This is a genomic window from Dinoroseobacter sp. S124A (assembly GCF_049801015.1).
Classification (GTDB): domain Bacteria; phylum Pseudomonadota; class Alphaproteobacteria; order Rhodobacterales; family Rhodobacteraceae; genus Dinoroseobacter.
In genome coordinates this window covers 495809-595935 of sequence record NZ_JBNAGD010000002.1, presented here as the reverse complement: position 1 = coordinate 595935, position 100127 = coordinate 495809, and the positions used below count along the sequence as shown (strand labels likewise).

Genomic DNA, 100127 nt, shown 5'->3' with positions numbered 1-100127 from the left:
TCTCCGGCCTTTGTGTTTGGTTTGGGCCCGGGTTGGGTCTGGCTGTGTCCGGGTCTTGTCCCGGGGCGGGGTTTGGGCCGCTGTTCCGGGTCGTCGTAGTCCTCAGCCGAGTTTTTCGGTGAGTTCGGGGACGGCGGCGAAGAGGTCGGCGACCAGGCCGTAATCGGCGACCTGGAAGATCGGGGCTTCCTCGTCCTTGTTGATCGCCACGATCACCTTGCTATCCTTCATCCCGGCCAGGTGCTGGATCGCGCCGGAGATGCCCACGGCCACGTAGAGATCCGGTGCCACCACCTTGCCGGTCTGCCCGACCTGCCAGTCATTCGGCGCGTAGCCGCTATCGACCGCGGCGCGCGAGGCGCCCACGGCCGCGCCCAGGGTATCGGCGAGCTTCTCGATCATGGCGAAGTCCTCTTCGGAGCCCACGCCGCGCCCGCCGGAGACCACCACGCCCGCGGAGGTCAGCTCGGGCCGGTCGCTCTCAGCGACTTTGTCCTCGACCCAGGCGCTCAGGCCCGGATTGTCGCCCGCGGCGATCTCTTCGATCGGCGCGCTGCCGCCGGTCTCGGCCGCATCGAAGGTCGAGGTCCGGAAGGTGATCACCTTGGTCGCATCCGCCGATCTCACGGTCTGGATCGCGTTGCCCGCATAGATCGGCCGGTCGAACGTGTCCGCATCCACCACGGCCACCACATCCGACAGCACCATCACATCCAGAAGGGCCGCCACCCGGGGCATGATGTTCTTGGCATCGGTCGTCGCCGGCGCCACCACATGGGAATAGCCTTCGGCCAGGGACGCGATCAGCGCCGCCACCGGCTCGGCCAGGCGATGGCCGTAAAGCGCATCCTCGGCCACCAGCACCTTGGCCACGCCCGAGATCGTCGCCGCCTCGGCCGCCGCCGCCTTGGCCGACGCGCCCACGCAGAGCAGCGTCACCTCACCCAGGGCCGCGCTCGCGCTGACGGCCTTGGCGGTGGCATCCATCGCCAGCGCCCCATCGGTTACTTCTGCCAGACACAAAACAGCCATCAGACAGCTCCTGCTTCCTTGAGTTTCGACACCAGCTCATCCACCGAGCCGACCTTGATCCCGGCGGCGCGCTCGGCCGGCTCGGAGGTCTTGACCACGCTCAGGCGCGGGGTCACATCGACGCCGTAATCGGCCGGCGTCTTCTCATCCAGAGGCTTCTTCTTGGCCTTCATGATATTGGGCAGCGAGGCATAGCGCGGCTCGTTGAGGCGCAGATCCACGCTGACAATCGCCGGCAGCGAGACCTTGATCGTCTGCAGACCGCCATCGACCTCGCGGGTCACGCTGGCGCTGTCGCCCTCGACGGCCAGCTCGGAGGCAAAGGTCGCCTGGGACCAGCCCAGAAGCGCGCTGAGCATCTGGCCCGTGGCGTTCATGTCATTGTCGATCGCCTGCTTGCCACAGAGTACAAGCCCCGGCTCTTCCTCCTTGACCACCGCCGCGAGCAGCTTGGCCACCGCCAGAGGCTCGATATCGGTGTGCACATCCTCGGCCGCATTGATCAGGATCGCCCGATCCGCACCCATGGCCAGCGCCGTGCGCAGGGTCTCCTGGGATTGCTTGACGCCGATCGACACCGCCACAACTTCCGTGGCCGTCCCCGCCTCCTTCAGACGGATCGCCTCTTCCACGGCAATCTCGTCAAACGGGTTCATCGACATCTTCACATTCGCAAGATCAACACCGCTCCCATCCGCCTTAACACGGACCTTCACGTTATAATCAATAACGCGCTTCACAGGCACCAATACCTTCATAAGACCATGTCTCCTTCATGCAGTTCGCGTTTGGTGATGTCAGGGTGTCGGCCCGCGCGCACCGCGTCGGTGCTGGGCAGCGCCACATGGGGCGGCCCGGCCGTTTGCGCAGGCCAGAGCGAAGACGGTGCAGGAGACGCCGCTGTGCGCAACGCGTGTGTCATCGTCTCAGCTCCTTTCCTCTTCCGGGACCCGCGCGGTCATGTGAATGCCTTATGCGCGGATCTGGCATATCCTGGAATGAAATTACAGACCAAAATTTCATGCCGGTCGCCTGTTCGCGACGGTTTTTCATGATTTGAGATGAGGAAACCGACGCGTGTTCGGGCATGTGCTCAGATCCGCGCCGCTCTCGGAACCATGCGCGGCTAAAAAAGACTCACCGGCCTGCACCGTCAGGATCAGCGACCCGGGCGCTTGCGCCACCGGAAAGGATCAGGCGACGGCCTTCGGGCCCCGCCAGAGGCGAGAGGCCAGACAGGTCGCAATCTGCCTGAGGCTGTGCGCGCTGCTGCTATGGGTATGACGCCCGAGAGGGGGCTTAGGGCGATCCGTCCTGTCGGCACAAGACCTGCAGCATCGCGGCGCACTCTTCTGCGATCTCTCGCTGACTGGCACGTTCGGAGATCAGGACAGACACGGTGCGCCGCGCCGGGAGATCCCGCAGTGGACGGAAGCTCAGACGCCCCGGCAGGTTCGCGACCACCGCGCGCGGCAGGATCGTGAACCGCGCCCCTTGTTGCAGGATCCCGATCAGGGACAGCGTGTTATGGGCATGAAGGGCCGTGGCCGCGATGGCCGCCTGCAGCCCGTCATGGTCCAACGCGCGGCACAGGGTGTTGCCCACGATGTCGAAGCCAGCCGTATCGGCAAAGCACAGATCCCCAACCCAGTCCGCCAGCGGGTGATCCCGCGCGCAGGTGAGCCCGAACGCATCCTCGAACAGCGGCGCAGAGACCACACCGCGCAAGGCATGCTCTCCGGAAACGATGCCCAGATCCGCCTCCCCGCGCCCGAGCGCATTCAGGACCGCCTCGGTTTCGCCATCGCGGATATCGATCTGCAAGCCGGGGTAGCGCGCAAGCAGATCCTCTGCCACGCGGGGCACAAGGCTGCCCGCCGCCGACGGCACAGAGATGATCCGCAACAGCCCCCGGGGCGCGCGGGCCGTGGCCTCGATATCGCGGATGGCGGTGTCAAAACTCTCGACCTGTTGCTGGGCCAGGGCGAGGATTTGCACGCCGACCGGGGTCAGATGGCTCTTGCGTTCGCCTTGAAAGAGCTTCTGTCCCAGCGCGTCTTCCAGCTGCTTGAGGGTCATGGAGATCGCCGACTGGGTGCGTCCGAGCCGCGTCGCGGCATCCGCCAGATTGCCGGACCGCGCCACGACGCTGAAACAACGAAGCATCTCGATCTTGATCATGACTTCAGAAATCCTGAAACTTGCTTCATTTGTTCGAGTTTGACTGATCCCTCCCCGCCCGTCCACAGTTGCGCCATTCCAGAACAGGACATCGCCCGTGACCGAGACAAAACTGAACTACATCGCAGGTCACTGGGTGGCGGGTGACACCGACATCGAGAACCGGAACCCGTCGGATCTGAGCGATCTGATCGGTCATTTTGCGCAGGCCAGTGCGGCACAGCTCGACGAGGCCATCGCCCGGGCGCAGGAGGCGCAGCGGATCTGGGCGGGTTACGGGTTGGAGCGGCGGCAATCGGTGCTGCAGGCCATCGGGACCGAGCTCATGGCCCGGGCCGAGGAGCTGGGCAGACTGCTCAGCCGCGAAGAGGGCAAGCCCCTCGCCGAGGGCAAGGGCGAGGTGTTCCGCGCCGGTCAGTTCTTCACCTATTACGCTGCCGAGTGCCTGCGTCAGTTGGGGGAGACGGCGGATTCCGTCCGCGACGGGATCGAGATCGATGTGCGCCGCGAGCCGGTGGGGGTTGTGGGCATCATCTCGCCATGGAACTTTCCCACCGCGACCGCCGCGTGGAAGATCGCGCCCGCGCTCTGCTATGGCAATGCGGTGCTGTGGAAACCGGCCAACCTGACCCCGGCCTCGGCGGTGGCCCTCACCGAGATCATCGCGCGGCAGGACATCCCCGAGGGGCTCTTTTCGCTGGTGATGGGCTCGGGGCGCACCATTGGGCAGCGTCTGGTGGAAAGCCCCGGGATCAACGCGGTGTCCTTCACCGGCTCGGTCCCCGTGGGACGCGGAATCGCCGCGGCGGCGGTGCAGAACTTCACCAAGATCCAGCTGGAGATGGGGTCGAAAAACGCGCTCGCGGTGATGGAGGATGCGGATCTCGACCTCGCCGTCACGGTGGCTCTGGGGGGTGCGTTTGGCGGGACGGGGCAGAAATGCACCGCCTCCTCCCGGCTGATCGTGCATCACGCGATCCATGACGCCTTTGTCGAGCGGCTGGTCGCCGGAGCGCAGGCCTTGCAAGTCGGGCATGCCCTCGACCCGGCCACGCAGATCGGGCCGGTCGTCAGCCAAACGCAACTGGACGAAAACCTCGACTATGTGGCCCTTGGCCGCTCCGAAGGGGCCGAGCTTGCCTGTGGCGGGACCCGGCTTGATCGCCCGACCGAGGGCTATTTCATGGCACCGGGCGTGTTCCTGAACACCACCAACGCCATGCGCATCAACCGCGAAGAGATGTTCGCCCCGCTCACCGCGATCCTCAAGGTGGGCAGCTATGACGAAGCGCTCGCCACCGTCAACGACACGGTCTTTGGGCTGACCTCGGGCATCGTCACCCGTGATCTTGCCCGAGCCACCCATTTCCGCCGCAATGCCCGCACCGGGGTCGTGACGGTCAACCTGCCCACGGCCGGAACCGACTATCACGTGCCCTTTGGCGGCCGGGGTCAAAGCTCTTACGGCCCGCGGGAGCAGGGCAAGGCCGCTGACGAGTTCTATACCACCGTGAAAACCGCCTATATCGCCGCCGGGGTCCCGGCCTGATGCGGATCGACGCCCTGCAATATGCGCGTTGGTCCGAGACGATCTTTCGCCAGATGCGCGCCGGACAGGTAGATGCGGTGCATGTCACCATCGCCTATCACGAAAGCTTTCGCGAGACGGTTCTGAACTTTGAGCAGTGGAACCACTGGTTCGAGCAGTTCCCGGATCTGATCCTCAAGGGCGAGACTGCCGCCGACATCGACCGCGCCCGGGCCAGCGACCGGACCGCCATCTTCTTCGGGTTTCAGAACCCCAGCCCCATGGAGGATGACATCGGCCTTGTCGAGATCCTGCATACGCTGGGTGCGCGGTTCATGCAGCTCACCTATAACAACCAGTCCCTGCTCGCGACCGGCTGCTACGAGGCCGAGGACCCCGGCCTCACCCGCATGGGCAAGCAGGTCATCCGCGAGATGAACCGGGTCGGGCTCGTGGTCGATATGAGCCATTCGGCGGACCGCTCCACCATCGAGGCGGCCGAGTTGTCCGACCGCCCCATCGCGATCACCCATGCCAACCCGTTCGACTGGGCCCCGGCCCGACGCAACAAACGCCCCGAGGTGATCCGCGCCGTGGTCGAAAACGGCGGGATGATGGGCTTTTCGCTTTATCCGCACCACCTGAGGGGAAAATCTGACTGCAAATTGCAGGATTTCTGTGAGATGGTCGCCCGTATGGCAGAGCAATTCGGCATCGCACATTTCGGGATCGGCTCGGACCTGTGTCAGGACCAGCCCGACAGCGTGGTCGAATGGATGCGCACCGGTCGCTGGACCAAGGAGATCGACTATGGCGAAGGATCCGCGGCCGCGCCCGGCTTTCCGGACATGCCCGGCTGGTTTCAGGACAATCGCGATTTCGGCCGGATCGAGACCGGCTTGCGGGATGTGGGCATGACCCCTGACGAGGTAGCCGCGATCATGGGCGGCAACTGGTACCGGTTCTTTGCCGAGAATTTCGGGCCCCAGCCATGAGCGCCCCGCGGGATATCGCGCGTCGGTCGCCAGAGACGGTCATGCGGCTGAAACGCCTCGGCGCATTCCACCAGAGCCGTCTGAGCTTCATGCGGGTGCTGACCCGGCGGATGGCAAGCGAGGGCTGGCGTTTCTCGCGCCCGGTTTTCGATATCGACACGTCCGGGGTCGGTCATGCCGTCTATACGGCCACCGGGCCGGAGCGCGCCTATTCTCTGATCGCCTTCGCCCATGACCTGCCCGCCGAGAAACGCTCGGACCGGGTGATCGCCGAGGCCTGGGACGCGACCTTCACCCTGTTCGACGGTGTCCCGGAGCCGGAGAATATCTCCCGGCTCGCAAAACAGGTTCCCCTGCAGGAAGCGGGCCGGATCGGCGAGACCGAGCTGTCGCTGTCGCGGGCGAACCGTTCCGTCCGGCTCTGGACCCATGTGGTCGACGCCCTCGCCGCCGGGCGGCAGCCCGATCCGGCCCAGATCGACGCGGTGGGCTATCTGATGCGCACCACGGCGGTGTACGGTTCGGGCAAGTTCGGCGCCGCAGATCGCGAAACCGTGGCGGATCGGCCCGAGCTGGAACTGCCCTTTCAGGCCGAGATGCTCTCGGTCTACCTGATCCGAACCTTCGTGCGCGATCTGGTGGAGCATATGGCGCAGGCCACCGGGGGCGACAGAGCCGTCCGGCTCGACCCGGCGATCGCGCGGCAGCTGGGCATCGGCAACTCCACCGGCCTCGGCATGGCGCCCTTCCTCGTCAACCACCCGATCCTGTTCAACAACTGGGTCATGGCCCGGGAAGAGGCGATTGCCCGGGTCCGCGCCGTGCCGCGCGCAAGTGCTGCCGAGATCGCACTCTTTCGCGACCTGCTGGCGCGCAGCGCGCATTCGGTGACCCTGTGGAAGACCGCGCACCCGCTTCAGGCGCGCAAGCTGGAGACCCTCCGCGCGGATCTGGCGGCTCTCTGCGCGCTCGCGGCCACGGATGTTCTGGAGGCCGGTCACCCCTGGGACTGGCTCTGCACATGGTCGGAAACCGGGCTCAGCGAAGAGGGTCAGGAACTGCTCGCCTCGCTCATCCTCGAACCCTATCCCGATCTCGTGGACGGGCTGGCCCATTGCATGTCCGACAGCAACACGGATGCGTTCCGGATCGATGGCGCCATGCCGGTCTCGGATGTCCGGCGCCTGTTGCAGCGGGCCTTTGGCTGGGCCTCAGGTCTCGACTGGGACAAGCCCGAGACCTGCGCCCGGGCCTGGTATGTCTCCGAGGAGAAACTCGAACCCCGCATGGGCGAACGGTTCGACGAGCCCATCGCGGCCTATGAACAGCCCCTCGCCCCGGCCCGCGACGCCACAGCTGCCGCGCGGGACCTCGAGACATGGGCAGCCGACAGCCCCATCGCCGCCTTCCTGCTGCAGCATCCCGAACATCGCCACACCATCCGCCGGGCCCAGATGAGCCGCTTTGCCCCCTATGGCGAGATCCGCGACAACACGATCAGCGATCAGGTCCTGCCGATCGACATGCTGCGCGCCAAACTCTCGTTCTTCGGGGCCACCCGCTTCGATCCGCGCTCGGATCGCTGGGTGCGGATCTGCATGTATGCGGGCGCGCCCTACCCCGAAGAGCTTGGCCCAGACACCGCGGACCACTGGGTCTATCCGCAGGTCCCGGAGTGAGCTTTTCCCTGAACGAGGTGGAGGCGACCGCGAAGAAGGCAACGCGGGGCGCGGGCTACCCCTGGGGGATCGCCGAGGATGCAGGCAAGGCCACGCGCTGGCTTTGCGCCCGGGGGCAGGATGGCTGTGCCCTGCTGGCCGAGGTTCTGCACAGGTTCGACGGCGCGCCGCTGGCGGCGATTACGCCGGATCTGCGCAGCGGCGCATGGGCCGCGCCGGGCGGGACGCTGTGCCCCCTTATGACCGGTACGGCGCTCGCCGATCATGCGTTGGTCGCGCGGCCTGCGGACCTTCGCATGGGGCCCGTGGCCGTGCCCCGGATGCTTTTGCCTTTCGCTGCCCTGGTCGCCACACAATATGACGCGCCCGTCACGCTGATATGGCCCGGCGGCGCTGCGGTCGCCGAAGGATCCTCTCTCGACCTGACGGAAGAGGGGCAAACCGCGACCGCCCCTTGGCTCCGGCTGGCGCGTGGCGGCGTGGCGGCGACGCCGCGCCGGGTGGCACTGAGCCGTGCCACACCGGATCCCGCCGCCTGGGACAGCCTCAACGCTTTTGCGCATCGCACCTACGCCCCCGCCACCGAAGAAAGCCGCCGCAAGGGCGCGGGCGCCGGAACACCAGACAGGGACTGACAGATGACCACCGAAACACTGACACTGGCGCAGATCGAGGCGCTCGCCTTCGACGCCCTTGTGGCTGCGGGCACTTCCGAGACCAATGCACGTCCGCTGGCCATCGCGACCGCGGCGACCGAAGCCGATGGGGTGGCGAGCCACGGGCTGGCCTATATCCCGATCTATTGCGAGCATGTGCTCTGCGGCAAGGTCGATGGACAGGCCACACCGCAACTCTCTACACCCAGGCCCAGCGTGGTGCGGGTCGATGCGGCCACCGGCTTTGCCCATGGGGCGATCGATATCGGGTTCGAGACGCTTATCCCGCTGGCCCGCGCCCAAGGGGTGGCGGTGCTGACCCTCCATAACAGCTATAATTGCGGGGTCCTTGGCTATCACACCGGGCGTCTGGCGCAGGCCGGTCTGCTCGGCCTTGGCTTCACCAATGCACCCGCATCGATTGCCCCCTCGGGCGGGGCGACACCCGTGGTCGGCACCAACCCGTTTTCCATCGCCGTACCCGGGGACGCGGGCGGCCCGGTCCTGCTGATCGACCAAAGCGCCAGCACCATCGCCAAGAGCGAGGTGATGAAGCACGCCCGCGAGGAGCGGCCGATCCCGCTCGGCTGGGCGCTCGACCCCGAGGGCAATCCCACCACGGACCCCGCGATTGGCCTCAAGGGCTCCATGGCGCCATCGGGCGGCTACAAGGGCGTGGGCGTCGCCATGCTGGTGGAGATCCTCGCCGCCGCGCTCTCTGGCGGGCAGCTGGGGATCGATGCCGCGCCCTTTTCCGGCCCGGTGGGAGGGCCGCCGCGCACGGGCCAGTGCTTCATCGCGATTGACCCCGAGGGACCGTCCGGCGGGCTCTTTGACTGGCGGATGGCGGATCTGATTGCGGCGGTCGCCGCTCAGGAGGGCGCACATCTGCCCGGTGACGGTCGCCGCGCAGCGCGCGCCCGCGCCGCCACGGAGGGGGTCGCCGTCAGTGCCGCGACGCTCAGCAGGATCCGCGAGATCACGGCGCGCGCAAGCTGAGCCGCGCCGCTCACGTCACCGGGTGGACCGAGGCGGCAAAGCAGCCGGGCTTGGCATAGTGCAGATGCCCATAGGCGATGTCGGGCGTGGCGAATGCGGCGGCAGTCGCGTCGGCCACGCATTCCCCCGCGACCACATCCGCATGGATCATCATGTCCGCGCGGTCAAAGAACCGCAGCGAGATCAACCGGCTGCGGATCACGTCCGGCACCTCGCCCACAGCAAGCTTTGCCGTGCGCGCGCCCTGCCGGACAAAGATCGCGTGACTGGCGCGGAACGGCGTGGTTCCGGGCAGATGCATGTGATTGAGCAGGATCACCGTCTCGCCGATCCGGGCATCCTCAAGACTGACCCGACAGGGCGTGCCCGGCCTCTCGGTGACCTGTTGGCGGCAGGCATTGCGGGCCGCCAGCTCCGCATCCGTGAGGGTAAAGAGCGGTTCGAAGGCTTCGGCCTGCAGGGGGGTGATCTGAAAATGCATGGGGTGCGCTCCGGTTGTCTGATCGCGGACACTCTAGGCGCGCCGCCCTGCGCCCCACGACCCGGATCCTGCGCTTTCCGCCCTGCTCCGGCATGGCCCTTTGGCGCGGTGTGGAACCGAAGCGGCCCAGGGCATGGACCAATGGGGTCGCCCGCGTCCGAAGCGCGTCACGGCTCCCGCAGGCGTGGTCGCCTGGCGCTCTTCTGCGAGGGGCGGCGCTACACCCCGTCCGGCAGTGGCACAAGCGCCCCACGATGGCGCACCACATGGGCCGCAAAGCGACAGCCGAGGGCGATGCCCGCCTCCAGACTGCCACCGGTGGCCAGGCTCGCGAGCACGCCCGCGTTCAGGCTGTCCCCGGCGGCGGTCGTATCCACCGGCTCGGCTATGGCCGCGACCGCAGTCTCACCGAGGGCTGCCCCGTCCTGCCAGAGGATCGGATCGGCCCCGTTCTTGACCACGACCTGACAGGGCCCGGCGGTGAGATAGCGCGCCCGCGTGGCCGCAGGGGAGGCATCGCCAAACCAGCGTGCCTCATCCTCAAAGGACGGGAGCGCCAGATCCACAAGGCCCGCCGCCTGCATCACGGTCTCGGTCATCTCCTCCGGGCTGTGCCAGAGCGCCGGGCGCAGGTTCGGATCGAAGGCCACACGCGCGCCCGCCCGACCTGCGACCGCCACCGCGTCGAGCAGGATCGCACGATCCTGAGGTGACAGAATGGCGAGGGTGATCCCGCTGAAATAGATCAGGTCGGCCCCGGCCAGCCCGGCGCGCAGGGCGTCGGCATCCTCGGCCAGCCGCCGGGCGGCGGATTGCCCGCGCCAATAGGTGAAGCTGCGCTCCCCCTGATCAAGCGACACGAGATAAAGGCCCAGTGTCCCACCCGGGATGGTCCGCAGCAGCCGGTCATCGACCCCGCTCTCGCGGATGAAGCGGCGCAGCTCCTGCGACAGCCGATCCTCGCCAATGGCGCTGGCATAGGCCACGTCGAGCGCCGCGCCACAGCACGCCAGATACCACGCCGTGTTGAAGCTGTCCCCGGCAAAGCCCTGCCGGTAGGTGGCGGGCGGGCCCGCGGGGGAAAGCTCGGCCATACACTCTCCGATGGCCACGATCCGCGGGCGCCTAGAGGAAGTCATCGCGGCGCGGCGTGAAACCGTCGATCAGGGTGCCCGGCACGAGGCAGACACAGCCATGGGTCTGCCCCGAGGGGACGACGAAACTGTCCCCCGGCCCGACCTCGCGCTCCTCGGTGCCCAGGGTGAAGCGAAAGCGCCCGCTTTCCACATAGGTGGATTGGACATGGACATGATCATGCAGCGGACCGATGGCCCCGGACCGCGCAAACCGAAAGGCCACGACCATCAGGTCGGGATGATCCGACAGGACCTGCCGCGTCACATCCCTGCCCGTCTCGACAATTGGGTAGTCTGCCATGGTCCGGACACTCAGGAGAACAGCATGCCGCCATTGATGTCGATATTCGTGCCGGTCAGAAAGGCGCTGTCCTCGCAGGCGAGAAACAGGACGAGATTGGCCGCGTCATCCACATGGCCCTGCCGCTTGAGCGGGGCATTGGCCTCGAACCCGCGCCGCCCGGCATCGGGGGTGTGGATATTGTGGAAATCCGTGTCGATCATGCCGGGGCACAGCGCGTTGACGCGGATCTCCGGGCCCAGCTCCTTGGCGAGGCCCCGGGTCATGGTCATCACCGCCCCCTTGGAGGTGGCATAGGCCACCGCCCCCGGGCCACCCCCGTCGCGCCCGGCCTGCGAAGCCAGATTGACGATGGCGCCGGTCTTCATATGCGACAGGCAGGCCTTGGTCATCATGAAGGTGCTGGTCAGGTTCAGGGTCATGACGGCGTTCCAGTGGTCCAGCGGCATCTCGGCGATGGTCTTGCGCGCGATCAGCCCACCGGCATTGTTCACCAGGATATCCACCCCGGCAAAGGCATCGACCGTGGCCGCGACCAGCCCGTCCACACCGGCCTGTGTGTTCAGATCGGCCTGCACGGCGATCGCCTGCCCGCCTGCGGCTTCGATCGCGGCAACCACGCTGTCCGCGCCCTTGGAGCTTTCGAAATAGCTGATCGCGACCCGCGCGCCTTCGGCGGCCAGCTTCCGGGCCACGGCCGCCCCGATATCACGCCCACCTCCGGTCACGATCGCGGTTTTTCCTTGCAGTTTCATGGGGTCTCTCCTCTCGAGGACGGGCCGGACGGCCGGTATTGACTTAGGGGGATGGGAAGGCGCCGGGCATCACGAGCCGGGGCAGCCACAGGATCAGGTCAGGCACAGCCGCCAGCAGGATGAGGATGCAGAGCATGGGCGCGAGAATGATCGCGACCTCGCGCAGGACCTGCACCACGTTGAGCCCGCCGATGGCTGATGAAATCAGCAGGCAGAGCCCGTAGGGCGGCGTCACCAGCCCGAAGGCAAGCGACACGATCCCGATGATCGCAAAAGCGATCGGATCCACCCCGCCCGCCTGCGCCACGGGCATCAGGACGGTGCCGAGGATGATGATCGTCGGAATGGCGTCGATGAAAAGCCCGAAGATCAGGAACAAGGCCGCGATCACGAGGGCCGTGCCGAAGGGCCCGAACTCCCATGCCGTGAGGATGCTCACGATCAGGCGCGGCGCATTGTAGAAGGACAGCAGCCAGCCAAAGGCCGTGGCCGTGCCGATGGCAAAGAGCGAGATCGCGGCGAAACGCGCCGTGTCATAGAGGATCTGGCCCAGATCGCGCGGCTTGACGGTGCGATAGACGAACATCCCGAGGATCAGGGCATAGCCCGCCGCGATGATCGCGCTCTCGGTTGGGGTGACGATCCCGCCGACAATGCCACCGATCACGAAGACCGGGGTGAGCAGTGCAAGCGCCGCGCCCTTCCAGGCGGCCATGAACTCGGCCCAGTTCGGCGTCGCCGTCACCGGGTAGTTTCGTGCCTTGGCAAAGCCATAGACCGTGGCCATCAGAGCCAGTCCGATCATCAGCCCCGGGATTGCGCCGCCGAGAAACAGCGCACCGACCGAGACCTGCATCACCCCGCCCCAGACGATCATCAGGATCGAGGGCGGAATGATCACGCCCATCACCGAGGAACAGGCGGTGATCGCCACGGCAAAGCGCGTGTCATAGCCCTCGCGCTGCATGGCCGGGATCAGGATCTTGCCGATCCCCGCCGCATCCGCCGTTGATGAGCCCGAAATGCCGGCAAAGAGCATCGAGACCGCCACATTCACATGGCCCAGCCCTCCGGGCATCCAGCCGGTCAGCACCCGCGCAAGCTCGATCAGGCGGTCCGTGACCTTGCCGGAATTCATCAGGTTCGCCGCCAGCAGGAAGAAGGGCACCGCCAGCAGGATGAAGGAGTTATAGGACTGGAACATCCGATCCAGCACGATGAAAGGGGTCAGCCGCAGCTCCAGCAGGACCACCGGCACACAAGCCAGCCCCAGCGAAAAGGCCACGGGGATCCGGATCAGGATGAGAAAGGCAAAGCTGCCAACCAGCATCAGCCCCGCGGTGGCGGTGTCGAGGATCATCGGGCTTGCTCCGCCTTGGCGCGGCGATAGGCAGAGACCTCTTCGATCAGTCGCCAGCCGGCAAAGATCGTCCAGATGGTCCCGGCAATCGTCAGAGAGATATGGGTGATCACGAGATTGGCGCGCATCATGACCGAGCGCTGGTTGCTGCCGAACTCGGCGTATTCCACGCCGTAGATCGCAAAGAGCAGACCGAAGAACAGGATGGCCACATGCACGACGCCGTTCTGGATCAGCCGCAAGAGCGGGCTCTGGGCGTCGGGGACCACGCGGACGTCAAAATGGGTGCCGTCCCAGACCGCCACCATGGATCCGATCATCACGATCCAGATGAAGATGAAGGTCGCCAGCTCCTCGGTCCACAGAAAGGTCGGGATCAATCCGGTGTAGCGCGAGATCACCTGCATCGCGACCGGGATCGCCAGGAGCGCCATGAGCACGCCGAGCAGGATGCGCAGACCGGTGCAGAACCGGTCCAGAAAACGTCCAATCATGATCTGTCCTAACGCCTGGGCCGCGGGGGCCGATCCACGAAAGCCAGGGACGGCACCCCCGAGGGGGCACCGTCCACCGGTCGGGGGGAGTTACATCCCGCGGATGCGCTCGAGCAGTTCGGTCGCTCCGAGCTCGGCGGCATAGGCGTCCTGCACCGGCTGCACCAGTTCGAGCATCTTCTCGCGCCCGAGGAAGTCATGGACTTCGATCTGGCCCGCATCGGCCATGGCCTGCAGCTTCTGGCCGTCCTGCCCGCTTTCCAGCGCGCGACCAAAGGCACCCGCCTCGGCCCCGGCCGCCATGATCGCCGCCTGCAGATCCGCCGGCAGCGCGTCAAAGGTCTTGGCCGACATCACGATGGGCCGCACGGTGATGGTGTGCTGGGTCAGCGAGATATGCGGGGCCACCTCGTAGAACTTGAGGTTCTGGATCGACGCGGCCTCGTTCTCGAACCCGGCGATCACACCGGTCTGGATCGCGTTATAGACCTCGTTATAGGCAATCGCCGAAGGTGCCGCGCCCACAGCCGAGAAGGTCTGCGCCTGGATCGGCGCGCCCATCACCCGCATCCGGTGACCGGCGAGCTCTTCCATATTGGTGATCGGCTCGGACGAGGCGAGGTTGCGCACGCCGCCACCGTGATATCCAACGATGACAATGCCCGCCGCTTCGCGCAGATCCGCCTCAAGCGGGGCCAGCGCATCCGAGGACAGGACCGCGTTCCAATGCTCCAGATCGCGGAACAGGAAAGGCATGTCCATCAGCGGGATCGAATCCGAGAAGACGGCCATGTTGGACGGCGCGAGGATCGTGTAATCCACCGCCACGCCCTGGTTGAGATAGGTGACATAGTCCTTCTCGACCCCAAGCTCGCCATTCAGGCGCAGGTCGAAGGTCACGTCACCCTCGTAGTTTTCCGCCACGAGCCGTTCGAACTCGCGCAGGGTCTGGGTGAAGGCATGTTCCTCGTCGAACATGCTGGCGCCACGCAGGGTGGTATCGGCCTGCGCCGTTGTGATGCCGCCCACGAGGACAGCCGTGGCCGCGAGGGCCGAGAGTGTACGATTGAACATGTGTTCCTCCCAAAGATGTCAGTTGATCCGACAGGTCACAGCCCTCCTCGGCCGCGCGAACTCCTGCCTGATACGCACCTGGAGCCGTTGAGCCCGACAGTACTGGTCCCTAAACAGCACATAAACTGGGATACTAGTCAACATACTATTTTCAGAGACCCCCGAGGATGCGCGCGTTTTTCATGAGCAAAATGAGTTTTTCTTGCAGAACTAGTATGCAAGGCTATATGTAAACCAAGAGAAATTCCCCGCGCGGCCCGATCCGAGCCCTTCCCATCGCGGCCCTTGAAAGACGACGAAATGGCACTCACAGACACGGCGGAACGCGCAACCAGCACCGATCAGATCTTCGATGCGCTCTATGATCGGATCGTCAGCCTCGATCTGCTGCCCGGTACGAAACTCTCCGAAAGCGAGGTCGCGAAATCCTTTGGATTCTCGCGCCAGCCCGTCCGCGAAGCCTTCACCCGGCTGGCCAATCTGAACCTGCTGCTGATCCGCCCACAGCGGGCGACAATCGTGCGCCCCTTCTCGCGCGACCTGATCGCAAATGCCCGGTTCATACGCGGCGCGATCGAGATCGAGATCATCCGACAGGTCGCCGCCGAGCGGGACAAATCGGTGGATGCCCGGCTCAAGCAGAGCCTCAAGGCGCAGCGCGACGCGGTCGCCGCAGGCGATACCGCCGCTTTTCACAGTCTCGACTACGAGTTCCACCGTCTGCTGTGTCTTGCCGCCAAGCGCCCCTCGGCCTTCGAGCTGATCGCCGCGAACAAGGCGCAGGTGGACCGGCTGTGCATGCTGTCCCTGACCAGCACCGAGGCCATGGAAGACCTGATCGCCGATCACATCGAACTGGTGGAGGCCCTGATGGCCGGAGACGCCGACACCGCAGAAACCGTTCTGCGCCGCCATCTCAGCCGGCTCGACCCCATCATCGACGCGATCTACACGACCCATAGCGGCTATTTCGAGGAATAGACCGCGATCTAAGCGGCGCCTACGGCAAAGCGCAGTCGATCACCACATTCAAAAATACTTCGATAAGGGGAGTGGCGCACCTGAGAGGATTCGAACCTCTGGCCTCTGCCTTCGGAGGGCAGCGCTCTATCCAGCTGAGCTACAGGTGCCTTGCAAGACGTCTATAGTTAAACCCCTTGCCTGCCGCAATGGCAATTCGGCGGCAATTCGGGCCTCAGATGCGGGTTCTGCGCAGCCCCCCGCACCCCAGGACGCGACTAGCCAAAAAGCTCATGGCAGAGCTCCAGCGCGTCGACCAGAACATCCACCTCGGCCTCGGTATTATAGAGCCCGAAGGACGCGCGGCAGGTCGCCGGAACACCCATGTGATCCATCAGCGGCTGGGCGCAATGGTGGCCCGCGCGCACTGCGACGCCCTTCTTGTCGAGCACGGTCGAGATGTCATGGGCATGGGCGGCCCCGTCCAGCGTGAAGGAGAAAATCGCCGCCTTATCTGCGGTCTGACCCTGTACGTTGAGCCAGTTGAGCCCATCGAGACGGGCGCGCGCATAGTCGCGCAGACGGTCCTCATGGGCGGCGATATTGCTCATGCCCAGATCCATCATGTAGTCGAGTGCGACGCCCAGACCGATGGTCTGCACGATGCCCGGTGTGCCGGCCTCGAACTTCATCGGCGGATCGTTATAGGTCACCACATCACGCGAGACTTCGCGGATCATGTCGCCGCCCCCGATGAAGGGTTGCATCTCGGCCATGCGGTCGGACTTGATGAAGATCGCCCCGGAACCCGACGGCCCGTAAAGCTTGTGTCCGGTGATCGCGTAGAAATCACAGCCGATATCGTCCACATCCACGGGCATGTGCACCGCGGCCTGACTGCCATCGACCAGCACGGCGACGCCCTTGGCATGGGCGGCCTCGGTGATGGCCTTGACGTCGACCTTGCAGCCCAGCACGTTCGACAGCTGGCTGATCGCGACGAGCTTGGTGCGTGGGCCGATTGCGTCGATCACCTTCTGGGTGTCCAGAGCGCCGGTGCTGTCCACATCGACCCATTTCAGAACCGCCCCCTGCCGCTCGCGCAGAAAGTGCCAGGGCACGATATTGGCGTGATGCTCCATGATCGACAGGACGACCTCATCGCCCGGCTCGAACCGGGGCGTGGCCCAGCCATAGGCCACGAGGTTAATCCCCTCGGTGGTGCCGGAGTTCAGCACGATCTGGGTTTCATCGGCGACATTCAGGAACCGCGCGACCGTGCCGCGCACGCTCTCGTATTTCTCGGTGGCGAGGTTGCTCAGGTAATGCAGGCCCCGATGCACATTCGCGTATTCCTCGGCATAGCCCCGGGTGACCGCATCGATCACCACCTGGGGTTTCTGGGCCGAGGCGCCGTTGTCGAGATAGACCAGCGGCTTGCCGTTCACCTCACGCGACAGGATGGGAAACTGCGCGCGGATTGCATCGACGTCGTACATTCAAAGGCTCCCGGGGAAGGACAGGCCGAGCATGGCCAGGATGAGGCTCATGGCGAAAAGGATGCCGAAGGCGGAGATGATCACGCCGACCAGCACCAGCCCGAGCGAGGTGAACCCGTGGATCACGGCGATGAAATTGACCAGCAGCCAGAAGAACAGAACGATGCTGACAAGACCGATCAGCGCTCCGAGCACCGGGAAAAGGATCAATGCGAGGATCTGCACCACCTGCAGGCACAGCAGGATGAATTGCAGCCAGATCACCAGCGACAAGGTCTCCTCGAAGGAGCCCCGCCCGCCAAGCGCCCGACCGATCACATGCACCGAGGTGATGAGCACAATGAGCAGCGCGAACTGCACGAAGGTCGCGATCATCGGGCTCATCAGGAACGGACCGGTCATCGCCCCGTCCTGCAGGCCACCGCCCATGGCGAAAACGCCGAGTTGACCCGTGATCACGGACGCCACCACCACAAGGCCCAGCAGCTGCATCAGCACATTGCGTGCCAGCCCCATGGACAGGATCGTGGAGGCCCCTTCCTGCGGGGATTTGATCGTCTGGACCACGAGGTTCAGGACCGTGTTCGGAGTGAAAGTCATTCTGTGCCTCTGGTGCGCGCCGGACGTCCTTCAGGCGGGCTGATCGGGGTGGCGCTCGGCCTCCCAGATCCCGCTCATCCAGATGTAGAGGAATGCCAGCAGAAGCAACAGACCCGTGACGTTTTGTGCGGGCCCCTGCCCGATGAACCCGGAGACCAGCCCGAGAAGCAGCGCAATGGGCGCAATCGCAAGCAGGCTCCAGAAGAGTGCCAGCCGCGCGCCATAGAAACTGCCCTTGCCGCCCAGAAGGCGCGCCACGATATGCGACAGCGCGCCAATAGCGTAAAAGGCCAGCGGTGCGATGAACATCCAGCCCATCAGCGCGCCACCGAGACGCGCGTCGAGCGGAATGGACGGGTCGAGAAAGGCCTCGCGCGACAGGCGCGGCCATTGCGCCACGAAAAACAACAGGCACGCCACCGTCAGGTAGATCAGCGCGCGCCCCTCGCTTTCGGGACTATCCAGTTGGCGCCGCAGAACCTCCCGCGGCGCCCTGTAGGATCGTAGGATCTCTGTCGAGATGGCCATCAGCGACGACGGGCCAGCCAGTTTTCCAGACGCTCAATGATCGCCCCGGCGAGGGCCTGGTCCTCGATCTCTTCGATGGCCTCTGCCAGGAAGGCGAGCGTCATCAGATCGGTGGCCGGTCCTTCGGGGATCCCGCGCGAGCGCAGGTAAAACAGCCCCTCTTCGTCGATCGCCCCGGAGGTCGAGCCATGGGAACACGCCACGTCATCGGCGTAGATCTCAAGCTCGGGCTTGGCGAGGAACTGGCTGTCCTCATCCAGCAGCAGCGACTGGCTGATCTGATAGCCGTCGGTCTTCTGCGCGCCCTCCTTGACGAGGATCTTGCCCTGGAACACGCCCGTGGCCCCGTTGCGCAGAACCTTCTTGAAGACCTGGCGGCTTTCGCAGTTCAGCGCGTCATGGGTGACAAACACGGTGTCGTCATGGTGGAAATCGCCATCCCCGACACAGCAGCCCGCCACATGGGCGACGCCGTCATCGCCGGTGAGCTCGATCACCACCTCGTTGCGGGTCAGAACCCCGTTCGCGGTCATGGTGAAGGATTTGAACACCGATTCCGTACCCAGACGGGTGAAGATGTGGGTCGCGGCCTGACGCTCGTGATCCCGGCCCTGGGTCCGCACATGGTGGAACACGCCGCCATCAGCGATCTCGACCTCCATGCATTTGTTGAATCGGGCCGCCGCCGGGCCGTTTTCCAGCACGGTGACCGACGCGCCGCTCTCGACCTTGACCACATGGTGCAGGATCGCGTCCGAGGTCTCGTCGCGGTGCAGATAGATCAGCGAAATCGGCTTGGCGACCACGCCCGTGGCACGGATCAGGATGCCATCGCTGGCAAAGGCCGTGTTCAGAGCCGCGAGCGGGCGTTCGACCGGATCCTGGCCCCGGGTCTCGAGCACGCCATAGACGTCCTTGGCCCAGTGGATATCCGCGGACTGGGCTTCGGCCAGACGCTCGATCTCGACATGCTCGCCGGACAGGTCGTCCGAGGCCGCCGCATCAAAGACGCCATCCACGAAGACCAGCTTGATGCGGTCCATTTCGTCGAAGATCGGTGTCTCGCCGGGTTCGAACAGGGCCGCGTGAGGGGCCTCTGCCGCGGTCAGACCGGTGGGATTGGTGTATTTCCAGTACTCATCACGACGACCGGGCAGACCCATCGCCTCGACCCGCGCCAGGGCGGATTTGCGCGCCTCGCTGGCCCAAGCCCCGCCTTCGGGCAGCGTGAGGCCCGCCAGACGGGCCTCCGTCGCGGTTTGCTTTGCTTGCGGCAGTGCCATTACGCCACCTCAGCCAGCAGGTCGGCATAGCCATTGTTTTCCACCTCGAGCGCGAGCTCGGGCCCGCCGCTCTTGATGATCTTGCCATCGGCCATGATGTGCACGACGTCCGGTTTGATATGGTCGAGCAGGCGCTGGTAGTGCGTGATCACGAGGAAGGAGCGCCCCTCGGAGCGCAGGGCGTTGACACCCTCGGCCACCAGCTTCATCGCGTCGACGTCGAGACCGGAATCCGTCTCGTCGAGGATGCACATCTTGGGCTCGAGCATGGCCATCTGCAGGATCTCGTTGCGCTTCTTCTCACCACCGGAGAAGCCGACATTCACCGGGCGCTTGAGCATGTCCGCGTCGATCTTGAGGCTCTTGGCCTTGGCGCGCACTTCCTTGAGGAAATCCGCCGCCGACAGCTCGTCTTCGCCGCGCGCCTTGCGCTGTGCGTTCACGGCCGTGCGCAGGAAGGTCATGTTGCCGACGCCCGGGATCTCGACCGGGTACTGGAACGCGAGGAAAAGGCCCGCCGCGGCACGCTCTTCAGGCTCCATGTCGAGCACATCCTCACCGGCGAGCGACGCTTCGCCCTCGGTCACCTCATAGCCGTCACGGCCCGACAGGACATAGGACAGCGTGGATTTGCCCGACCCGTTCGGCCCCATGATCGCGTGGACCTTTCCCGGCTCTACCGTCAGGTCGACGCCCTTGAGGATCTGCTTGTCTTCTTCTTCAAGTTTCACGTGCAGGTTTTTGATTTCCAGCATTTTTCTCTATCCCACCTTATCCCAGTGTCACAGCGGTGCCCGATGCTGAGACCATCAGCATGCTGTCACCGACAACTTCGTAATCCAGATCGACACCGACGACGGCATTGCCGCCTGCACGGCGCGCGCGCTCTTCCAGCTCGCGCATCGCCACGTCACGGGCGTCCTGCAATTTGGCCTCATAGGCCCCAGAACGCCCGCCGACGATATCGGTGATGCCGGCAAAGAAATCCCGCACCACATTTGCACCCATGATTGCTTCGCCCACCACGACCCCGTGATACGCCGTTATCCGATGTCCTTCGACCGAGTTCGTGGTGGTCACAATCATGCGGTGCTGTCTTTCCTGTTCGCGTAATGCATCTCATGGCCGAACCAGACGATGCCGATCAGGCCGCCAGACCAGATGAACTTCTTCAGCGGTCCGAAGTTCTCGGCGGACATGCCGAAGACCTGTGGTGCGAAAAAGCACAAAATGAAAAGCAGGACCAAACCTGCGATATAACCACCCCGATAAAGCCAGCTCATGGGGATACTCCCTCTCGTGTTGATCGGCGCCGTCCCTGATCGCCGGATGTTGTGGTGCCGAGGCACCTGTGAACGGCTTCGGTCCGGGGCAGGTCCGAAAGCCAAGTCTTGCGCGCGAGCCCGCGCGCTTATTTCCGCATCTCAAGCACCAGCTTCGACAGCACCGATGACAGGGCAACGGCAAAGGCCGCCGCCACCGCGGCCACGAGGGGGCCGCCCGCTTGCCAGAAGGGGGCGGTCACAACCATCAGGCCAAAGGTCATCAACGCCGTCATGATCGCCCAGGGCCCGCGCGGGTGCCCGGCGCTCAGAAGCCATTTCCAGTTCATTTCTCATTCCTCCGGCAGACATACTGCCCGACCAGACTGCCCAGAAACCCCGACAGTCCCGCCAAGGCTAGCGCCTCCGCCATGCTCAGCGCATCCGTCACAGCATCCACGGTCAGCGCAAAGAGCGCGCAAAACACCCCCGCCACGGAGGCCGTCAGCAGCATCGGCTTCATAGGTCCGGATCCTCGGATTTTGGCGCCACGGGAAAGACGTATTTCCCCGCCGCCCAACCGATCCCGAGCCCCGCAGCCAGTCCCAGAACCGCGCCCAGAGGCCCGTAGCCCTCGGAGCCCAGATAGGACAGGATGAACGCCACCGCGAAGACACCCGGCGCGAACCATTTGGGGCGGGACGACCCGGAACCGGGTCGCTTGTCAGGATGCTCTGTCATCGGATCTGTCCGGTCGTGCGGCAGGGCTTAGCCCACCGACCCTTCGAGCGAGATCGCCACCAGCTGCTGGGCTTCCATGGCGAACTCCATGGGCAGCGCCTGCAGCACGTCCTTGCAGAACCCGTTGACCACGAGGGCGACGGCCTCTTCCTCGTCCATGCCGCGCTGGCGGCAGTAGAAGAGCTGATCGTCATCCACTTTCGACGTGGTGGCCTCATGCTCCACCCGGCTCGAATTGTTCTTCACCTCGATATAGGGGACCGTGTGGGCCCCGCATTTATCGCCGATCAGAAGGCTGTCGCATTGGGTGTAGTTCCGGCCATTCTTGGCCTTCGGGTGCATGGACACCAGCCCGCGATAGGTGTTCTGGGCCTTGCCCGCGCTGATCCCCTTGGAGACGATGCGCGACTTGGTGTTCTTTCCCAGATGGACCATCTTGGTGCCGGTATCGGCCTGCTGCATGTTGTTGGCGATGGCGATCGAATAGAACTCGCCTTGCGTGTCATCGCCGCGCAGGATGCAGGACGGGTATTTCCAGGTCACGGCAGAGCCGGTCTCGACCTGGGTCCACATCACCTTGGAGCGGTCACCCCGGCAATCGGCGCGCTTGGTCACGAAGTTATAGATGCCGCCCTTGCCGTCTTCGTCGCCCGGATACCAGTTCTGGACCGTCGAATACTTCACCTCGGCATCATCGAGCAGGACGATCTCGACCACAGCCGCGTGCAGCTGGGCGATGTCGCGCTGGGGCGCGGTGCAACCCTCGAGATAAGACACATACGAGCCCTTGTCCGCGATGATCAGCGTGCGCTCGAACTGGCCGGTGTTTTCCGCGTTGATGCGGAAATAGGTGCTCAGCTCCATCGGGCATTTCACGCCCGGCGGCACGTAGACAAAGGAGCCATCCGAAAAGACGGCGGAGTTCAGCGTCGCATAATAGTTGTCCGAGACCGGTACGACCGAGCCCAGATACTTCTTCACCAGCTCCGGATGCTCTTTGATCGCTTCCGAGATCGAGCAGAAAATCACGCCTGCCTTCTTCAGCTCTTCCTGAAAGGTCGTGCCCACGGACACGCTGTCAAAGACCGCATCCACGGCGACCTTGCGGTCCTCTTCGGGGGCTTCGACGCCAGCCAGCAGCGCCTGCTCCTTGAGCGGGATGCCGAGCTTGTTATAGGTCTCCAGCAGCTTGGGATCGACCTCGTCCAGGGATTTGGGCTTTTCGACCATACTCTTGGGACGGGCATAGTAATACTGGTCCTGGAAGTCGATTTCCGGATAGTCGACCATCGCCCATTTCGGCTCGCTGAGCTCTTTCCAGCGCGCATAGGCGGCCAGACGCCACTCGGTCATCCATTCCGGCTCTTCGTTCTTTTCCGAGATGAGACGCACGATGTCCTCGCTGAGGCCCTTCGGCGCGTACTCCATCTCGATCTCGGTTTCCCAGCCGTATTTGTAGCGTTCGCCGACCGACTGCACTGCCTCGACCGTTTCCCGGTCTACGCCTTCACGGACTTCTACTTCTGTCAGTGCGTTCATCTGGTCATCCTCTTCGGCCCCGTGGGGCGGTTTTCTGTCGAACCGGTCATGCCGCGCGGGCCATATGCCGGTTTCTTGCTTTCAGCCACGCCTCGGAAAAGCGCAGCACATCCTCTTCTGTCGTCTCGAGCCCGATGGACACGCGCAAAGCGCAGGCCGCATCGTTCTCGTCGAACCCCATGGCGCGCAAAACCCGGCTGGGCTTCACCTTGCCGCTGGAGCAGGCCGATCCCGCGCTTACCGCGTAGCCGGCCAAATCCATCTGCATCACCTGGGTTTCGCCTTTCCACCCGGGCGAGACGGCGCAGACGGTGTTGGCGAGTCGCGCAGTCCCTTTCCCGACAAAAATAGTCTCCGATGCGCCAGAGTGAAGACTTGTTTCTAGAATATTTCTAATTTCTGCAACCCGCTCCCAGCGCCCGGCCTCCAGATCCCGTTGCGCGGCGGTGGCGGCGGCGGCAAACCCAGAGATCCCCACGAGATTTTCCGTCCCGGACCGCCAGCCCATCTCCTGGCCTCCGCCCTTGATCTGCGCGGCCAGATCCGTGCCGCGGCGCATCACGATTGCGCCGATGCCCTTGGGACCGCCGATCTTGTGGCCCGAGACGAGCCCGACCCGGGCACCCGTCCAGGAAAATGCGACGGGCATTTTGCCGAAGCTCTGGGTCAGATCGACCAGCGCTAGCCCCTCGGGCAGATCCTGCAGGACCCCGGTTTCAGAGTTGGCCGATTGCAGCGCCGTATGCCCGGGATCCGCCACATGAACCGCGCCGCGCGTGTCCACCGGCAAATCGCTCTGGCACCAGGCGGTGATCGCGTCATGCTCCACCGGGGCGCAATGCAGGCCCTGACGGGCGCAGGCCAGTGCGGCGCCCTCGGTCGCGCCCGACACAAAGACCAGATCGCAATCCTCAGCGCCAAGCGCCGTCAGGATCTCAGCCCGGGCGCGCTCCATCATCCCCTTGGCGGCCCGCCCCTCCGCATGGACCGAAGACGGGTTCCCCACAAGATCCATGGCCGCGCCCATCGCCGCCCGCGCCTCGGGACGCAGGGGGGCGGTCGCGTTGTGATCAAGATATACCCGGTCAGCCACGCTGCAGATCCTTCACGATACGGTCTCGCCGTCATCCACCACGGTGAAGAGCGTCGGCACCGCCGGGCACGGGGTCAGCTGGTTTCCAACCACATCCGACAGCCGCGTCTGATGCAGAAAGACATAGACATGGGCACTCAGCCCTTCCCAGAGCCGGTTGGTCATGGATTGCGCGCGCGAGCCCGATTTCGCGCCCGAGGCCCCGGCCCCAGTGTGCATCGCGCTCACGGTCTCATCGACTGCCTGCAGCACATCCGCCACCCGGATCGAGTCCGGCGAACGCGCCAGCCGGTAACCACCGCCCGGCCCGCGCACCGAGGTCACAAGCTCGGCCCGGCGCAGCTTGACAAAAAGCTGCTCGAGATAGGTCAGCGAGATGTTCTGCCGCTCCGAGATTTCGGACAGCGTCACCAGCTTGTTGTCCGGCGCTTCGGCCAGATCGGCCATGGCGACCATGGCATAACGGCCCTTGGTGCTCAGTTTCACGGATCTCGCGCCCCCTGATGGCACCGGGCACATTGACCTGCGCGCCGGCTTTCCTTAATTGCACAGAACCAGTGTGCACACATTTGGTTTAGAATGGTTCTAGAATGCCCGAGCGAAGTCGTCAAGTTCATGACGACCTGCCCCGGGCTCTGAGGCGGCGAGAGGACAGGCACGAATGCCCGAAGTGATTTTTCCGGGACCCGAAGGGCGACTGGAAGGCCGATATCATCCGCAAAAAGAAAAAGACGCTCCGATCGCCATCGTGCTTCATCCGCACCCGCAATTTGGCGGGACGATGAATAATCGCGTGGTCTACAACCTGCATTACGCGTTCTACAACATGGGCTTCACCGTGCTGCGGTTCAATTTCCGCGGCGTCGGGCGCAGCCAAGGCGAGTATGATCAGGGGGTGGGCGAGCTGTCCGATGCCGCCAGCGCTCTCGATTACCTGCAATCGATGAACCCCAATTCCAAGCATTGCTGGGTGGCGGGCTTCTCCTTTGGCGCGTGGATCGGGATGCAGCTTCTGATGCGGCGGCCCGAGATCACCGGCTTTATCTCGGTGGCCCCGCCGGCCAATACCTATGATTTCAGCTTCCTCGCGCCCTGCCCCTCTTCTGGGCTGATCATCAACGGCTCGGCCGACCGCGTGGCCGCGCCCGCGGATACGGTCTCGCTGGTGAACAAGCTGCACGAGCAGAAGGGCATCACCATCACTCATGAGGAAGTCCCGGAGGCGGGCCACTTCTTTGAGGATCCGCATATGGAAACCATGATCGACTCGGTCGATGGCTATGTGCGGCGGCGTTTGACCGAAACCACCCGCTAAGCTGGCCAGCGACCGCCGCCTGGCCGGTGGTCGCGCGCCAAACACGCGGGTGTCGCAAACATCCTACATCAACGACTGATGATCTTCGCGCCGTTTGTCGCGGCCACCGTGGCCCTGTCGCGCGTGGGTTCCAGCGTCTTGCGCAACAGACGGACAATCTCGCGCGCGGGAAAGGTTCTGCAAACCCTTCGGCGCTAGTCTGGGGCGATCTTGACCCGGCAGGACCTGCGCCCATGAGCCAAATCATCGAAACCCTCGCGGATGCCCTCGCGCGCGACGCGCTGGAGGCGGCGGCGCGGCTCGACAATGACCAGCTGATCACCGAGGTCGGCAAGCAGCTGGGCGCCAGCTCTTCGACCATGGAAGAGGCCTATCAAACCTATATCCGGGTCCGGCAGGCGGAAGCCCGGGCGCGCCGGTTCCTCGAGTCCCAGCTGCCGGGCGACTAACCCCGTCCCCTTCTTCGACTGCTCAGGGAATGGCCCATGCGCCGCATAGGTCGGCAACCTGTGCAGCGACCTGTTGCAGGGTGTCGCACTGGGCGGATCCGGAATTGTATACTTTCGCATACAATGCCATGAGTTGCGCAACGCCAACGCCCCTTTCCATCATGCGAGGCCCCCATGAGCAAAATCAAAGTCGAGAACCCGATCGTCGAAATGGACGGAGACGAGATGACCCGGATCATCTGGGATTTCATCAAGACCAAGCTGATCCTGCCCTATCTGGATATCGATCTGCTCTATTACGATCTCGGCATCGAAGAGCGGGACCGCACCGAGGATCAGATCACCATCGACGCCGCCGAAAAGACCAAGGAGGTCGGCGTCGCGGTCAAATGCGCCACGATCACGCCCGACGAGGCCCGGGTGGAGGAGTTCGGCCTCAAGAAGATGAGGCGCAGCCCCAACGGGACGATCCGCAATATCCTCGGCGGGGTGGTCTTTCGCCAGCCGATCATCTGCCGGAACGTGCCGCGGCTCGTGCCCGGCTGGACCCAGCCCATCGTGATCGGCCGCCACGCCTTTGGCGACCAGTACAAGGCGACGGATATGAAATTCCCCGGACCGGGGAAGCTGACCATGAAATTCGTCGGAGAGGACGGCACGGTGGACGAGCGCGAGGTGTTCGACGCTCCCTCCGCCGGCGTGTTCATGGGAATGTACAACCTCGATGCGTCGATCATCGATTTTGCCCGCGCCTCGCTGAATTACGGGCTCAAACTCGGCTGGCCGGTTTACCTTTCCACCAAGAATACCATTCTGAAACAGTATGATGGCCGCTTTCTCGAGCTCTTTCAGAAGGTTTATGAGGACGAGTTCGCCGAGGCATTCAAAGAGGCGGGCATCTGGTACGAGCACCGGCTCATCGACGACATGGTGGCCTGCGCGATGAAGTGGAATGGCGGCTTCGTCTGGGCCTGCAAGAACTATGATGGCGATGTGCAATCCGACACCGTGGCCCAGGGGTTCGGCTCGCTCGGCCTGATGACCTCGCAGCTGATGACGCCCGATGGCAAGATCGTGGAGGCCGAGGCCGCCCATGGCACCGTGACCCGCCATTACCGCCAGCATCAGGAGGGCAAGGAGACCTCGACCAACTCCATCGCCTCGATCTATGCCTGGACCGGGGGGCTCAAGCACCGCGCCAAGCTCGACGACAACACCGCTCTCGCCAATTTCGCCGAAACGCTGGAGCGGGTGATCGTCGAAACCGTCGAGGCGGGGCACATGACCAAGGACCTCGCCCTGCTGGTGGGACCGGACCAGAAATGGCTGACCACCATGGGCTTTCTCAACACGCTTGATGAACGTTTGAACGCGGCGCTTGCCGGTTAGGCACCCGGCGCTGCCACGCGGAAAAACTCGGACCGGGGCGGCGTTTTAGACTGGCCCGGCCCCCGGCCCGCGCGGTAGCAAGACCCATGCCCGCACCGCTGCCCATTCCCCGTCCCGAAGACCTCAAACACACAGCGCTGGATGACGCCCAGGGGCTCTCGCTCGGCGTGCTGCTCTGCGCGGTGGGGCTGACCTTTCTCAGCCATCTCGGTTTGGTGACGGGCCAGACCGCCGGGCTCGCGCTGATCCTGTCCTATGTCACCGGCCTGTCCTTCGGGGCGGTGTTCTTTGTCGTCAACCTGCCGTTCTACTGGGTCGCCTATCGCAAGCTCGGGCTGGAATTCACCCTCAAGTCCATCGGTTGTGTCACGGCGCTGTCGCTTTCGACCGAGTTCATGCCCATGGGGTTCCGGATCGAGACCCTCAACCCCGCCCTCGGCGTGGTGATCTTCGGCGCCGCCACCGGGCTTGGCCTGCTGGCCGTGTTCCGCCATGGCGGCAGCCTCGGCGGGCTCGGGGTGATCGCGCTGATCGTGCAGGACAAGACCGGGTTCAAGGCGGGCTATGTGCAGATCCTCTTCGATCTGGTGCTCTTTGCGGTGGCCGCCCTGCTCTTTCCCCTGTCCATCGTGGCCTATTCCCTGCTCGGCGCGCTGGTGCTCAACGGTGTGATCGCGTTCAATCACAACAAGCGACGCTACATCGCCACCTGATCCACGCGCCACAGGAGCCGTCATGCATTACATCCCCCTCATCGGAGCCATCTTTGCCGAGGTGGTCGCAACCTCCGCCCTGCAGGCCAGCCAGCAATTCACCCGGATCGGCCCGTCGATCACGGTGGTGATCGGCTACGGGATCAGCTTCTACCTGCTATCGCTGACCCTCAAGGTGATGCCGCTGGGCATCGTCTATGCGCTCTGGTCGGGCATGGGCCTGATGATGATGGCTGGGATCGGCTGGCTCATCTTCGGACAAAGGCTGGACCTTCCAGCGGTCCTCGGGCTGGTCCTGATCCTGGCCGGGATCCTGATCATCAACCTGTTCTCCGAAACGGCAACGCATTGATCGCAAACCCTTGACGGCGGCGCTTCGGCGCTTGACCTGCCGGGCCCTTTGCCCAGACACTCGGGTCATGATGAAACACGCCCTGCTTTGCGCCGCCCTCGCCCTGGCCTCACCGGCCAGCGCGGATCTCCGGATCAGCTATGCTGATGGAGACCGCCCCCTGTTTTCCGTGGCCGTTCCGGACTTCTGGTCGATCCAGACCGGCGGCGCGCGCGAGATCTCTCCCCCCGATGAGGCAGCCGCCGTGCCGGTCCCACAGATCGTGACCCTGCGCCCGACGGTTGAGCCGGATGTGTGGATGGGATTCTTCTCGCCACCAGGGATCAGCACGCTCGAAGGCGGGCTGGATTATCTGGACGAGATCGAGAAGTTCATGTCGTCGGATCCCGAGATCATTTCGATCTCGAAAGAGCGCGTGGCCGGCCTGCCGGCGCGGGTCATCAAGGGGACCGGACGGCGCGATGGCGCTGACATCGTCTTCACCATCGCCGTTCTCGACCTACCCGGTGCGCGGGTGGCCATTGCGGCCGCCGTCGCCGAGAGCACCGCCGCGCCTGCGTTGATCGACGAAATTAACCGCGTGTTCGCCAGCGTGAGGGCCGGATCATGACGCCTCGTTTTATTGTGCGCACCGCACTTTGCCTCGGACTGATCGGGGGCCTCGCCGGGTGTCAGACCGCCGTCGGCGTCAGCTACGGGTATGGCTACTCGGATCCGTTCTACTGGAACCACTATTACCATGACCGCGATGTGGATGTGGATGTCGACATCAACCGCCCGGACCGGCCCAACCGTCCGCCCGTGGCCAAGCCGCCGCAAGTACGGCCGCCGATCCACAAGCCCAAGCCCCTGCCCGCGCGCCCGTCGCGGCCGCGCGCACGCTAGCCCGGCTCAGACGTCGTCCAGCGCGTCGACGACCACAAGTTCCCGTTGGGAGGCGCCCCGCGCATAGCTGAGCGCCTCTTGATAGGCGGGCGAGTTGTAGCATTCGACCGCGCGCGCGCGGCTTTCGAACCGCACGACCACGTTGCGGGCCCGCTCGGGCCCCTCCAGCTGGGTGCAGCCCCCGCCGCGGGCGAGGAACACGCCGCCATGATCGGCAATCGCCACCGTTGCGCGCTTGGCATATTCGCCATAACGGTCAGGATCGGTCACATGCACATGGGCAATCCAGAATGCGGCCATCTTACTCTCCTCCAATCAGGGCTTCGACCGCCGCGATGGCGGCATCGGCTTGGCTCGGGTCCTTGCCGCCACCCTGCGCCATGTCCGGACGGCCACCACCGCCCTTGCCGCCCAGGGCCGCCACAGCCGCCTTGACCAGGTCCACGGCCGAGACCGTGTCGGTCATATCGGGCGTGACACCTGCCGCGACGGCCGCCTTGCCATCCGCATCCGCGATCAGAAGGATCGCGCCAGAGCCAATCCGCGCCTTGTGTTCATCGATCAACGGCGGCAGATCCCGGCCCGACACCCCCTGCAGCACCTGCGCAAGGAAAGGCACGCCGGCAATCTCCTTGGGCTTGGCCGGCGCATCCGCCTGCGCGCCCCCGGCCATAGCGAGATCGCGGCGCAGTTGCGCCACCTCGTTCTGCAGAGCCTTGCGTTCATCCAGCAAGGCGCGCACACGGTCCGGCACCTCCGCCGCCTGCGCCTTGAGCGCCAGCGCGGTCTCGGCCACCCGGCGATCCTGAGCGCTGAGATAGGCGAAGGCCTCTTCCCCGGTCAGTGCCTCGATCCGGCGCACCCCGGACGAGGACGCCGTATCGCCAAGCGCCACGAAGACACCGATATCGCCGGTCTGGCGCACATGGGTGCCGCCACAAAGCTCCAGCGAATAGGTCTCGCCGGTCACGCCCTTGCCGGAGCCTGCCTGCCGTCCCATGGACACCACGCGCACCTCGTCACCGTATTTCTCGCCAAACAGCGCCTGCGCCCCGAGGCCGCGCGCATCATCCGGCGTCATGATCCGGGTCTCGACCGGCGCGTTCTGGCGGATATAGGCGTTCACATCCATTTCGACCTTGGCCAGCTCTTCGGTGCTGAGCGCCTTGGAATGGCTGAAATCGAACCGCAGCCGGTCGGCCGCGTTCAGCGATCCACGCTGGGCCACGTGATCGCCCAGCGTCTGGCGGAGCGCCTCATGGAGCAAGTGCGTCGCCGAGTGGTTCGCGCGGATCGAGCTCCGCCGCGCGGGATCTACCCGCATCTCCAGCACGTCGCCCACGGACAGGGCAACCTTCTCGGGCGTGACCTTATGGACGAAGAGACCGTTCTTTTTCTGCGTGTCCGTGATCGCGCCCGCGCCGTCGGTCTTCAGGTAACTGCCGCTATCGCCGACCTGCCCCCCGGATTCCGCGTAGAACGGGGTCTGGTTCAGGATGGCCCAGCCCGTGCTGCCCGCCGCGATCGTCTCGACCGGCACGCCCTCCTGCACGAGGGCAAGGACCTGCCCCTCGGCGATCTCGGTGTCATAGCCCAAGAACTCGGTGCTGCCATGGGTCTCGGCCAGATCGAACCAAACGCTCTCATCGGCGGTTTCGCCCGAGCCGGACCATGCCGCGCGGGCCTTCGCCTTCTGCTCGGCCATGGCGGCATCGAAGCCGTCAGTCTCTACCTCGCGGCCCTTCTCGCGCAGCGCATCCTGCGTCAGGTCCAGCGGGAAGCCATAGGTGTCATAGAGCTTGAACGCCGTCTCGCCCGGCAGGGCCGCGCCATCGTCCAGCCCCTCGACCGCATCATCCAGCAGGCGGAGGCCACGATCCAGGGTCTGACGGAAACGGGTTTCCTCGAGGTTCAGCGTCTCTTCGATCAGGGCCTGCGCCCGGCCCAGTTCGGGGAAGGCCTGCCCCATCTGGGCCACAAGCGCGGGCACCAGCCGGTGCATCACCGGATCCTGTGCGCCGAGCAAATGCGCATGACGCATGGCCCGCCGCATGATCCGGCGCAGGACGTAACCGCGCCCTTCATTGGACGGCATCACCCCATCCGCGATCAGAAACGAAGTCGAGCGCAGGTGATCCGCGATGACCCGGTGATGCACATTGCGATCGCCATAGGGATCCACGCCCGTGGCATGGGCCGACGCCTCGATCAGCGCCTTGAAGAGATCCGTGTCGTAATTGTCGTGACTGCCCTGCAAGAGCGCGGCGATCCGTTCCAGTCCCATGCCCGTATCGATGGAGGGCGACGGCAGGTCCTGCCGAGAGCCATCCTCGAACTGTTCGAACTGCATGAAGACGAGGTTCCAGATCTCGATGAAACGGTCGCCGTCTTCCTCGGGGCTGCCCGGAGGCCCGCCCCAGATGTGATCGCCATGGTCGTAGAAGATCTCGGTGCAGGGTCCGCACGGCCCCGTCGGCCCCATCATCCAGAAATTGTCATTGGTCGGAATGCGGATGATACGGTCATCGCTCAGACCCGCATGTTTTTTCCAGATCTCGGCAGCCTCGTCATCGGTATGGTAGACCGTGACCAGCAGCCGGGACTTGTCGATCCCGAATTCCTTGGTGATCAGGTCCCAGGCAAAGGGGATGGCATCCGATTTGAAGTAGTCCCCGAAGCTGAAATTTCCCAGCATTTCAAAGAAGGTATGGTGGCGCGCCGTGTAGCCCACATTGTCCAGATCATTGTGCTTGCCCCCGGCGCGCACACATTTCTGGCTCGTGGTGGCGCGGGAGTAATCCCGCTGCTCGAGCCCGGTGAACACATTCTTGAACTGAACCATCCCCGCATTGGTGAACATCAGGGTCGGATCATTGCGCGGCACCAGAGGTGAGCTGTCGATGATCGCGTGATCCTGCGCGCCGAAATAGTTGAGAAAGGTACTGCGAATGTCGTTCAGGCTAGGCATCTGGGCGTCCCGGATTGGAATGGTCCCGCAGGTGTAGCGCTGCGACCCAAGCCTGTCCACCATCAGAAAAAAGCCAGATCGCCCAAGAAAAAAGGCGGCCGTTGCGGGCCGCCCTCGTTTCGCGCGATGTGGACGAGATCACTCGTCCAGAACGGCGGTCTCTTCCGCGGGCATTTCGAAATCCAGCCCGTGGGCTGCGCGGATCTTGTCCTCGATCGACAGCGCCATGGAGCGGTTGTCGCGCAGGAACTGCTTGGCGTTTTCCCGTCCCTGACCGATGCGCTCATCGCCATAGGAGAACCAGGACCCGGATTTCTGCACCACGCCGGCCTTCACGCCGAGATCGATCAGCTCACCCATCTTGGAGATGCCTTCGCCATACATGATGTCGAATTCCACCTGCTTGAAGGGCGGCGCGACCTTGTTCTTGACCACCTTGACCTTTGTAGTGTTGCCCACAACCTCATCGCGGTCCTTGATCGACCCGATGCGGCGAATATCGAGCCGTACGGAGGAATAGAACTTGAGCGCATTGCCCCCCGTCGTGGTCTCCGGCGAGCCGAACATCACACCGATCTTCATCCGGATCTGGTTGATGAAGATCACGGTGCAATTGGAGCGCGAGATGGCGCCGGTCAATTTGCGCATGGCCTGGCTCATGAGGCGCGCCTGGGCACCGACCTGGGCGTCGCCCATATCGCCTTCGAGCTCGGATTTCGGGGTCAGCGCGGCAACGGAATCCACAACCACCATGCTGACAGCCCCGGAGCGCACAAGGGTTTCGGTGATTTCAAGCGCTTGCTCGCCCGTATCCGGTTGCGAAATCAGCAGTTCATCAAGGTCAACGCCAAGCCGACGCGCGTATTGCGGGTCCAGCGCATGCTCCGCATCGACGAAGGCACAAACACCGCCCTTTTTCTGCTCCTCGGCGATGCAATGCAGGGTCAGGGTTGTCTTGCCCGAGCTCTCGGGCCCATAGATTTCGATGATCCGCCCCTTGGGGATGCCGCCGATCCCAAGCGCGATGTCGAGACCGATGGAGCCGGTCGACGTCGCCTCGATCTCGGCAACTGGGCTGTCGGCGCCCAGTTTCATGATAGAGCCCTTGCCGAACTGTCGTTCGATCTGGGCCAGAGCGCTATCCAGCGCTTTTTTCTTTTCGGATTCTCGTTTGTCGGTCACGTCCAGAAGACTCGCGGTGGCCATGGTGTCGCCCCTTATCACATACCGCCAGCAGGGCGGCAATCGCTGCTTTGTTCTTGCCTTGTTCTCGCAATATGAGACCGAAGTAGGAACATTTCAAGGCAAATCTTAACCATCCAAGAATTTCGGAATTTGGTTAAGAAAGGGTTTCCCGATCGGGTGACGGGAGGTCACAGCCCCCCCTTAAACGGCATCCTTCAGTGGAGCTGAGATCGACGGCGCATCAAACTGGGCTTGCACCGTGGCAATCAGCTGTTTGAGAGAGAACGGCTTGGGCAGGAACACCGAATTCGGGATCCGCTCTTCATCGTCAGACAACAGGTCTTCGGCATAGCCGGACACGAAGACAACGGGAATGCCCGGGCGGTCGATCAGGGCGCGCCGCACCCAACTTGGGCCATCCAGCCCCGGCATGATCACATCCGTCACGAAGAGGTCCACTTCGAGCGCCGGGTTCTCAAGCAGCTCCAATGCTGTTTCCGCGCATTCCGCTTCGAGTACGGTGAACCCGTTGAGACGCAGCGCTCTGGCCGCGAAGGCGCGCACCGGTGCCTCATCCTCCACGAGAAGCACGATGCCGTCCCCCGTCGCAGAGGGTCGATCGGGCGCCACGGTCGCAGTCTCTGCAACCGGGAGGCTCTGGCCGTGATAGGCCGGAAAGTAGATCTCGAACGCCGTGCCTTTGCCCACCACGCTTTCGGCGAAGATGAAGCCGCCGGACTGCTTGACGATCCCGTAGGCCGTCGAGAGACCGAGCCCCGTGCCCTCCCCGGTACGCTTGGTGGTGTAGAAAGGCTCGAAAATCTTGCTGAGCTTGTCTTGCGGGATGCCGATGCCCTGATCCGTCACGGTTACACAGGCGTAGTCCCCGGCGGGCAAGGTCACCCGACCGCGCATCATGGGCGCATCCAACTCGACCGCGCGGGCCTCGATGGTAATCTCACCCCCATCCGGCATCGCATCCCGCGCATTGACCACAAGGTTCATCAAAACCTGCTCAAGCTGCCGTTTATCGGCCCGCATCGGGCTGAGATCCGGCTCGTTCATCAAGGTCAGGGTCACTTTCTCGCCCACAAGCCGGTTGAGCAGATGTGTGAGATCCGAGAGCGTATCGCGCAGATCGATCAGTTCCGGTTGCAATGTCTGCTTGCGGGAAAAGGCCAGCAACTGCCCGACAAGGCTCGCAGCGCGGTTCGCATTCTGGTTGATCTGCACGAGATCGCCATACTCCGGATCCCCCTGATCATGGCGCAGCAACAGCAGGTCGCAATGCCCCGAAATCGCCGTGAGAAGGTTGTTGAAGTCATGGGCCACACCGCCCGCGAGCTGGCCAATGGCCTGCATCTTCTGGCTTTGCACGAATTGCGCCTCGAGCGTCTTGAGCTCGGTTGCGTCATGCAGAACCGCCGTCAGGATGGGCCCTTCGGCACTTTGCGACCGCATCAAGGTCACCTGCAAAAAGCTCTCCTCGGTGCCTTCCTTCACGCGCAGGACTTCGGGCTGCAGCGACAGGGGCGCATGCAGCGCCTCCTCGATCCAGCTGCGGACGGAACGCCCGAGCCCGGTGACCAGATCGACGAAATTGATATCGTCCACCTGTCCTTCGATGTTGAGCAAGGCCCGCGCATGGGCATTGGCCTGCAGAACCTCCCCTTGGGGGCCGAGCTTCATCACCGCCACGGGCAGTTCCTCAAGCCCCATATTCATGTCATGGGTGCTGGTCAGACGTTGCATCGGCAGAAGCGCTATCTCACGCCGCCCGGCCGTCAGCTCCGTCTGGTGCAGATAGACCGGGACATTACCATCGGGTGTAATCACCTCGGCCGTGCTTACCTCGGCGGCGGGCGGCACAACGAAGACCGCATTCAGATCGCGGGCCCGCCCGCCGATCATCCGTCGTAGCGCCTCGTTCATCGACAGAACCGTGCCTGATTTTGAGACCGACAAAACCGGGATCGATACGGAACCAGAGCTCGCGCCATCGCGGGAGGCCAGCGCTTCCACCCGGAAGAGCATCTGGCCATAGGCATATTTCCGTAGAACGAACCGCGCATGACCACGCCGGGTGACCGCGTCCTCGACACTCATGGCGGCCTGATCGAGCCCCCGCCGCAACCGACGCAGCAAGGCCGCGCTTTCGGGGACCGTGGCCTGAAGGGCTGAAACCAGTCCAAGCTCCTGCGCGTTCGGAAAATACGCCTTGGCCGCAGCGTTCATCCACAGCACCTGCTGATGCGCGTCGAGCACGACCGACGGGCTTGAATCCCCTTCCAGAAAGGTGAACAGCCCCACAAGCTTCGGATCGAGGCGCGCCCGGTTCATCCGTCGCCGGATCTGCAGCAGGATCAGCAGCGCCACGAGCGTGACCGCCGAGACCGCAAGGGACAGCTTGACCGTCGGATCCTGCAGGATGACCGCGAGACCGGAGGTCACGACCGCCGCCCCGAGAAGTACAGCAGCCTCGCGGATCGCCGACGACGTCTCGCCCGCAAATCTCTGACTTTCCAGCGTCTGATCGCTCACCCTGTCCTCCGGATCACCTGTACGCGCAGTCTTGATCGCTTGGACTTAAGCTTGGCTTAACACCGTAACAGTTTCAACCTTTGGTTGTTTCAACCATGACTCAAACATCGAATATGGCGTAGAAAAACCCGTCTCCCGGGGCGTTGGGCAACAGTTGCGCCTGCCTGCGCAGCCGCGCCGCTGGACAGGTTTCGGCCATCCAGCCCACTTGATCGGCATTTTCGACGGGCAAAATCGAGCAGGTCGCATATACCAGCACGCCGCCGGGACGCAGCAGGGGAAGCGCGGTGCGCAGCACATCCTGCTGGGCCGCGACATAGCCCGCGAGCCGTTCCGGCGTCAGCCCCCATTTGGCCTCGGGCGCGCGACGCCAAGTGCCGCTGCCACTGCAAGGCGCATCGCAAAAGACAAGGTCGAACCCGCCCTGCCCCGCTTGCCAGACTGGCAGGTCGACCCCCGCCCGCGCAGCCCGCGCGGGTATGTCCTTCATCCGCGCGGGGGCAATGTCATGGACTTGGACCTCGGCGTCGCTGCATGCGGCAAGGGCCAGGGCCTTGCCACCGCCGCCAGCGCAATAATCCAGAATGCGGCCCGCATCGGGCACCGGTGTCTCCAACACGGCCGCTTGGGACGCGGCATCCTGGATCTCCACCAGACCGTCCCGATACGCAGCACTCTGGGCGACACGGCGCGCGCCGTCGCCAACCCGCAGTGCGCCGGGAACGCCGCCGACCGGCTCGGCGGTGATGCCCTCTGCGGCGAGCTGCTCCTGCGCATCCGCCATATCCCCCTTGCGCCCGTTGACCCGCAGGTCGAGCGGTGCGCGATCCCGCAGCGCAAGACAGATCTGGTCCGCCTCGGCCCCATAAGCCGCATCGAGCTGCGACAGGATCCAATCGGGCATATCGCACAGATCGCTCCGGGACAGGTCCGGCTCAGCGCGCACCCTGCCCCGCTCCAGCTCGGAGAGCGGCGCGGGCGCATACCCCTCGCCACTGAAGACTGCGTCAAGTGAGGCGTGTCCCGCCACGCAATGCCCGATCATCAGGCCGCGTCCGGTCAGCGCCCCGCCACGCGCCCCGTAGCTCGCCCGCCGCCGGAGAGCGGCGAAGACCAGATCGCGGAGCGCGGCCCGATCCTTGGACCCGGCGAAGCGGTGCGCGCGGCCCCATTGGCTGAGCGCCTGCTCGGCGGGCTGACCTTCCAGCACCGCGTCGAGCACCTCGATCGCAGCCGCGACGCGCGCAGCGGGTGTCATGGGTCAACCCATCCGGTAATTCGGGCTCTCGCGGGTGATCTGCACATCATGGACATGGCTCTCCTTGAGGCCCGAACCGGTGATCCGTACGAATTGCGCTTGCGTGCGCATCTCGGCCACGGTCGCCGCCCCGGTATAGCCCATCGCGGCCCGCAGACCGCCCACGAGTTGGTGAACCACCGCGCCCGCGGAGCCCTTATAGGGCACCTGTCCCTCGATCCCTTCGGGCACAAGCTTGTCGGAGGCCGCGTCCTTCTGGAAGTACCGATCCGCCGAGCCGCGCGCCATGGCCCCGAGGGAGCCCATGCCGCGATAGGATTTGAAGGAACGTCCCTGATAGAGGATCACTTCGCCCGGGCTTTCATCGGTGCCCGCGATCATGCTGCCGACCATGGCGCAATGGGCGCCTGCGGCGATGGCCTTGGCGAAGTCGCCCGAAAATTTGATACCGCCATCGGCGATGACCGGCGTGCCCGTGGCCTCGGCGGCCTTGGCGCAATCCATGATCGCGGTGAGCTGGGGCACACCAACACCGGCGACGATCCGCGTGGTGCAGATTGAGCCCGGGCCGATCCCGACCTTGACCGCGTCAGCACCCGCATCGATCAGAGCCCGGGTCGCTTCGCCCGTGGCCACGTTGCCTGCCACGACCTGCACGGAGTTCGACAGGGTCTTGGCCCGCTCTACCGCCTTGGCCACGCCCGCGGAATGACCATGGGCCGTGTCGATAATGATCAGATCCACGCCCGCCTCGACCAGCGCCTGTGAGCGCTCGAACCCGGCATCGCCCACGGTCGTGGCAGCCGCCACGCGCAAACGGCCCAGCTCATCCTTGCAGGCATTGGGGTTCAGCACGGCCTGCTCGATATCCTTGATCGTCAGCAGCCCGGTCAGCGTCCCATCGCCGTCCAGCACCAGAAGCTTCTCGATCCGCCGCGCATGCATTAGCGATTTGGCCTCGGCCAGATCCGCAGGCTCGCGCAGAATGGCAAGATTGTCCGACGTCATCATCACAGAGACAGGCGTGTTGTCATCGCTGGCAAACCGCATGTCGCGATTGGTCACGATCCCCAGCACGCGGCGACGCTCATCCACAACCGGGAAACCGGTGATCTTGTAGCGATCCATCAGCGCCTTGGCATCAGCCAGCGTCTGATCCGGGCGCAGGGTCACCGGGTTATAGACCACCCCGGATTCAAAGCGTTTGACCTGCCGAACCTGATTTTGCTGCTCATCCACGCTGAGATTGCGGTGCAGCACTCCCATGCCACCGACCTGCGCCATGGCGATCGCCATCCGCGCCTCGGTCACCGTATCCATGGCCGAGCTCAGCAGGGGAATGTTCAGGGCAATCGACTTGGTCACCATGGTGCGGGTGTCCGCCTCGGAGGGCAGCACGGAGCTGGCGCCGGGTACCAGCAGCACATCGTCGAAAGTGAGGGCCTCGCGAATCTCCATCACGCACTCCTGTCGGGGTCTTCGTTAGGCACGTCCCCCTCGCATGGATCGGCCCGAGGGACAAGGGGCGCGCCCTGTCGCAGGGGGCACGCCGCCCCGAAGATGCCGCAACGACTAGGCTTTGGGCAAAAGCGCGCGCGTGTCGGCCGACAGGCTGCGCAGCGCGCCAGCCAGCGCGGTCACATCCGCCCCCACCCCGATAAAACGCGCCCCCAGGGCGGCATAGCGCGCAACCCTTTCGGCGGAGAAGGACAGGATGCCCGGCACCTTGCCCGCCGCATCGATGGCGGCCAGCGCCTCGGCCATGACCGCCTCGACCTCCGGCACACCGGACTGACCGGTATACCCCATATCCGCCGCAAGATCGGCGGGGCCGATGAACAGCACGTCGATCCCGTCCACGGCGGCAATCTCCGGGATCGCCGCCACCGCGTCGCGGCTCTCGATCTGGGCGATTGTGCAAATCTGGGCGTTCGCGGTCTCCACGTAATCCTGGTTCAGGGAATAGCCCGAGGCGCGCGCCAGCGCAGCGCCATTGCCCCGCACGCCCTCGGGCGGATAGCGCATGGCCTCAGCCACCTGCCGGGCTTGGGCCGCGCTTTCGACCATGGGCACCATGACCGTCTGCACCCCGAGATCGAGCACGCGCTTGAGCACCCATGTCTCGCCCACGGGCACCCGGGCGATGGCATGGCTGTCGCCGCCACTGGCCAAGGCGCGGAACTGGGCGATCATGTCCCCGGGGTCATTTGGCGAATGCTCTCCATCCACCAGGCACCAGTCGAATCCGCAGCCCGCCGCGAGTTCCGCCACGGTCGGCGAGCCAAAGCCGAGCCAGAGCCCGATTTGCGTCTCGCCCCGCAACAATGCGCTCTTCAATCTGTTCTCTGGCGCTGCCATGGGACCTCCCTGTTTTTTGTGTTGGACCTCGCCGCGTGGACAGCTACGGTCTGTGCCAGCAAACCTTAGATTTGCACCCAGGGAGAGAAAACATGAAAACGCTTTTGAAGAGCACCGTGATCGCGGGGCTGTCTCTGACCTTTGTGGGCGAGGCGCTGGCCACCGAGTGGAACGTATCCGTCTGGGGCACCCGCCGTGCCTTTACCGAGCATATCCACAAGCTTGCCGAGCTGGTCGAAGAGAAGTCCGGCGGCGAGTTCACAATGAATATCAGCTATGGCGGTCTGTCCAAGAACCGCGAGAACCTCGACGGGATCTCGATCGGCGCCTTCGAGATGGCCCAGTTCTGCGCGGGCTATCACCGGGACAAGAACCCGACCATCACGGTGCTGGAGCTGCCCTTCCTCGGGGTGGCCAACCTCGAAGAGGAGGTGGCAGTCAGCCACGCGGTCTATGACCATCCGGCGGTGCAGGCCGATCTCGGGCGCTGGAATGCCAAGCTGCTGATGACCTCACCCATGCCGCAATACAACATTGCCGGCACCGGCAATGCGCGCGACAAGCTCGCCGATTTCGACGGTATGCGGGTCCGCGCCACGGGTGGCCTTGGTCAGGCCTTCGAAAAGGTGGGCGCGGTGCCGACCTCGGTGACCTCGTCGGAAGCCTATAATGCGATGGAATCCGGCGTGGTGGACACGGTGGCCTTTGCGCAGCACGCGCATCTGTCCTTCCGCACCATCGACATTGCCGATTGGTGGACCGAAAACCTGAACCCCGGCACGGTCAACTGCCCGGTTGTGGTGAACACCGACGCCTATGACGACCTGAGTGATGAGCACCGCGCGATCCTCGACGAGTCCGTCGCGGGCGCCATCGACCACTATCTGGCGAATTACGGCGAGCTTCTGAACAAGTGGGAAGAGGTTCTGGCCGAGAAAGAGGTCCAGAAGATCACCGTGGATGAGGCCGAGATCGCCAAGTTCCGCGAAGTGGCGCTGCCGCTCCATCAGGAGTGGATCCAGACCATGACCGATCAGGGCATTCCGGGACAGGAGCTCTATGATCTGGTGCTGAGCACACTCGAGAAGAAGCGGATGTCCAACTGACCTCCATCTGACCTGAAAGGCTCCGGGATTTCCGGAGCCTTTTTCGAAAGTTGCCCCCATGTCTTCAAGTTCCGTCTTAACCGACGAAACCGGCCTGTCCCGTGCGGATCGTGCGCTCTTGCGGCTGGAATCCGTGATGAACCTGCTCGGCGGTGTCGTCATCTTCGCCCTCGTGGTGCTCGCCGTCTATAACGTGCTGGGCCGCAAGTTCTTCAGCGCGCCCGTGCCCGGCTATGTGGACTGGACCGAACAGTTCATGGCCACCTTCGCCTTTCTCGGTCTGGCCTTCTGCCAACGGGAGGGCGGCCATATCCGCATGGATATCGTCGTGGGTCAACTGCGCGGGCGAACCCTTTGGTTTGCCGAATGTTTGTCCTGCATCTTCATGCTGCTGCTCACCACGGCGCTGATCTATGGCACCTGGTTTCACTTTGAGCGCAGCTTCGATTTTGCCGCGCCGCTCTGGAGCCGGGACAGCTCGATCGATATCGCCCTGCCACTCTGGCCCGCCAAGTTGATCGTGCCGATCTCGCTGGCGTTGCTTTGGTGTCGTCTGGTGCTGCAGATCTGGGGCTTCGCCCGGGCCTTCCGCCGGAATGAGCGGTACCCCGTCGCCGTGCCTCTGATCGAGGACGCCTTCACTCAGGCCAACAAGGAAGCGAAGACCGTCGATGGATGATCTCATTGACATGAAAGCCCTGCTGGATGGCATTGATATTTTTAATGTCTCTCTGTGGCTGAGCGGGCTTCTGGTTTTACTGGTGCTGATCGGCGTGCGCGTCGCGTTTGCCACCGCGTTTATCGGGTTCGTTGGCCTGTGCATCTTCTTCATGGAGAAACAGGGCTTCGACCGGGGCCTCGTGACGGCGATGAAACTTGCCGGGCAGGTTCCTCATTCGAAATCAACAACCTACAGCCTGTCGCTCATCCCGACATTCATCCTGATCGGGTATCTGGCGTATTATGCGGGACTGACCCGCTTCCTGTTCGAGGCGGCCAAGCGCTGGGTCGGCTGGTTGCCCGGCGGGCTGGGCGTCGCGACGGTCTTTGCGACTGCGGGGTTCGCAGCAGTGTCCGGCGCCTCCGTCGCCACCTCGGCAGTGTTTGCCCGCATCGCCATCCCGGAGATGCTCAAGCTCGGCTATGACAAGCGCTTTGCCGCGGGCGTGGTGGCCGCAGGCGGCACCCTCGCCTCGCTGATCCCACCCTCGGCCATCCTCGTCATCTACGCGATCATCGTCGAGCAATCCGTGGGCAAGCTGCTGCTGGCGGGCTTTTTGCCCGGTGCGGTTTCGGCAATCATTTATGCCGGGCTGGTGATTGGCCTCGCGCGTTACCGCAAGGATCTGGGCCCGCCGGTCGGCGGCTTCACCTGGGGCGAGCGCTTCTCGGCCTTGCCCGGCGCGCTGCCCATCCTGTTTGTCGTCTTCATCATCGTTTATTCGATCTATTTCGGATGGGCGACACCCACCGAGGCAGGCGCCCTCGGGGCCTTTGTCGTCCTGCTCATGGCGCTCTGGCAGGGCCTGCGCTGGGGGCAGCTCAAGGGCGCGCTGATGGAGGCCGCCAAGCTGACGGTGATGATCTTCACCATGATCTGGGGCGTGCTGATCTATGTCCGCTTCCTCGGCTTTGCCAAACTGCCCGAGACCTTTGCCGATTGGATCGGGTCGCTCGATCAATCGCCCTACCTGATCCTGCTGATGATCCTCGGCGCCTATGTGATCCTCGGGATGTTCATGGATGCCATTGGGATGCTGATCCTGACCCTGCCCGTGACCTTCCCGGCGGTGATCGCCCTGAACGGCGGCCCGGATGTCACCCGAGAGGCCGCGGCCCTTGGCATGACCGCCGAGGAGTGCGCGATCTGGTTCGGGATCATCGTGGTGAAAATGGCGGAGCTCTGTTTGATCACACCGCCCATTGGCCTCAACTGCTTCGTGGTGGCTGGTGTTGCCCAAGACAACAAGCTGCCGATCTCGGTCCAAGATGTGTTCCGCGGCGCCTCCCCCTTCTTCGTGGCGGACGTGATCACCGTGGCCGTGCTGATCGCCTTCCCGGGCATCGTGCTCTGGTTGCCCAGCCTGCTCTGACCGCGCCGCTGGGTCGGGGGGCCGCGCCCCAAGGGCGCGGTGGGGGCATCGCCCCCTGAACAAAGACAATAAAGCCCCGCGCGAGCGGGGCTTTTCCTTTGGATCACCGTCCCGATGGGCTCAGAGCGGCGGGAAGCCCCCGGCGCGTTCCGGCAAGCGCTGCATCAGCGTGGGCGGCATCTCGGACTGCGTGCCGTAGCCGGTGAAACACCCAAGGCTCTGCCCCGCCTTCAGCACCGCATCTTGCTTGCCCTTGGCTATGGACAGGTCGGCTTCGTAATCTTTCCCCGCAGAAAGCGCGAAAAGCGCGGGCCAGAAGAGCACGAGCCCCACGGTCATCACCGCCGTGTCCGTATTCGCCTTGCTCCGCTGATGGGCCGTAAGCTCTTGCACATGGCCCTCGATCGCTGCGCGCTCGGCGGTCAGCGCGTGGCAGCTATACCCGGCATAGACGCTGGGCGAGATGAAGCTCCGCTGCACCTTCTCGGGCGGCGTCGCGCAGCCGCTGACGACAAGCGCCGCGCAAGCCAGTGCCATAATTCCCTGTTTCATGCCCGACCCCTCGCGTCAAAACTGCACCGGGTCAGGCTGTAGGGGGGCTGTGGCAGGAATGGGGCAGCAACCGCGCCCTCAGGCGACGAACTCTGTCAAATCGAACGGCCCCGCCAACGCGGGACCGGCCGGCTCAGTGCGGCGCGAAGGTAACGTGATGCCCGTCGGGATAGAGCAGCGAGACGCCATCCTTGAACACATGGACCTTGGCGGGATCCGCCGTCATCCGCGTCACCTGCCCCTTGAGGTCCTTATGGATCCCCTGGAGCTTGGCGATGCTCGCCTCCTGCCCGGCGGGCGCTTCGAAATAGAGCAGCGTCACCTCGCCGAGCGCTTCGGTGATCGCCACCTTGCCCTCGAAGAGATACGTATCCGTCGCCTCCACCATGTCCTCGGGGCGCACGCCGACATTCACGCTGGCGCCCATCAGGCTCGCATCGGACGGATAGTTGGACACGGCCACACCGCCCCCGGTCATCTCGATGGTGGTCTGCGCACCCGTTCCGGTGATCGTGCCCGGCAGCAGATTCATCTTGGGGCTGCCAATGAACTGCGCCACGAACTCGTTCTCGGGCTTCTCATAGAGCTCCAGCGGTGAGCCCACCTGCGCGATCCCACCCCCGGCGAGCACCACGATCCGGGTGGCGAGCGTCATGGCCTCCACCTGGTCATGGGTCACATAGATCATCGTGCTCTCGGGCATCGCCTCCTTGAGTTGCGCGATCTCGAGCCGTGTCGCCACCCGCAGGGCCGCGTCAAGGTTCGAGAGCGGCTCGTCAAAAAGATAGACCTTGGGATCCCGGACAATCGAGCGGCCAATGGCGACCCGCTGTCGCTGACCACCGGACAGGGCCTTGGGCAATCGGTCGAGATACTGGCCCAGTTGCAGCTTCTCGGCGGCGGCCTCCACGGCGCTGTCGATCTCTTCCTGAGATTTCTTCGCGATCTTGAGGGCGAAGGACATGTTCTCGCGCACGGTCATATGGGGATAGAGCGCATAGGACTGGAACACCATGGCGATGCCCCGCTGGGCGGGCGGCACATCGTTGACAACGGTGTTGTCGATCTCCAGCGTGCCGCCCGAGATCTTCTCCAGCCCCGCAATCATCCGCAGCAGTGTCGACTTTCCGCAGCCCGAGGGCCCGACAAAGACGATCAGCTCGCCCTGCTGCACGTCCAGATTGATGTTGCTCAGAACCTTGACGTCGCCGTAAGCCTTGGCCACGTCCGTCAGCTTCAAATCTGCCATTCTCCCCTCCCTCTCAAATTCCAGCCGCGCTGGTTTATGCTGTTTTCAGCGCGATGCAGGGCTGCCACGGCCCCAGATGCACACGGCCATCCGGGCTGGTGCCCGCCGAATTCAGTTCCGCCCCGATCTGGGTCCAGTTGCCCGCAGGCAGATCGACCACACCGGGTGTGTCGCTCATGTTGAGCGCATAGAAAATCGTCTCCTCGGCGCTTTCGCGCAGGAAGCTCAGGACATCGCCCTCGGCGTTCAGACCCGAAAGTGCGCCCTTGGCCAGCACCTTGTGGCTCCGCCGGAAGGCCAGCGCCTTGCGGTAGTGGTGCAGCACCGCGTCGGGGGCGTGTTCCTGCGCCGAGACGGCCATGTTCAGGTGCTCGGACGAGACCGGCAGCCAGGGCCGCGTGGCGGAAAAGCCGCCCGTCTGATTGTCAGACTGCCAGACCATCGGCGTCCGGCAGCCGTCACGGCCCTTGAATTCGGGCCAGAACTCGATCCCGTACGGGTCCTGCAGATCGTCGAAGGCCACGTCCGCCTCGGGCAGGCCGAGCTCTTCGCCCTGGTACAGGCAGACCGAGCCGCGCAGACACATGAGCAGTGTCAGGATCCCCCGTTGCGCGCCCGGGGTCAGGTCCCAGCGGGTCACATGGCGCATCACGTCATGGTTGGAAAACGCCCAGCAGGCCCAGCCCTCGGCCGCCACATCCGCGACCTTGCTGAGCACTTCCTCAACGCGGGGCGCGGTCAGGGCCTCCTTGGAGAGGAATTCAAAGGCGTAGCACATATGCACGCCCTCGGTGCCCGCGGTGTACTGACCGAGGATCTCCAGCCCGTATTGCGCATCGCCCACCTCGCCCACGGCGGCAATGGCCGGGTATTCCTCCATCATGCCGCGGAAGCGCGCGAGGAAATCGAGGTTCTCAGGCTGGTTCTTGGAATAGAGGTGGCGCTGATGGTTATAGGGGTTCACCGCCGGCGCGATCGTATCATTGCGATCTTCGGGCGGCAGGGCCGGATTGTCCCGCAGCTCTGCATCATGGGTGTAGAAATTGATCGTGTCGAGGCGGAAGCCATCCACCCCGCGATCCAGCCAGAACCGCCCCACATCCAGAAGCGCGTCCTGCACAGCCCGGCAGTGGAAGTTCAGGTCCGGCTGCGAGGTCAGGAAGTTGTGCAGGTAATACTGGCAGCGCCGCGCATCCCATTGCCAGCCCGACCCGCCAAAGATCGACAGCCAGTTATTGGGCGGCGTGCCATCGGGCTTGGGGTCGGCCCAGACATACCAGTCGGCCTTGTCGTTGTCGCGGCTCGTGCGGCTTTCGGCGAACCATGGATGCTGGTCGCTGGTATGGCTCAACACCAGGTCGATCATCACACGCAGCCCATAGATATGGGCCGTCTCGATCACCGCGTCGAAATCCGCGAGCGTGCCGAACATCGGATCCACGTCGCAGTAATCGCTCACATCATAGCCGAAATCCTTCATCGGCGAGGTGAAGAACGGGCTGATCCAGATCGCGTCCACCCCGAGCGAGGCGATATAAGGCATCCGCTCGACGATCCCCAGAAGATCGCCGATCCCGTCGCCATTGCTGTCCTGAAAACTGCGGGGATAGATCTGATAGATGACAGCCCCGCGCCACCAGTCGGCGTCGGCGGCAAGGCCCTTGGCCGCGCGCATTTGTGCCACTGCATTCATCGAAAGGGGTTCCTTACTTGACCGAGCCGGCCAAGAGGCCGCGCACGAGGAAACGTTGCATGGAGAAGAAGACCAGAAGCGGCACCGCGATCGACACGAAGGCCGCCGTCGCGAGGATTTCCCAATTGCCGCCTCTTGTGCCCAGAAGCTCGACGATCTGGTTGGTCATGACCGTGGTCTGGCCCGTGGCGTCGATCAGGAACACCTTGGCGACCAGGAGGTCATTCCAGGTCCAGAGGAACTGGAAGATCGCGAAAGAGGCCAACGCCGGGAAGCTGAGCGGCAGGACGATCTTGGTGAAGATCTGGAAATCCGTCGCCCCGTCCACCTTGGCGTTCTCGATGATGTCCCGTGGCAGGCCCACCATGTAATTGCGCAAGAGATAGATCGCGAGCGGCATGCCAAAGCCCGTATGGGCGAGCCATGTGCCCAAATACCCTTTGCCGATCCCGATATTGTTGTGCAGCGTCAGCAGTGGAATGAGCGCCAGTTGCAGCGGCACCACCAGCAATCCGACGATGACCGCGATCAAGAGCGCGCGCCCCGGAAATTCCATCCAGGCCAGCGCATAGGCAGCGAAGGCCGCCACGAGGATCGGGATGATCGTCGCCGGAATGGTCACGGTCAGCGTGTTGAAGAAGGCCCGCGCCATGCCCTCGGAATTGCTCGGGTCCAGCAGCATGTTGTGATAATTGTCGAGCGTGAACTCGGGCGGGGTCGTGGCGGTCACGAAGACCCGCTGCCCGCGCCCGCCCATCTGGTCATCATTGCCCGACCAGAGATAGGCGCCATCCGACTGCACGGTGATGGTCTCGCCATCGCCCAGATCCGCCGTCTCGCCCGCAGTATAGGCGGCGATGTTACGGCTCGACGTGCCCCAGACGCTGATCACGGCATCGGTGATGCCCTCATCGGCAAAGAGATTGCCCTCGACCACGTAGAGATCCCCCTGCTGGACCCGGAAGTCATCCGGATCCGCCGCGCGCAGGGTGATGTTCTGCTCGGACGGGAACATGGATTTCCACCAGCCGCTCGAAGAGATCTGTTCCACCGTCCGGAAGGACGACACGAACAGCCCGAAGGTCGGCAGCAGCCACAGGACCACCAGGGCCACGACCGATAAATGCACGGCCCAGGTGAGCGAAGATTTGGTTCCAGCGATATTGTCCATGATCTCCCCCCGCGCCTCAGCGCATTTCCTTGCGCGCGCTGTGGATGTTCCAGACCAGGATCGGTGTCACCAGAAGCATGATCACCATCGCACTGGCCGAGCCGACGCCCCAGTCATTGGCGCGGAACAGCTTGTCGAACATGTAATTGGCCAGAACCTGCGTCTCCCATTGTCCGTTGGTCATGGCAAAGACGATGTCGAAGACCTTGAGCACCACGAGCGTGATCGTCGTCCAGACCACCACCACCGTGGGCATGATCTGTGGCACCTTGATCTTGAAAAAGATCTGCCAGGGTGAGGCGCCGTCGATGATGGCCGCCTCGATGGTCTCTTCGGGAATGCCGCGCAAGGCCGCCGAGAGGATCACCATGGCAAACCCTGTCTGCACCCAGACCAGCACGATCATCAGGAAGAAATTGTTCCAGAACGGGATCGTCAGGAAGGTCACCGGATCGCCGCCGAGCCAGACGATGAAGGCGTTCAGGATGCCGATCTGCTCCTGCTCGATCGGGCGGCCATCATAGACCAGTTTCCAGATCACCGAGGCGCCGACAAAGCTGATCGCCATGGGCATGAAGATGATCGACTTGGCGATATTGCCCCATTTGATCCGGTCGGTCAGCTGGGCCGCGATGAGGCCAAAGGCCGTGGACAGCGCTGGCACCACGATCAGCCAGAACATGTTGTTGCGCATGGCTTCCCAGAATTTTGGCTCCGAGGCCATTTGCGCGTAATTGTCGAGCCCGACCCACTGGTAGCCGCCGCCCGGGACCCGTTCCAGCAGCGAGAGCCGCAGGGTCTCAATCACCGGATAGCCGAGATAGAGCGCCAGCACGAAGAGCGCCGGGAACAGGAAGATCCAGGGCCGGATCTGGTTGGCGCGGTTGATGTTGCGCCCCGCATTCGGCCCCTTGGCCGGGTAGAGCACTCTGTCGAGGAACTGATTGGCAAAGTAGAAATAGCCGACACAGCCGCCAACGCCGATGATGATCGTGAAAATTCCTTGAATGGCCGGATGCATGGCCGCTCCCCCTGTTCCTGAATGCCGTGGGGTTGCAGGCCGCCCCGTGGGACGGCCCGCCTGTCTTGCCTGCGCTTACTTGAGCGCGTCCCAGGAGGACTGGATCTCGGAGGCCACTTCAGCCGCCGTTTTCGCACCGGAGGAGTAATCCACCATGCCGGTCCAGAAGGTGCCTGCCCCCACGCCGCCCGGCATCAGGTCAGAGCCGTCAAAGCGGAAAGTCGTGGCGTTGGTCAGGATCTCGCCCTGCCCGCGCAGGGTGTCGCTGGCATAGGCCGCGGGATTGGCCGCCTTGAACGGAGTCAGGAAGCCGTCCTGCGCCATCATCACCTCATGGGCGAAGGGCGTTTTCAGGAATTCGATGAACGCGCCCGCGGCCGGGTTCTCGTTGGTGATCGCAAAGAGCGTCCCTGCCCCCAGAACCGGGCGGCCGAGGTCTTTTTCCTCAAATGCCGGGAAGTAGAAGAAATCCGCATCCTCACCCAGCTCGGTACCTTCGGGGAAATAGGCGGGAATGAAGCTCGCCTGGCGGTGCATCATGCAGGAGGGCGGCGAGGCAAAAAGGCCCAGCGGGCTCTCGCGGAAATCGACCGAGGCAGTGTCATTCGCATTGCCGACCACGTAGTCGTCATTGCGGGTGAAACTCCCATATTCCTCGATCGCCGCGACCACCTTCGGATCGTCGAAGGGCATCTCGTTGGAGACCCAGGCGTCATAGGTCTCGGGCGTCTGGGTGCGCAGCATCAGATCCTCGACCCAGTCGGTCGCAGGCCAGCCCGTGGCCCCGCCCGACCCCAGCCCGACGCAGAGCGGCGTCTGGCCGTCGGACACCATCTGGTCCATCAGCGCCTTGAACTCTTCCATGGTCTCGGGGACATCATACTCGAAATCCTCGAAGTTCTCGGGGATGTACCAGACCAGCGACTTCACGTTCACATTGAAGAAGAAGCCATAGAGCTGATCGGCACCCGAGCCGTCCGCATAGGTCCCCAGATCGATCCAGGACTGCCCGGCAGCGTAGTTGTCGCGGATCCACTCGTCAGAGCCCGCAGGCAGCGGTGTCAGGAACCCGCGCTCGGCCATGGTGGTGGCCAGACCCGGCTGCGGGAAGACCGTCAGATCGGGGGCGGAGCCCGCCTCGGCGTCGATCATGATCTGCTGCTCAAGGCTGTCGGAGCCCACATAGGTCGCGTTGGCCCCGGTGGCCTCGTTGAAAAACGCCACGAGGTTCGAAAACGCATCCGCTTCGCCCGCAAGCCACGGCCCGAAGATCGACAGGTCCTGCCCGGCGAGATCCGTGCCCGCCGCGAACGCCTCGTAGCTTTCCCAGTTGAACTCGCCCTCACCCGGCGTGAAGGCCAGATGCCCGCCGGCTCCGGCGATACCCGTCGACAGAGCAAGCGCCGCAGCACTCGCGTACAAGGTGAATTTCATGTCAGTCCTCCCAGACCAGCGTGCCAGCGTCACGCCCCATGCTTATTTTAGCGCTAGAATCGCACCCAAAGCGCTTTGAATGCGCCAGACATCTCGCGTTGTTCCAATTCTGTCAATCTTTGAAAACCTGAACACGCGAATAATTTCATCCTGAGCGCAGCGGGTTTTGAAAAGCAAGATTGAAATTTAAGCTTTTGACGAATGTCCGTTTACACGCTTACGGTGCAGGAACCGGCTATGTGAGACGACATTCAGACCATGAATCTAAAACAGCTTTCCGAAAAACTGGGCCTCTCACCGACCACGGTCAGCCGGGCGTTGAACGGCTATCCCGAGGTCTCTGAGACCACGCGTCAACGGATCCAAGCCGCGGCCAAGCAGTATAATTACTACCCCAGTACCCGGGCCAAATCGCTTGCGACCGGGCGGTCCATGGCCATCGGTCACGTGATCCCAACCGATGCAAATTCCGAGATGGTGAACCCGATCTTCGGGGATTTCCTGGCCGGCGCGGGCGAGACCTACAGCGCGTCGGGCTATGACATCATGCTCTCGGCGGTTCAGGCCGAGAACGAGCTGCAATGCTACCGCGATTTTGCCGCCAAGCGCAGTGTGGACGGGGTGATCGTCCATGGACCGCGCACGGACGATCCGCGCATCGCCCTGCTCAAGGAGCTGAACCTGCCCTTTGTCGTCCATGGCCGGGCGCCGGTTTCCGATGACAGCTACTCCTGGCTCGACATCAACAATCGCCGCGCCTTTCAACGGGCGGCCCAGCTTCTGATCGATCTCGGCCATAGCCGGATCGCCCTGATCAACGGCCAGGAATCCATGGATTTCGCACAGCGCCGCCGCACGGGCTATTCAGCGGCGATGGAAGCGGCGGGCCTGCCCCTGCGACCGGATCACATGGTGGCCGATGACATGACTGAAGGCGTCGGGTTCCAGGCGGCGACGCGGATGCTCGACGGGCCGAACCCGCCCACGGCCTTTCTTGTGTCATCGATCATCACCGCCATCGGGGTCCGTCGGGCCATCGGCACACGGGGGCTGGTGCTGGGCCGCGATGTCTCGGTCGTGATCCATGATGACGAGATCAGCTATCTGCGCAACGGCGACCGCGAGCCCCTGTTCACCGCCACCCGATCCTCGGTGCGGGCCGCCGGGCGGCGGGCGGCGGAAATCCTGCTGCAACGGATTGCGCAACCGACAACCCCTCCGATACAGGAGCTCTGGGATGTGGAGCTGACCCTGGGCCAGTCCACAGGCCCTGCCCCCACCTGATCCGCGAAAGAGCTGCGCCATGTCCCTCATCCGTTCCGACTACCCCGAGGATTTCCTGTTTGGGGTGGCCACCTCCGCCTATCAGATCGAGGGCCATGCCAAGGGCGGCGCGGGGCGCACCCATTGGGATGATTTCGCCGCCGGTCCCGGCAATGTGGTGCGGGCTGAGCATGGCGCGCTGGCCTGCGATCACTATGACCGGATGGACGAGGATCTCGACCTGATCCGCGATCTGGGTGTGGATAGTTACCGGTTTTCAACCAGCTGGGCGCGGGTCCTCCCCGAGGGGCGCGGTACGCCGAATGCTGAAGGGCTCGATTTCTACGACCGTCTGGTGGACGGCCTGCTGGAGCGCGGAATCAAGCCCGCCGCCACCCTCTATCATTGGGAACTGCCCTCACCCCTCGCCGATATGGGCGGCTGGCGGAACCGCGATATCGCCGCCTGGTTCGGGGAGTTCACCGAGACCATCATGGGCCGGATCGGCGACCGCGTCTGGTCGACCGCGCCGATCAACGAGCCGTGGTGCGTCGGCTGGCTGAGCCACTTTCAGGGTCATCACGCCCCGGGTCTGCGCGACATTCGCGCGGCCGCCCGGGCGATGCACCATATCCTGCTGGCCCATGGCACCGCGATCTCGGTGATGCGCGGTCTGGGCATGTCGAACCTCGGGGCGGTGTGCAACATGGAATATGCCGAGCCCGCGCCGGGCACGGATGGCAGCGACGCCGATCTCTATGACGCGATCTACAACCAGTTCTTCCTGTCCGGCATGTTCCACAAACGCTACCCGGACGTGGTTCTGGCGGGGATCGAACCCCACCTGCCCGATGGCTGGCAGGACGATTTCGACGTGATCAGCACGCCGCTCGATTGGGTCGGGCTGAACTACTACACCCGCAAGATCCTTGCCCCCGATGACGGTCCCTGGCCCCATCACCAAGAGATCGACGGCCCCCTGCCCAAGACCCAGATGGGCTGGGAGATCTATCCCGAGGGCCTCTACCAGCTTCTGACCATGATGAAAGAGCGCTATACCGGCGACCTGCCGCTCTATGTCACCGAGAACGGAATGGCCTCGGAGATCCCGTTTCGGGATGCGGATCGCGTCGCCTATCTCGAGACGCATCTGGCACAGGCCCGCCGCGCGATTGCCGAGGGCGTGCCGCTGAAGGGCTACTTCATCTGGTCCCTGATGGACAATTACGAGTGGGCTTTGGGCTATGAAAAGCGCTTTGGATTGGTCCATGTGGACTTCGAAACCCTCACCCGCACCCCGAAAGACTCTTACCGCGCGCTGGCATCTGGGTTAAGGCGTTAGCGCTACCATTCCGTTTCACCGAATCTGTGGAGCTTGAAATCCATGTCCACGACCGCCCCTGGTCCCGCCCTCGTCGCCGATATCGGAGGCACCAATACGCGCGTTGCCCTTGCGGATGGCGCGATCCTGCGCGCTGACACGGTGAAGAAGTTTCGCAACGCGGACCATGGCTCGCTGGACGAGGTGCTGCGGCTCTATCTCGCCGAACAGGGCCAGCCGGAATGCAGCGGTGCCTGCGTCGCGCTGGCGGGTCCGGTGCGCAACGGGGTCGGCGGGCTGACCAATCTCGACTGGCGGATGGACGAGGCCTTGTTGACCGCGGCGACCGGCGCGCCGCGCGTGGCGCTGCTGAATGATCTGGTGGCGCAAGGCTATGCCCTGCCCCATATGGATCCGAACCTGATCCGTCCCATCGTCACACGGCCTGCGGTGGCTGACACCGAGACCTGCCTGATGATCGGGCTGGGCACCGGGTTCAACGCGGCCAGCGTGCTTCATGCGCCGGGCGGACGGCTGGTCACCCCGTCCGAGGCGGGCCATTCCAACCTGCCTGTGCGCACGGATCAGGAGCTGCGCCTGTGCCGCTTCGTCGAGACCGCCCATGGTTTCCCAGCGGTGGAGGATGTGCTCTCGGGCCGCGGGCTCGAGCGGGTCTATACCTTCCTTGGCCCCACACCGGACCAGACCCCGCGTCTCTCGGCGGCCGAGGTGATGGCCGCGGCCGAGGCTGGCGAGCGTCAGGCGCTCGACGCGCTGGAGCTTTTTGTCGGAATGCTGGGCACGGTGGCGGGCAACCTCAGCCTGATCCATCTGCCCTTTGGCGGGGTCTATCTGGTGGGCGGCGTCGCGCGCCATATCGCGCCCTATCTCGGACCCATGGGCTTCGCCGAAGCCTTTGCGAACAAAGGGCGATTTGCGGACTTCATGCGCGATTTTCCGATCTGGCTGGTGGAGGATGACTTCGCCGCGCTGATCGGCTGCGCGAGCTACCTGCAGGAACGCGGCGCGGCCTAGCCCGTCGCCGTCTCGCCCATACGGCGGGCGGTCCGCGCGTTACGCCAGAGCCGGACGCAAAAGGCCACGAGGAACACGCCCGTCAGGATCAGGATGATCGTCGGCGCGGGCGCGCTGTCGAGCCAGAAGCTCGCATAGACCCCGGCCACCGAGGCCAGCACTGTCACCGTCACCGCGATCCAGAGCATCCGGTCAAACCGGTTGGTGACCAGAAACGCGATCGCTCCGGGCGCGATCAGAAGGCCGATGGCGAGGATGATCCCCACCGCCTTGAGCACCGCCACGATGGTCAGCGAGATCAGCGCCAGCATCCCGTAATGGAGCCACAATACCGGCAGGCCAACCGCCCGCGCCTGCGCCGGATCGAACGCATGGAGCAGGAAGTCCCGCCACTTGACCAGAAGCACCCCGGCCACCAGCGCCGAGATCAGCCCCGCCGTCCAGAGATCCGCCGCCCCGATCCCCAGCATGTTGCCAAACAGGATATGGTCGAGATGCATCTCCGTCTCGATCTTGGTGTAGATCACCAGCCCGATCCCGAACATGCCCGAGAAGACGACGCCCATCACCGTGTCCTGCTTGATCCGGCTGTTGGCCTGCAGGTAGCCCGTGGCAAGGGCGCAGACCATGCCTGCCCCGAAGGCGCCGACGATCAGCGGGATGCCCGCCACATAGGCCAGCACGATGCCCGGCAGCACCGCATGGCTGATCGCATCACCCATCAGGCTCCAGCCCTTGAGGACCACGAAACAAGACAGGATCGCCGTCGGCACCGCGATGATCGCCGCGATCAGGAAGGCGCTCTGCATGAACGGAAAGAGGAAGGGCGCGAGGATGGTCTCGATCATTCCGCCGCCTCCAGCGGGTTTACGGGGGGTGCGGCCCGGCTCTCGCTCGCCCGCAAAGCCGCCGCTGCCCGGCGCCGCGCCGCGCGGTAGCCATGTTTCGGTGCAAGGAAAAATGCCAGCAGGAACAACAAGGTTTGCAGCGTGATGATGATCCCGCCCGTGGCACCATCGAGGAAATAGCTCGCATAGGCGCCGACCGCCGCGGTCCCCGCGCCGATCCCCACCGAGATCATCAGCAGCCTCTGGAACCGGTCCGTCAAAAGATAAGCCGTCGCCCCCGGGGTCACCACCATGGCAATGACGAGAAAAGCGCCCACGGTCTGCAGGGCCGCGACGGTACAGGCCGAGAGCAGCACGAAGAACATGAATTTGAGCCGCACCGGATGCAGCCCGATGGACCGAGCATGGCTCTCGTCAAAGAAGGTGACCATCAGGTCCTTCCATTTGAGCAGCAGCAGCGTCAGGGACACTCCCCCGATCAGGACAAGTTGCAACGTGTCCGTGGGCGTGATCGCGAGGATATTGCCCAGCATGATGGTCTGGATGTCCACCGAGGTCGGCGAGATCGAGATCATGAAGAGCCCCAGCCCGAAGAAGGAGGTGAAGATCAGACCGATGATCGCATCCTCTTTCAGGCCGGACCGCTGGTTCAGGAACAACATCGCCCCCGCCGCCAACCCGCCCGACAGAAACGCACCGAGCGCGAAGGGCAGCCCAAGCATATAGGCCCCGGCGACCCCCGGCACGATGGCATGGCTCAGGGCGTCCCCGATCAGCGACCAGCCCTTGAGCATCAGATAGGCCGACAGAAACGCGCAGACCGCCCCGACCAGCGCGCTCACCCAGATCGCATTGGTCATGTAGCCATAGGCAAAGGGCGACAGGAGCGTTTCGATCACCTTGCCTTCTCCTCTTCGGGCTCGGCCTCGGGCGTTCCCAGCGTGCGGGTCTTCTCGTCATAGGTGACGAGCGGGCGCTCATCATCGGTAAAGATCATGACCTTGCGAGCGTCATCATCGTCATGCAGATCTTCGCCCTCAAGCACGAAATGGCGCAGCACGCCGCCAAAGGCGCGTTCCAGATTGGCCTGGGTAAAGGTCGTCTCGGTCGGGCCAAAGCCCAGCACCGTGCCCTTCACGAGAATGGTCCGGTCGCAGAATTCCGGTACCGATCCGAGGTTGTGGGTCGAAACCAGCATCACCCTTCCCTCGTCGCGAAGGTCGCGCAGGAGCGCGATGATCGCGTCCTCGGTCTGCACATCGACCCCGGTGAAGGGCTCATCGAGCAGGATCACCTGCCCGTTCTGCGCCAGCGCCCGGGCCAGGAAGACCCGCTTGCGCTGCCCGCCGGAGAGCTCGCCAATCTGCCGGTGACGGAATTCGGCCATGCCGACCCGCTCGAGCGCCTCGGTGACCGCCTGCCGGTCCTTGGCACCGGGCATCCGCAAAAACCCCATATGGCCGTAACGGCCCATCATCACCACATCCTCGACCAGCACCGGGAAGGACCAGTCGACCTCCTCGTTCTGGGGGACATAGGCGATCTTGTTGGCCTTGAGCGCCTCGGCGACCGTGCCGCCCAGCACTTCGATCTCGCCCCGCGCCGTGGGCACGAAGCCCATGATCGCCTTGAACAGCGTGGATTTTCCCGCCCCGTTCACGCCGACCAGCGCGGTGATCGTACCGCGCGGGATGTCGAAGCTCGCATCGTTGAGCGCCGTCATCCCATTGCGATAGGTCACCGTCACGTTCCGGGCACAGAGGCCGGGGGTGTTCGTTTGTCCATCCGGGGCCGATGGGCGCATGGTCGTATCCTTCGGGGCGGTGCCTCAGTTCAGAGGCGTGGTCAGGCCCTCGGCCAGAGTTTCGGAGGTGACCCTTAGCAGGTCGAGATAGGTGGGCACCGGGCCATCCGCCTCGGTCAGGCTGTCTACATAGAGCACACCGCCAAAAGTCGCGCCGGTTTCGCGCGCCACCTGCTCGGCCGGATCGTTGTTCACCGTGCTTTCGCAGAAGACCGCGGGAATGTTGTTCTCGCGCACGCCGTCGATGACCTTGCGCACCTGCTGCGGCGTGCCGGTCTGGTCGGCGTTCATGGGCCAGAGATACAGCTCCTTCATCCCGAAATCCCGGGCGAGATAGCTGAACGCGCCTTCGCAGGAGACGAGCCAGCGCTGGGCGGCGGGGACCTCTTGCACGCGGGCGCGCAGGGGCGCGATGGTCGCGCTGATCTCTGCCTTGTAGCGCTCGGCATTGGCGGCGTAGATCTCGGCATTCTCGGGATCCTGCGCGGCAAAGGCGTCTCGGATATTGTCAACGTAGATCAGCGCGTTATCGAGCGACATCCAGGCATGCGGGTTCGGCTTGCCCTCATAGCTGCCCGAACCGATCGACACCGGGTCGATCCCGTCGGTCAGGGTCACGGCTGGCACGTCGCGCAGGTTCGACAGGAACTGCTCGAACCACAATTCGAGGTTCAGACCGTTCCACAGGATCAGGTCCGCCCCCTGCGCCCGCAACAGGTCGCGGGGCGTCGGCTGATAGCCATGGATCTCGGCCCCGGGCTTGGTGATCGAGACCACTTCGGCCGCCTCGCCCGCAACATTCTGCGCCATATCGGCGATCACGGTGAAGGTGGTTACGGCCTTGAGCTTGTCGGCCATCGCCCCGCCGGGCAGTGCCACCGTCGCCACAAGGGCCAGTACACACGCAGATCTTCCAAGCATCTATCATCTCCCCCGAGAGATTAAGTTGTTTGGAATGAATATGAGAATGATTTGCAAAAAGTAAACACAGAAATTCTAACAACGGCCTAGACCGTTGTTATAGAACGCTTTTAGATGTCAGGCATTGACCGGTGCGTTGCCCAGAAGCTTCTCGAGACCGGTATTGTCCTTCACGAGGCTCTCCAGCGTGATCGTATCGAGGGAGCGATAGAAGGCGGCCAGAGCCTCCCCCAGGGCGCCCTTCAACCGGCAGACGGAGACCAGCGGACAGGTGCATTCTTCGGCATTGAAGCACTCGGCAAAGGGGGCGCCGGCCTCGAAGACGCGAAAGACACCGCCCACGGTGATGTCCTCGGCCCCCCGGGCCAGTCGGATACCGCCCCCGCGCCCGCGCACGGTTTCGATGAAGCCGGTCTGACCGAGCATGTTGATCACCTGTCCGAGATGGTTCTCGGAGGCATTGGTTGCTTTGGCCACTTCCGAGGTCCGGATGTTGCGGCCGGTATTCACCGCGCAATACATCAAGGTTCGCATGGCTAGGTTGGTTCGGGTCGTCAGGCGCATGGAACCGAGGTCCTTTCCGGGGCATTCGCACTCAGGCGAGGGTTAAGTGGAGTGTAGGACCTGTCTTTGACTTGGATCAAGCACAGCGCAGCGGCAAGCCGATTTGCCGCAAGCGAATAAGGGCATCCCGCCGGGAATGGCCTCACTTTTTGCAAAATGAGAAGACCACTTGCGACGCTTTTCGCGTTTTGCCTAAATATCCAGCAGAAATGTGGTTTTTGGCCGCGACCCACGGCCCGAGGCTTGCCGAGCCGCGAAAAAGGCAAGACATCTGCGCCATGGCCGACGCTTTGAAGATTCTGGTCGTTGAACCCGACGAACCCCGCGCGCGCATGATCATGGACGGGCTGGCCGAGGCTGGGAATGTCGACGTGACCGTGCTGGGCAGTGCAACTGGCCTCGCACGGCGCATGTCCGAGATCGCGCCGGATGTGGTGCTGATCGCCATGTCGAACCCGTCCCGCGACACGCTGGAGGCGCTGAGCGTGGCCTCGGGGTTCAATGACCGCCCCGTCGCGATGTTCGTGGATCAGACCGATGACGCCACCACCCGTGCCGCCATCGAAGCCGGGGTGAGCGCCTATGTGGTGGACGGTCTGCACAAGGACCGGATCAAGCCGGTGCTCGACGCGGCGATTGCCCGGTTCAACATGTTCGCCAAGCTGCGCACGGAACTGGCCGCGGCCAAGACCGCGCTTGCCGAGCGCAAGACGATCGAGCGGGCCAAGGGTCTGTTGATGACGGCCAAGGGTATCAGCGAGGATCAGGCCTATGCCATCCTGCGCAAGACCGCGATGGATCAGGGCCGCAAGGTCTCGGAAGTCGCCGAAGCCCTGGTCACAGCCTCGGATTTGCTGCGATGAGCCGGAGCATCCTCGATATCGGCTATGTGCCGCTGGTGGACGCCGCCCCCCTGCTCGTGGCCCAGAAGATGGGGTTTGCCGAGGCCGAGGGCCTGTCGCTCAACCTGCACAAGCAGCCCTCCTGGTCGGCGCTGCGGGATGGCGTGGCGCTGGGGACGTTGGACGCGGCCCAGATGCTGAGCCCCCTGCCCGTGGCCATGTCCCTGGGCCTTGGCGGGTTGCCGACGCCCATGGATGCGCTGCTGGTGATGTCCGTGAATGGCAATGTGATCGGCGTGTCCAACGAGATTGCGGCCAAGATGCGGGCCGGTGGCTGGCAAGAGAGCTTTCGCGACCCGCTCGGCACCGGCAACCACCTGATCCGGGCCACGGGGCGGCGTTTGCGCATCGGTGTGCCCTTCCCCTTCTCCATGCATGCGGAGCTTGTGTTTTACTGGCTGGGTGCGTTGGGCCTCAAGACGCCCGGCGAGCTGGACGTGCACACCATTCCGCCCCCGCTCATGTCCGACGCGATTGCCGCCGATGAGATCGACGCCTTCTGCGTGGGCGAGCCCTGGGGGTCCATCGCAGTAGAGAACGGGACGGGCGAGCTGGTCCTGCCCGCCTCGGCGATCTGGGCTTTCGCGCCTGAGAAGGTGCTCGGCGCGCGGCGGGACTGGATCGAGGAGCATCCCGGCGAGACCCGGTCGTTGATGCGGGCGGTGGTGAGCGCGGCGCAGTGGCTGGGGGCCGAGGAAAACCGGCTCATGGCGTCGGAAGTGCTGGCCGAACCGGGTCTGATCGATGTGCCGGACGGGGTGCTCGACCGTGCACTCTCCGGGCATCTGATCACGAAGCCCCGGGCCCTGTCCCTGCACACGGCGCGGTTCCTGGAATTCCATGCGAGCGCCGCGAACTTCCCCTGGCGCAGTCAGGCCGCCTGGATCGCGAGCAACATCGCCTCCCGCGTGGGGCTGGACCGGACCGAGGCGATGCGGACCGCGATGGGCTGTTTCCGCAGCGATCTCTACCGCGCCAATCTGGCCGATCTGGGCATCGACATGCCCGGCGCCTCGGCCAAGATGGAGGGCGCCCTGAGCGAGCCGACCGCCGTCGCCTCGGCCAAGGGATCGATCATTCTGGGCCCGGATGCGTTTTTTGACGGCACTGTTTTTGATCCTTCGCCGCAAGGCTGATCAATTCTTGTGCAACTGCAGCATGAGCCGCGATTTTCGCCGGGTGCGACAGAAATAACAGTTCAATTGAGAGGCGACTCGCCGCAATAAAAGATCAGCCGCGCCGGACAAGGACGTCCGCGCCCTGCACTTGCCCCGCGGATGGGGACCTTCCGGAGCAAAGCCGCTCGACCACTTGTGACTGACGTCTCAAGGCAGGTTCGCGCGGCTTTTTTGCGTTTTACCCCCGACATCCTCCCCGGGGATCAACCTAAGGAAACGAGATGAGAAAAACGTTTGCTGCCCTGCTTGCAACCTCCGCGATGCTGTCGCCGGCCATGGCCGAGATGCTGCCGCTGGAAAAGGACGAGCTGAAGTTCGGCTTCATCAAGCTGACCGACATGGCGCCCCTCGCCGTGGCCTATGAGAACGGCTATTTCTTCGACGAAGGCCTGTTCGTGACGCTCGAAGCTCAGGCCAACTGGAAGGTGCTGCTGGACGGCGTGATCTCGGGTCAGCTCGACGGCGCGCACATGCTGGCCGGTCAGCCCCTGGCAGCGACCATCGGCTTCGGTACCGAAGCGCATATCGTGACCCCCTTCTCCATGGACCTGAACGGCAACGGCATCACCGTGTCGAACGAGATCTGGGAGCAGATGAAGCCGAATATCCCGACCATGGATGACGGGCGTCCGCAGCATCCGATCTCGGCCTCTGCGCTCAAGCCGATCGTGGACGAGTACAACGCCTCGGGCCGCCCCTTCAACATGGGCATGGTCTTCCCGGTCTCGACCCACAACTACGAGCTGCGCTACTGGCTCGCCGCGGGTGGCATTCACCCGGGCTTCTACTCCCCCGAGGATGTCTCCGGTCAGATCAACGCCGAGGCGTTCCTCTCGGTGACGCCGCCGCCGCAGATGCCCGCGACCCTCGAGGCCGGCACAATCTATGGCTACTGCGTCGGCGAGCCGTGGAACCAGCAGGCCGTGTTCAAGGGCATCGGCGTTCCGGTGATCACCGATTACCAGATCTGGAAGAACAACCCCGAGAAGGTCTTTGGCCTGACCGCCGAGTTCACCGAGCAGAACCCGAACACCACGCTGGCCATCACCAAGGCCCTGATCCGCGCCGCGATCTGGCTGGATGAGAACGACAACGCCAACCGTCCGGCGGCAGTCGAAATCCTGAGCCGCCCGAACTATGTGGGTGCGGATTACGACGTGATCGCGAACTCCATGACCGGCACCTTCGAATTCGAGAAGGGCGACAAGCGCGAGATCCCGGATTTCAACGTGTTCTTCCGCTACAACGCCACCTACCCCTTCTATTCGGACGCCGTGTGGTACCTGACCCAGATGCGCCGCTGGGGTCAGATCGCCGAGCCGAAATCCGACAGCTGGTACGATGAAGTCGCCAAGATGGTCTACAAGCCCGAGATTTATCTCGAAGCGGCCCGCCTGCTGGTGGACGAGGGCCTGGCCAACGAAGCGGACTTCCCCTGGGACAGCGATGGCTACAAGGCCCCGACCCCGGCCGAGGATATCATCGACGGCATCGCCTATGACGGCAAGCAGCCCAACGCCTATCTCGAAAGCCTGTCGATCGGCCTGAAAGGCGAACAGGTCGTCGTGGGCAGCGAAATCCAGGGCTGATCCCCAAACAGACCGCGCGCCCTTCTCCCGGGCGCGCCCCTGCCCTCCGCGCCACTCGTGACCGCGGAGGGCACCCGAAAAGACACAACCGATCCGCCCTTCCCGCGTGCGCCCCCCTCAGCAGAATGCGCCGCCCCTATCCGGAGCAGACCCGATGACAACCGTCGATCCTGATTTCGCTGCGAAAGAGGCCAAAGAGGCCCGCCGCGAGCGCTTGTTCACCCGCATCAACAAGGCCGACGCCTGGCTCAAGGTGCTTGGCCTCGGCTGGATCACTCCGATGGTCAAGGCCGCTGCCGGGGACAACCCCAAGGCGCAGATGAAAGACATCTGGCAGCTCTTCTGCGTGCCGATCCTCGCCATCACCCTGTTCCTGCTGGCCTGGGGCACGCTGGCGCCCAAGGTTCAAACCTCGCTCGGCGCCGTGCCCGGCCCCGCCCAGGTCTGGGAGCAGGCCGTCGCCCTGCACCAGGATGCCGCCGCCAAGGCCGAGAGCGAGCGCGTCTTCAACGAACGTGTGGACCAGCGCAACCAGCGCCTGATCGATGCGGGCCGCGCCGACGAGGTCAAGGACATCGCCTATACCGGCGCACCCTCCTATTACGACCAGATCTGGACCTCGATCAAAACCGTGTTCTTCGGCTTCCTGATCGCGACGGTCTTTGCCGTGCCGCTGGGGATCTCCGCCGGTCTGTCGGTCACCGCCAATGCCGCGCTGAACCCGATCATCCAGATCTTCAAGCCGGTCTCGCCGCTCGCATGGCTGCCCATCGTCACCATGGTCGTCTCGGCGGTCTACACCACGAATGACGGGCTCTTTGCCAAGTCCTTCCTGGTCTCCGCCATCACCGTGACGCTCTGCTCGCTCTGGCCGACCCTGATCAACACCTCGCTGGGTGTGGCTTCGATCGACAAGGATCTGGTCAACGTCTCCAAGGTGTTGAAGATGAACACCTATACCAAGATCACCAAGCTTGTTCTGCCCTCGGCCCTGCCCCTGATCTTCACCGGTCTGCGCCTGTCGCTCGGTGTGGGATGGATGGTGTTGATCGCGGCCGAGATGCTCGCCCAGAACCCCGGGCTCGGCAAGTTCGTCTGGGATGAATTCCAGAACGGCTCGTCCAACTCGCTGGCCAAGATCATGGTTGCGGTTCTGACCATCGGCATCATTGGCTTCCTGCTCGACCGCCTGATGTTCACCATCCAGTCGCTCTTCACCTTCACGAATAACCGGTGATCAGACATGACCGCGATTGAATTCAAGAAGGTCTCCAAGAGCTTCGGCGAAGGCGCAAACCGCGCGGACGTGCTCAAGGACATCAACCTGACTGTCAGGGAGGGCGAGTTCCTCGTGCTCCTCGGCTTCTCCGGCACCGGCAAGACCACCCTGATCAACCTCATGGCCGGGCTGGAGCAGCCCACCAAGGGCACGGTCAGCTACAAGGGCAAGCCGATCACCGGCCCCGGCCCCGAGCGCGGCGTGATCTTTCAGAACTACTCGCTGATGCCCTGGCTGACGGTGAACGGCAATGTGCGCCTCGCGGTGGACACCATGTTCCCCACCCTCAGCAAGGCGGAGCGTCAGGCCAAGGTCGATCACTACGTCAAGATGGTCGGGCTGAGCCACGCCACCACGCGCCGCCCTGCAGAGCTGTCGGGTGGGATGCGCCAGCGGGTCAACGTGGCCCGGGCGCTGGCCATGAACCCCGAGGTGCTGCTGCTCGACGAGCCGCTCTCGGCGCTCGACGCGCTGACCCGCGCCAATCTCGCCGACGAGATCGAAGGGATCTGGGAAGAAGAGAAGAAGACCTGCGTCCTGATCACCAATGACGTGGACGAGGCCATCGTGCTCGCCGACCGCATCATCGCCCTGAACCCCGACGGAACCCTCGGCGAGGAGTTCACCGTGAACATCCCCCGCCCCCGCGACCGGGTCGAGATGAACCACCATGCGGGCTTCAAGAAGCTGCGCGCGGATGTGACCAAGTACCTGATGGATGTGGGCATCGACGCCAAGACCGAAGGCACCAAGATCCTGCCGGATGTCACGCCGATCCACGGGGTGCCCGCCGCCGTGGCCAAAGCCCAGGCCGGCATGATCGAAGAGCGCTTCCTCGATTTCAGCCAACTTCACAAGATCTATCCGACGCCCAAGGGTCCGTTGACCGTGGTCGAGGATTTCAACCTCAAGCTCAACAAGGGCGAGTTCATCTCGCTGATCGGGCATTCCGGTTGCGGCAAATCGACCGTGCTGACCATGGCCGCGGGTCTCAACGAGATCTCCAAGGGCGCGATCAAGCTCGATGGCCGCCATGTGGAAGGCGCCGATCCCGAGCGCGCCGTGGTGTTCCAGTCGCCTAGCCTCTTTCCGTGGCTCACCGCCAAGGAGAATGTCAGCGTCGGCGTGGACCGGGTCTATCCCCGCGCCTCCGCCGCCGAGCGTCAGGATGTGGTCGAGTATTACCTCGAACGTGTGGGTCTGGCTGACAGCATGGACAAGGCCGCCTCGGACCTGTCAAACGGCATGAAGCAGCGGGTCGGCATCGCCCGGGCCTTTGCCCTCAGCCCCAAGCTTCTTCTGCTCGATGAGCCCTTCGGGATGCTCGACAGCCTGACCCGCTGGGAGCTGCAGGAAGTGCTGATGGAGGTCTGGTCGCGCACCAAGGTGACCGCGATCTGCGTGACCCATGACGTGGACGAAGCGATCCTTCTGGCCGACCGCGTGGTCATGATGACCAACGGCCCGCGCGCCACGATCGGCAAGATCACCAATGTGGATCTGCCGCGCCCGCGCACGCGCAAGGCCCTTCTCGAACACCCGGATTACTACACATACCGCCAAGAAGTTCTTGATTTCCTTGAAGAGTATGAACATGGCGCGAAGCCCAAAAAGCCCGCGCCGGCCCCGAAACCCATTGCAGCGGAGTGAGCCACAATGACCCCGGATCAAATCACCCTCATCCAAGACAGCTTCAAGAAAGTTGCGCCGATCTCTGACGCGGCCGCCGAGATTTTCTACACGCGCCTGTTCGAGATTGCTCCCCAGGTGAAGCCCTTCTTCAAGGGCGACATGAAGGCCCAGGGCAGCAAGCTCATGGCGACGCTCGGTGTGGTCGTGAACGGTCTGCGCGATCTCGACAAGATCGTGCCCGTGGCTCAGCAGCTGGCGGTGAAACACGTGGATTACGGGGTCAAGCCCGAGCATTACGCCCCCGTGGGCGAGGCGCTGATCTATACCCTCGACAAGGGTCTCGGCGACGAGTTCACCCCCGAACTCAAGGATGCATGGCTCGGTGCCTATACCACCTTGTCCGGTGTGATGATCGATGCGGCCTACCCGTCCGAGAAGATCGAGACAGCCGCTCCAGCCAACACCCCGAAAAAGCCGTGGTGGAAGATCTGGGCCTAAGGTTAACGCCTAAAACCCTCGGGAAATGTCACAAAAGCGAAGGATCGCACCAACTGGATATAGACGGATTTCTGATCTTCTGACGGGCAATGCATTCAATCTGGAGAGCTCGCCATGACCCCTGAAGACATCCGCCTGATCCAAACCGCCTTCGCCCAGGTTTTCCCGCAAAAAGCCAAGTTTGGAATGATGTTCTACACCCGCCTGTTTGAATTGGAGCCCGCGATCAAGGGCATGTTCTCGACGAGCATGGCCCGGCAATCCGAGATGCTCATGCAGGCGCTGGCCCTTGTGGTGCGCGGGCTGCGCACCGACGGGGCCCTGCCGCCCAAAGCCATGGAAATGGCCGCGCGGCACGGGCGCTACGGGGTGACCGAAGCGCATTACCAGACCATGGGCGACGCCCTGCTCTGGAGCTTGGCAGAAACACTTGGGGACGCGTTCGACGCGCCCACGGAGGCGGCCTGGCGCAAGGCCTATGACCGCCTCTCCCGCACCATGATCAATGCCGCCGCCGGAGCGTCTCCGGGGGTGGAGTTAACGACCTGAAACCCTTGTTGGTCGGCTGACCCCGTGCGTCGGGGCGCCCACCGACCTTCCTGATTGGAGGGAGCCCATGACGCAAAAACTCGTCATCATTGGCGCAGGTATGGCCTCGGGCCGTGCCCTTGAGAGCCTGCTGGACGCAGACCCGAACGCCTATGAGGTCACGCTCTTCAATGCAGAGCCCCGTGGCAACTACAACCGCATCATGCTCAGCCCCGTCCTGTCGGGTGAGAAGACCTATGACGAGATCGTCACCCACACCGCCGAGTGGTATGAAGAGAACGGCGTCACCTGCCGCTTTGGCGAGCGGGTCGCCGGGATCGACCGGGCGCGCAAGGTGGTCATCGCCGAGAATGGTGACGAGGTGGCCTATGACAAGCTGATCTTCGGCACCGGATCGAACCCCTTCATCATCCCCCTGCCCGGTCATGACCTCGAAGGCGTGATCGCCTATCGCGATCTCGAGGACACCGAGCGGATGATGTCCATGGGCCCGGACAACAAGGTCGTGGTGATCGGCGGCGGTCTGCTCGGCCTCGAAGCTGCGGCCGGGATGGCGGCGCGCGGGGTGGATGTGACCGTGGTGCATATCATGGGTCACCTGATGGAACGGCAGCTCGACGAGGCGGCCGGCTATCTGCTGCGCAAGGCGCTGACCGACAAGAACATCACCGTGAAATGCTCGGCCAACTCCAAGGAGATCCTCGGCGAGAACGGGCATGTGAAGGCGCTCCTGCTGGATGACGGCACCGAACTGCCTTGCGACCTGCTGGTCATGGCCGTGGGCATCCGCCCCAATACCGCGCTGGCGCAGGAGGCGGGCCTGGCCGTTGGCAAGGGCATCCATGTGGATGACCAGATGCTGACCTCGGATCCGTCGATCTTCGCGGTGGGCGAATGCGTCGAGCATGAGGGCGCGATCTTCGGCCTCGTCGCCCCGCTCTATGATCAGGCGAAGGTGCTGGCCAAGACGCTGCTCGGCGAAGAGGCGACCTTTGTCCAGAAATCCCTCTCGACCAAGCTCAAGGTCACGGGGTGTGATCTCTTCTCCGCGGGCGATTTCGCCGATGGCGAGGGCCGCGAGGACATCGTGTTCCGCGATCCGGCGCGCGGCGTCTACAAACGCCTCGTGATCGAGGAGAACAAGGTCGTGGGTGCTGTCTTCTACGGCGATACCGCAGACAGCAACTGGTTTTTCGGCCTGATCCAGTCGGGCGAAGACATCTCCGAGATGCGCGACACGCTGATCTTTGGCCCGGCCTATCAGGGGGGGGCCGCACTGGACCCTATGGCGGCCGTTGCAGCCTTACCGCTTGATGCGGAAATCTGTGGCTGTAACGGCGTATCCAAGGGCGACATCGTGGCCGCCATCGAGGCGGGTGCAACCGATCTGGGCGCTGTGCGCGCGGTGACCAAGGCCTCCGGGTCCTGCGGGACCTGCACGGGACTGGTCGAGCAGGTTCTGGGCGTCACACTCGGCGATGATTTCATCATTCCCGCCGCGGCCTCCATGTGCGGCTGCACGGATCTGACCCATGAAGACGTGCGGCGCATGATCAAAAGCCAGGAGCTCAAATCCATGGCCGCCGTCTGGCAGGAGCTTGGCTGGAAGACCAGCTGCGGGTGCCATGTCTGCCGCCCGGCCCTGAATTTCTACCTGCTGGCTGACTGGCCGGTGGAGTATCAGGATGACCCGCAGAGCCGCTTCATCAACGAACGGCGTCACGCCAATATCCAGAAGGACGGCACCTATTCCGTCGTGCCGCGCATGTGGGGCGGGATGACCACGCCGGACGAGCTGCGCGCGATTGCCGATGCCGCCGACAAGTACAATGTACCCACGGTCCATGTGACCGGCGGCCAGCGGATCGACCTGCTGGGCGTGAAGGGAGAGGACCTGCCGGCGATCTGGAAGGATCTCAACGATGCGGGGATGGTCTCGGGCCATGCCTATGCCAAGGGTCTGCGGACGGTGAAGACTTGCGTCGGCAAGGATCACTGCCGCTTCGGCACCCAGGACAGCACCGGGCTTGGCATCAAGCTCGAGAAGAAGCTCTGGGGCTCCTGGACGCCGCACAAGGTCAAGCTCGGCGTGTCGGGTTGCCCGCGCAATTGTGCCGAGGCGACCTGCAAGGATATCGGGATCGTCTGTGTCGATAGCGGCTATCAGATTGGCGTCGCCGGGGCCGCGGGCATGGATGTGAAAGAGACCGAGCGTCTGGCCGATGTCGCCACCGAACAGGAGGCGATCGAGTATGTCACCGCCTTCATGCAGCTCTTCCGCGAGAACGCCAAGTATCTGGACCGGCCCTATAAATGGGTCGGCAAGGTCGGGCTCGACTGGGTGAAGGAGCAGGTCTTTGACGAGGCCACCCGCTCCGGGCTGATCGAGCGGTTCGAGCTCTCCCAGAGCATCTATCAGAAAGACCCCTGGGCCGCGGAAGCCGCCGAGAATGCGGACAACTATCAGCCGATCGCTGATTTCAAACTGGAGGCCGCGGAATGAGCGACTGGATTGATATTGGGGCCCTCGAGGATATTCCGACCCGCGGCGCGCGGGTGGTCAAGACCGCCATGGGCTGCGTCGCGGTGTTCCGCACCGGATCCGATGAGGTCTATGCGCTGGAAAACTCCTGCCCGCACAAGGGCGGCCCGCTCTCTGAGGGGATCGTCCATGGCAACAAGGTGACCTGTCCGCTGCATAACTGGGTGTTCAGCCTGGAAACCGGCGAGGCGCAGGGGGCCGATGAAGGCACCGTCCCGACCTATCCGGCGCGGGTCGAGGCCGGTCGGATCCTGCTGGAGACGCAATTCCTGCAATCCCGGATGGCCGCCGAATGACAGACCCAGCCCCGCGCCCGACCTGCACCACCTGCCCCTATTGCGGCGTCGGCTGCGGCGTTCTGGCCGGGGCGGATGGCAGCATTGCCGGAGATCCGGACCACCCGGCCAATCTGGGGCGGCTGTGCTCCAAGGGCTCGGCGCTCGGCGAGACCCTCGATCTCGAGGGTCGTCTTCTCGCCCCGCAGATCGGCGACCGGCGCGCGGGTTGGGACGAAGCGCTCGATCTGGTTGCCGACCGGTTCACGGCCGCCATCGCCGAACACGGACCCGACAGCGTGGCCTTTTATGTCTCGGGTCAGCTGCTGACCGAGGACTACTACGTCGCCAACAAGCTCATGAAAGGCTATATGGGCTCGGCGAATATCGACACGAATTCAAGGCTGTGCATGGCCTCCTCGGTGGCGGGTCACAAGCGCGCTTTCGGCACCGACACGGTTCCGGGTCAGTACACGGATTTCGAGGCAGCCGATCTGGTCGTGCTGGTGGGATCGAACCTCGCATGGTGTCATCCGGTGCTGTTCCAGCGCCTGCAGGCGGCCAAGCAGGCCCGCCCCGCATTGAAGGTCGTGGTTATCGACCCCCGTCGCACGGCCACCTCGAACATCGCGGATCTACATCTGTCGATCCGCCCGGACGGAGATGCCGCCGTTTTCAACCTGCTGCTGGCGGAGATCGCCAAACGGGGGCTGACCGATGCGGATTTCGTCGCCAAATCCGTCGCGGGTTATGACGCAGCTTTGGACACCGCGCGGCAGACCGAGACCGCCGAGACCGGGCTGACACCGTCAGAGCTCGCCAGCTTTCTCGAGATGTGGTGCAGCACCGAAAAAGTCGTCACCCTTTATTCCCAGGGGGTGAACCAGTCCTCCTGCGGGACCGACAAGGTCAATGCCATCCTCAACTGCCATCTCGCCACCGGACGGATCGGGCGCGAAGGGATGGGACCGTTTTCCATGACCGGGCAGCCCAATGCCATGGGCGGGCGCGAGGTGGGCGGTCTGGCCAATATGCTCGCCTGCCATCTGGACATCGAAAACCCGGATCACCGCGCCGCCGTGCAGGAGATGTGGTCCTCGCCCACCATGGCGCCGAAACCGGGCCTCAAGGCGGTGGACCTGTTCGACGCCTGCGCCGAGGGGCGGATCAAGGCGCTCTGGATCATGTCGACGAACCCCGTGGTCTCGCTGCCCGATGCGGACAAGGTCGCCGCCGCGATCCGCGCGGTGCCCTTCACGGTCATGACCGACATCATGGCCGACACCGATACCGGGCGCTGTGTCGATGTCCTGCTGCCCGCCACGGGCTGGGGCGAGAAATCCGGCACGGTCACAAATTCCGAGCGCTGCATCTCGCGGCAGCGCAAGTTCCTCACCGCCCCCGGCGAAGCGCGGCCCGACTGGGACATCATTTCCGATGTCGGCCGTCGCATGGGCTGGACCAAGGCCTTTGACTACCGCTCCGAGGCGGAAGTGTTCCGCGAATACGCAGCTCTGTCGGCGCTGGCGCCTCGCTTTGGCAAGGATTTCGACATCTCCGGCCTCGCGACCCTCACCGACAGCGCCTATGACACCCTGTCCCCCACCGTCTGGCCCGTGCCTGCCGAAGGGGCGTCCGGCGGTCGGTTCTTTGCCCAAGGCGGGTTCTATAACGCCGATGGCAAGGCCAAGATGCTGCCCATCACGCCGCCAGCCGCCCCCGTGGCACAGGTCGGTTTTCCGGTGCGGCTCAATACCGGTCGGGTGCGAGATCACTGGCACACCATGACGCGCACGGGCAAGGCACCGCGCCTCGGGGCGCATATGGCTGAGCCCTATCTGGAGATCCATCCTCAGGACGCCGAAGAGGCCGGGCTGGGTGATGCGGAGCTGGTCACGGTCTCGTCACCCTATGGCGCGGCCACGCTGCGGGTGCTGGTAACCGATCGCGGACAGACCGGCGCGGTGTTTGTGCCCATGCACTGGACCGATATCGTCTCTTCCACCGGACGGATCAACGCGGTGATCGCACCGGTGACCGACCCGGTTTCCGGCCAGCCCGCCTCCAAGGGCACGCCGGTTGCGCTGAGCCGGTTCGCGGCAGGCTGGTACGGCTTTGCCGCCAGCACCGAAACCATGACCCCGACCCGTCCTTATGCGGCCATTGCCCGGACCAGATCCGGGACGCGCGCCGAAGTGGCCGGGATCAAGCGGCCCGGCGATTGGGAGGCTGAGGCCCGCGCCGTTCTGGGCCTGACCCGGGGCACGGCCAGCGTGATCGAGGACCCCGCCCGGGGCACGGCGCGCGTCGCGATCACCGAAGGGGACGTGATCATCGGCCTCTTCTTCGCGGCCCCGACCCCCGTCGCGCTGTCCCGCAGCCACGCGGTGGCGCTGATCGGCGCGACCGAGGATCCGTTCCGCGCGCTGGCGGGCATCCCCGGGGCGGACCGGCCCGATGCCGGGGCCACGGTCTGCGCCTGTTTCGATGTGGGCGTGAACGACCTGCGCCGCGCCATCGAAGGCGGGGCGCGCACGGTCGAGGCGCTTGGGGCCTGCACCCAGGCCGGCACCAATTGCGGCTCCTGCCGGCCGGAGCTGCAGGCGCTGATCGCCGGCACGCCCGCGCTGAAACTCGCGGCGGAATAATGAGCCTCGCGCCCTATATCGCGACGGTTGCGCGGGGTCCCGGCCGCGCGCGCCCGCTGACCCAGACCGAGGCGCAGGAGGCGATGACCCACGCGCTGGACGGGACCGGCGCGCCCGAGGCGGTGGGCGCGCTCTTGATGACCTTGCGGCTGCGCGGAGAGACGGCGGATGAGATCACCGGGTTCTCGGCCGCCTTTCGGGCGCATCTGCGCCGTTGGTCCAAGCTTGAGGCAGATCTGGACTGGCCGAGCTATTCCGCCGGGCGCACCCGGGGCCTGCCATGGTTCCTGCTCAGCGCGCGGCTGGTGGCGGCGGCGGGCTACAGGATCATGATCCACGGGCGGAACGGATCGGATGCGGCCCTGCGCGCTCATCTCGGACCGCTTGGACTGTCCATGTCCCTGACCCCGACCGAAGCGGCCACCGCCTTGGAGGATGTGGGCATCGCCTATGTCCCGCTGGAGGCGCTCTCGGCCCGGGCGACGGATCTTCTGGCCTTGCGGGACCATCTTGGCCTGCGGTCTTGCGTGAACACCTGCCTGCGCGTGGCAAACCCGGCGGCAGCACCGGTCACGGTGCAGGGCGTGTTCCACCCGCCCTATCGCGAGCTGCAGGAGGCCGCCTGCGAACGGCTCGGCGATAGTTCGGCCATGATCATCAAGGGCGGCGGCGGCGAGTTCGAGCGCTATCCGGGCAAACCAGTGGTCTGCCACGGCTTCGGTCCCGCCGGCGCATGGCCCGACGCGCCCGCCATTCTCGACGACACGCGGCGGCTGACCGAGGTGACGGACGATCCGGCCCATCTCACCGGTCTGTGGGAGGGCAGCTGGCACCATCCCTTCGCCACGGCCACCGTTCTGGGGACCGCCGCGCTGGCGCTCTGGTCCCTTGGCGCGACCCAAACCCTGCCCGAGGCGGAAGCCCGGGCCGCAACCCTCTGGAGCGCGCGGCAAACCCGTCACGCGGCCTGACCGGCGACCGACAGGAGACACGACCATGAAGACCTTCCCCATGTTCGTCCGGATGCGCGATCGCGATGTGGCGATCCTCGGCGGTGGTGAGCAGGCCGCGCAGAAATGCCGCCTGATCCTGAAATCCGAAGCCCGGGTGACGCTCTATTGGCCCGAGCTCGACCCGGAGCTGGCCGAGCTCGCCAAGAGCGGCAGGATCACCTGGAACCGCCAGATCCCCAGCGTTGCCGCGTTGGAGAGCGTATCGCTCTGCTTCATCGCCACGGGCTGCCCGGGCACCGATGCCAGTCTGCACGGACTGGCCGAGGCCGCGCGCGTGCTGGTGAATGTGGTCGATCAACCGGATCTTTGCGAGGCCTATACCCCGTCGATCGTGGATCGCGACCCGGTGGTGGTGGCCATCGGGACCGAGGGCACGGCCCCGGTGCTTGCCCGCCAGATCAAATCGCGGATGGAGGAGCTGCTGGAGCCCGGGCTCGGGGGGCTCGCGGCGCTTGCGGGGCGGCTGCGCCCGGCGGCGGCGGCACGGCTGCAGCCGCGCAAGCGGCGGGACCTGTGGCGCTGGGTGTTCAATGGCGCGCCGCGCGCGGCCCATAAATCCGGGGCCGAGCGGGAGGCCGCGCGCCTGATCAAGGACGCCATCGCCCAAGGGGGTGCCCCCGCCGCCGATCCCGGTCGGATCGCCCTGGTGGGCGCAGGCCCCGGTGGCGCAGATCTGATGACCCTGCGCGGGGTGCAGCGCCTGCAGGAGGCCGACATCATCTTCTACGACCGGCTGGTGGATCCGGGCGTGCTGGAACTGGCGCGCCGCGACGCGGAACGGGTGCTTGTGGGCAAGACCCCCGGCGCCGAAAGCTGGCCGCAGGACCGGATCAATCAGGTCATGGTTCAGGCCGCAAAAGAGGGCAAGACCGTGGTCCGCCTGAAATGCGGCGACCCCATGGTCTTTGGCCGTCTCGAAGAGGAGGTTGCCGCGATCAAGGGCGCCGGGCTCGAGGTCGAGATCGTGCCGGGCATCACCGCGGCCTCGGCGGCCTCGGCGCGGCTCGAGACCGGGCTGACCCAGCGCGGCGAGATCGACAGCGTGACCTTCGTGTCGGGCCAGCTGCGCGACGGCGACCGCAGCCCCGATTGGGGCAGCCACCTCAAGCTTGGGACCGCCATCGCGATCTATATGGGCGTCGGCAGCGCGCCGGAGATCCGGGACAACCTGCTCGCCCATGGCCATCGTGACAGCTGTGCGGTGGATGTTGTGGCCAGTGTCGGCCATGCCAGCGAAACCTGCCTGCACAGCACCCTCGGCACGCTCGAGGGCGATCTGGCCAGCGCCGGGATCTCGAACCCGGCGATCCTCTTTGTCCGGAACCCGAAATCCGAGGCCGCTGCGGCGCCGGGCCTACGCGTGGCGAGCTAGTCCTCCGCGACCTGGCGGATCGGGTTGACGCCCTTGAACCCGGTGGCGACCACAAATTTCTCGGAACTATCCGACCGGCTCGCGCCCGGTTTCACATTCGCGACTTTCTTGAAGGATTGCTTCAGAAGCCGTTGCAGATCCGCCTCCGCCCCGCCCGCCAGAACCTTGGCAACGAAGGTGCCCCCTTCTTCGAGCACGTCGAAGGCGAGATACGCCGCTGCCTCGCACAAAGCCATGATCCGCAAGTGATCGGTCTGTTTATGGCCCGAACTGGCGGCAGCCATATCCGACATCACCACATCCGCGCGCCCGCCGAGCCAGGTCTTGACCTGTTCGTCGGCCCCCTCGGCCATGAAGTCGAGCACATGGGTCTCGGCCCCGGGGATGGGTTCGACCTCCTGCAGGTCGACGCCGAGGACCTGCCCCTGCGCCTTGCCGGCCCGCTCCCCCAAGGCATTAGTGCGTTTGACCGCCACCTGGCACCAGCCGCCCGGGGCACAGCCGAGATCCACGATCCGTGCGCCCGGCAGGAGGAACCGGTACTTGTCATCGATCTCGAGGATCTTGAAGGCCGCGCGCCCGCGATAGCCCTCGCGCTTGGCGCGCTGGACATAGGGGTCGTTGAGCTGGCGTTCGAGCCAGCGGGTCGAGCTCAGCTTGCGCCCGCGTGCGCTCTTGACCCGCACGCGCAGGTCCCGCTGTCCGCGGCCTGAATTTCCGGCTTTCTTTGGCATCTGGTCCGATCCGTCAGTAGGGTCCGTCTTCGAGCACGCCGTCGGCGCTCATCTGGGCATAAAGCAGCCCCTCGCGCAGGCCCCGATCCGCGACCGAGAGCCGGTCCGTGGGCCAAACCCGCAGAAGCGCCTGCAGGATCGCCGACCCGGACATGATCAGAGAGTGCCGATCGCGCCCGATCCGCGGGTCCTTGCGGCGGCCCTCGGGGCCCATGGCGAGATAGGTCTGGATCACCGTATCGATCTGATCCGAGGTCATGCGCAGCCCGTCCACCTTGTTGCGATCATAGCGCCGCAGGTTTAGATGGCTCGCCGCCACGGTCGTGACCGTGCCGGAGGTGCCGATGATCTGGAAACCCTCGCGCACCTGATCGGTCTCATTATAGGGCGAGAAATCCGCGAGGTTTTCCTCGAAGAACCAGCTCATCAGGGCAAAGCGCGCGGCATCATCATCCACATCGCTGAACTGATCCTTGAGCGTGGCGACACCGAGGGGCACCGAAATCCAGTCGACCACCCGCGCAGGCGCAAGCCCCGGCGTGACCTCGTCAAACCCCGCATGAAGCCGCATGATCGCACTGGGCCGCTCCAGCCGGGGCACCCCGCTCAGATCGATCCAGACAAGCTCCGTAGAGCCGCCGCCGATATCCACCACCAGCAGCTGCTCGGTCTTGGTGGACACGAGCGGCGCACAGGAGACCACGGCGAGGCGCGCCTCCTGCTCCGGTTCGATGATCTCGAGCGCGAGGCCGGTGTCGCGCTGGACAAGCGAGATAAACTCCGGCGCGTTGGTGGCTCGGCGGCAGGCCTCGGTCGCCACAAGCCGCATCCGCTGCACATTATGGGTGGTCAGCTTGCGTTGACAGATCTTGAGCGCCCCAACCGTGCGCGCCATGGAGGCGCGGCTGAGCCGCCCGGAGGCCTCAAGCCCATGGCCGAGCTGCACGGATTTCGAAAAACTGTCGACCACATGGAACTGGTTGCCCTTGGGCTGTGCGATCAGCATCCGGCAGGAATTCGTCCCCAGATCGAGTGCCGCATAGAGATCCGCCGGATCCGGCTTCCCGTCCATGGCCGGGCTCGATCCGGCGGTTGCAGCCGGGCCCTTGCCCGGGCGGCGCGCGGAGGCGGGCACGATCCCCTGAACCGGCTCGGCGGGATCGGGCACGGCACGAAGATGGGAGCTGGCCCGTCTCCGGGATCGTTTCGACATCAGTTCAATCCTTGGTTGTTTAAAATTATATAGAATCGCAGGGTTTAGAGCAAGGCGGCCGCGCAGAGCCCGCGCCTCATAAAAACCATGAGAATTTTTCCGATGCGCGGCTCTGGCCCGCGGGGCCCGGTCCTCCTAGAAGATGGGAACACTGCAAATGGTCGGTCTTGTCGCGGCGCATGTCGAAAATGCACCGCACCCGGCGCGGCACCCGCGTCATACAGGACATAGCCACAGAGGAGGTCGGGTATGCCCGATGTGACCATCGTCTATTGGCGCGACATCCCGGCCCAGGTCATCGTGGGCAAGGGACGCCGCGGCGCCAAGAAGCAACTGAGCGAGCGCTTCGAGCAAGCGATCGATCGCTGTGCGATGAAGGTGGGCGCCGCGGGAACCGATGCCTATCTGGCTGAGTGGAGGAAAGCAGCGCCCTATCCCGTGGATGGTGATCAGGCCGAGATCGCCGAGGCCGAAGCGGCCCGGCTCGAAGCCGAATTCGACACCGCCGCGATCAAGGCGCTGATCGACAAGGACGGTTGGGCCTGATTCCCCGCCGCATATCGGAGGCCGTGATGGCACTTTTGCAGTTCAAACGCCCCGGCCGCCCTGCCGGACCGGACGGATCGCTGGCGGATATCCTCGCGGGGTTCTCCATCGAGGTGATGCCGCGCACCGCCGAGAAGGTCGCGGATTTCACCGCCCTCCTGCCCCGGTCGACCCGGGTCTATATCGCCCATATCGACGGCACGCCGATTGAGGACATGGTGCGCACCGCCGCCCGTCTGGCGGCCGACGGTTTCGAGGTCATGCCCCATTTCCCGGCCCGCTCGATTGCGGATGCGGCCACGCTGGGCGACTGGATCGCGCGCTATCAGGGCGAGGCGGATATCCGGCAGGGCCTGATCCTCGCCGGCGGGCGTCCCGATCCGGTGGGCGCCTATGACAGCTCGATGCAACTGCTGGATACGGGCCTCTTCGACAAGGCCGGGTTCACTCATCTGCATGTTGCCGGCCACCCCGAGGGCAACCGCGATATCGACCCCAAGGGCGGCACCGCCGAGGTGGACGCGGCTCTCGCGTGGAAGCAGGGGTTTGCCGAGCAGACCGACGCCCGGATGGCCATTGCCACGCAGTTTGCCTTCGAGATGGCCCCGATCGCCGCCTGGGCCGAGCGGCTGCAGGATCAGGGGATCACGATGCCCGTGCATCTCGGGATTGCCGGACCTGCCAAGCTGCAGACCCTGATCAAATTCGCCATTGCCTGCGGCGTGGGACCCTCGCTCAAGGTGCTGCAGAAACGCGCCATGGATGTGACCAAGCTTGTGCTGCCCTACACGCCCGACGAGGTGCTGCGCGATCTGGTGGCCTACAAGGCGGCCAATCCCGCCAGCCTGATCAGTCAGGTCCATGTCTTCCCCCTGGGCGGGATCAAGACTTCCGCGACCTGGATCGCCGAACAGTCAGGCGGCGCCGCCAGCGCCAGCCAGCAAGGATAAACCACCGGAATGATACAGGCGTTGCTTTTCGATCTCGACGGGACCCTGCTCGCGTCGGACCCGCTCCATGCGCGGGCCTTCATGGACCAGTTCGCCGCCCATGGGCGCGAGATCGACGAGGCGTTCTATAACACGCGGATCCATGGACGCCTGAATGCCGAGATCTTTGCCGAGTTCTTTCCGGGCGCAGATGGTGCCGCCATGGCCGAGGAAAAGGAGGCCGCCTTTCGCGACCTTCTGGGCCATGACGCGCCGCCCATGCCGGGGCTGCTCGCCCTGCTCGACCGGGCGGATCAAGCGGGCTGGGCTAAGGCCGTGGTGACCAATGCGCCCCGGGTGAATGCGGAGTTTATGCTGTCTTCGATCGGGGTCGCCGCGCGTTTTGACACGCTGGTGGTCAGCGACGAATGCAGCGCGGGCAAGCCCGACCCCGCGCCTTATCTCGAAGGGTTGCGCCGCGTCGGCGCGCAGCCAGACACCGCCCTCGCCTTCGAGGACAGCCCCTCGGGCATCCGCGCCGCGGTCGCGGCGGGCATTCCGACGCTCGGCCTCCGCTCCACCCTCGATGACGCGACCTTGCGCGCCGCCGGGGCCACCGCGACCCTCGCCGATTTCACAGACCCTGCGCTCGGGCCCCTGCTCGACCGCCAATCAGGAGCCGCCGCATGACGCGCACTGTCATCGAATCCAAATCCAAGACTGTCACCATCGGCTTTGACGAGCCCTTCTGCGTGATCGGCGAGCGGATCAATCCCACGGGCCGCAAGAAGCTCGCCGCCGAGCTTGAGGCGGGCGATTTCAGCACGGTCGAGAAAGACGCGCTGGAACAGGTTGCCTGCGGGGCCATGGTGCTGGATGTGAATTCCGGCGCGGTCTTCACCAACAAGATGGCCGAGGACCCGCGCTATGCGGACAACAATTTCGTCGAGCCCATGCTGATGAAAGAGCTGGTCAGCCGGGTGCAGGCCCTGGTCGATGTGCCGCTTTGCATCGACAGCTCGGTGCCTGGCGCGCTGGAAAACGGGCTGGAAATGGCCGAGGGCCGTCCGCTTCTGAACTCGGTGACCGGCGAGGAAGAGAGGCTCGAGGTGATCCTGCCGCTGGTGAAGAAGTACAATGTGCCGGTGGTGGCGATCTCCAACGATGATACGGGCATCTCCGAGGATCCGGATGTCCGCTTTGCCGTCGCCAAGAAGATCGTCGAGCGCGCGGCGGATTTTGGCATCCCCGCCCATGACATCGTGGTCGACCCGCTGGTGATGCCCGTCGGCGCCATGGCCACGGCCGGGCGGCAGGTCTTCACGCTGGTGGCGCGGCTGCGCGACGAGCTGGGCGTGAACACCACCTGCGGGGCCTCCAATATCAGCTTCGGCCTGCCGAACCGGCACGGTCTCGGGGCGGCCTTCTTGCCCATGGCGATTGCGGCGGGCATGACCAGCGCGATCATGAACCCGATCCGCGCCCAGGAGATGGAGGCGATCCACGCCGCGAATTTCCTGATGAACCACGACCCCAATGGCGGCCAGTGGATCAATTTCGCCCGGGTGCTTGAGGCCCATAAGGCGGGCACTCCGTTCCCCGAGGCTGCCAAGGCGGCGGCCGGGGGCGGTGCGCGCGGCGGGCGGCGTGGCGGACGGCGGCGCGCGGGCTGAGCCCCGCCGCACTGCAAGGCCCTCAGGCAGGGCTTGCTTTGCGCCCGCTTCGGGGTCACCCTCGTGCGGTGGTCCCCAAAGCCCCCTCCAATACGCCCGCGCGCCTGGGCTACGCCCCGCCGGGCCTTGGCAAGACGTTGGCGCGGCTGGCGCTGCGCCTGCTGATCATCCTCGCCGTGGCCTTCGCGGCACAATCCCTGATCATGGAGGCGATGGAGACCGCCGAGACTCTGCCCGAAGCCACCCGTGGCCCGGCGCAGATCTCGGTTCTGGTGCTCGCCTTGGCTCTCTATGCGCTGCTGATCGCGATGCCCTTCGTGCCCGGGATCGAGATCGGAGTGACCCTCTTGGTGCTACAGGGGGCAGCCATCGCGCCCTTTGTCTATGCTGCGACCTGCCTCGGGCTCGGGCTGGCGTTTCTGGCCGGGCGCGTCCTGCCCTATGCCTGGCTGCACGGAGTGTTTCAGGATCTGCGCCTGCGCAAGGCCTGCGAGCTGCTCGATCAGGTCGCCGCGCTCAGCCCCGAGCGTCGGCTTGCCCTCCTGCGCAGCCGCCTGCCCGCATGGCTGGGGCCTTACGTGGTGAACTACCGCTATCTCGCGCTGGCGGGCGCGCTCAACCTGCCGGGCAATTCGGTGATTGGCGGCGGCGGCGGGCTCTGCCTGATCGCGGGGCTCAGCCGTCTCTACAACCCGCGCGCCACATTGCTGACCATTGCCTGTGCGGCCGCGCCGGTGCCCTTTGCGGTCTGGGCGCTCGGACCCGGGATCCTCGGCTCCTGATCCGCACGCGAGCCCTCGCCGAAAGGGCTGGAACAACCGGAGGGAGAGTTGACAATCCCCGCATATTGCCTTCGAAAATGGCGCATATTGCCGATATCTTTACCAATCGGATGCTAGTCGCGGGGAACCGCACCGCGAAAGAGAGTTGCCATGAAAGCGATCCTGAGCCTGTTTCTGAGCCTCGTGCTCCTCGCTGCCTGTTCCTCATGGCAGACCAGCTATGATGCGCCCGTGCCGAGTTCGGTGTCGCAGAACTGGCGTCTGGGCGATGTGGTGGTCACCGTGCCCGAAACGCTGAGCGTTAGCGAAGACAATGTCTATCTGCCCGATGCCGATATCGTCTGGCGCGAGGATCCGCTGGGCGATGGCAGCACGCGCTATGATCAGGTCGCCGCGATCGTGGAAGACGGCGTGACACGCGGCGCTTCGGGGCTGTCGGGTTCAACCCCGGTGCGCATCAAGGTGACGGTCGGCACCTTCCACGCCCTGACAGAGATTGCCCGCTATGGGCTCAGCAGTTCGGGCGTGCATAACATCACCTTTGCCATGCAGGTCTTCGATATGGGCAACGGCGCCGCCCTGACCGATGCCGAGACGATCCAGGCCGATCTCGTGGCGCTGGTCGGCGATCAGGCGATCGAGGCCGAAGCCCAGGGGATCACCCAGAAGGTGCGCATCACAGACCATATCGCCAAGGTCACCGCGGGCTATCTCGGGATCGGTCCGGATGTCCGCTCGGAATTCGCACGGGTCGGGCGCTAGGGGCAGTGACAGGCACCCATGAAGGGCGTTCATGATCATTGTGACGAGAATGACCCTCCGGGTGTCGGCTTTGCGCTTTAGCCGCGCGCAGGACGGGTTACATATCAAGGGGTAATTCTTTCGAAGGCATCGCGTCATGGCCAATGATACCCCCTCTGCCCAGGATCTCGTCGGGTCCGCCGTATCGGCCGATGAGGCCATGGTGGTCTTCACCCCCTCGGGTCAGCGCGGATATGTGGCGAAGGGCACCAGCGTTCTGGACGCCGCTCGACAGCTCGGCGTGGATCTCGACAGTGTCTGCGGCGGGCGGGGGATCTGCTCGAAATGCCAGGTGACGCCCTCCTTTGGCAGCTTTCCGAAATTCGGGATCGAGGTCGCCGAGGGCGCATTGTCCGACTGGAACGCGGTCGAGGCGCGGTATGACGACAAGCGTGGGCTGGCCGAGGGGCGGCGTCTCGGCTGCCAGGCCTGCATCCAGGGCGACATGGTCATTGATGTCCCTGCCACAAGCCAGGTCCACAAGCAGGTGGTTCGCAAGGCGGCAAGCACCCGCGCCATCTCCATGGACCCGGCCACGCGGCTCTATTTCGTCGAGGTCGAAGCCCCGGCTATGGACGAACCCTCGGGCGATTTCGAACGGTTGAAATCCGCCCTCGCCGCGCAATGGGACCTGCCGGATCTGATCGCGCCGCTAAGCGTGCTGCGCAAACTGCAGCCCGCCCTGCGCAAAGGCGGTTGGCAGGTGACCGTGGCCATGAATACCGGCGCGGCGCAGCCCGTGCTGGTCGAGATCTGGCCCGGTTATCACGACGGCCCGATCTGGGGCCTCGCGATCGATCTCGGCTCGACAACCATCGCCGGGCATCTCTGCGATCTTAGCACGGGCGAGGTCGTGGCCTCTTCCGGCCTGATGAACCCGCAGATCCGGTTTGGCGAAGATCTGATGTCGCGCGTGTCCTACGCGATGATGAACGCGGATGGGGCCGAGGCCATGACCGGCGCGGTCCGCGACGCGCTCGACACGCTGACCATCGAGATCTGTGCCGAGGCCGGGGTGCCGGCGCATGACGTGCTTGAGCTCGTGTTTGTCAGCAACCCGGTGATGCACCACCTTCTGCTGGGCATCGACCCGGTGGAACTCGGTCAGGCGCCCTTTGCACTGGCAAGCTCCGGCGCGCTGGAGCTGCCCGCGCGCGACATGGGTCTGAGCGCGGCGAACCCGGCGGCGCGCGCCTATCTCCTGCCCTGCATCGCCGGTCATGTGGGCGCCGATGCGGCTGCAGTTGCCCTCTCCGAGGCGCCGGACAAATCCGAAGACCTCGTGCTGATCGTGGATGTGGGCACCAATGCCGAGATCCTGCTGGGCAATCGCGAGCGGGTTCTGGCCTGTTCCTCGCCCACGGGGCCGGCTTTTGAGGGCGCGCAGATCAGCTCGGGTCAACGCGCGGCCCCCGGGGCGATCGAGCGGGTCGAGATCGATCCGGCCACCAAGGAACCGCGCTTTCGCGTGATCGGCTCCGAGCGTTGGTCCGACGACCCGGACTTCGCCACCGAGATCGCGGTTACCGGCGTCACAGGCATTTGCGGCTCCGGCATCATCGAGGCGGTGGCCGAAATGCGGATCGCGGGCCTTCTGGACCCGTCCGGCCTGATCGGCGGGCCGGAGCAGACCGGCACCGCGCGGTCTGTCCCCGAGGGGCGAACCTTTGCCTATGTGCTCTATGATGGCCGGGCCGAGGGCGGTCCGCTTGTCACGGTGACCCAAGGCGATATCCGCGCGATCCAGCTTGCCAAATCCGCGCTCTATGCGGGCGCCCGGCTCCTGATGGATGAGATGGGAGTCGAGCAGGTCGACCGTGTAACACTCGCCGGAGCCTTCGGCGCGCATATCTCGCCCAAGCACGCGATGGTTCTGGGCATGATCCCCGATGCACCGCTGGACAAGGTCCAATCGGCGGGCAATGCCGCCGGCACCGGGGCGCGCATGGCGCTGTGCAGCCGGGCCGCGCGCCGCGAGATCGAGGCCACCGTGGCCGGGATCACCAAGATCGAAACCGCCATCGAGCCCCGCTTTCAGGAGCATTTCGTGGCCGCCAATGCGATCCCCCATGCCACGGCCCCCTTCCCGGAGCTGTCGAAAATCGTCACTCTGCCCGACGTCGCCTTCAACACCGGCAGCGGCGCAGACGGCGGCGGGCGCAGACGGCGCAGACGGGGATAAATGCGATTGACGACATCTGGCGGCTTGGCTATGCCAACCGTCACAAAGCGGGTATGGTGAAAAGGTATCACGCGAGCTTCCCAAGCTTAAGTTACGGGTTCGATTCCCGTTACCCGCTCCAGATCACGACACATCGATGACCCAAACACCGCCCGTCCTGACCCCATTGCTTGGTGCCGATCTGCGGGCCTTTGGCGTGCCGGACCCGTGGCAATTCGGGATGGCGGATCGGGTGCGGTTCCATGAGCTCGACGCTCTGAACCATGTGAACAACGCGGTCTATCTGAGCTGGTTCGAGAGCCTGCGCGTCACCTATCTCGCAGAGTATGGCGTGTATGATTACGTGCCGGGCGAGCCGCTGCTGGTGATGCGGGCGGTGGGCGTGACCTATCACGCGCCGCTCCATCTGGGTGAAACCTATATCACCACGGGCCGCACCACCCTGCTTGGCCGCACCAGTTTCCAGATGGAGTACGGCGTGTTCGTCGAAGGCCAGCTGCGCGCCGAGGGCAGCGCGGCCATTGTCCTTCTGGACGCCGATGGCAAGACCGGCGTCCCCCTGTCGGAGGAGCAGCGCGCCATTTTCACGGCGCGCGACGGGGCGCAACCCCGTCAGGCGTGAGCGCGCACGAAGCTGACAAGCGCCTGGGTTGAGCCGTCCTTGCCCTCGGCCGACGCCTCGCCCGCCACCACCGGACCCAGCGCCGTGGCCAGTTCCTTGCCCAGCTCGACGCCCCATTGGTCATAGGAGTTGATGCCGAGGATGACGCCCTCGACAAAGACCCGGTGCTCGTAAAGCGCGATGATCTGGCCGAGGATGAAGGGCGTGAGCTGCGGATAGACCAGCGTCGTCGAAGGCCGGTTGCCCGGGAAGACTCGGTGGCGCGCCTGCCGGTCGAGCTCGGCCCCGGTCAGCCCCTTGGCGGCCATCATCTGCGTGGCGACCTCGAGGCTGCGCCCGCGCAAGAGCGCCTCGGATTGCGCCAGACAATTCGCCACAAGCAGCCGGTGCTGATGCGCCAGATCGGGCTCATGCCCTTTGGCCGCCAGCAGGAATTCGCAGGGCACGACCTGCTGCCCCTGATGGATGAGCTGGTAAAAGGCGTGCTGGCCATTCGTCCCCGGCTCCCCCCAAACGACCGGCCCGGCGGTCCGCTCCAGCGTCGTACCATCCATGGCGACGCGCTTTCCATTGCTCTCCATCTCCAGCTGCTGAAGATAGGCGGGCAACCGCGCCAGCCGCTGGTCATAGGGCAGCACCGCACGCGTGCCGTGACCGCAGATCTGGTGGTGCCAGATCCCCACGAGCGCCAGCAGAACAGGCAGGTTCTCGGCCAGGGGCGCGTCGCGGAAATGGGTATCCATCGCCGCCCCACCGTCGAGGAAGGCGCGGAAATCCTGCGGCCCCACGGCCATCATCAGGCTCAGCCCGATCGGCCCCCACATGGAATAGCGCCCACCGACCCAATCCTCGAACCCGAACACCCGATCCGGCGCGATGCCGAAGGCGGCGGTCTTTTCGGCACTGGTCGAAACGGCTGCGAATTGCGCCGCAGGGTCGGCCACCGTCTTGGCCATCCAGGCCCGGGCGGTCTCGGCATTGGTCATGGTTTCGATGGTGGTGAAGGTCTTGGAGGCCACGATCACCAGCGTTGTGGTCGGGTCGAGCGGGGCGAGGGTCTCGGCGATCTGCGCCCCATCCACATTCGAGACGAAATGGGTGCGCGGCCCGTCCGCATAGGGTGAGAGCGCGATCGCCGCCATGGCCGGGCCGAGATCGGACCCGCCGATCCCGATATTGACCACATCGGTGATCTGCCCCCCGGCCCCGGTGAAGGCACCACCGCGCACATCCTCGCAAAACGCGGCCATCCGGTCATAGGTCGCGCGGACGTCGGGCATCACATCGACCCCGTCCACGACCACCGACCCGTCGAGATTGCGCAGGGCCGTATGCAGCACCGCGCGGCCCTCGGTTTCGTTGATCGTCTCACCGGCGAACATCGCGTCCCGGCGCGCGGCCAGTTGGGCCCCCTCGGCGAGCGAGACCAGCAAGTCGCGCCCGGCCAGATCGATACTCGTCTTGGAGTAATCAAAGACCATATCGCCGAGCCGCGCCGAGAACGCGCTGGCGCGGTCCGGGTCCTCGAACAGGTCGAGGATCTTGCGGTCCTTGGTCTGGTCATGGTGGAAAGAGAGACGTTGCCAGACGGACATGATGTATTCCTTGAAAAGCGAGAGGTTATTCGGCCCAGTGCACCATCGCATTCGGCAGAACCGAGCGCACCGGGGCATCTTCGACCGGGCCCGAGGCCGCGGCATCATCCAGCGCCGCTTTCTTGCCGGGCCCGACAATCAGGATATGGGTTTTCATCGCCTGTTTCAGGACAGGCGCGCTGAGCGTGATGCGCGGCTCGGGCGCCCCGGGGGCGCGCATCGCCACCAGCGGCGGCGCATCATCGCTGAGCGCGAGGGCGAGTTGGTCGGCCCCGGGAAAGAGCGAGGCGGTATGCATGTCTTCGCCCATCCCCAGAAGCAGGACGGAGATCGGCAGCACGCCATCCAGCCCTTCGGTCAGGGCGTCGAGCCCGTCCTCCGGGGTGGCCGCGTCTGAAACCAGCGGGATCAGCCGCGCCTTGGCCGCGCGCCCGGTCAGAAGCCGCTTGCGCAGAAGCGCGGTGTTCGAGCGATCCGAGCTTTCGGGCACCCAGCGCTCGTCATTCAGCAGGATATTGACCCGCTCCCAATCCAGATCTACCGCGCTCAGGATGTCGAAAACCGGCCCGGGCGTGGTCCCCCCGGGCACGCAGAGCGTCGCACGCTCATGGGTCAGCAGGCATTCCTTCAGATCGGCGGCAATCCGGTCTGCCAGCCGCATCATCAGCAGGTCCCGATCGGGATAGGTCTCAAGCTGCATTACGCCTCCAAGTCGCGCCAGCGACGTCCATCCCGGTGCAGCAACATCAGGCTGTCCTCGGGTCCGTTGGTGCCCGGATGATAGCTTTGCGGGCGGTCGCGGCGCGCGCCCCACCCCGCGATCAGCGGGTCGGTCCAGGCCCAGGCGGCCTCCACCTCGTCGCCCCGCATGAACAGGGTCTGGTTACCGCGGACCACGTCCATGATAAGCCGTTCATAGGCGTCCGGCATCTCATTTCCGCTTTCCCCCAGGGCATCGGCGAAACTCATGTCGAGCGGCACATCGATCAGCCGCATTCCGCCCGGCCCCGGCTCCTTGATGGTGACCTGCAGGGTCATGCCCTCGTCGGGCTGCAACCGAATGGTCAGGATATTGGCGCTGCGCCCGGCATCGGCCCCAAAGATCGAGTGCGGGGTTTCCTTGAACACCACCACGATCTCGGACATCCGCGCCCGCAGACGCTTGCCCGTGCGCAAATAAAACGGCGTGCCGTTCCAGCGCCAGTTGGCCACATGGGCCTTGATCGCCACAAAGCTCTCGGTGGTGGAGTTCGGATCGCCCACTTCTTCGAGATAGCTGGGCCCGTCATCCCCGTCGCGATACTGACCGCGCACGATGTCATCGGGCGCGACCGGGTCGAGGGCGCGGATCACCTTGAGCTTCTCGTCACGTACTGCATCCGGGTCGAAATGGCTGGGCGGCTCCATCGCGATCAGGCAAAGAAGCTGCATCAGGTGGTTCTGGACCATGTCCCGCATGGCGCCCGACTTGTCGTAATACTCGCCGCGCCCGCCGACACCCACGGTTTCGGCCACGGTGATCTGGATGTGATCGACGAATTGCGCATTCCAGAGCGGCTCGAACAGCACATTGCCAAACCGCACCGCCATGAGGTTCTGCACCGTCTCTTTGCCGAGATAGTGGTCGATGCGATAGATCTGGTCCTCGTCAAAGAAGGTCGCGAGCCCGGCATTCAGGGCCTTGGCCGTGGCCAGATCGCGGCCGAAGGGTTTCTCGACGACGATCCGGGCATTCTCGGACGCGATCTTGTGCAGATGCAGCCGCTCGGCCAGATCGCCAAAGAGCGACGGCGCCACCGAAAAGTAGAAGGCCTGCACCTTGCCCTCGCGCATCAGCGCGGCGAGATCGGACCAGCCTCCCTCGCCCTTGGCATCGATGGCGACATATTCGAGCATGGCGAGAAACTCGTCCACGCGGGCCTCATCCGTGCAGGATTTCGGCGCGAATTCGTGCAGTGCCTCGCGGGTGAAGGCACGATAGGCTTCCGCGTCCATTTCGGACCGGGCCGCGCCGATGATCCGGGCATCCTCGGGGATCTGCCCGGCGAGATGGCGTCGGAACAGACCCGGCAGGATCTTGCGCCGCGCGAGGTCCCCGGTCCCCCCGAAGATCACCAGATCAAACACATCGACTGGAATTACGCGTGCGACCATGTTGCTATCTCCACAAGACTTTCTGCACTGCGCGAACGCCCGGCGTTAGCGCTAACGCCGCCTAATTACGTGGCGCACGCGCGCCTGTCCAGCACGCATTGGGAAAAGGATGCCTTCACAACAGCGTCACTACAAGTGTCATGGCTTTTCTCTCTCGCAGATGCAGCGTACCTCTAAGGGGCAACACGGAGACGACGATGAAAGACCTCGCAGCGAATGCCGGCAAGTTCCAGGACCCCTATGTGACCGCAGCGGGCGATCAGCGGGCCTCCGTGGCCCTCACGAATCCGGACACGCTGTGGTTCAACACCGGCACCTTGTGCAACATAGAATGTGTGAACTGCTATATCGAGAGCTCTCCGACCAATGACCGGCTGGTCTATATCACCGCAGCCGAGGTGCGGGACTATCTGGATCAGCTTGAGGCGCGGCAGTGGAATGTGCGCGAGATCGGGTTTACCGGCGGCGAGCCCTTCATGAACCCCGACATGATCGAGATGGCGCGCGACTGTCTGGAACGCGGCTATGAGGTTCTGATCCTCACCAACGCCATGCGTCCGATGATGCGCAAATCCATGCGCGCAGGCCTGCTGGATTTGCAGAAGACCCATGGCGACAAGCTGACCCTGCGGATCAGCGTCGATCACTGGTCCGAGGACCGCCATGACGAAGAGCGCGGCAAGAATAGCTTTGCCCGCACGCTCGAAGGCATGGATTGGCTGCGCGATCACGGCATCCGGATGGCCGTTGCCGGGCGCACCGTCTGGGGCGAGACCGACGCCCAGAGCCGCGATGGCTATGCCGCCCTTTTCGAGGCGCGCGGCTACCAGATCGATGCCCGCAATCCGGGCCAGACCGTGCTCTTTCCCGAGATGGATGAAACCGCAGAAGTGCCTGAGATCACAACCGCTTGCTGGGGGATCCTCAACAAGTCACCGGATGATGTGATGTGCGCCTCCTCGCGGATGGTGGTCAAGCGGCGCGGGGCCGAGAGCCCGTCCGTGCTGGCCTGCACATTGCTGCCCTACAGCCCGGAATTCGAGCTGGGCACCAGCCTTGCCGAGGCCGAGGGCGCGGTACAGCTTAACCACCCCCATTGCGCCAAGTTCTGCGTGCTGGGCGGGGCGAGTTGCTCGGCCTGACCCGTCTGCCTAGAGGGCGGAGACGCTCACCTGCTGGGTGATCATGCTGGCGAACCCCTCGGTCTCCATGAAGGCGACATCGCAGGCATCCCGCCCGACGGCGATCACCACCATCTGGTCCGGCGCGCACATGCGGGTTGCATCCACCAGACGCCACGCCCCGTCCAGCCAGACCTGTGCGACAGCATGGAAATCCTGCGGCACCACGCCCAGCCCGTAGACCGACGCGTAGCGCGCCGGGATATCCGCCGCCCGGCACAGGGCGCAGACCATATGGGCGTAATCACGGCACACGCCCTGACGATCCACGAAAGTCTCCATCACCGTGGTTTCCGCATCCGAGCTGGCCGGGACATAGATCATCTCGGCATCGATCCAGTCGAGAATGGCGGCCACCTTGGCCCCGCCCTCGATCCCGCCGAAGCGGCGCTGCACGAAGGCGGTGAACTTGTCGGATTGGCAGAATCGCGACGGGCGCAGATAGCACAGCGCCTCGCCCGGCAGCGCATGAAGCGGCGTCGGTGCCAGCGCAGAGAGCTCGGGCACCGGGCGCTTGATTTCCACCTCGGCGTTGTATCCAAGCCACATCTGGTCGATCCCGAGCTGGGCCCAAGTGCGTTGCCCCACCCCGCCCGCGCCGTCCACCCGGTGCAGGCGCGCATGATCGATGTCGAGATGGCTGGCATGGACAACCTGCTCCGGGCCTTCCGCGACCTCCAGCGCCAGAAGCACCCGGCGGCTCGGGTCAAGCTGGTAATTCATCGTCACATCAATCTTGAGCTTCACGGCAGGCCCCAATCATCGGCAAAGCAGACATGCGCCCTCGCATGAGAACGCCGGTTCGAACGTCAGGAAACAGGAAAACACCCGCGTGGCCACGGCCCCGCACTGCGCGTGCTTAGGCCAGCGCGGGGCGTGAAATCAACGGGGAATCCGCCGGTGACGGGACGTAACGTCAGACAGGGCCGAGCGCCTTCTCAGGCTTCCAGCTCGGCGTCCCAGTACAGGAAGTCCATCCAACTCTCATGGAGGTAGTTGGGCGGGAATTTCCGGCCCATATTCCGAAGCTGCTCAGCGGCGGGCTGGCGCGGGGTCTGGCGCAGGGACATGCCCGAGGCGCGCAGCGATTTCGACCCCTTCTTCAGGTTGCATTTCGAACAGGCCGCCACGACGTTCTCCCAGCTTGTCACGCCGCCACTGGCGCGCGGCACCACGTGGTCAAAGGTCAGATCCCCCTTGGCCCCGCAATACTGACAGCAGAACTGGTCCCGCAAAAACAAATTAAAGCGCGTGAAGGCCACGCGCTTTTGAGGTTTCACATAGTCTTTGAGGACGACAACCGAGGGGACCCGTATCTCGGTGGTGGGGCTGCGGACCACATCGTCATACTCCGCAAGGATCGTCACCCGGTCGAGGAAGGCCGCCTTCACCGCCTCCTGCCAGGTCCAGAGCGACAGCGGGTAGTAGGAGAGCGGCCGGTAATCGGCGTTCAGTACAAGGGCCGGGTTGTGGCGCAGGCTCTGGGGATCTCGGACAAAACTCGTTCGGAACTCACGCTCGATCGGCTCACTCATGGGACTCCGTCTCCGCCTCGTCTATCCAGGTTTGGACCAAGGCGGGACACCCCGCCCCGTTCGCTTGCTATCACTATATATGGCGTTCGCCACCTGACAAGCCCCGCAAATACGGTGCTTGCCTGCCAGAGCTACGGGCAGAGTGTGACGCGCGCGTGACGGTGGGCGATGGGCAGGGATGGGGCGGTTGGAGCGGGCGCGAAAACCGGCCTCAGGCGTCCTCCAGCCCGAGCTTGTCGCGCATGAAGGCCAGCGCCACCGACAGACCATCCTGCGCGATCCCGTGGCCCGTCCCCTTGGAGATATGGGCATAGACCTCGAACCCGGCAGAGTTCAGCGCATTGGCCGCCTCCGGCAGGGAGGCCGGCGGCACCATCTCGTCCTGATCCCCGTGGATCAACAGGATCGGCATCTTGACCTTCATCTCGTCCTCGAGCCGCTCCGGCCCGAGCAGACGACCGGAAAAGCCGACGACCCCGGCCACTGCGGTCTCGCGGCGCGGCGCCACATGGAGGCTCATCATCGTGCCCTGCGAAAAGCCCAAAAGCATGAGATTGTCGGGGGTTACACCCTCGTCTTCAAGAACGGAGTCCAGAAACGCGTTCAGGTCTTCAACCGCGCGCTCCATGCTCGTTGCGGCTTCTTCTTCGGAAGAGCCGTCGAGCCAAGGGATCGGGAACCACTGGAACCCCATGGGGTTGTTGACGCAGACCTCCGGCGCGTTAGGCGCGACAAAAGCGGTTTCCGGCATATGCGGCGAGAGCGGATCGGCGAGCCCCAGAAGGTCATTGCCATCAGCGCCATAGCCATGGAGCAGCACAACCACCCGCTTGGCGGTGCCTTGTGCGGGGCCCTTGCGGCCCATGTCCAGAATACGCGTCATCGTATGCCCTCCCGGTTCTTGGCCACATGGTAGTAGGCCCAGAGCCCGCGCGCCGCAACCGCTCGCCATGGCGACCAGGCCGCGGCCATCTCCCGCAGGGCCTTTTCGCTCGGTCGCTCGGGCAGATCAAAGAGCACCCGAGCCGATTCCTGCAAGGCGAGATCGGCGGGCGCAAAGACATCCGCCCGGCCCAGCGAGAACATGGCGTAGATCTCGGCGGTCCAGCGCCCGATTCCCGGCACCTCGACCAGCGTCGCCACCACCTCGTCATCGGGGGCGTCGCGCAGATCGGCAAACCGGATCCTGGCCTCGGCCAGAGCCTTGGCATAGCGGACCTTCTGGCGCGAGAGACCGCAAGCGCGCAGCTCCTCCTCCGTCGCCCAGAGCACCTTGCGGGGCCCCGTGAGCTTTGCGGCCTTGAGCCGGGCCCAGATCGCATTGGCCGCCGCGACAGAGACCTGCTGGCTGACGATGGCCGACAAAAGCGCCGCGAACCCATCCGGCCGCCGTCGCAGGGGCAAGGGCCCGGTCGCGTCAAAGGCCGTGGCAAAGCGCGGTTCGATGTCCACGAGATAAGCGCAGCCCTCGGCGACGCAATCGGGGGTTTCGATCAGGCGTCCGACGGACATGGCAACTCCTCTACCCAAGTCAGTGCCTGCGCCACCGTGCTCACCTGCGGCAGGTCCGACAGGTCGGGCCGGTCGATCATGACAACCCGGATCCCCAGCGCGCGCGCGGCGTCGAGCTTGCTGCGACTGGCCGCACCGCCCGCATCCTTGACCACCAGAAGCGTCACGCCCAACCGCTTGAACAGAGCGATCTCCTCGGTCTCGGGAAAGGGCGGACGACCCACAAGGAACTCCCCCTTGGGGAAGGGAAACGCGCCCTCGGGCGGGTCGATCTGCCGGCACCAACACCAGGCCGCGCGCATCCGCGCGAATTCCGGTAGGGTCTGCCGCCCGGTGGCAAGAAACACGCGATCTGTCGGGCCCGGGACCCGCGCCGCCGCGGCGGTGTCCGGCACACGGATCCAGTCATCCTCCGGGGCAGGCTGCCAGCCCGGGCGCCGCAGCATGAGATAGGGCAGACCCGCGCGGGCCGCGACCGCCGCACTGCGCCGCGACATCTCGGCCGCGAAGGGATGGGTGGCGTCGAGTACCGCGTCCGTCCCGGTCCCGGCCAGATGGCGCGCGAAACCTTCGGCCCCTCCAAACCCTCCGATCCGTGTGCGCACCCCGTCAAGCTCCGGCGCGCGGGTGCGCCCGGCCAGAGAAAGCGTCAGATCCACCTGCCCCGCCAGCTGGCGCGCCAGATCGCGCGCCTCGCTCGTGCCTCCCAGAAGCATGAGCCGCGTCATCCCGCCCGGCCCCAGATCTGGCCCTTGCGGTCGATCACCACGGTATCCACCGCGATCTCGGGCCCGACCATCTGACACAGCCGCGCCCGGGCCGTCTCGGCCACATGGGCGGCCAGAGGCGCCCCGGCGATCTCCAGTGCTTCGAGCGCCGTGTTGCACCCGGCAAGACGCGGATCATCCATCGCTGCGGCCAGCGCGCCGAGATCCACCTGCGAGCGCTTGGAATGCAGATCGACCGCGCCTTGGGCCAGCTTGCTCATCTTGCCGATGCCGCCCCCGACCGTGAGGCGCGGGACCGGGTGCTTGCGCAGGTATTTCGTCATCCCGCCGACAAAATCACCCATATCGAGCATCGCGTGATCCGGCAGGGAATGGAGCGTCTGCACCGTCGCCTCCGACGTGGCCCCCGTGGTGCCCGCCACATGGCCGAGCCCCTCGGCCCGCGCCACATCGATCCCGCGATGGATCGAGGCGATCCAGGCCGCGCAGGAGAAGGGACGCACCACGCCGGTCGTCCCGAGGATCGACAGCCCGCCCTGGATCCCCAGGCGCGGGTTCCAGGTCTTGGCGGCCAGCTCCACCCCGCCGGGGATCGAAATCGTGATCTCGACATCCGGGGCGCGGGTTCGTTCCGCCGCCAGCGCGGTGACGACCTCGGTCATCATGGATCGGGGCACAGGGTTGATCGCAGGCTCGCCCACCGCGATGGGCAGCCCGGCCTTGGTCACATGGCCAACCCCCTCTCCGGCGGCGAAGCGCACGCCGCCCGCAGAGGCCCGCACCCGCGCGATCACCAGCGCCCCATGGGTAACATCCGGATCATCGCCCGCATCCTTGGTGATCCCGACCTCGGTCCAGTCCGCGCCCCGCGCCCGATGGGCCAGCGGAAAGACCGGCTGCTCGCCCTTGGGCAGCGTGATCTGAACCTCGTCCGGAAACGCCCCATCCCACAGCGCCACAAGCGCGGCCTTGGTGGCGGCCGTGGCGCAGGCCCCGGTCGTCCAGCCACGGCGCAGTGTCTGCTCAGGATCGGGCATGCGTGTCATCGGCGCGACTATACGCCCCCCGCCGGGCTGCGCAAACAGGCTCTGTTGCGTCGCTTGGCCTCTTTGCGGTTTGGAATTGCCCTGCCATAACAGCGCCATGAGCGACTCTCTTTTCCACGATCTTCCCGCAATGGAGCCCGGCTGGGTCTGGCTCTGCGGTGCTGGCCCCGGCGATCCGGGGCTTTTGACCCTGCACGCGGTCAATGCCCTGCGCCAGGCGGATGTGATCGTCTATGACGCGCTGGTGGATGATCGCGTCCTGAGCTGGGCCAATCCGCAGGCCGAAAAGATCTATGCGGGCAAGCGCGGGGGCAAACCCTCGGCCAAGCAGCGGGACATCTCGCTCCGGCTGGTGGCGCTGGCGCGCGAAGGGCGGCGTGTGCTGCGCCTCAAGGGCGGCGACCCTTTCGTGTTTGGCCGTGGCGGTGAAGAGGCCCAGAGCCTTGTGCAGCACGGCATCCCGATCCGGATCATCCCCGGCATCTCCGCCGGGATCGGCGGGCTAGCCTATGCGGGCGTGCCGGTGACCCATCGCGACGTGAACCAATCCGTGACCTTCGTGACCGGCCACGACCAGAGCGGCGCGACCCCCTCGACCCTCGACTGGGAAGGGATCGCTCGGGGCAGTCAGGTCATCGTGATCTACATGGGCATGAAGCACATCGCGCGGATCTCGGCGGCACTGATCGCGGGCGGGCGCGCGGTTGAAGAACCCGTGGCCGTGGTGACATCGGCGGCGACCGAGCATCAGCAGGTGCTCGAGACGACACTGGGCCGCGTGGCCGAGGATATCGCCGAAAGCGGTCTGACGCCGCCGGCGATCATCTGTGTCGGGCGCGCGGTGCTGATGCGGCAGGTGCTCGATTGGCAGGCCATGGCCGCCGGAGCCGTCGCACGGGATCTCGACCCGCTGGGCCGGGGACGCCCGGCCGAAGCCGGATGAGCGCAGATCCGGGGCGCGGGCTGATCCTCGCGGCTCCGGGCTCGGGCGCGGGCAAGACCACGGTCACACTGGGTCTACTCGCGGCTCTCACCGCGCGTGGCATGGCCGTGCGTGGGGCGAAATCCGGTCCCGATTACATCGATCCGCAGTTTCATGCCGCCGCCACGGGCCGGCCTTGTGTCAATCTCGATGCCTGGGCCATGGCGCCGGGGATGATCCGCGATCTCGCCGCCGGTCCCGGCACCCTGATCATCGAAGGAGCCATGGGTCTCTTTGATGGGGCCGCCGATGGCAGCGGCGCGGGGCGCGGATCCTGCGCGGATCTCGCGCGACAGCTGAGCCTGCCCGTGGTGCTGGTGGTGGATGCTGCGCGCATGGCGCACTCCATCGCGCCGCTGGTCGCGGGCTTTGCCGGGCACGACCCGCAGGTGCGCATCGCGGGCGTGATCCTCAACAAGGTCGGCTCGCCCCGCCATGAGACGCTGCTGCGCGCCGCACTCGCGCCGCTTGGGATCCCCGTGCACGGCGCAGTGCATCGGGACACGGCCCTCGGGACCCCGTCGCGCCATCTCGGACTGGTTCAGGCCGAAGAACGTCACGATCTGCGCGCCTTTCTCGACCGTGCCGGCACACTTGCCGCAAAGGCCGTGGATCTCGACGCGTTGATCGGGTTGGCCGAACCCCTGCCCCTGCCCGCCCCGAACCGGGCCTCGCATATCCCGCCCCTCGGTCAACGGATCGCCGTCGCGCGGGACGCGGCCTTTGCCTTTGCCTATCCGCATCTGCTGGCCGCCTGGCGCGATGCCGGGGCCGCGCTGAGCGTTTTCTCACCGCTGGACGACGCGCCGATCCCGGAGGGGGTCGACGCGGTCTTTTTGCCCGGCGGCTACCCGGAGCTCCATGGCGGTCGCCTCGCGGCTGCCGCGCGTTTTCTCGACAGCCTGCGCGCCGCAGCCCAGGCCGGGACGCGGATCTATGGAGAATGCGGCGGCTACATGGTCCTGGGCGATGGGCTTGTGGATGCCGATGGCACGCGCCACGCCATGGCAGGGCTGCTGCGGCTGGAGACCTCTTTTGCGGCGCGCAAGCTGCATCTGGGCTACCGGCAGCTTGCCCCGCTTGGTGCCGGGTTCGCGGGGCCGCTCACGGGCCATGAATTCCACTATGCCAGCACCCTCAGGGCCGAGGGCGATCCGCTCTTTACCGCGCGGGATGCGGCGGGCGCGGATCTGCCTGCGATGGGCTTGCGGGCGGGTTCGGTGGCAGGCAGCTTCGCCCATCTCATCGCCCCGGCATGACCGCGCCCCGACGCCAGAGCGCGACCGAAAGGCCGCTTCCCCCGCCCCGCCCAACCGGATAGCACTGCCCCATGACCATGCTGACCGAGACCGCCCCGATGGATGACGCCCGCGCCAAGCGCAATGTGGCGGTCCTTGTGGCGGCCCAGGCCTTTCTCGGCAGCCAGATCACGATGATCTTCGTCATCGGCGGGCTGGCCGGACAGATGCTGACCCCGCATCCCTGCCTTGCGACCCTGCCGATCTCGCTGATCGTGTTCGGATCCATGGCCACGGCGCCCTGGCTGTCCGCGGTGATGCAGCGCTTCGGACGTCGGACAGGCTTCGTCATCGGCGCCCTTGGCGGCGCGCTCGGCAGCATCATCGGGGCAATGGGCCTGGCCACGGGCAATTTCTGGATCTTCCTGCTCGGGTCGTTCCTGACGGGCAGCTATATGAGCGCGCAGGGCTTCTATCGCTTCGCGGCGGCGGATACGGCGAGCGAGGGGTTCCGGCCCAAGGCGATCTCCTATGTGATGGCGGGCGGGCTGGTCTCGGCCCTGATCGGGCCGCAGCTGGTGAAGGTGACAACCGATCTCTTCGTGGTGCCGTTTCTGGGCACGTATCTGGTGGCGCTGGCGATCAACCTGATCGGGATCGGGCTGTTCTTCTTTCTCGACATCCCGAAACCCGCCCCGGCCAAGAAGGGCCCCGAGGGCGGGCGGACCCGACGCGAGATGCTGCGCGATCCGGTGATCGTGACCGCGATCATCTGTGCCATGGTGGCCTATGCGCTGATGAACCTCGTGATGACCTCGACCCCGCTGGCGGTGGTGGGCTGCGGCTTTACCACCGGGAATGCGGCGGATGTGGTCAGCCTGCACGTGATCGCCATGTTCGCGCCGAGCTTTTTCACCGGCCATCTGATCAACCGGTTCGGCGTCGAGAAAATCGTGGCCACGGGCCTTCTGATCCTTGGCGCGGGCGGGGCCGTGGCGCTGTCGGGCGTGGCGCTGGGGAATTTCTTTGTCGCGCTGGCGCTGTTGGGCGTGGGCTGGAACTTTGGCTTCATCGGGGCGACCACCATGCTCGCCTCGGCCCATAGCGCGGGAGAGCGCGGGCGGATCCAGGGCCTGAATGACGCGATCGTCTTTGGCTGCGTGACCATGGCCTCGCTGGCCTCGGGCGGGCTGATGAACTGCTCGGGCGGCGATGTGGTCGCGGGCTGGACCGCCGTGAACCTTGCCATGGCACCCCTTCTGGCGCTGGCGGGCGGCGCGCTGATCTGGCTGGTGCTGAAGCCGAAACCGGCGATCTGAGGCACAACAGGCCGGGGGCGACAGCCGCCGGCCATGGGCCTACCAGCGCCCCGTGCTGCTGATCCAGGCCAGACGCGCGCGCTTGCCGAACTCCGACCCGCCCAAGGCCCCTGCGGCCACATCCTCGGGATGCGCTGCAGCCTGTTGCAGGACAGGTTCAGCCTGCCATCCGGCCAGAAGCGCGGGCAGCGCCGCTTTGGGCACGGAACCGCGCGCCTTGCGCGCCTCTGCCAGACGCGCCAGCCCCGCCCGCGCCAGATCGGCCACGGCCGCGCTCCGCCCATCCACGAGGGGGATGCGGTTGCGCGCCTCAAGCTCCGGCACCGCCTGCAGGTACCGCGCAAGCGCCGCCGCCCAGCCTTGTGCGCGCAAGGGCGCTTCGGCCTCGGGCCCCGCGCCCAGCAGCCGCCCGAGGGTCCAGACCAGCCCCGCGCCCGTATCCTCCAGATAGGTGCTCAGGGCCGCGTCATCCTCGAACGGGTCGCGATAGATCTCCCAGCGGCGCGCCACGATCAAGCGATCCAGCACCTCTGTTGCCTCCGCATCCAGCACGTCGCTCAGCGGCGCGACCACCTCATGGGCGCGCGGCTCGGCCCCCTGCCCGATCTCTTCGAGCGTGTCACGCCACCATTGCAGGCGCATCTCGGCGATCATCGCCTCCTCGGTCACCCAAGGGGCGCGGCTCACTTCGAGATTGAAGGCATAGACCGGAAACAGCACCGCCCGCGCGGCCACGGGCGCGGCCATGGTGGCGAGAAACCGGTCCGGGTCCCCCCGCTCTACCAGCGCGGCACATGCGTTGAGCGTCATTCGGCGGCCAGCGCCTGCGCGGTCGCGCCGTCCCGGATCAGCTTCCACTGAATCGCCTCGACCAAGGCCTCGAAGCTCGCATCCACGATGTTGGCGGACACCCCGACCGTGGACCAGCGCCGCCCCTGCCCGTCCTCGCTGTCGATCAGGACGCGGGTCACGGCCTCGGTGCCGCCATTGGTAATCCGCACCTTGAAATCCACCAGCTTCAGATCCTCGATGAAGCGCGTATAGGGGCCCAGATCCTTGCCGAGCGCCTTGGCCAGCGCATTCACCGGACCACGATCGCAGCCGGTCTCATCCATGGATTCCGACACAGACAGCATCTTCTGATCGCCGATCTTCAGAACCACCACCGCCTCGGACAGGCTGACCATCTCGTTATACTTGTTCTTGCGCCGCTCCACCGTCACCCGGTAGCGCTTGACCTCGAAAAACTCCGGCAGCCCCTCCAGATGGCGCCGCGCCAGCAGCTCGAAGCTGGCCTGCGCACTGTCAAAGGCATAGCCCAGATCCTCGCGCCGCTTCACCTCGTCCAGAAGCGCGCCGAGCCTTGGGTCGCCCTTGGCGATCTCGATCCCCGCATCCGCCAGCCGCTTGCGCAGGTTGGACTGCCCGGCCTGGTTCGACATGGGGATGACGCGCGCATTGCCCACGGCCTCGGGCGCGATATGCTCATAGGTGCTCGGATCCTTCAGGATCGCCGAGGCGTGCAGCCCGGCCTTATGGGCAAAGGCCGAGGCGCCCACATAGGGCGCGCTCTTGGTCGGCACCCGGTTGAGGATGTCATCGAGCGTGCGCGACACCCGGACCAGATCGGTAAGCGCGTCCTCGGTCACAGCGGTCTCGAACCGGCTGCGATACGGTTCTTTCAGCAAGAGCGTCGGGATCAGCGTGACCAGATTGGCATTGCCGCAGCGCTCTCCAAGCCCGTTCAGCGTGCCCTGGATCTGACGCGCGCCCGCATCGATGGCCGCCAGAGAATTGGCCACCGCATTGCCCGTGTCGTTATGGGTATGGATGCCCAGATGGTCCCCTGGCACGCCGCTTGCAATCACCGCCGCCGTGATCTCACCGATCTCCGCCGGCAGCCGCCCGCCATTGGTATCGCACAGCACGACCCAGCGCGCCCCGGCCTCCAGCGCGGCATGGAGCGTTTCCAGCGCGTAGTCCGGATTGGCCAGATAGCCGTCAAAGAAATGCTCCGCGTCAAACAGCGCCTCCCGCCCCTGGGCGCGGATATGCGCGACCGAGCGGCGGATGTTTTCGGTGTTCTCGGCCAGTTCGATGCCGAGCGCCCGGGTCACGTGGTACTCGTGGGATTTGCCCACGAGACAGACCGAGGGCGTGCCCGCATTCAGAACGGCGGCCAGCACATCGTCATTCTCCGCCGAGAACCCGGCGCGTTTGGTCATGCCAAAGGCGGCAAAGCGCGCATGATCAAAGGCGGGTCTGGTGGCGAAAAACTCCGAATCCGTCGGATTCGCACCGGGCCAGCCGCCTTCGATATAGTCGATCCCCAGCATGTCGAGCGCCGTCGCGATCTGCTGCTTCTCGGCGGTGGAGAATTGCACCCCTTGCGTCTGCTGCCCGTCGCGCAAGGTGGTATCGTAGAGGAAAAGCCGCTCGCCTGTCATGCCAACGCCTCCAGCTTGGCAGCATCGAAATCGGGTCCGGGGACCAGCTCGACCCCGGCCTTGCTCATGCGCACCTCGACCCCGGCCGCCACAAGCGCGGATTTGAGGCGGTCGACTTCCGCGAAATCCTTGCTCGCCATGGCGGCCTCACGTGCCGCTGCCAATCCCGCGGCATGGGCCGACAGATCGACCTGAGGCGCCGCGGCCCAGCCGCCCATCTCGTCGGTCAGAAGCCCCATCAGCTGCGCCGAGACCAGCAATCCGGGCAGGTCCCCGTCCCGGTACAGCTGGTGCAGGCCCGCAATGGCACCCGGCGTGTTAAGATCATCCGCCAGCGCCGCCATGACGGACGGGGACGCGGCGGGCGCGGGCTCGATGCCTGCAACCGCCGCGCGCCATTTCCGCAGAACGCCGGTCGCCTCATCGCGCTTGGCGGCGGTCCAATCCATGGGCTTGGAGTAATGGGTCCCGAGAAACACGAGTCGGATCACCTCGCCCGGCACCCCCTCGTCAAACAGATCCCGCACGGTGAAGAAATTGCCCAGAGACTTGGACATCTTCTTGCCCTCGACCTGCAGCATCTCGTTATGCATCCAGACCTTCGCAAATTCCCCCTCGGGATGGGCGCAGCAGCTCTGGGCGATCTCGTTTTCATGATGCGGGAACTGCAGGTCATTGCCGCCCCCGTGGATATCGAAGCTTTCCCCCAAAAGCTCCCGGCTCATGGCCGAGCATTCGATATGCCAGCCGGGCCGCCCCCGTCCCCAAGGGCTGTCCCAACCGGGCGTGGCCGCATCGGAGGGCTTCCACAGCACGAAATCCATCGGATCGCGCTTGTACGGTGCCACCTCGACCCGCGCGCCCGCGATCATGTCATCCACCGAGCGCCCCGAAAGGGCGCCATAGGCCGCGTAGCTGCGCACATCGAACAGAACATGCCCCTCGGCGGCATAGGCATGCCCGCCCGCAATCAGTGTCTCGATCATCGACACCATCTGCGGGATGTATTGGGTTGCGCGGGGAATATGGGTCGGTGCCAAAGTGCCCAGAGCTTCCATGTCGTCGAGATACCACTGGCTGGTCTCGTCGGTGATCTCCTTGATAGACCGACCGGTCTCGGCGGCGCGCGCGTTGATCTTGTCCTCTACATCTGTGATGTTTCGGACATAGGTCACATGCCCGGGCCCGTAGACCACGCGCAACACCCGGAATAGCATGTCAAACACCACCGCCGGACGGGCATTGCCCAGATGGGCGCGGTCGTAAACGGTCGGCCCACAGACATACATCCGCACATTGTTCGGATCGAGCGGGACAAACGCCTCTTTCCGGCGCGTCTTGGTATTGGTCAGTTGCAGAGCCGTCACGATTGCTGCCTTCCTTCCCCACAGGGCTGTCCGGGCATGGCCCGGTTGCGAGGGCTTTAGCAACTCCGCACTCCGGTTGGAATAGAGGACCGGGCTCAAGATGCGGGCAAGAGGGCCCCCGGGGTCGTCCGACACGGAAAACGGGCCCCGAGGGGCCCGCTCCTTGCAGCACACCGGAGGAGAAACAGCCTCCCGGTTTCAGAACCGGAAGGACAAGCGCGCCTGCAATGTCGTGGCGTCCACGTCGACACCGGAGCCATCGAAATCGTCAAACTCGTGGTAGAGAAGCTCGCCGCCCAGGGTCCAGGCTTCGGTGATCGGATAATCCACGCCCGCACCGATGAAATAGCCATCATCGCTGCCGAGATTGTCGGTCCCCGCCCGGGCATACCCGCCGGTC

The 100127-nt window shown here is 64.8% G+C and carries 99 protein-coding genes and 2 tRNA genes (1 of these 101 cut by a window edge); 44 read left to right on the top strand and 57 right to left on the bottom strand.

Annotated elements, in window-relative coordinates:
* Positions 1 to 102: 102 nt before the first annotated feature.
* The 3 genes from ACP15I_RS07810 to ACP15I_RS07800 form a co-directional block, all read right to left on the bottom strand.
* Complete coding sequence (locus ACP15I_RS07810; protein WP_424974614.1) at positions 103 to 1032, bottom strand: electron transfer flavoprotein subunit alpha/FixB family protein; 930 nt, start codon at positions 1030 to 1032, stop codon at positions 103 to 105.
* Positions 1032 to 1790, bottom strand: coding sequence for an electron transfer flavoprotein subunit beta/FixA family protein (locus ACP15I_RS07805; RefSeq protein WP_424974613.1), 759 nt, complete (start codon positions 1788 to 1790; stop codon positions 1032 to 1034). The genes ACP15I_RS07810 and ACP15I_RS07805 overlap by 1 nt, the downstream gene beginning before the upstream one ends.
* 541 nt (positions 1791 to 2331) lie before the next feature.
* Complete coding sequence (locus ACP15I_RS07800; RefSeq protein ID WP_424974612.1) at positions 2332 to 3213, bottom strand: LysR family transcriptional regulator; 882 nt, start codon at positions 3211 to 3213, stop codon at positions 2332 to 2334.
* A 97-nt stretch (positions 3214 to 3310) separates the two neighbouring features.
* Here ACP15I_RS07800 and ACP15I_RS07795 point away from each other — a divergent pair, with 97 nt between their 5' ends.
* From ACP15I_RS07795 to ACP15I_RS07775, 5 genes are read left to right on the top strand one after another with little or no spacing between them, the layout of a single operon-like run.
* Positions 3311 to 4762 (top strand): aldehyde dehydrogenase family protein, encoded by a 1452-nt coding sequence (locus ACP15I_RS07795; protein ID WP_424974611.1) that lies wholly within the window; start codon positions 3311 to 3313, stop codon positions 4760 to 4762.
* Complete coding sequence (locus tag ACP15I_RS07790; RefSeq protein WP_424974609.1) at positions 4762 to 5736, top strand: membrane dipeptidase; 975 nt, start codon at positions 4762 to 4764, stop codon at positions 5734 to 5736. Before ACP15I_RS07795 ends, ACP15I_RS07790 begins: the two co-directional genes overlap by 1 nt.
* Complete coding sequence (locus ACP15I_RS07785; RefSeq protein ID WP_424974608.1) at positions 5733 to 7415, top strand: hypothetical protein; 1683 nt, start codon at positions 5733 to 5735, stop codon at positions 7413 to 7415. The genes ACP15I_RS07790 and ACP15I_RS07785 overlap by 4 nt, the downstream gene beginning before the upstream one ends.
* Positions 7412 to 8050: a DUF3726 domain-containing protein gene (locus tag ACP15I_RS07780; RefSeq protein ID WP_424974607.1), complete on the top strand. Its 639-nt coding sequence runs from the start codon at positions 7412 to 7414 to the stop codon at positions 8048 to 8050. The genes ACP15I_RS07785 and ACP15I_RS07780 overlap by 4 nt, the downstream gene beginning before the upstream one ends.
* A 3-nt stretch (positions 8051 to 8053) precedes the next feature.
* Entirely contained in the window at positions 8054 to 9070 is a 1017-nt protein-coding gene (locus ACP15I_RS07775) for an Ldh family oxidoreductase (protein ID WP_424974606.1), read from the top strand.
* A 10-nt stretch (positions 9071 to 9080) separates the two neighbouring features.
* On the opposite strand, the gene ACP15I_RS07770 is transcribed toward ACP15I_RS07775, so the two are convergent.
* The 7 genes from ACP15I_RS07770 to ACP15I_RS07740 all read right to left on the bottom strand — a co-directional run bounded on the left by ACP15I_RS07770 (position 9081) and on the right by ACP15I_RS07740 (position 14671).
* Positions 9081 to 9551 (bottom strand): DUF1203 domain-containing protein, encoded by a 471-nt coding sequence (locus ACP15I_RS07770; protein ID WP_424974605.1) that lies wholly within the window; start codon positions 9549 to 9551, stop codon positions 9081 to 9083.
* Positions 9552 to 9769: 218 nt separating this feature from the next.
* Positions 9770 to 10690 (bottom strand): sugar kinase, encoded by a 921-nt coding sequence (locus ACP15I_RS07765; RefSeq protein ID WP_424974604.1) that lies wholly within the window; start codon positions 10688 to 10690, stop codon positions 9770 to 9772.
* Positions 10677 to 10988, bottom strand: coding sequence for a cupin domain-containing protein (locus ACP15I_RS07760; protein WP_424974603.1), 312 nt, complete (start codon positions 10986 to 10988; stop codon positions 10677 to 10679). The genes ACP15I_RS07765 and ACP15I_RS07760 overlap by 14 nt, the downstream gene beginning before the upstream one ends.
* A gap of 11 nt (positions 10989 to 10999) precedes the next feature.
* Positions 11000 to 11743 carry an SDR family NAD(P)-dependent oxidoreductase gene (locus ACP15I_RS07755; protein ID WP_424967718.1) on the bottom strand — a complete coding sequence of 248 codons (744 nt, stop codon included), beginning with the start codon at positions 11741 to 11743 and terminating at the stop codon, positions 11000 to 11002.
* Positions 11744 to 11786: 43 nt separating this feature from the next.
* Complete coding sequence (locus ACP15I_RS07750; protein ID WP_424974602.1) at positions 11787 to 13103, bottom strand: TRAP transporter large permease; 1317 nt, start codon at positions 13101 to 13103, stop codon at positions 11787 to 11789.
* Complete coding sequence (locus tag ACP15I_RS07745; protein ID WP_424967716.1) at positions 13100 to 13597, bottom strand: TRAP transporter small permease; 498 nt, start codon at positions 13595 to 13597, stop codon at positions 13100 to 13102. Before ACP15I_RS07745 ends, ACP15I_RS07750 begins: the two co-directional genes overlap by 4 nt.
* 90 nt (positions 13598 to 13687) lie before the next feature.
* Positions 13688 to 14671: a TRAP transporter substrate-binding protein gene (locus ACP15I_RS07740; protein ID WP_424974601.1), complete on the bottom strand. Its 984-nt coding sequence runs from the start codon at positions 14669 to 14671 to the stop codon at positions 13688 to 13690.
* Between the two features lie 300 nt (positions 14672 to 14971).
* Between ACP15I_RS07740 and ACP15I_RS07735 the strand changes: the two genes are divergently transcribed.
* A complete protein-coding gene (locus ACP15I_RS07735; protein ID WP_424967714.1) occupies positions 14972 to 15652 on the top strand; it encodes a GntR family transcriptional regulator in 681 nt (226 codons plus the stop codon).
* 72 nt (positions 15653 to 15724) lie between these two features.
* On the opposite strand, the gene ACP15I_RS07730 is transcribed toward ACP15I_RS07735, so the two are convergent.
* The 14 genes from ACP15I_RS07730 to ACP15I_RS07665 all read right to left on the bottom strand — a co-directional run bounded on the left by ACP15I_RS07730 (position 15725) and on the right by ACP15I_RS07665 (position 24662).
* Positions 15725 to 15801: transfer RNA gene (locus ACP15I_RS07730), tRNA-Arg, on the bottom strand.
* A gap of 108 nt (positions 15802 to 15909) precedes the next feature.
* Positions 15910 to 17130 carry a cysteine desulfurase gene (locus tag ACP15I_RS07725; protein WP_424974600.1) on the bottom strand — a complete coding sequence of 407 codons (1221 nt, stop codon included), beginning with the start codon at positions 17128 to 17130 and terminating at the stop codon, positions 15910 to 15912.
* Entirely contained in the window at positions 17131 to 17730 is a 600-nt protein-coding gene (locus ACP15I_RS07720; RefSeq protein ID WP_424967712.1) for a Yip1 family protein, read from the bottom strand.
* A 30-nt stretch (positions 17731 to 17760) separates the two neighbouring features.
* Entirely contained in the window at positions 17761 to 18258 is a 498-nt protein-coding gene (locus ACP15I_RS07715; protein WP_424967711.1) for a YIP1 family protein, read from the bottom strand.
* The gene (locus ACP15I_RS07710) at positions 18258 to 19541 is read right to left on the bottom strand and encodes a SufB/SufD family protein (protein WP_424974599.1); all 1284 of its coding nucleotides are present in this window, start codon (positions 19539 to 19541) and stop codon (positions 18258 to 18260) included. Before ACP15I_RS07710 ends, ACP15I_RS07715 begins: the two co-directional genes overlap by 1 nt.
* Positions 19541 to 20296 carry a Fe-S cluster assembly ATPase SufC gene (sufC, locus tag ACP15I_RS07705; RefSeq protein WP_424974598.1) on the bottom strand — a complete coding sequence of 252 codons (756 nt, stop codon included), beginning with the start codon at positions 20294 to 20296 and terminating at the stop codon, positions 19541 to 19543. Before sufC ends, ACP15I_RS07710 begins: the two co-directional genes overlap by 1 nt.
* A 16-nt stretch (positions 20297 to 20312) precedes the next feature.
* Positions 20313 to 20627 (bottom strand): heavy metal-binding domain-containing protein, encoded by a 315-nt coding sequence (locus ACP15I_RS07700; protein ID WP_424974597.1) that lies wholly within the window; start codon positions 20625 to 20627, stop codon positions 20313 to 20315.
* Entirely contained in the window at positions 20624 to 20824 is a 201-nt protein-coding gene (locus tag ACP15I_RS07695) for a hypothetical protein (RefSeq protein ID WP_424967706.1), read from the bottom strand. Before ACP15I_RS07695 ends, ACP15I_RS07700 begins: the two co-directional genes overlap by 4 nt.
* 128 nt (positions 20825 to 20952) lie before the next feature.
* Positions 20953 to 21153 (bottom strand): hypothetical protein, encoded by a 201-nt coding sequence (locus ACP15I_RS07690; RefSeq protein ID WP_424974596.1) that lies wholly within the window; start codon positions 21151 to 21153, stop codon positions 20953 to 20955.
* Positions 21150 to 21326 (bottom strand): hypothetical protein, encoded by a 177-nt coding sequence (locus ACP15I_RS07685; RefSeq protein WP_424974595.1) that lies wholly within the window; start codon positions 21324 to 21326, stop codon positions 21150 to 21152. The genes ACP15I_RS07690 and ACP15I_RS07685 overlap by 4 nt, the downstream gene beginning before the upstream one ends.
* Positions 21323 to 21544, bottom strand: a complete 222-nt coding sequence (locus ACP15I_RS07680) for a hypothetical protein (RefSeq protein ID WP_424974594.1) — start codon at positions 21542 to 21544, stop codon at positions 21323 to 21325. Before ACP15I_RS07680 ends, ACP15I_RS07685 begins: the two co-directional genes overlap by 4 nt.
* Before the next feature lie 27 nt (positions 21545 to 21571).
* Complete coding sequence (sufB, locus tag ACP15I_RS07675) at positions 21572 to 23083, bottom strand: Fe-S cluster assembly protein SufB (RefSeq protein ID WP_424974593.1); 1512 nt, start codon at positions 23081 to 23083, stop codon at positions 21572 to 21574.
* A gap of 46 nt (positions 23084 to 23129) precedes the next feature.
* Positions 23130 to 24176, bottom strand: coding sequence for a cysteine desulfurase family protein (locus ACP15I_RS07670; RefSeq protein ID WP_424974592.1), 1047 nt, complete (start codon positions 24174 to 24176; stop codon positions 23130 to 23132).
* A gap of 12 nt (positions 24177 to 24188) precedes the next feature.
* Positions 24189 to 24662 (bottom strand): Rrf2 family transcriptional regulator, encoded by a 474-nt coding sequence (locus ACP15I_RS07665; RefSeq protein ID WP_424967700.1) that lies wholly within the window; start codon positions 24660 to 24662, stop codon positions 24189 to 24191.
* 175 nt (positions 24663 to 24837) lie between these two features.
* Between ACP15I_RS07665 and ACP15I_RS07660 the strand changes: the two genes are divergently transcribed.
* From ACP15I_RS07660 to ACP15I_RS07630, 7 genes are all read left to right on the top strand, one after another.
* A complete protein-coding gene (locus ACP15I_RS07660) occupies positions 24838 to 25491 on the top strand; it encodes an alpha/beta hydrolase (RefSeq protein WP_424967699.1) in 654 nt (217 codons plus the stop codon).
* A 233-nt stretch (positions 25492 to 25724) separates the two neighbouring features.
* Positions 25725 to 25940, top strand: a complete 216-nt coding sequence (locus tag ACP15I_RS07655; protein ID WP_424967698.1) for a hypothetical protein — start codon at positions 25725 to 25727, stop codon at positions 25938 to 25940.
* Between the two features lie 174 nt (positions 25941 to 26114).
* On the top strand, positions 26115 to 27329 hold the full coding sequence (locus ACP15I_RS07650) for an NADP-dependent isocitrate dehydrogenase (protein WP_424974591.1): 1215 nt from the start codon (positions 26115 to 26117) through the stop codon (positions 27327 to 27329).
* A gap of 86 nt (positions 27330 to 27415) precedes the next feature.
* Positions 27416 to 28042 carry a YitT family protein gene (locus tag ACP15I_RS07645; RefSeq protein ID WP_424967696.1) on the top strand — a complete coding sequence of 209 codons (627 nt, stop codon included), beginning with the start codon at positions 27416 to 27418 and terminating at the stop codon, positions 28040 to 28042.
* 22 nt (positions 28043 to 28064) lie between these two features.
* Complete coding sequence (locus tag ACP15I_RS07640) at positions 28065 to 28394, top strand: DMT family transporter (RefSeq protein WP_424974590.1); 330 nt, start codon at positions 28065 to 28067, stop codon at positions 28392 to 28394.
* A gap of 67 nt (positions 28395 to 28461) precedes the next feature.
* On the top strand, positions 28462 to 29004 hold the full coding sequence (locus ACP15I_RS07635) for a hypothetical protein (protein WP_424967694.1): 543 nt from the start codon (positions 28462 to 28464) through the stop codon (positions 29002 to 29004).
* Positions 29001 to 29279, top strand: coding sequence for a hypothetical protein (locus tag ACP15I_RS07630; protein ID WP_424967693.1), 279 nt, complete (start codon positions 29001 to 29003; stop codon positions 29277 to 29279). Before ACP15I_RS07635 ends, ACP15I_RS07630 begins: the two co-directional genes overlap by 4 nt.
* Positions 29280 to 29285: 6 nt before the next feature.
* Here ACP15I_RS07630 and ACP15I_RS07625 read toward each other — a convergent pair whose 3' ends face one another.
* The 7 genes from ACP15I_RS07625 to ACP15I_RS07595 all read right to left on the bottom strand — a co-directional run bounded on the left by ACP15I_RS07625 (position 29286) and on the right by ACP15I_RS07595 (position 39589).
* Entirely contained in the window at positions 29286 to 29579 is a 294-nt protein-coding gene (locus ACP15I_RS07625; RefSeq protein ID WP_424967692.1) for a DUF1330 domain-containing protein, read from the bottom strand.
* A 1-nt stretch (position 29580) separates the two neighbouring features.
* Positions 29581 to 32247: an alanine--tRNA ligase gene (gene alaS / locus ACP15I_RS07620; protein ID WP_424974589.1), complete on the bottom strand. Its 2667-nt coding sequence runs from the start codon at positions 32245 to 32247 to the stop codon at positions 29581 to 29583.
* 138 nt (positions 32248 to 32385) lie between these two features.
* On the bottom strand, positions 32386 to 33453 hold the full coding sequence (gene recA / locus ACP15I_RS07615; protein WP_424967690.1) for a recombinase RecA: 1068 nt from the start codon (positions 33451 to 33453) through the stop codon (positions 32386 to 32388).
* A 180-nt stretch (positions 33454 to 33633) separates the two neighbouring features.
* The gene (locus ACP15I_RS07610) at positions 33634 to 35973 is read right to left on the bottom strand and encodes an ATP-binding protein (protein WP_424974588.1); all 2340 of its coding nucleotides are present in this window, start codon (positions 35971 to 35973) and stop codon (positions 33634 to 33636) included.
* Between the two features lie 100 nt (positions 35974 to 36073).
* Positions 36074 to 37231: an RsmB/NOP family class I SAM-dependent RNA methyltransferase gene (locus ACP15I_RS07605; RefSeq protein ID WP_424974587.1), complete on the bottom strand. Its 1158-nt coding sequence runs from the start codon at positions 37229 to 37231 to the stop codon at positions 36074 to 36076.
* 3 nt (positions 37232 to 37234) lie between these two features.
* Positions 37235 to 38689, bottom strand: coding sequence for an IMP dehydrogenase (gene guaB, locus ACP15I_RS07600; protein WP_424967687.1), 1455 nt, complete (start codon positions 38687 to 38689; stop codon positions 37235 to 37237).
* A gap of 114 nt (positions 38690 to 38803) precedes the next feature.
* On the bottom strand, positions 38804 to 39589 hold the full coding sequence (locus ACP15I_RS07595; protein ID WP_424974585.1) for an HpcH/HpaI aldolase family protein: 786 nt from the start codon (positions 39587 to 39589) through the stop codon (positions 38804 to 38806).
* 92 nt (positions 39590 to 39681) lie between these two features.
* On the opposite strand from ACP15I_RS07595, the gene ACP15I_RS07590 reads away from it, so the two are divergent.
* The 3 genes from ACP15I_RS07590 to ACP15I_RS07580 are packed head-to-tail and all read left to right on the top strand — an operon-like array spanning position 39682 to position 42788.
* On the top strand, positions 39682 to 40695 hold the full coding sequence (locus tag ACP15I_RS07590; protein WP_424974584.1) for a C4-dicarboxylate TRAP transporter substrate-binding protein: 1014 nt from the start codon (positions 39682 to 39684) through the stop codon (positions 40693 to 40695).
* A gap of 58 nt (positions 40696 to 40753) precedes the next feature.
* A complete protein-coding gene (locus ACP15I_RS07585) occupies positions 40754 to 41374 on the top strand; it encodes a TRAP transporter small permease subunit (RefSeq protein WP_424974583.1) in 621 nt (206 codons plus the stop codon).
* 31 nt (positions 41375 to 41405) lie between these two features.
* Complete coding sequence (locus tag ACP15I_RS07580; protein ID WP_424974626.1) at positions 41406 to 42788, top strand: TRAP transporter large permease; 1383 nt, start codon at positions 41406 to 41408, stop codon at positions 42786 to 42788.
* 120 nt (positions 42789 to 42908) lie between these two features.
* On the opposite strand, the gene ACP15I_RS07575 is transcribed toward ACP15I_RS07580, so the two are convergent.
* From ACP15I_RS07575 to ACP15I_RS07550, 6 genes are all read right to left on the bottom strand, one after another.
* Positions 42909 to 43340: a hypothetical protein gene (locus tag ACP15I_RS07575; RefSeq protein WP_424974582.1), complete on the bottom strand. Its 432-nt coding sequence runs from the start codon at positions 43338 to 43340 to the stop codon at positions 42909 to 42911.
* 133 nt (positions 43341 to 43473) lie between these two features.
* Entirely contained in the window at positions 43474 to 44589 is a 1116-nt protein-coding gene (locus tag ACP15I_RS07570; RefSeq protein WP_424974581.1) for an ABC transporter ATP-binding protein, read from the bottom strand.
* 34 nt (positions 44590 to 44623) lie between these two features.
* Positions 44624 to 46282 (bottom strand): alpha-glucosidase, encoded by a 1659-nt coding sequence (locus ACP15I_RS07565; protein ID WP_424974579.1) that lies wholly within the window; start codon positions 46280 to 46282, stop codon positions 44624 to 44626.
* A gap of 13 nt (positions 46283 to 46295) precedes the next feature.
* A complete protein-coding gene (locus ACP15I_RS07560) occupies positions 46296 to 47453 on the bottom strand; it encodes a carbohydrate ABC transporter permease (RefSeq protein WP_424974578.1) in 1158 nt (385 codons plus the stop codon).
* A gap of 16 nt (positions 47454 to 47469) precedes the next feature.
* Positions 47470 to 48474 (bottom strand): carbohydrate ABC transporter permease, encoded by a 1005-nt coding sequence (locus tag ACP15I_RS07555; RefSeq protein WP_424967679.1) that lies wholly within the window; start codon positions 48472 to 48474, stop codon positions 47470 to 47472.
* A 75-nt stretch (positions 48475 to 48549) separates the two neighbouring features.
* Complete coding sequence (locus ACP15I_RS07550; protein ID WP_424974577.1) at positions 48550 to 49908, bottom strand: ABC transporter substrate-binding protein; 1359 nt, start codon at positions 49906 to 49908, stop codon at positions 48550 to 48552.
* 258 nt (positions 49909 to 50166) lie between these two features.
* On the opposite strand from ACP15I_RS07550, the gene ACP15I_RS07545 reads away from it, so the two are divergent.
* From ACP15I_RS07545 to ACP15I_RS07535, 3 genes are read left to right on the top strand one after another with little or no spacing between them, the layout of a single operon-like run.
* Positions 50167 to 51192, top strand: coding sequence for a substrate-binding domain-containing protein (locus ACP15I_RS07545; protein ID WP_424967677.1), 1026 nt, complete (start codon positions 50167 to 50169; stop codon positions 51190 to 51192).
* A gap of 19 nt (positions 51193 to 51211) precedes the next feature.
* On the top strand, positions 51212 to 52513 hold the full coding sequence (locus tag ACP15I_RS07540) for a GH1 family beta-glucosidase (protein ID WP_424974576.1): 1302 nt from the start codon (positions 51212 to 51214) through the stop codon (positions 52511 to 52513).
* Between the two features lie 42 nt (positions 52514 to 52555).
* Positions 52556 to 53527, top strand: coding sequence for an ROK family protein (locus ACP15I_RS07535; protein ID WP_424974575.1), 972 nt, complete (start codon positions 52556 to 52558; stop codon positions 53525 to 53527).
* Here the strand turns inward: ACP15I_RS07535 and ACP15I_RS07530 are convergent.
* The 5 genes from ACP15I_RS07530 to ACP15I_RS07510 all read right to left on the bottom strand — a co-directional run bounded on the left by ACP15I_RS07530 (position 53524) and on the right by ACP15I_RS07510 (position 57664).
* Positions 53524 to 54375: a metal ABC transporter permease gene (locus tag ACP15I_RS07530; protein ID WP_424974574.1), complete on the bottom strand. Its 852-nt coding sequence runs from the start codon at positions 54373 to 54375 to the stop codon at positions 53524 to 53526. The genes ACP15I_RS07535 and ACP15I_RS07530 overlap by 4 nt on opposite strands.
* Positions 54372 to 55274: a metal ABC transporter permease gene (locus ACP15I_RS07525; RefSeq protein WP_424974573.1), complete on the bottom strand. Its 903-nt coding sequence runs from the start codon at positions 55272 to 55274 to the stop codon at positions 54372 to 54374. The genes ACP15I_RS07530 and ACP15I_RS07525 overlap by 4 nt, the downstream gene beginning before the upstream one ends.
* A complete protein-coding gene (locus ACP15I_RS07520; RefSeq protein WP_424974572.1) occupies positions 55271 to 56179 on the bottom strand; it encodes a manganese/iron ABC transporter ATP-binding protein in 909 nt (302 codons plus the stop codon). The genes ACP15I_RS07525 and ACP15I_RS07520 overlap by 4 nt, the downstream gene beginning before the upstream one ends.
* A 24-nt stretch (positions 56180 to 56203) precedes the next feature.
* Positions 56204 to 57100 carry a metal ABC transporter substrate-binding protein gene (locus ACP15I_RS07515; protein WP_424967671.1) on the bottom strand — a complete coding sequence of 299 codons (897 nt, stop codon included), beginning with the start codon at positions 57098 to 57100 and terminating at the stop codon, positions 56204 to 56206.
* Positions 57101 to 57217: 117 nt separating this feature from the next.
* Positions 57218 to 57664, bottom strand: a complete 447-nt coding sequence (locus tag ACP15I_RS07510) for an Rrf2 family transcriptional regulator (RefSeq protein ID WP_424967670.1) — start codon at positions 57662 to 57664, stop codon at positions 57218 to 57220.
* Positions 57665 to 57942: 278 nt separating this feature from the next.
* On the opposite strand from ACP15I_RS07510, the gene ACP15I_RS07505 reads away from it, so the two are divergent.
* The 12 genes from ACP15I_RS07505 to cysG all read left to right on the top strand — a co-directional run bounded on the left by ACP15I_RS07505 (position 57943) and on the right by cysG (position 73141).
* The gene (locus tag ACP15I_RS07505) at positions 57943 to 58527 is read left to right on the top strand and encodes an ANTAR domain-containing response regulator (RefSeq protein WP_424967669.1); all 585 of its coding nucleotides are present in this window, start codon (positions 57943 to 57945) and stop codon (positions 58525 to 58527) included.
* Complete coding sequence (locus tag ACP15I_RS07500) at positions 58524 to 59702, top strand: CmpA/NrtA family ABC transporter substrate-binding protein (protein ID WP_424974571.1); 1179 nt, start codon at positions 58524 to 58526, stop codon at positions 59700 to 59702. The genes ACP15I_RS07505 and ACP15I_RS07500 overlap by 4 nt, the downstream gene beginning before the upstream one ends.
* A gap of 263 nt (positions 59703 to 59965) precedes the next feature.
* Positions 59966 to 61333, top strand: a complete 1368-nt coding sequence (locus tag ACP15I_RS07495; RefSeq protein WP_424974570.1) for a CmpA/NrtA family ABC transporter substrate-binding protein — start codon at positions 59966 to 59968, stop codon at positions 61331 to 61333.
* 154 nt (positions 61334 to 61487) lie between these two features.
* On the top strand, positions 61488 to 62570 hold the full coding sequence (locus ACP15I_RS07490) for an ABC transporter permease (protein ID WP_424967666.1): 1083 nt from the start codon (positions 61488 to 61490) through the stop codon (positions 62568 to 62570).
* 6 nt (positions 62571 to 62576) lie between these two features.
* The gene (locus ACP15I_RS07485) at positions 62577 to 64262 is read left to right on the top strand and encodes an ABC transporter ATP-binding protein (RefSeq protein ID WP_424974569.1); all 1686 of its coding nucleotides are present in this window, start codon (positions 62577 to 62579) and stop codon (positions 64260 to 64262) included.
* Between the two features lie 6 nt (positions 64263 to 64268).
* A complete protein-coding gene (locus ACP15I_RS07480; RefSeq protein ID WP_424967664.1) occupies positions 64269 to 64742 on the top strand; it encodes a globin family protein in 474 nt (157 codons plus the stop codon).
* Positions 64743 to 64856: 114 nt separating this feature from the next.
* Positions 64857 to 65291: a globin domain-containing protein gene (locus ACP15I_RS07475; protein WP_424974568.1), complete on the top strand. Its 435-nt coding sequence runs from the start codon at positions 64857 to 64859 to the stop codon at positions 65289 to 65291.
* A 67-nt stretch (positions 65292 to 65358) separates the two neighbouring features.
* A complete protein-coding gene (gene nirB / locus ACP15I_RS07470; RefSeq protein WP_424974567.1) occupies positions 65359 to 67794 on the top strand; it encodes a nitrite reductase large subunit NirB in 2436 nt (811 codons plus the stop codon).
* Positions 67791 to 68129: a nitrite reductase small subunit NirD gene (gene nirD / locus ACP15I_RS07465; RefSeq protein ID WP_424967661.1), complete on the top strand. Its 339-nt coding sequence runs from the start codon at positions 67791 to 67793 to the stop codon at positions 68127 to 68129. Before nirB ends, nirD begins: the two co-directional genes overlap by 4 nt.
* Positions 68126 to 70756: a molybdopterin-dependent oxidoreductase gene (locus ACP15I_RS07460; RefSeq protein WP_424974566.1), complete on the top strand. Its 2631-nt coding sequence runs from the start codon at positions 68126 to 68128 to the stop codon at positions 70754 to 70756. Before nirD ends, ACP15I_RS07460 begins: the two co-directional genes overlap by 4 nt.
* Positions 70756 to 71727: a glycosyl transferase family protein gene (locus ACP15I_RS07455; protein WP_424974565.1), complete on the top strand. Its 972-nt coding sequence runs from the start codon at positions 70756 to 70758 to the stop codon at positions 71725 to 71727. Before ACP15I_RS07460 ends, ACP15I_RS07455 begins: the two co-directional genes overlap by 1 nt.
* Positions 71728 to 71752: 25 nt before the next feature.
* A complete protein-coding gene (gene cysG, locus ACP15I_RS07450) occupies positions 71753 to 73141 on the top strand; it encodes a siroheme synthase CysG (RefSeq protein ID WP_424974563.1) in 1389 nt (462 codons plus the stop codon).
* Here the strand turns inward: cysG and ACP15I_RS07445 are convergent.
* Positions 73138 to 73875 (bottom strand): RlmE family RNA methyltransferase, encoded by a 738-nt coding sequence (locus ACP15I_RS07445; RefSeq protein WP_424974562.1) that lies wholly within the window; start codon positions 73873 to 73875, stop codon positions 73138 to 73140. The two genes, cysG and ACP15I_RS07445, sit on opposite strands and share 4 nt — an antisense overlap.
* Positions 73876 to 73888: 13 nt before the next feature.
* A complete protein-coding gene (locus tag ACP15I_RS07440; RefSeq protein ID WP_424974625.1) occupies positions 73889 to 74947 on the bottom strand; it encodes a Ppx/GppA phosphatase family protein in 1059 nt (352 codons plus the stop codon).
* 390 nt (positions 74948 to 75337) lie between these two features.
* Here ACP15I_RS07440 and ACP15I_RS07435 point away from each other — a divergent pair, with 390 nt between their 5' ends.
* The 9 genes from ACP15I_RS07435 (at position 75338) to ACP15I_RS07395 (ending at position 82623) form a co-directional block, all read left to right on the top strand.
* Positions 75338 to 75634, top strand: coding sequence for a virulence factor (locus tag ACP15I_RS07435; RefSeq protein WP_424967656.1), 297 nt, complete (start codon positions 75338 to 75340; stop codon positions 75632 to 75634).
* Positions 75635 to 75660: 26 nt separating this feature from the next.
* Positions 75661 to 76584, top strand: a complete 924-nt coding sequence (locus ACP15I_RS07430; RefSeq protein WP_424974561.1) for a methylenetetrahydrofolate reductase — start codon at positions 75661 to 75663, stop codon at positions 76582 to 76584.
* 9 nt (positions 76585 to 76593) lie between these two features.
* Positions 76594 to 77253, top strand: a complete 660-nt coding sequence (locus ACP15I_RS07425; protein ID WP_424974560.1) for an HAD family hydrolase — start codon at positions 76594 to 76596, stop codon at positions 77251 to 77253.
* Entirely contained in the window at positions 77250 to 78236 is a 987-nt protein-coding gene (locus ACP15I_RS07420; protein ID WP_424974559.1) for a methyltetrahydrofolate cobalamin methyltransferase, read from the top strand. The genes ACP15I_RS07425 and ACP15I_RS07420 overlap by 4 nt, the downstream gene beginning before the upstream one ends.
* 68 nt (positions 78237 to 78304) lie before the next feature.
* Positions 78305 to 79018: a hypothetical protein gene (locus ACP15I_RS07415; protein ID WP_424974558.1), complete on the top strand. Its 714-nt coding sequence runs from the start codon at positions 78305 to 78307 to the stop codon at positions 79016 to 79018.
* Positions 79019 to 79168: 150 nt separating this feature from the next.
* The gene (locus ACP15I_RS07410) at positions 79169 to 79780 is read left to right on the top strand and encodes a DUF6778 family protein (RefSeq protein ID WP_424974557.1); all 612 of its coding nucleotides are present in this window, start codon (positions 79169 to 79171) and stop codon (positions 79778 to 79780) included.
* A 136-nt stretch (positions 79781 to 79916) separates the two neighbouring features.
* Entirely contained in the window at positions 79917 to 82001 is a 2085-nt protein-coding gene (locus ACP15I_RS07405; RefSeq protein ID WP_424974556.1) for an ASKHA domain-containing protein, read from the top strand.
* Between the two features lie 47 nt (positions 82002 to 82048).
* Positions 82049 to 82122, top strand: a tRNA-Gly gene (locus ACP15I_RS07400).
* Between the two features lie 15 nt (positions 82123 to 82137).
* Positions 82138 to 82623, top strand: coding sequence for an acyl-CoA thioesterase (locus ACP15I_RS07395; RefSeq protein ID WP_424974555.1), 486 nt, complete (start codon positions 82138 to 82140; stop codon positions 82621 to 82623).
* Here the strand turns inward: ACP15I_RS07395 and pgi are convergent.
* Genes pgi through zwf form a run of 3 tightly spaced genes read right to left on the bottom strand, consistent with a single transcriptional unit; the run spans position 82614 to position 86372 of the window.
* Positions 82614 to 84218: a glucose-6-phosphate isomerase gene (gene pgi, locus ACP15I_RS07390; RefSeq protein ID WP_424974554.1), complete on the bottom strand. Its 1605-nt coding sequence runs from the start codon at positions 84216 to 84218 to the stop codon at positions 82614 to 82616. The two genes, ACP15I_RS07395 and pgi, sit on opposite strands and share 10 nt — an antisense overlap.
* A gap of 25 nt (positions 84219 to 84243) precedes the next feature.
* Entirely contained in the window at positions 84244 to 84918 is a 675-nt protein-coding gene (gene pgl, locus ACP15I_RS07385) for a 6-phosphogluconolactonase (protein ID WP_424974553.1), read from the bottom strand.
* Positions 84918 to 86372 carry a glucose-6-phosphate dehydrogenase gene (zwf, locus tag ACP15I_RS07380; RefSeq protein WP_424974552.1) on the bottom strand — a complete coding sequence of 485 codons (1455 nt, stop codon included), beginning with the start codon at positions 86370 to 86372 and terminating at the stop codon, positions 84918 to 84920. The genes pgl and zwf overlap by 1 nt, the downstream gene beginning before the upstream one ends.
* 197 nt (positions 86373 to 86569) lie before the next feature.
* Between zwf and ACP15I_RS07375 the strand changes: the two genes are divergently transcribed.
* A complete protein-coding gene (locus tag ACP15I_RS07375) occupies positions 86570 to 87514 on the top strand; it encodes a radical SAM protein (protein WP_424974551.1) in 945 nt (314 codons plus the stop codon).
* A gap of 9 nt (positions 87515 to 87523) precedes the next feature.
* Here the strand turns inward: ACP15I_RS07375 and ACP15I_RS07370 are convergent, their stop codons facing one another.
* From ACP15I_RS07370 to ACP15I_RS07345, 6 genes are all read right to left on the bottom strand, one after another.
* On the bottom strand, positions 87524 to 88300 hold the full coding sequence (locus ACP15I_RS07370; RefSeq protein WP_424974550.1) for a transglutaminase-like domain-containing protein: 777 nt from the start codon (positions 88298 to 88300) through the stop codon (positions 87524 to 87526).
* A gap of 191 nt (positions 88301 to 88491) precedes the next feature.
* Positions 88492 to 89088, bottom strand: a complete 597-nt coding sequence (locus tag ACP15I_RS07365; protein WP_424967643.1) for an HNH endonuclease — start codon at positions 89086 to 89088, stop codon at positions 88492 to 88494.
* A 211-nt stretch (positions 89089 to 89299) separates the two neighbouring features.
* Positions 89300 to 89971 carry an alpha/beta hydrolase gene (locus ACP15I_RS07360; RefSeq protein WP_424974549.1) on the bottom strand — a complete coding sequence of 224 codons (672 nt, stop codon included), beginning with the start codon at positions 89969 to 89971 and terminating at the stop codon, positions 89300 to 89302.
* Positions 89968 to 90600 carry a DNA-3-methyladenine glycosylase family protein gene (locus ACP15I_RS07355; protein ID WP_424974548.1) on the bottom strand — a complete coding sequence of 211 codons (633 nt, stop codon included), beginning with the start codon at positions 90598 to 90600 and terminating at the stop codon, positions 89968 to 89970. Before ACP15I_RS07355 ends, ACP15I_RS07360 begins: the two co-directional genes overlap by 4 nt.
* Positions 90582 to 91328: a cobalt-precorrin-6A reductase gene (locus ACP15I_RS07350; protein ID WP_424974547.1), complete on the bottom strand. Its 747-nt coding sequence runs from the start codon at positions 91326 to 91328 to the stop codon at positions 90582 to 90584. Before ACP15I_RS07350 ends, ACP15I_RS07355 begins: the two co-directional genes overlap by 19 nt.
* Complete coding sequence (locus tag ACP15I_RS07345) at positions 91325 to 92374, bottom strand: cobalt-precorrin-5B (C(1))-methyltransferase (RefSeq protein ID WP_424974546.1); 1050 nt, start codon at positions 92372 to 92374, stop codon at positions 91325 to 91327. The genes ACP15I_RS07350 and ACP15I_RS07345 overlap by 4 nt, the downstream gene beginning before the upstream one ends.
* Positions 92375 to 92471: 97 nt before the next feature.
* On the opposite strand from ACP15I_RS07345, the gene cobA reads away from it, so the two are divergent.
* The 3 genes from cobA to ACP15I_RS07330 all read left to right on the top strand — a co-directional run bounded on the left by cobA (position 92472) and on the right by ACP15I_RS07330 (position 95913).
* On the top strand, positions 92472 to 93317 hold the full coding sequence (gene cobA, locus ACP15I_RS07340; RefSeq protein WP_424974545.1) for a uroporphyrinogen-III C-methyltransferase: 846 nt from the start codon (positions 92472 to 92474) through the stop codon (positions 93315 to 93317).
* On the top strand, positions 93314 to 94615 hold the full coding sequence (locus tag ACP15I_RS07335; protein ID WP_424974544.1) for a cobyrinate a,c-diamide synthase: 1302 nt from the start codon (positions 93314 to 93316) through the stop codon (positions 94613 to 94615). The genes cobA and ACP15I_RS07335 overlap by 4 nt, the downstream gene beginning before the upstream one ends.
* A 71-nt stretch (positions 94616 to 94686) precedes the next feature.
* Entirely contained in the window at positions 94687 to 95913 is a 1227-nt protein-coding gene (locus ACP15I_RS07330; RefSeq protein ID WP_424974543.1) for an MFS transporter, read from the top strand.
* A gap of 39 nt (positions 95914 to 95952) precedes the next feature.
* Here ACP15I_RS07330 and ACP15I_RS07325 read toward each other — a convergent pair whose 3' ends face one another.
* The 4 genes from ACP15I_RS07325 to ACP15I_RS07310 form a co-directional block, all read right to left on the bottom strand.
* Positions 95953 to 96723, bottom strand: coding sequence for a squalene/phytoene synthase family protein (locus tag ACP15I_RS07325; protein WP_424967635.1), 771 nt, complete (start codon positions 96721 to 96723; stop codon positions 95953 to 95955).
* On the bottom strand, positions 96720 to 98360 hold the full coding sequence (gene cimA / locus ACP15I_RS07320) for a citramalate synthase (RefSeq protein WP_424974542.1): 1641 nt from the start codon (positions 98358 to 98360) through the stop codon (positions 96720 to 96722). The genes ACP15I_RS07325 and cimA overlap by 4 nt, the downstream gene beginning before the upstream one ends.
* Complete coding sequence (gene cysS, locus ACP15I_RS07315; RefSeq protein ID WP_424974541.1) at positions 98357 to 99727, bottom strand: cysteine--tRNA ligase; 1371 nt, start codon at positions 99725 to 99727, stop codon at positions 98357 to 98359. Before cysS ends, cimA begins: the two co-directional genes overlap by 4 nt.
* 198 nt (positions 99728 to 99925) lie before the next feature.
* Positions 99926 to 100127, bottom strand: the 3' end of a protein-coding gene (locus tag ACP15I_RS07310; RefSeq protein WP_424974540.1) for an outer membrane protein. The gene runs 395 nt beyond the window's last position; only the last 202 of its 597 coding nucleotides appear in the window; the start codon falls outside the window, past its right edge; its stop codon occupies positions 99926 to 99928.

Excerpts from the sequence above, each read along its gene's own strand:
- ACP15I_RS07635 (WP_424967694.1), top strand. The coding sequence starts at position 28,462 with ATGATGAAACACGCCCTGCTTTGCGCCGCCCTCGCCCTGGCCTCACCG.
- sufC (WP_424974598.1), bottom strand. The coding sequence starts at position 20,296 with ATGCTGGAAATCAAAAACCTGCACGTGAAACTTGAAGAAGAAGACAAG.
- ACP15I_RS07520 (WP_424974572.1), bottom strand. The coding sequence starts at position 56,179 with ATGCGCCCATCGGCCCCGGATGGACAAACGAACACCCCCGGCCTCTGT.
- ACP15I_RS07765 (WP_424974604.1), bottom strand. The coding sequence starts at position 10,690 with ATGACTTCCTCTAGGCGCCCGCGGATCGTGGCCATCGGAGAGTGTATG.
- ACP15I_RS07745 (WP_424967716.1), bottom strand. The coding sequence starts at position 13,597 with ATGATTGGACGTTTTCTGGACCGGTTCTGCACCGGTCTGCGCATCCTG.
- nirB (WP_424974567.1), top strand. The coding sequence starts at position 65,359 with ATGACGCAAAAACTCGTCATCATTGGCGCAGGTATGGCCTCGGGCCGT.
- zwf (WP_424974552.1), bottom strand. The coding sequence starts at position 86,372 with ATGGTCGCACGCGTAATTCCAGTCGATGTGTTTGATCTGGTGATCTTC.
- ACP15I_RS07700 (WP_424974597.1), bottom strand. The coding sequence starts at position 20,627 with ATGATTGTGACCACCACGAACTCGGTCGAAGGACATCGGATAACGGCG.
- ACP15I_RS07535 (WP_424974575.1), top strand. The coding sequence starts at position 52,556 with ATGTCCACGACCGCCCCTGGTCCCGCCCTCGTCGCCGATATCGGAGGC.
- ACP15I_RS07350 (WP_424974547.1), bottom strand. The coding sequence starts at position 91,328 with ATGACGCGGCTCATGCTTCTGGGAGGCACGAGCGAGGCGCGCGATCTG.
- ACP15I_RS07515 (WP_424967671.1), bottom strand. The coding sequence starts at position 57,100 with ATGCTTGGAAGATCTGCGTGTGTACTGGCCCTTGTGGCGACGGTGGCA.
- ACP15I_RS07550 (WP_424974577.1), bottom strand. The coding sequence starts at position 49,908 with ATGAAATTCACCTTGTACGCGAGTGCTGCGGCGCTTGCTCTGTCGACG.
- ACP15I_RS07555 (WP_424967679.1), bottom strand. The coding sequence starts at position 48,474 with ATGCATCCGGCCATTCAAGGAATTTTCACGATCATCATCGGCGTTGGC.
- ACP15I_RS07790 (WP_424974609.1), top strand. The coding sequence starts at position 4,762 with ATGCGGATCGACGCCCTGCAATATGCGCGTTGGTCCGAGACGATCTTT.
- guaB (WP_424967687.1), bottom strand. The coding sequence starts at position 38,689 with ATGGAGATTCGCGAGGCCCTCACTTTCGACGATGTGCTGCTGGTACCC.
- ACP15I_RS07595 (WP_424974585.1), bottom strand. The coding sequence starts at position 39,589 with ATGGCAGCGCCAGAGAACAGATTGAAGAGCGCATTGTTGCGGGGCGAG.
- ACP15I_RS07650 (WP_424974591.1), top strand. The coding sequence starts at position 26,115 with ATGAGCAAAATCAAAGTCGAGAACCCGATCGTCGAAATGGACGGAGAC.
- ACP15I_RS07585 (WP_424974583.1), top strand. The coding sequence starts at position 40,754 with ATGTCTTCAAGTTCCGTCTTAACCGACGAAACCGGCCTGTCCCGTGCG.
- ACP15I_RS07330 (WP_424974543.1), top strand. The coding sequence starts at position 94,687 with ATGACCATGCTGACCGAGACCGCCCCGATGGATGACGCCCGCGCCAAG.
- recA (WP_424967690.1), bottom strand. The coding sequence starts at position 33,453 with ATGGCCACCGCGAGTCTTCTGGACGTGACCGACAAACGAGAATCCGAA.
- ACP15I_RS07735 (WP_424967714.1), top strand. The coding sequence starts at position 14,972 with ATGGCACTCACAGACACGGCGGAACGCGCAACCAGCACCGATCAGATC.
- ACP15I_RS07715 (WP_424967711.1), bottom strand. The coding sequence starts at position 18,258 with ATGGCCATCTCGACAGAGATCCTACGATCCTACAGGGCGCCGCGGGAG.
- ACP15I_RS07810 (WP_424974614.1), bottom strand. The coding sequence starts at position 1,032 with ATGGCTGTTTTGTGTCTGGCAGAAGTAACCGATGGGGCGCTGGCGATG.
- ACP15I_RS07560 (WP_424974578.1), bottom strand. The coding sequence starts at position 47,453 with ATGGACAATATCGCTGGAACCAAATCTTCGCTCACCTGGGCCGTGCAT.
- cobA (WP_424974545.1), top strand. The coding sequence starts at position 92,472 with ATGAGCGACTCTCTTTTCCACGATCTTCCCGCAATGGAGCCCGGCTGG.
- ACP15I_RS07405 (WP_424974556.1), top strand. The coding sequence starts at position 79,917 with ATGGCCAATGATACCCCCTCTGCCCAGGATCTCGTCGGGTCCGCCGTA.
- ACP15I_RS07725 (WP_424974600.1), bottom strand. The coding sequence starts at position 17,130 with ATGTACGACGTCGATGCAATCCGCGCGCAGTTTCCCATCCTGTCGCGT.
- sufB (WP_424974593.1), bottom strand. The coding sequence starts at position 23,083 with ATGAACGCACTGACAGAAGTAGAAGTCCGTGAAGGCGTAGACCGGGAA.
- ACP15I_RS07475 (WP_424974568.1), top strand. The coding sequence starts at position 64,857 with ATGACCCCTGAAGACATCCGCCTGATCCAAACCGCCTTCGCCCAGGTT.
- cimA (WP_424974542.1), bottom strand. The coding sequence starts at position 98,360 with ATGACAGGCGAGCGGCTTTTCCTCTACGATACCACCTTGCGCGACGGG.
- ACP15I_RS07530 (WP_424974574.1), bottom strand. The coding sequence starts at position 54,375 with ATGATCGAGACCATCCTCGCGCCCTTCCTCTTTCCGTTCATGCAGAGC.
- ACP15I_RS07655 (WP_424967698.1), top strand. The coding sequence starts at position 25,725 with ATGAGCCAAATCATCGAAACCCTCGCGGATGCCCTCGCGCGCGACGCG.
- ACP15I_RS07710 (WP_424974599.1), bottom strand. The coding sequence starts at position 19,541 with ATGGCACTGCCGCAAGCAAAGCAAACCGCGACGGAGGCCCGTCTGGCG.
- pgi (WP_424974554.1), bottom strand. The coding sequence starts at position 84,218 with ATGTCCGTCTGGCAACGTCTCTCTTTCCACCATGACCAGACCAAGGAC.
- ACP15I_RS07460 (WP_424974566.1), top strand. The coding sequence starts at position 68,126 with ATGACAGACCCAGCCCCGCGCCCGACCTGCACCACCTGCCCCTATTGC.
- ACP15I_RS07695 (WP_424967706.1), bottom strand. The coding sequence starts at position 20,824 with ATGAGCTGGCTTTATCGGGGTGGTTATATCGCAGGTTTGGTCCTGCTT.
- ACP15I_RS07365 (WP_424967643.1), bottom strand. The coding sequence starts at position 89,088 with ATGAGTGAGCCGATCGAGCGTGAGTTCCGAACGAGTTTTGTCCGAGAT.
- ACP15I_RS07500 (WP_424974571.1), top strand. The coding sequence starts at position 58,524 with ATGAGCCGGAGCATCCTCGATATCGGCTATGTGCCGCTGGTGGACGCC.
- ACP15I_RS07430 (WP_424974561.1), top strand. The coding sequence starts at position 75,661 with ATGGCACTTTTGCAGTTCAAACGCCCCGGCCGCCCTGCCGGACCGGAC.
- alaS (WP_424974589.1), bottom strand. The coding sequence starts at position 32,247 with ATGCCTAGCCTGAACGACATTCGCAGTACCTTTCTCAACTATTTCGGC.
- ACP15I_RS07740 (WP_424974601.1), bottom strand. The coding sequence starts at position 14,671 with ATGTTCAATCGTACACTCTCGGCCCTCGCGGCCACGGCTGTCCTCGTG.
- ACP15I_RS07455 (WP_424974565.1), top strand. The coding sequence starts at position 70,756 with ATGAGCCTCGCGCCCTATATCGCGACGGTTGCGCGGGGTCCCGGCCGC.
- cysG (WP_424974563.1), top strand. The coding sequence starts at position 71,753 with ATGAAGACCTTCCCCATGTTCGTCCGGATGCGCGATCGCGATGTGGCG.
- ACP15I_RS07645 (WP_424967696.1), top strand. The coding sequence starts at position 27,416 with ATGCCCGCACCGCTGCCCATTCCCCGTCCCGAAGACCTCAAACACACA.
- ACP15I_RS07325 (WP_424967635.1), bottom strand. The coding sequence starts at position 96,723 with ATGACGCTCAACGCATGTGCCGCGCTGGTAGAGCGGGGGGACCCGGAC.
- ACP15I_RS07490 (WP_424967666.1), top strand. The coding sequence starts at position 61,488 with ATGACAACCGTCGATCCTGATTTCGCTGCGAAAGAGGCCAAAGAGGCC.
- ACP15I_RS07760 (WP_424974603.1), bottom strand. The coding sequence starts at position 10,988 with ATGGCAGACTACCCAATTGTCGAGACGGGCAGGGATGTGACGCGGCAG.
- ACP15I_RS07420 (WP_424974559.1), top strand. The coding sequence starts at position 77,250 with ATGACGCGCACTGTCATCGAATCCAAATCCAAGACTGTCACCATCGGC.
- ACP15I_RS07690 (WP_424974596.1), bottom strand. The coding sequence starts at position 21,153 with ATGAACTGGAAATGGCTTCTGAGCGCCGGGCACCCGCGCGGGCCCTGG.
- ACP15I_RS07355 (WP_424974548.1), bottom strand. The coding sequence starts at position 90,600 with ATGTCCGTCGGACGCCTGATCGAAACCCCCGATTGCGTCGCCGAGGGC.
- ACP15I_RS07435 (WP_424967656.1), top strand. The coding sequence starts at position 75,338 with ATGCCCGATGTGACCATCGTCTATTGGCGCGACATCCCGGCCCAGGTC.
- ACP15I_RS07440 (WP_424974625.1), bottom strand. The coding sequence starts at position 74,947 with ATGGACGGGAAGCCGGATCCGGCGGATCTCTATGCGGCACTCGATCTG.
- ACP15I_RS07590 (WP_424974584.1), top strand. The coding sequence starts at position 39,682 with ATGAAAACGCTTTTGAAGAGCACCGTGATCGCGGGGCTGTCTCTGACC.
- ACP15I_RS07375 (WP_424974551.1), top strand. The coding sequence starts at position 86,570 with ATGAAAGACCTCGCAGCGAATGCCGGCAAGTTCCAGGACCCCTATGTG.
- ACP15I_RS07425 (WP_424974560.1), top strand. The coding sequence starts at position 76,594 with ATGATACAGGCGTTGCTTTTCGATCTCGACGGGACCCTGCTCGCGTCG.
- ACP15I_RS07570 (WP_424974581.1), bottom strand. The coding sequence starts at position 44,589 with ATGGCAGATTTGAAGCTGACGGACGTGGCCAAGGCTTACGGCGACGTC.
- ACP15I_RS07805 (WP_424974613.1), bottom strand. The coding sequence starts at position 1,790 with ATGAAGGTATTGGTGCCTGTGAAGCGCGTTATTGATTATAACGTGAAG.
- ACP15I_RS07540 (WP_424974576.1), top strand. The coding sequence starts at position 51,212 with ATGTCCCTCATCCGTTCCGACTACCCCGAGGATTTCCTGTTTGGGGTG.
- ACP15I_RS07770 (WP_424974605.1), bottom strand. The coding sequence starts at position 9,551 with ATGCATTTTCAGATCACCCCCCTGCAGGCCGAAGCCTTCGAACCGCTC.
- pgl (WP_424974553.1), bottom strand. The coding sequence starts at position 84,918 with ATGCAGCTTGAGACCTATCCCGATCGGGACCTGCTGATGATGCGGCTG.
- ACP15I_RS07485 (WP_424974569.1), top strand. The coding sequence starts at position 62,577 with ATGACCGCGATTGAATTCAAGAAGGTCTCCAAGAGCTTCGGCGAAGGC.
- ACP15I_RS07720 (WP_424967712.1), bottom strand. The coding sequence starts at position 17,730 with ATGACTTTCACTCCGAACACGGTCCTGAACCTCGTGGTCCAGACGATC.
- ACP15I_RS07495 (WP_424974570.1), top strand. The coding sequence starts at position 59,966 with ATGAGAAAAACGTTTGCTGCCCTGCTTGCAACCTCCGCGATGCTGTCG.
- ACP15I_RS07750 (WP_424974602.1), bottom strand. The coding sequence starts at position 13,103 with ATGATCCTCGACACCGCCACCGCGGGGCTGATGCTGGTTGGCAGCTTT.
- ACP15I_RS07640 (WP_424974590.1), top strand. The coding sequence starts at position 28,065 with ATGCATTACATCCCCCTCATCGGAGCCATCTTTGCCGAGGTGGTCGCA.
- ACP15I_RS07565 (WP_424974579.1), bottom strand. The coding sequence starts at position 46,282 with ATGAATGCAGTGGCACAAATGCGCGCGGCCAAGGGCCTTGCCGCCGAC.
- ACP15I_RS07685 (WP_424974595.1), bottom strand. The coding sequence starts at position 21,326 with ATGAAGCCGATGCTGCTGACGGCCTCCGTGGCGGGGGTGTTTTGCGCG.
- ACP15I_RS07625 (WP_424967692.1), bottom strand. The coding sequence starts at position 29,579 with ATGGCCGCATTCTGGATTGCCCATGTGCATGTGACCGATCCTGACCGT.
- ACP15I_RS07345 (WP_424974546.1), bottom strand. The coding sequence starts at position 92,374 with ATGACACGCATGCCCGATCCTGAGCAGACACTGCGCCGTGGCTGGACG.
- nirD (WP_424967661.1), top strand. The coding sequence starts at position 67,791 with ATGAGCGACTGGATTGATATTGGGGCCCTCGAGGATATTCCGACCCGC.
- ACP15I_RS07605 (WP_424974587.1), bottom strand. The coding sequence starts at position 37,231 with ATGACACCCGCTGCGCGCGTCGCGGCTGCGATCGAGGTGCTCGACGCG.
- ACP15I_RS07480 (WP_424967664.1), top strand. The coding sequence starts at position 64,269 with ATGACCCCGGATCAAATCACCCTCATCCAAGACAGCTTCAAGAAAGTT.
- ACP15I_RS07410 (WP_424974557.1), top strand. The coding sequence starts at position 79,169 with ATGAAAGCGATCCTGAGCCTGTTTCTGAGCCTCGTGCTCCTCGCTGCC.
- ACP15I_RS07630 (WP_424967693.1), top strand. The coding sequence starts at position 29,001 with ATGACGCCTCGTTTTATTGTGCGCACCGCACTTTGCCTCGGACTGATC.
- ACP15I_RS07575 (WP_424974582.1), bottom strand. The coding sequence starts at position 43,340 with ATGAAACAGGGAATTATGGCACTGGCTTGCGCGGCGCTTGTCGTCAGC.
- ACP15I_RS07335 (WP_424974544.1), top strand. The coding sequence starts at position 93,314 with ATGAGCGCAGATCCGGGGCGCGGGCTGATCCTCGCGGCTCCGGGCTCG.
- ACP15I_RS07545 (WP_424967677.1), top strand. The coding sequence starts at position 50,167 with ATGAATCTAAAACAGCTTTCCGAAAAACTGGGCCTCTCACCGACCACG.
- ACP15I_RS07800 (WP_424974612.1), bottom strand. The coding sequence starts at position 3,213 with ATGATCAAGATCGAGATGCTTCGTTGTTTCAGCGTCGTGGCGCGGTCC.
- ACP15I_RS07395 (WP_424974555.1), top strand. The coding sequence starts at position 82,138 with ATGACCCAAACACCGCCCGTCCTGACCCCATTGCTTGGTGCCGATCTG.
- ACP15I_RS07360 (WP_424974549.1), bottom strand. The coding sequence starts at position 89,971 with ATGACGCGTATTCTGGACATGGGCCGCAAGGGCCCCGCACAAGGCACC.
- ACP15I_RS07755 (WP_424967718.1), bottom strand. The coding sequence starts at position 11,743 with ATGAAACTGCAAGGAAAAACCGCGATCGTGACCGGAGGTGGGCGTGAT.
- ACP15I_RS07445 (WP_424974562.1), bottom strand. The coding sequence starts at position 73,875 with ATGCCAAAGAAAGCCGGAAATTCAGGCCGCGGACAGCGGGACCTGCGC.
- ACP15I_RS07785 (WP_424974608.1), top strand. The coding sequence starts at position 5,733 with ATGAGCGCCCCGCGGGATATCGCGCGTCGGTCGCCAGAGACGGTCATG.
- ACP15I_RS07660 (WP_424967699.1), top strand. The coding sequence starts at position 24,838 with ATGCCCGAAGTGATTTTTCCGGGACCCGAAGGGCGACTGGAAGGCCGA.
- ACP15I_RS07680 (WP_424974594.1), bottom strand. The coding sequence starts at position 21,544 with ATGACAGAGCATCCTGACAAGCGACCCGGTTCCGGGTCGTCCCGCCCC.
- ACP15I_RS07775 (WP_424974606.1), top strand. The coding sequence starts at position 8,054 with ATGACCACCGAAACACTGACACTGGCGCAGATCGAGGCGCTCGCCTTC.
- ACP15I_RS07505 (WP_424967669.1), top strand. The coding sequence starts at position 57,943 with ATGGCCGACGCTTTGAAGATTCTGGTCGTTGAACCCGACGAACCCCGC.
- ACP15I_RS07510 (WP_424967670.1), bottom strand. The coding sequence starts at position 57,664 with ATGCGCCTGACGACCCGAACCAACCTAGCCATGCGAACCTTGATGTAT.